We start from the raw sequence: 115,343 nt of genomic DNA, 5'->3' as shown, positions 1-115,343 counted from the left end.
GAGCGTCTCTATTCGCTGCGGATGATCAACTGGCACTTCTGGCTCGCGACGCTCGGCATCGTGTTCTACGCCGCGAGCATGTGGGTGGCGGGGATCACCCAAGGCCTGATGTGGCGTGAATACGGCTCGGACGGCTATCTGGTGAACAGCTTTGTCGACACCGTATCGGCGCTGCACCTGATGTATGTCGCGCGGGCCTTCGGCGGGATCCTCTATCTCACCGGTGCGGTCATCATGGCCTACAACATCTGGATGACCATCGCGGGCAAGCAGCGCGCCGAGGCGCCGATGGGCGACACCGCCCACGACGAGGCAGCTGACCGCCCGATCCTCCACGAACCCGCCGCGCAGCCGGCCGAATGAGCGCCGGCGAGAAGGAACGCGAACAATGACTGAGCAAAAGCGCAAGGAACCCTTCGAAGGCCACAAGCGGCTTGAGAAGAACGTCACCCTGCTGGCCGCGGCGACTTTCGTCACGGTTGCGATCGGAGGCGTGGTGGAGATCGCTCCGCTGTTCTGGATCGACAACACGATCGAGAAGGTGGAGGGCATGCGTCCCTATACCCCGCTCGAACAGGCGGGCCGCGACATCTACATCCGCGAGGGTTGCTATACCTGCCACAGCCAGATGATCCGGCCCTTCCGGGATGAGGTCGAACGCTACGGGCATTACAGCCTCGCGGCGGAATCCATGTATGATCACCCCTTCCAGTGGGGCTCAAAGCGCACGGGGCCTGATCTGGCGCGTGTCGGAGGGCGCTACTCGGATGAATGGCATGTCCAGCACCTAAAGGCGCCGCGCTCGGTGGTGCCGGAAAGCATAATGCCCAATTACAGCTTCCTGTCCGACACGAAGCTCAATGTACCCGATCCTTCGGCCACCCTTGTCGCGCTGCGTCGCGTGGGCGTGCCGTATAGCGACATCGACATCGAAATGGCCGCGACCGATCTGATCGCCCAGGCCGATCCCAATGCCGATGCAGGCGATCTGGCCGAACGCTATCCGAAGGCCCAGATAAGGGATTTTGACGGCGACCCCGCCCGCGTCACCGAAATGGATGCGCTGGTCGCCTACCTGCAGATGCTGGGCACTCTGGTCGACGTAAACAGCGCTGCGGCGCAAGAAACACTGGCCGAGGAGAAGGGCCGGTGAGCCTCTACGAACATCTGCGCCACTTCGCCGACAGCTACGGGCTTGCGGTGATCTTCCCGCTCTATCTGACGTTGTGCCTGTGGCACTTCCGACCCGGTGCAAGGGGCCATGTGGAAACGGCCAAGCACTCGATCTTCAAGGATGACCATGATGGCCAATAAGCGTATCGACGAACCCACCGGCACCGAATTCGTCGGCCACGAATGGGACGGGATCGAGGAACTCAACACGCCTCTGCCGCGCTGGTGGCTTTGGACCTTCTACGCGACCATCGCCTGGGCGTTGGTCTATGTCGTGCTCTACCCGGCCTGGCCGCTGATCAACAAGGCGACCTCAGGTACGCTGGGCTGGTCGAGCCGGGGCGAACTCACCAAGGAAATGACCGCTGCCGATGCCGCTCGTCAGGGGATCTTCGAACAGATCGCAGCGACCGACATCGAACAGCTCGCCGCCTCGCCCGAACTGATGGGTCAAGCGATTGCGGGGGGTGCGGCGGCATTCAAGGTCAACTGCGTCCAGTGCCACGGCGCGGGTGCGGCAGGCTCGGCGGGCTATCCCAATCTCAATGACGACGACTGGATCTGGGGCGGGACCCTGAGCGAGATCGAATATTCGATCACCCACGGCATCCGCTGGGAAGGTGCCGACGCGACCCGCGTCAACTACATGCCCGCCTTCGAAGGAATGTTCGACACTGCTCAGGTCAATGCCCTGACCGGCCACGTGCTCTCGCTGTCGGGCAAGGGCACGTCGAGCGCCGCCGGAGCGCAGCTGTTCGCCGAGAATTGTGCCGCCTGTCACGGCGCTGCGGGCGCGGGAATGCCGGAAATGGGTGCACCTGCGCTCAATGATGCCATCTGGCTATTCGGCGGCACCGAGGCCGAGGTAAAGAAACAGATCCTCGCCCCCCGGCACGGCGTGATGCCTGCGTGGAACGAGCGGCTGGACCCGGTGACGATCAAGATGCTGGCAGCCTATGTCCACTCGCGCGGCGGCGGCCAGCAGGCGGCCCCGGCACAGGAAGATGCGGCCGCTGAGACCGAAGTGGCACAGGCCGCGAAGACCGATAGCGATGGCTGATCCAAAGGAAGTCGAGCGCACCAGCAGCGGCGCGGCAAAGCCCCGCGACTGGAGCGGTGCGCTCGGTTCGCCGGTCCAGCAAATCGGCTCTGGACCCGCAGATGATGCGGGCCACGGTTTCATGGGAAGCACGCTCTACGAGAAGGGCAAGACCGTCCACAACAAGCGGATCGACGGCCCATTCCGGCGCTTCAAGTGGCTGGTGATGTTCGTGACGCTTGCAATCTACTACGTCACTCCGTGGATCCGATGGGATCGCGGGCCCTATGCCCCCGATCAGGCAGTGCTGATCGACCTCGCGCATCGTCGCTTCTACATGTTCGACATCGAAATCTGGCCGCACGAATTCTATTTCGTCGCGGGGATGCTGATCATGGCGGGCATCGGACTGTTCCTCGTCACTTCCGCCGTGGGCCGCGCTTGGTGCGGCTACGCCTGCCCGCAGACCGTGTGGACCGACCTGTTTCAGCATATCGACCGCCTGATTGACGGAGATCGCAATGCGCGGATCCGGCTCGATAAGGCGCCTTGGACCGCGGCTAAGATCACGCGCCGGACAGCGAAGTGGTCGATCTATCTCCTCATCAGCTTGCTCACCGGAGGCGCGTGGATTCTCTACTTCGCCGATGCACCTACGCTGGTGCACGACTTCTTTACGTTTGATGCCGCCCCGGTCGCCTATGCCACGGTCGCGATCCTCACCGGCACGACTTTCTGGCTGGGCGGGTTCATGCGCGAACAGGTCTGCATCTATATGTGCCCCTGGCCGCGCATCCAGACTGCGATGCTCGACGAGAAATCGCTGATCGTCACCTACAAGGACTGGCGCGGCGAGCAGCGCGGCAGTCTCAAGAAAGCCGCCAAGAACCCCGAGAGCTACGGCGACTGCATCGACTGCCTTCAATGCGTCGCAGTCTGCCCCACCGGAGTCGACATCCGTGAAGGCCAGCAGATCGGCTGCATCACCTGCGGGCTATGCATTGATGCTTGCGACAAGGTTATGGCCGAAGTCGGCCGTCCGCGCGGATTGATCGACTATGCGACGCTCGAACAATGCGAGGCCGAGGCAGCGGGCGCTCCGGCAACCCCGGCCTGGAAGGCGCTGCTGCGCGTGCGCACCTTTCTCTATTTCGGCGTATGGGGCGCAATCGGCGCGGCGATGCTGTTCGCGCTCGGCACCCGCACGCACACGGACCTTACCGTATCCCCCGATCGCAACCCGCCGTACATGCTGTTGAAGGACGGATCAGTCCGCAATGCCTACACCTTGCGCCTGCGCAATATGGAGGCCCGACCGCGCGAAATGGAAGTGGCTCTGACCGGCCTGCCTGAAGGCGCGGTGATGTGGACCGAGGCGGTCAGCCTCGAAAACGCCGCGCCGGTGCAGGTGATTGCGGTGCCCGCCAACGAGACCAAGGTGGTGCGCGCCTATGTGATGCTGCCGCCCGGCGCACGCGCGGACAGCTTCGCCTTCCGCCTCACCTCGCTCGATGAACAGGGCGAACAGGACGTAGCCGAAACAACCTTTGCCATGCCGGAGAGCGAATGATGGCTGCCAGACGCAAGGAATTCACCGGGAAGCACATGCTGGCGGTGTTCATCGCCGGTTTCGGTATCGTCATCGCCGTGAACCTGTTCATGGCATACCGGGCGGTCGGCGGGTTTCACGGCGTGGTGGTGGAAAATTCCTATGTCGCCAGCCAGAACTTCAACCAGTGGCTCGACCAGGCGGAAGCATCGCGCGCGCTGGGCTGGGAAGTCCGGCCCGAACGGCGCGCTGATGGCCGCGTACTGCTGGTGACCGGCGCGGTTCCCGAAAGCGCAGAGATCACCGCCGAACTGCGCCGACCGCTCGGAGCGAAAGACTTTGCCAGCCTCACCTTTGCTCCCATCGGTCAAGCACGCTGGCTTTCGAACGAGGCGGTTGCCGAAGGTCGCTGGACCATGCGCATTGCGATTACGGCTGCCGGACAGGACTGGACCGGAGAAAGCGAAATCAAGTGAACGCGCCTGCGCCTGTGACTGCCGAGGATAGCGAGCGTCCGCTCATCTCGACGCGCTTCACCGTGCCGGGGATGCGCTGCGCGGGCTGCATCGCCAAGATCGAGCGCGAATTGCCGAAACTGCAGGGCATCACCGCTGCGCGTGCCAACTTCTCGGCCAAGCGGGTTGCGATCCAGCATGATCCGTCGGTTGACGAGACTCGGTTGTTGGAGGCCCTGCGCGCACTCGGCTTCGAGGCTGAACCCGTGGCCGAAAATCCGCTGGGGCGGGAGACAGAAGAACGCAAGCGTCTCACCCGCGCTCTCGGTGTGGCGGGCTTCGGCATGATGAACGTGATGCTGCTGTCGGTCAGCGTCTGGGCGGGAGCCGAAGGCGCAACACGCGATCTGTTCCACTGGCTGTCTGCGCTGATAGCTCTGCCAGTAATCGCCTATTCGGGCCGCCCGTTCTTTTCCAGCGCCTGGATGGCCCTGTCACACCGGCGCACCAACATGGACGTTCCGATCTCGATCGGCGTGATCCTGGCGACTGCACTCAGCCTCTACGAGACTATCGATGGCGGCGGGCATGCCTATTTCGAGAGCGCAGTCATGCTGTTATTCTTCCTGCTTGCGGGTCGCGCGCTCGATGCAGTGATGCGCGACCGAACGCGCGCGGGGATCGGCGCCCTGCTGGGCAGAATGGGCAAAAGTGCGAGCGTAATTGCCCCCGATGGCAGCACGCGGCGCGTTGCAGCACATGAGCTTGAACCGGGGATGCTGGTGCTGGTGGCGGCCGGCGAAGCTTTGGCTGCTGATGGCGAGATACAGGACGGTACAAGCGCGCTCGACAATGCAATGTTGACGGGCGAGAGCATGCCGGAATCAGCCGGACCGGGCAGTATCGTCCATGCCGGAGCAATCAATCTTTCTGCGCCCCTGCGCATCCGCCTGACCCATGTCGCCGAGGATACCGCCCTCGCCGAAATCGCGCGGCTGATGGACGAGGCGGGGCAATCGCGCAGTTCCTATGTCCGCATCGCCGACCGTGCCAGCCGCCTCTATGCACCGGTGGTCCACAGTCTAGCCGCACTGGCCTTTGTCGGCTGGATGATCGCGGGCGCGGGCTGGCACCAGTCGCTGGTGATCGCCATCGCCGTCCTCATCATCACCTGCCCCTGCGCGATGGGCCTCGCGGTTCCGGCGGCGCAAGTGGTAGCGAGCGGCGCGTTGCTCCGCCGCGGGTTGCTGGTCAAGGACGGCAGCGCCCTGGAACGCCTTGCCGAATGCGACGTGGCGCTGTTCGACAAGACCGGCACCCTGACCCTGGGCGAGCCGCGCGCCGATATCAGCGGGCTCGACACGACGGCGCGCGCCGTCGCGCTTGGGCTGGCCCAGGCGAGCCGCCATCCGTTGAGCCGGGGCCTCGCTGCTGCGCTGCTGCGCGAAGATGTGGAGCCGGCCATGATCGAGGATGTGCGCGAGGTCAGCGGTCAGGGCCTCACCGGGCGCTGGCAAGGCCTCACGGTCGCGCTCGAGCGGCCTGATGATGCCCGACAAGGTCTCGCCACCCGCCTGAGGATCGGCCTCGAAGCGAATACCATCACCTTTGCCGATCCGCTGCGCGCCGATGCCTCCGAAACGCTCGCCGCGCTGACGCAAGAGGGCATGGCGGCCAGCATCCTTTCGGGCGACCGTACCGGGCCAGTCGAGGCGGTCGCGCGTGAACTGGGTCTTGATGCCGAGGCCGAAGCCAGCCCTCAGGCAAAGCTCGCCACTCTGGAAGCACTCAAGGCGCAAGGCTTCCGGCCGCTGATGGTGGGCGATGGATTGAACGACGGTCCGGCGCTGGCCGCGGCCCATGCCTCGATTGCGCCCGGCACCGCGTCGGATGCGAGCCAGCAGGCCGCCGATGCGGTGTTCATCGGCGAGAAGCTGATGCCGGTCGCGCTCGCGGTCCGGGTCGCCAGGGCAACCATGCGGATCGTGCGCGAGAACTTCGCCTTTTCGATCGCCTACAACGTGCTTGCCGTGCCGCTGGCACTGTTCGGCCTCATCACCCCGCTGATCGCCGCCATCGCCATGTCACTGAGCTCGCTGGTGGTAGTGGCCAATTCGCTGCGTCTTGCCCGGAGTGCCGACAGATGACAGGCCTTGCCTTCCTGATCCCGATTGCGCTGGGCATGGGTCTGCTAGGCCTTGCGGCCTTCTTCTGGTCGATGAAGAACGGGCAGTATGATGATATGGACGGGGCCGCGACCCGTATCCTGATCGACGATGACGGCTTTGGGGAGGACGAGGCTTGAACGCGTCACTCACCCTCGCCTTGCTGACGCTGGCTCCGGTTCTGACAGGCCCGCCACCCGCCGAAAGCGCAAGCATCACCGCCAAGCTGTGCAACGGCGGCACGATCACAATTCCGATCGGCGATGACAACCCTCGACCAGACCAGAACTGCCATCCCAAGGGCTGCCATGCTGGCACCTGCCGTGAAAAGGAAAAGCGCAAGAATTGATCTCGCGCAAAGACGGCTTGCGGTAGGCCCGCTTTAAGCAAGGCATGTGGAACTATCATCCCGACCTGCTCGCTACGCCGGTGCCGCGTTACACCAGCTATCCCACGGCCGCCGATTTCGGCAAGCTCGACGAGGGCATGATTGAGCGCGCGATCGCCGGGTCTTACGGCGACGTTTCGCTCTACCTGCACATCCCGTTCTGCGAGAAAATCTGCTATTATTGCGGCTGCAACACCGGTGCAGCAGGCAGGCGTGCGCGGGTCGAGACCTATCTCGAGGCGCTGCATCAGGAACTTGCTACCGTAGCGAGCCTGCTGCCACAATCGGCCCGGGTACGGCGCATCGCTTTCGGCGGCGGCAGTCCCAATGCGATTCTGCCGCGCGAGTTTCTGGCGCTGGTCGACGCACTCCATCATCATTTCCCGCTCTTTGCTCCCGAATGGTCGATCGAGCTTGATCCCCGCAGCCTTACGGCGGAGTGGGGCCACGTAGTGCGCGAGGTCGGCATCACCCGCGCCAGCATGGGGGTGCAGACCTTCGCGCCGCATTGCCAGAAGGCGATCGGGCGCGAGCAGCCCACGGCGATGATCTGCCGAAGCATCGACTGGCTGCGCGCTGGGGGGGTGACCTCGCTCAATTTCGACCTGATGTATGGCCTGCCGCACCAGACCATGGTCGATCTGGCCGATAGCCTCGAACACACGCGGATGCTGGGCGCGGACCGGGTGGCCGTGTTCGGCTATGCACATGTCCCGCACATGGTGCCACGCCAGACAATGATCCTCGAGGCTGCGCTTCCTGGGGCAGAGGCGCGCTTTGCCATGGCCGCGCAGGCGCACGAATTCCTGACAGGCAACGGTTACGAGGCGATCGGCTTCGATCACTTCGCCCTGCCGCATGATCCGATGGCGCGGGTGACACGCGAGGGCAAGCTCCGGCGAAATTTCCAGGGCTTCACCGATGATCCCGCTGAGGTGCTGATTGGCATGGGATCGAGCGCAATCAGCGGTTTTCCTGGCCTTTATGCCCAGAACGAAAAGCACAATGGTCGCTATCGCGCCCAATCGGCAGCGGGGCAGCTTTCGGCATCTCACGGCATTGCGCGTTCTCCCGAAGACCGGCTTCGCGGCGGCGTGATCGAGGCATTGCTGTGCCGCGGTGAGGCCCAGCTCTCACCCTGCCTGCTGGCCGATACGCAAGTCCGGCTGGCTCCTTTCACCCAGCGCGGCCTCGCCGAGCTTTCGGGCACTAACCTGCGCATCCTTGCAGCCGGCCTGCCCTATGCCCGGGTGATCGCGTCGCTGTTCGATTCCTATCGCGCGGTCACAAAACGCCAGTTTAGTTCGGCCATCTGACCCTCTCCCCCCAAGCTTATCTGCCTTGCATGAGCCGCGCTTTGCGCGGATAGTCCGCGCGCACAATAAGAACGCGGAGTCTCTATCGGGCGCGATTGCATCAATCTGGGGGGAGAAATCATGGCAGTTACCGATCACGTAGACCTTAACGGCTTCATGGAAGGCGTGAAGAAGCGCAATCCGCATCAGCCGGAATTCGTTCAGGCGGTCCAGGAAGTCGCCGAGGACATATTCGAATTCATCGAGGACAAGGAAGAATATCACTCGGCGCAGATCCTGCGCCGCATTGCCGAGCCTGATCGCGTGGTTTCCTTCCGCGTGTGCTGGGAGGACGACAACGGCAACATCCGCGTGCAGCGTGGCTGGCGGGTGCAGAACAACAATGCGATTGGCCCCTACAAGGGCGGCATCCGCTTCCACCCGTCGGTGACCGAAAGCGTGCTGAAATTCCTCGCCTTCGAGCAGACCTTCAAGAACGCATTGACCGGCCTGCCCATGGGCGGAGGCAAGGGGGGCAGCAACTTCAACCCCAAGGGCAAGAGCGTGCGCGAGATCATGCGCTTCTGCCAGTCCTTCATGACCGAACTCTATCGCCACATCGGTGCCGATGTCGACGTTCCGGCGGGCGATATCGGCGTCGGCGGACGCGAGATCGGCTACATGTTCGGCCAGTACAAGCGCATCACCAACCACTTCACCGGCGTGCTGACCGGCAAGGGCCTTGAATGGGGCGGCAGCCTCATCCGTACCGAGGCGACCGGCTATGGCGCAGTCTATTTCCTCGAAAACATGCTGGCGACCAAGGGCGACACTCTCGAGGGCAAGACTGCCGTGATCTCCGGATCGGGCAATGTGGCGACCCATGCTGCGGAGAAGATAGTCCAGCTCGGCGGCAAGGTGCTGACCCTTTCGGATTCGGGCGGCTTCATCCATGATCCCGACGGCATCGATCAGGAGAAGATCGACTGGGTCAAGACCCACAAGACCCACCGCCGCGGCCGGATCGAAGAATATGTCGATGCCTTTCCGGGCGCGACCTTCCACGCCGGCAAGACCCCGTGGGGCGTGCCCTGCGATGTGGCCCTGCCCTGCGCCACCCAGAACGAACTGCTGGGCGAGGATGCCAAAACACTGGTGGCGAACGGGTGTCGCGCGGTGTCGGAGGGGGCCAACATGCCGACCGATCTCGACGGCGTGCACACTTTCAAGCACCACAAGATCCTCTACGCGCCGGGCAAGGCCTCGAATGCGGGTGGCGTGGCGGTTTCGGGCCTCGAGATGAGCCAGAACTCCGCGCGCCGATCGTGGAGCGAGGAGGAGCTTCAGCAGATGCTCAAGGACATCATGGCGGGCATCCACCAGCGCTGCCTGACCTATGGCGACCAGGGCGGCGGCTATATCGACTACGTGAAGGGCGCCAACATCGCGGGCTTCAAGAAAGTCGCCGACGCGATGCTGGCTTTCGGGGTCGTGTAGACCACCCCTCGCAATACCGGAATGAAAGGGCCTTCCGCTCCCGCCCGGGCGCGGGAGGCCTTTTTTTGCATTGCTTCACCCTGGCAGCTTGACAAACTTGACACCCTGTCAAGCAAGCCCTTCCCATTTTTCCAATTACAAATCAGTTCTTTCGTGTTGATCTTCCGCACTTGACGGACAGGTAGGCGGAGCCTTGTCTTGCGAACGAGGCGGCCCAGCGGGCCGGTTATGACGACGATGCGAAAGAGCGCGACGGCGCAGCCTAGAGAAGCCGGATCGCGTAGGAAACCGGTTGCGATTGGCGGCTTTCGTACCGGCAACGCGCACCCGCCGCCTCGCGGCTAGCGATCCCCCAGGCGGTCAATTCAGCATCGGGGCGCCGACATCATTCCGGGCTGGCAGGTATACTCTCCAGAAACGGCTGAACACGATCATAATATTCCGCCCACATATTATCGGGACTTGGCGGGCCCTTCGGCATGCGGAATGGGTCGACGCGGAAATCGGTGAAGCGCGCCGCCATCAATGCACGGGATTGCGCTGCAAGTTTCCTCATGGGATGCGCTGTCAGGGCAGCTTCGAGACGTGCGACCCTTTCGGGATTTCCGAGAACATTGCAGGGGAAGTCGTCGGTGACTTCCTGACATTTCACTTGGGAGCCGACCCCTCTGAAAATCTCGAGCCACATCCATTTTCCCTCGGTCGGCGGGGGACCTTCGAGATAGAGGACCGGAACTTCGATCTGGACCTCGGGGTCGGACAGAAACTCGGGAATATAGCTGCCTAGCCTGCCAACCGTCATGGCATCCAGCTTCCCGATATCCGAACTGATGTCGAGCGATGTGCGCCAGAACCCTGCACCCAGCGCGAACATGTCCGGGTCAGTCGCATCGAGGAGCACTTGCGGCGTTCCTTCAAGAAAGATCACGCCCGCGATGCGCTCGGGGTGGTTTTCGGCCAGCCACAGAAGATCGAGCTGACTCGGTGTCCGCCCCAGAAAGACCGCCTTTTCGATACCTTCGGCATCAAGCATCGCGATCAGGGCACGCCCGTTGCTGGCGATGTCGTAAGCACCGTCGTCCTGGGTCTTGCCGTAGCCGCGACGCATCGGCGCGTATGCTCGATAATTTCGCCCCAATCGGGCAAGAAACTCGCGCTGTGGTCCGGACATGGCCAAGAAGCGCGCGCAATATTCCGGATCACCCTGCGGCGTGAAATAGTTGTGCATGTCCTGGACCCAGACAACCGGAAGCCCATCATCACCCGCGCGCCAAACCTCCATCGCGATTTCACCAGCCGGAACCACTTGGGATGTGACGCCCTCAGGGATCCGGACGGTGCTGCCAGTCTGGGGAACCTGCTCAGCCGCCGCGGGCGCCTTAAAGCAAAGAGCTAACGCAATAATTATTGGGTTTCGTATCAATTCCTCTCACGAAAAAATCCTGAGAACTGTAAACTTATGCTATCAGTTTTCAACCCGTCGGAGACATAAATTTTCAATCAAAAGAATCTCAATTCAAATAGATATTTTCAAATTAGCGATTTCTCCGCGAAGTGACACCATAGCATTATGCTGAGCGATCACGGCCCAGGATGACGGCGTCGGAAGTTTGGCTACCGAAAGCGGAACCTGCCCAAGCATCCCCGGAGCGGTTGTCAATGCTGCGCGCTTAACCTTTACGGAGAGGAATCAGTAAAGTAATTTTGCCCATAAAGTTCAGACGAGCTGCTCGGGATCCGAACCATGACGAGGGATTGCATTTTCGCGGCGGATGCCGAGCCCGAGACCGCTCTGTCATCGCAAGGGCCGGATAAGGAAGCAGATGTTGCCGATCGCGGCAGCGCACGCATTGCGCCCGCCGCGGCGGTCGCAGCCGCAGCGCTTGCGGTTTCGGCTTGCGGCGGTGGCGGAAGCGGTTCGGGCGGGTCGCCGAGCGCGGGCGGCGGGACTCCAACAGCGCAGGTACGCAGGCCGCAATCCGATGACGAGGCCGCACGGTTTCTGCTGCAGGCATCGTTCTCGGCCAGCACGGGCGCGATCGCCGCAGTTCGCAGCGAGGGGTTCGAACCCTGGCTTGACCGGGAAATGCGGCAGGCCAACGATGTCAGCGCGAAAGACTATTTCGAAGCGCGCGGTTTCGACCGGGTGGATGCCAACCGCTATTACAACAGCGCCACCACCGGCGACTGGATGATCTGGTCGCAGCTGCTCTCGGGCGGCAGTGCGGTTCGCAAGCGCTTTGCACTGGCGCTGTCAGAGTTCTTCGTGGTCTCTCTGAACGATATCAATATCTCTTGGCGCGGCCCGGCGATCGGCGAATATTGGGACATCCTCAACCGCAATGCCTTTGGCAGTTTTCGCACGCTGATAGAGCACATCACGCTCAATCCGGCGATGGGGGTCTACCTCAACACCAGGGGTAACCGGCGCGCCGATCCGCGCACGGGCCGCGTGCCTGACGAGAACTACGGGCGCGAGATCATGCAGCTCTTCTCGATCGGGCTGTTCGAGCTGAACCAAGACGGCACGCCGCGCACCAATGGCGGTCAGCTGATCGAAACCTATACCAATGACGATGTGACCGGAATCGCCAAGGTCTTTACCGGCTATGATTTCGACTATTCGCAGACCGAATTCTTTCCCGACCCCGTGAGTCCCGGCCGGACGGTCGCCGGCGTGGATTTCGCCCGGCGGCCGATGACCGCCGATCCTTCGAAGTGGTCACGCCCCCGCACGGAAGGGTTTCACTCGCCCGAGGAGAAGCGCTTCCTCGGCCTCGTTATCCCCGCCGGAACCAGCGCCGAGGAGTCCTTGCGGCGCGCGCTTGACCACCTCGTCGCGCATCCCAATGTCGGCCCGTTCTTTGCACGGCAGATGATCCAGCGGCTTGTCACCAGCAATCCCTCGCCCGCCTATGTCGGGCGGGTCGCGGCAGCCTTCGCCAACAACGGGCGCGGAGAGCGCGGCGATCTGGGAGCGGTGTTCAAGGCGATCCTGCTCGACGAGGAAGCGCGCGCAATGGATAACGCGGCCAATCCCGCTTTCGGCAAGCTGCGTGAACCCATGCTCCGCTTCGTGCAGATCGCCCGAACTTTCGGCGTGGGCTCGGCGAGCGGCAATTTCGCGGTGGGCAGTCTTTCCGATCCGGCCAGCCGGCTCGGCCAGTCACCGTTGCGCTCGCCCTCGGTCTTCAACTTCTTCCGGCCGGGCTACTTCCCTACCGGAACCCAGATTGCCGCAAACAACCTGCTCGCGCCCGAATTTCAGCTGGTCAACGAGACATCGGTCGCCGGCTACATCAATTTCCTCGAAGGCGCGGTGGGCATGACCGCAGGCTATCTGCGCGACCTTTCAGTGCAATACGCGGCCGAACTGCCGCTTGCCCATGATGCACCGCGCCTGGTCGCGCATCTCGATCTGGTGCTGACGGCGAACCAGCTCAGCCCGGCGATCCGGGACACGATCATCAGCGCGCTCGATAGCGTTTCGGTGGCGCAGACTAGCCCGGATGCCGACAAGCTGCGGCGCATCCATGCAGCGGTCCTGCTGGTCATGGCCTCCACTGATTACCTGGTGCAGAAATAGGGACGCGCGCTCATGCACATCGGCAAGGAACTCGAGATCTCGCGGCGCGCTTTCCTGCAGCGATCGAGCCAGCTTGCGGCAATGGGAGCGGCGTCTTCCTATGCGCTGGGTCTTGCCGGGATTGGCGAGGCGGCTGCCTTTTCCTCTGATGGCGGCTACAAGGCGCTGGTCTGCGTGTTCCTTTATGGCGGGAATGATCATGGCAACACCTTGATCCCCTTTGATCCCGACAATTATGCGCGCTACGCGGCGATCCGCGGCGGCATCGACGAGGAAGGCGGGGGCATCGCCCTGCCGCGCTCCTCGCTGGCAGGGACGGTGCTTATACCGGCTGGGGGCCAGACCCTTACCGACAGCATCACTTATGCGCTCGCGCCCAGCATGCCGCGGATGAAGGCGCGCTTCGACGAGGGACGGCTGGCACCGCTGCTCAATGTCGGGCCACTGATCGCACCAATGACGCGCGCGCAATACGACAACAACTCGGTGCCGCGCCCGCCCAAGCTGTTCTCGCACAATGACCAACAATCGACCTGGCAGAGCTCGCAGCCGGAAGGCTCGCAGACCGGGTGGGGCGGGCGGATCGGCGACCTCGCCCAGACCGCCAACACCAATGCGATGTTCACCGCGATCAACGCCACCGGCAACGCGGTCTTCCTCAGCGGCCAGCAGGCTGTTCCTTATCAGGTCTCGGCCTCGGGCGCCGTGCTGATGCGGCCGTTGCGTAACGGACGACTGTTCGGTTCGGGCGCGGCGGCTGAAGCACTCGAGACGATCGTAAAGTCGGGCGCGGGCAACATTCTTGCCGCCGACCATGCGACGATCAACAACCGCTCGATCACCTTCGGCTCCTTCGTCAACGACGCGCTCGCCAATGTCGCGATCGCCACCGATTTCGGGACCGGCAACTCCCTTGCCGCGCAGTTGCGAACCGTCGCCGGCATGATTGCGGCGCGCCGGTCTCTGGGCGTAAACCGGCAAGTGTTCATGGTGTCGATGGGCGGATACGACAACCATGACGGGCTGATCGGGCGTCACGAAGGACTTCTCGCGCAGCTCGATTTCGCGCTAGACGCCTTCTATCGCGCCACGGTGGAACTCGGCGTGGCCGACCGGGTGACAACCTTCACGGCTTCCGATTTCGGACGCACCCTGTCCTCAAACGGCGACGGATCGGACCACGGTTGGGGCGGACACCACTTCGTGCTCGGCGGCAGCGTCAACGGCGGGCGGTTCTACGGGCGGGCGCCGCATGTGTCGGTGGATACGCCGGACCAGGTTGGAAGGGGGCGGCTGCTCCCCACCACATCGGTCGACGAGTATTCGTCAACGCTCGCCTTGTGGATGGGTGTCGCACAGTCGGAATTGCCTTCGGTCGCACCCAATATCGGCCGCTTTGCTGCGAGCGATCTCGGATTCATGCGCGCGCCGGAAACAAGCCAAGCCTTGAGACAAGGCGCGGCGTGAGCCTCCCGCTCACGGATCGAGGACACGAGCCCCCCTTGGCAATGCGCGCGCGGTTCGCAGAAAGCTGTCGCCTGCGCTAGCCGATCCCCAGCGCCTGCGCCTGTCGCCTGAGTTCCGCCGCCTCCGCCGGATTGGCCTTGATCGCCGCCTCGAGTGCGGCCTTGGCCTTGGCCGGTTCGCCCAGTGTCATGCGGCTGCGCATCAGCATCACCCAGCCATCGAGATTGCCCGGATTCTCCTGCAACCGGCCTTCGAGCTGCGCGACCATCCCTTCGGCCATTTCGCGCTGCTGGCTGGGGGTCATCGCGCCTGCTGCCGCAACTTCCGCCGCGCTCGGGCCGCGCACATCCGGCGCGCCGGCATCGGCGGCAAGACTGCCCGGGCCGGGCGCGAGCAGAGGCGGCTGGCGGCCTTCCTGCACCTTGGCGATGCGCGGGGCGACGTCGATTCCATTTATCTTGCCGACCTGTTCGATGGTGCGCACGAGGTCCGCCTCCCACGGCGCACCCGGCGGCGTATCGGCGAGCAGATCGAGCCAGGCGGCAATCGCGCCCTCGTGATCCTTGTCGATATCCTTCTTGACGCCCATGAAGTAGCGCGCGCGCGGATCGCTCGGGTCGAGCGCCAGCGCCTTCTCGAAGGCCGCGAGCGCCTGCGGAGGCAGAGGATCGCGGCTGCTCGCCATGACCAGTGCCTCGCCCAGCGCGGAATGCAGCACAGCATCTTCGGGTGCGATCTCCGCAGCGCGGGCATAAGCGGTCGCGGCCTCGGCAAACTGACCCTGCCTGAAGTGGGCAAATGCAAGATCGGCCCACGGCCCGGCATCGTCCGATGCCGCCTCGGCGGCCTTGCGCAGATCCTCGATCGAGGGCGCGGCCCCATCGACCGACGCGGGCGCATCACCGCCACCTGCGCCGCCATAGACATTGTAGCCGATCGAGCCTGCCGCCAGCACCAGTGCTGCGCCCAGCAGGATCCAACCCGCCTTCGATGCCCCTTCGGCGGGTGCCTTTTCCTTCGTATCCATGGTCAGGGAGCTAGCACCGGCGGCAAATCGGGGCAATTCGCTCTGGCATCGAAGGCACATTTGGGTATGGTGTCTTCGAGGGTTCGATCTATCCGCGAAGGGGGGAGGATAGTTGGCCGGAATGTTCAAGGTCGCCATCGTCGGATCGGGTCCAGCCGGCCTGAGCGCTGCCGCGCGTGCCGCTGCACTCGGCATGAGCCACGTCCTGCTGGAAAAGACCGACCACCTTTCCGACACGATCTTCAAATACCAGAAGGGCAAGCATGTCATGGCGACGCCCAGCAATCTGGTGCTGCGTTCCGACATCGATTTCGAGGCGGGCAAGCGCGAAACGATCCTCGGCATCTGGGACGAACAGATCGCGGGCCACAAGGTCAACGTGATGCTCCATGCCGAGGTCGCGAAGATCGAGGGCAAGAAGGGCGCGTTTAGCATCCACTTGCGCAATGGCGAGGTGATCAAGGCCGAGGCGGTGGTCCTCGCGATCGGCACGCAGGGCAACCCCAACAAGCTACGCTGTCCCGGTGCAGATTCGCCGATCATCCAGTACCAGCTCGACGATCCCGGCGAGTATTATGATGAACACATCACCGTGGTCGGATCAGGCGATGCAGGCATCGAAAACGCGCTGGGCCTTGCCGCCGACCCGGCCCAGCGCAACGTGGTGACGATCCTCAACCGCTCGGCCGATTTCGCCCGCGCCAAGGCAGCCAATGTCGCGCTGCTCGAAGAAGCCGAGCGTGAAGGCAGGGTAATTGTGCGGCGCGAAACCACGCCTGCCGAAGTGCGCGAGAACGAACTGCTGCTCGACACCCGCGACGGACAGGAGGCGATCCGCTGCAACCGGATTATCGCGCGCACCGGCTCGCAGCCGCCGCGGGGATTTGTCGAGGCAATGGGGATCGAATTCTCCAGCCCCGAACCCGGCGCCTTTCCGAAATTGTCGCCGGTGTTCGAAACCACCACGCCCGGCATCCACGTGATCGGCGCGCTGGCGGGCTATCCGCTGATCAAGCACTGCATGAACCAGGGCTATGACGTGATCGAGTTCCTGAACGGGAACCACGACCTCAAGCCCGCCGACGAGCCGATTCTGGCCGAGAAGTTCGCCCGGCTCCCCGGCAATCGCAGCGTCGAGGAATGGCTGGAAGTGTTCGGCAGGAACGTCCTGATCCTTAATGACCTCTCGACCCTGCAGCTGCGCGAATTGCTGCTGGATTCGACCTGCCATGCCTATGAGCCGGGCGAGGTTATCTTCCGCCGCAACGAGCCGGGTTCATCGATGTTCGCGATTGCCGAGGGCTCGGTCGCGGTCGAGGTCAATCCCGCCGATCCCTCGGTAACGGTGCCTATCGAACAGGGCTCGATCTTTGGCGAAGTGGGCCTGATTTCGGGACGCCGCCGCGGCGCGACAGTGCGTGCTGCCGAACCGGTGGTCGCTCTGGAACTGTCGCGCACCGCGGCGCTGAAACTTCTTGCAACGTCGCCCGGCGCGGCGCGAGCCGTCAATGCCATCTCGATCGAGCGGCAATTGCTGCAGATGTTCGGCTCCGGCCTCACCCGCGAGGATGTCGCCCCGCTCGTCGCAAGCGCCGAAGTGGTGCAGGCGCGCGCGGGCCAAGTGATCGTCACCGAAGGCGCGGATGACAAGGACGTGTTCATCGTCCGCCGCGGGTCGATGATCGTGGAGAAGCAGATCGGCGATCGTCCGGTGTTCCTGTCCTACCTGCCCGCCGGCTCCTATTTCGGCGAGATGGCCGTGATCGACGGCTCGACCCGCACGGCGACGGTCAAGGCGGCGATCAAGTCGGAGGTCATCCGCCTCCCCGGCCAGGGCTTTCTCGACCTGCTCGACGCGAACCCTGCCCTGCGCGAGCGCGCCATGAAGGACATGGCCGGGCGCCGCGCCACCAATGCCTTCATCGAAAGCCGCAAGGACGAATTCTCCGGCGCGGTCGATCTCTATTCGCAGACTGCCGCCTTCCTCGTCGACAACGGCATCGGCGAGGCGACCGACGTGCTGCTGATCGACGAAAAGCTGTGTATCGGCTGCGACAATTGCGAGAAGGCCTGTGCCGACAGCCATGATGGCCTTTCGCGCCTCGACCGCGAGGCCGGACGCACCTATGCCCACCTGCACGTGCCGACGTCATGCCGCCACTGCGAGCACCCGCATTGCATGGCCGACTGCCCGCCCAACGCGATCAAGCGCGGGCCGGACGGCGAGGTGTTCATCGATGAAACCTGCATCGGCTGCGGCAATTGCCAGAGGAACTGCCCCTATGGCGTGATCCGCATGGATGCGAAGCCCCCGAAAAAGCCGAGCCTGCTGCAATGGATGCTGTTCGGCTCGGGTCCCGGACCGGGCGAGGCGCCCTATAGCTGGCGCAAGAAGAAGGCCGAGGAAGAAGGGGTGGCCAAGGCCAAGCTGGCGATCAAGTGCGACATGTGCGCGGGGATCGACGGCGGTCCGGCCTGCGTGCGCGCCTGCCCGACGGGTGCAGCAATCCGTGTCAGCCCGGACAAGTTCCTGACCTTCACCAAGCTCACCGAGGACGCCGAATGATGGCGACGAAAGCAGGGGGCACGGGGCGGTTCACGCAGGACGAGAAGCGGCGGGATTCCGACCACGTCAGCTTTCTGAAGCACCGCGGCTTCCGCTGGCTCTGGGTCGCCCTTGCCCTGTGCGGCACTGCAATTCTCGGCTACCTGATGATCGACCAGCAGCCACGCCCCAATGGCGGCTCGTGGTACGGCTACACGCTTGGAACCATCGGTTTTGGGCTGATCGTCTGGCTCTCGCTGCTGGGCGTCAGGAAACGCCGGATCACCACGGGACAATGGAGCCTCAAGGCCTGGACTTCGGCCCATGTCTATCTCGGCCTTTCGCTGATCGTGATCGGCACGCTCCACACCGGCTTCCAGATCGGCTGGAACGTCCACACGCTAGCCTATGTGCTGATGCTGCTGGTGATCATTACCGGCATTTATGGCGTGATCGCCTACGCCACCCTGCCCGCGAGCCTCAGCGCCAATCGCAAGGAGATGACCCGCGCGCAGATGATCGAGGCGTTGACCGCAATCGACCGCCAGCTGGAAAGCGCGGCCCAGCCGCTCGAGCGCACCGAGGCCGACCTGGTGATCAATGCACTGGGGCAGGACGTGTTTTCCGGCGGCGCGCTGGCCCGGCTGACCGGACGCTATCCCGGCTGCGCCACGGCGTGCGCGCTCGGCGGCATGGGCCGGCAATCCGAAGCCGAACAACGGGTCGTCGCCCTGCTGGAGAAGCGCCGCGAACAGCTCGCCCAGATCCGGCAGCAGCTGCGTATCCGCGCACTGCTCGAGATCTGGCTGTTCATCCACATTCCGCTCACCATCGCCTTGATCGCCGCGCTTGTCGCCCACGTGATCAGCGTGTTCTTCTACTGGTAAGGCGCAGGCAATGGCGTTCCTGATCCGCACCATCGATTTCACTGCAGCCGGACGCGAAATCATCCGCGACCGGGTGGTGGAGCAGGCCGGCCTGACCATCGGCCGCGCGGCGGAAAATGATATCCACCTGCCCGATCTTGCAGTCGAGCAGCGCCATGTGCGCATCGACACCCGGCCCGACGGCACACTGGCGGTCTCGGCCGTAGGGACGCTGGGATTCGGGCTCGACGGACGCACTGTCACCGAGGGGACGATCGAGCCGCGAACCGGCGGCGAAATCGCGCTCGGGGCGGCGCGTCTGGCAGTCGCGCGCGAGAGCGACGGGACCATCTCGGTCACCATCCGCCAGGTGGTGGCGGATGAGGGCAAGGGCGACGTGCTGCGCGGCTTCTCGCTTGCATCAAAGCTGCCGTCAAAGCGTTCCGTGAGCTGGATCTTCGCGGGCGCGATCATGCTGCTTCTGCTGATGGTTCCCGTGGCCAGCCACCTGCTGCGCACGCCGGTCAAAAACGATCCAAAGGGCGAAACACCCGGGCAGGTGGTGATGGATGCGGCCTGGTCGACTGGCGATCTGTCGCTCAGGCACCACAGTCTCGAGGATAATTGCGAAAGCTGCCATGTCGCCGCATTCGAAAGCGTGCAGGATGAAACCTGCATCAGCTGCCACGAAGGCACCGGCGATCACGCCAGGGCGGGCCGCCTCGCCGCAGGGATGCCGTCGCTCTCCACCGGCGATGCGCTGCAATGGCGGATCGCGCAAAGCCTCGGCAAGGAAGGCCCGCTGGGCTGTGTTTCGTGCCACACCGAGCACGAAGGCGAAGTGCGCCAGCAACCGGCGAGCGAGGCTTTCTGTTCGGATTGCCATAGCGATCTCGACACACGCCTGACCGACACGAGGCTTGCCGATGCGCATGATTTCGGCAAGGCGCACCCGCAATTCCGCCCGGCCTATTACGCCAGCTTCGGTGCAGCAAAGCCGGTGCGCGCTGCGCCCGGCAGCACGCCGGTGGAGAAAAGCGGCCTCAAGTTCCCGCATGATGTGCATATGGATGCGAAAGGCGGCGCGGCGCGCATGGCGGTGAGCCTGCCTGATTATGGCTCGCCGCTCGAATGCAAGGACTGCCACAGCCTCACGCCTGACAAAATCTCGTTCACGGAAGTGAAGATGGAAGACGCCTGCGAGAGCTGCCACAGCCTCGTTTCGGGGCGCACCGCAGCGGGCGGGTTCAGCAAGCTGCGCCACGGCGATGTGAAGGATCTGGCAGAAGACCTTGCAAGGATCGGTTCCGGCCCGCGCGCCACGCCTGCTTCGAACCGCACCCGTCCCGGCCAGTTCGCGCGCGGCGGGGCCTATGCCGCCGATTTCGGTCGTCCGGTGCGCAGCTTTATCGACCTCTCCAACGCGCTTGCGCCGGGCGGCATCTGCACCGAATGCCACCTGCCCGCCACCAGGGACGGCCGGCGCGACCTGATGGCCGTCAACCTGCCCGATCGCTTCCTGACGACGGGCTTCTTCAGCCACGAGGCGCACAAGAAGGAAGAATGCACCGATTGCCACGCTGCGGACACCTCCAAGGCAGCCACCGACCTCTTGATCCCGGACCTCAAGAGCTGCCGCGATTGCCACTTGGGTGCGAGTGCGGTGAAGACGAAGAAAATCGTCCCCTCGTCCTGCGCCATGTGCCATGCCTATCACGTCCCTGCCGGCCAGTGGTCACCCGAGGCTGCAAAGGACGATCCGCACTACCGCCCCCTGCCCGTAGCTGGCGAAACGAAGGTTGCGGCAAAACTTTCGCGGGCTAAGCCCTAGCGATGGATCGGGTCGCTCCCTCAACCGGTCACGCTGCGCTGATCGCGCAAATGACGGATATTCACGTCGGCTTCGCGCCAGACGAAAGGCCCGAGGAACTGAACCTCACCCGCTTCCGCGCGACCCTCGCCCGGCTGCTGGCCGGCCCCAATCACCCTGACATGCTGGTGCTTTCGGGTGACATAACCGATCATGGGGATGCGGAAAGCTTCGCCAAGACTGCCGATCTGCTGCGCGATGTTCCCTTCCCGATTGTCCCGTTGGTCGGCAATCACGACAGCCGCGAGGGACTTCTGGGCGCGTTCCCGCAGGTCGTGCCCGCCGAAGGCGGCTTCCTGCATTACGTCATCGAAGCGCCTCTGGGATTGCGGGTCATCTGTCTCGACACACTGGAGGACGGTCGCCACGGCGGCGCCTTTTGCGAAACGCGTTCGCTCTGGCTGGCCGACCGGCTGGCCGAAGCGCCCGATACGCCGACGCTGATCTTCATGCACCATCCCCCGGTGGTCGCGGGGATTGACTGGATGGACCCCGCGCCGGGCGAGCCATGGATGGAGCGCCTGCGCGAGGTGCTGACCGGGCAATCACAGGTGCAGGCGATCCATTGCGGGCACCTTCACCGCCAGATCGTGACGCAGTTCGCCGGCATCCCGCTCGGCGTGACGCCCTCGGTCGCGCCGCTGGTGGCGATGGACCTGACGCCGATCGACAAGGACGTGCCGGATGATCGCGAGCTCATCACCACCGAGCCGCCGACCTATGCGCTCCACCGCTGGGACGGGGAGCGGCTGGTATCGCATTACGAGCGTGTCGGTGACTGGCAGGTGCTGGCCCGCTTCCACGCCGGGCTGCAACCGATGATCGAAGGCATGTTCGCCGAGCGCGAATAGCGCGTCAGCGCCGCACCTCGGCCCGCAGCACACCTTGGGGCGCGACCCCCACCCAGCGGTTCATATCGACCTCGTCCGAAACCTTCCACGGCACGCCGCTGCGGGTCATGAACAGCCGCTCCATCTCGGGCCGGGTGAAGGGCCGCGAGCCGAGCCTGCCGAACACCGCCATCTGCCCGCCGGTCTCGTCCACCGCGCGGTCGCGGTCGAGCCCCTTGCTGAGCGCAATCGCGGGGCTCGGGGTTTTGGCCCAGGCGATCAGTTCGGGCACCGGCGCGGGGCTGAAGCCGTAGAAATTGCGCTGGCTATCGGGGCTGGTGAGCTGCAGCACCTTCATCCCGTTCCGCCCGTCGGCGACATAGGCGATCAGCGAGGCATTGGTGGTGCCCACAATCACGTCCTCGGCATCGTTGAGGCTGCCGCCCAGCGTCACCTTGCTGTGGATGCGGGGCCTCAGCGGGTTCTCGACATCGAGGATCACCAGACCCTCGCCCTTGGCCGCGACATAGGCATAGGTACGCGCGACATAGATGCGCCGCGCGTCAGCCAGCGGCACGGTCGCCTCGGGCACCGCGACCGGATTGCGCAGGGAGGTGACGTCGAACAGCTTCACCCCGTCCGCGTCCGACACCCATAGGTAGCGGAACTGGATGGCGGAAGCGCGGGCATCGCGAAGGGGCCGCACGGCGGCGAGTTTGGGCGCGTCGGGATCGGCGAGATCGACCACCACGAGCCCCTTGTCGGCCGTGATATAGGCCACCTCGCCCGCCAGATGCACATGCCGCGCACCGTTCAGCACCCCGCCGGGGTTCCAGGCATCGGAGCCATCGGCATAGACCTTCCGCTTGAGCTTGTTGTTGCGGAATTCGCCGTCCGCCAGCGTGTTGACGTTGACGAGGATCAGGCCCTCCACGCTATCGGTGACCACCGCGTAATTGTAGACGGGCAGGAACGGCTGCTCCTGGTTCATGTTGCGCATTTCGGGCGTGTTGCGGTCGGGCGCGATCGGCTGGTTGGTGGCGAGCGCCATGCAGGTGGCGTTCGTCGTCTTCACGTTGGTATCGTGGCCGAGCGCGGAGAACGGTCCCTTGAGGATGCGTTCCGAGGTGCCCTTGTTGGCGATGCTCGCCACGTCATAGGCGGTGAACCCGCCCTTGCCTTCGGCGACGAACATGTATTCGCCGCGCAATTGCAGGCAGCCGACCTTGTCGGAGGTGCCTTCGTGGACATTGACGAATTCCTCGAACGGATGGGTCTCGCCCGACAGGTTCTTGTCGAAGGTCTTGCCCCGCACCCAGTTCTTCAGCTCGCGGCCATTGTCCTCGACATGCATGCGCCAGTAATCGGGATAGGCGTAGCGGTGGAGGTAGGAGCCGATCACCGCCTGCGGCTCGTCATATTCGGTCACGCGGGTGGCTTGGAAGCCGCCCTCCAGACCGGTCCAGGCGTTGAGCCCGACGAAGTTGACGTAATTGGTGCCGAGCAGCAGCAGCTGCGCCATGATCGCATTGTTGTCGTCCTTGGCCGAGAGGTGGCAGTCCGAACAGGTCTTGGTCTCGGTCTTCCTCACCGTATGCGGGAAATGCGGCGCGAAGGCCTGTGACGAGAAGCCGATGGCCGAAATCGGCGGCTGCTGCACATAGATGCGTTCGCGGTTGATGTTGGTCGAGGACAGCACCAGCGCCGAGGACGAACGCACCGGGGCAACCTGGCTGCCCTTGGTGGTCTGGTGCTTGCCCAACTGGAACATCTGGTCGCGGGCCACCTGCGGGTTGTAGGTCGCGAAATTCCTCGTCTCGCCGCCTTCATAGCGGTGGGACTTGGTCTTCCAGTTGGCCTCGATCGGCAGGTGGCAACCGCCGCAGCTTGTCGTCCATGACAGGTGGCAGGTGAAGCAGGCCATTTCTGGATCGCGGTGCGCGCGGTCGCCTTCCGCAATGCCGGTGCCGAATTCGAAATTCCCGGTCTCCGCGCCGTAGCGGCTTACCAGCTTGGCGCGCGCCGCCTTGGCGTTGAACACCGGGGTTGCCGGATCGACCGAATCCTTGACGAGACTGACCTCCCACGAAAGCTTGGGATCGACGATCGAACGCTGGATCAGCTTGCGCCGCCCGTCCTCGCCTTCGATCCACTCGAAGCGGCGCTGGCCGTCGGGGTTGCGCAGCAGGGCCATATTGTGGCCTTCAGGTGGTGCCGCAGGGCCGCTGGTGCGCAGCGTCGGATAGGCATCGGGCGTGCCATGGCAATCCTTGCAGCCGATCTCGATCGCATTCGCCACCTCGCCATAGATGAGGCCGTTGCCGTGGCTGTCCTGTTCGTAATGGCAATCGGCGCATTGCATCCCGACTTCGGCGTGGATGCTCATCAGGTGCACCGCCTTGCCCGGGTTGGTGCCGGGCTGGACAAACTTGCCCTCGCCCTCTTTGCGCCATTTCTCCGGATCGTCGGGATCGACGATATTGCCCTCGGCATCGAGCAGATTGCCCTCCCGGTCGCGCTTGAAGATCGCGCGGAAGTTCCAGCCGTGGCCGTGATAATCGGCGAACTGGGTGTCCTTGAGATCCGGGTTCAGGTCATAGACATTGCGCAGGAAATCGAGGTCCGCCCACTTGCCCCGCGGCGCCGCGCCTTCCGGGTTGCGGTCGGTGACGGCGCGCACTTCGGCCGCCGTGGGGTACTTCTGCTCCTTGGGCCACATCGCGGGCGCATCGGACTCGTAATCCCACATGGTGTAGCCGAGGTAGGAATTGAGGAAGATATTGGGCTGGTGCATGTGGCAGTTCATGCACTGGCTCGTCGGGATGGCGCGGGTGAAGACGTGCTGGAGCGGGTGGCCCTTTTCCTTCAGCTTGCCGCCGATGGTGAGGCCGTCGTCATCGCGCTTCCCGGCCTCGCCGCCAGAGCCATGATCGTCATGCCCCGGCTCCTTGACCGCGCCATGGCCGGGCTTGCTCTTGTCGTATCCCGCCGCGTGCTCGATCTTGCCCGCGATGGTCGGATCGACGGTGATGGTCTGCCCGTCGCGGCCATATTGCGCATAGATCAGCGAATGGCGCGGCTCGCGGTCATTGGCATAGACCACGTGGCAGGATGCGCAGCCCGAATGACGATAGTCGCCCGGCTGGTCGTTGGTGCCCATGAACCAGGTGAAGGGATCGTTGAGGCGGGTCTTGTGGATGTTGAGCGCCGGGATCGCCACCCGAAGCCCCGTGCCTGGGCCGCGGTTCGATTGCTTCAGATCGGGCCGCCCGGGTTCCTCCAGCCGCTGGATCTGCCCCGTGGGGTTGGGCAGGCCGATTTCGGGGAATTGCGAGTTGATGGTACGGCCGCCGCGCTCGAACACGCGGAACACATCGCCCGGCGGGATCACGTGCCAGGTGGGGAGCGGATACATCTCGGCCAGCACCCCGCGCGCGACCTGGTCCTCGCTCAGCTTGCCCCCCGGCCCGGCGCCGGGCGTGGTAATCTTCGCAGGCTCGCCCTTCCGCGTATAGGCCTCGCCCAGCAGGTAGTTCTTGAACGGCAGGATGCCGTTATTGTAGCTCGCCCCGCCCCACAGCATCGCGCCGGTCGCCATGATCGAACGTTCCGCAGCCTCAATCGCCTGGATGTGGCACGACCCGCAGGCCTCGCGCGCGACGCGGTAGTCGGAGGGGTTCACGAACTTGACGAATTCCGGCGCTTCCTTGTTGAGCAGCGCGTAGGAGCGCTTGGGATTGGCCGAGGACGGGAAGTGCCAGCTGTCGGGATATTTCGGCAGCACATGTGCCCGGTCGCGCGCGGCGACGTAATCGGGGTGATTGTGCGGCAGTTCGCTGTTCCCGCGAATGGTCGCATCGCCGCCATGGCAATCGGTGCAGCCAAGCCGCACGGCGGGCGAGAGGTGCATGGTCGGCGCGTCGGACTTCACATGGCAGGTGTTGCAGCCTTCGGACTTGGCCTCCATCTCCGCGACCGACTGCCGCTGCGGCGCAGGCGGGGCGATGACGCGCGAATAATCGCGCTTGACCGGCTTTTCCTTGTCCGCCGCCATCGTGTCGCCCGCGAACACTGCGAGCGCGAGGAAGGCTGCCGCAACCAGCAGCGCGAGATGGCGGATAAAGAATTGGCCACGCTCAAGCATCAGTAGGTCAGCACCACGTTGGCGAGGATGGAGTAGAACTCCCTTTGTCCTCCGAGATTGTCGAACAGGTCGCGAAAGCCGTCGCCCGCAACCAGCGTGGCGGCAGACAGGCGCATGACGATGTTCTGGGTCGCCTTGGGCCGCCAGATCGCTGCTGCAGAGAGGTCGAAGCCGATGTCCTTCGGGATCGAACCTTCGTTTCTTAGCACCTGCAAGGTCGATGTGTTCTCGAACCACAGGTGGTTGGCATTGGCGGAGAGGCGGAACTGCGGCGTCAGGTCGAAATCCGCGCCCGCGCCCAGCAGCATCAGGCCGGGATTGTTGAAATTGCTCTGCCCCTGCTCCTTCGAGCTGCGCAGCGAATTGAGGATGCCGTTGCGCCCGTTCACCGCCACCGCGCGCCCGCCGCCTGCAAAGGGGATGGTCTGGCGGATCCAGTAGGACGTGTCGGCGCCCGCAAAGACAGGGTTCTCGAAGATCGCGTCAAACCCGCCCTCGGTGTCGTCATAGGGATCGCTGTCGCCGCTGGCATAGGCACCCGACAAGCGGAAGCGCATCCAGTCCTTGTCATAGCTCGCCTCAAGCGCGGCGAACTGGGCGTTGATATCGGCCGGGCGGTCGGTGAAGAAGGAGTTCCGGTCCTCCCCCAGCGCCCAGTAGAAAGAACCCGTGAGGTTCACCCGGCCCACCCGCCCATCGACGTTGTAGCCGAGATAGAACACGTCATATTCGCGGCCTCTGAGCGTGCCGAGCAAGGCCGGGCGCACCGGAAAGCCGTTGGTGTCGATCTGGATGTCATCCGCCTCGCGGTTCCTGTTGTAGACCACGGTGAACTGGCTGGTCAGCGCCGGGATCAGGAAGTCCTGGCGATAGGCATTGGCGACGAACACGAAATCGTCGCGGGGGCTGCGCAGAATCGCGTTGAGGCCCGAATTGGTGTCCTTCTCCAGCCGCCAGAACGCCCCGAGGTTGAACTGAAAGCGGTTGTTGTCGCGCGATCCGAACAGGCGCACGCCCAATTGCTGGTCGTTGAACAGGAACCCGCGGAAGTCCGACTGGAACGGCTGGATACCGGCGCGGATCGAGATGAAATCGAAGCGGTCGTTGTCGAACTCGCTGAAGTGGTAATCGACGAAGGCTTCCTGCACCCCGAGGAACTGGTCGAGCCGGTGCGAGGGGCGCGAGGGTTCGACAAACAGCACGCGGCGTTCCGGCACGTCGACATAGTTGACGTTGTAGGCCAGCGTCAGGCGGTATTCGATGGTCGGCGGCTTGAAGGTGGTCGAACCTTTCAGCAGCGCGAAACCGGCGATGAAGGTCTGGCTGAAGACCTGGCTGAAATCGTCGCCGAACACGTCGATCCGGTCGGGGTCCTCAGTAGTCTGCACGCCGACGGGAATGGGGAAGGTGCGCGGCTCGTAGACCGAATCTGAAATGAGGTTGGCGACGAAGAACCAGTCGTCGCCCTTGATCGGCAGCCACGGCACCTTGTCCGGGTTGATCGGACGGTCGCCCTTGTAGGTGTTCTGGTTATAGGGATCGAGCAGGCTCTCGCGCACGAGGCCGAGGCTCTCGATCAGGCGCCAGCGATCGGGGATCGGCAGCTGGTCGGTCGGGAAGGCCTGTGGCGGCGGAGCGCGGACCGCGCCTTCGTTCTCCTGCTCGATCCGCTCGGGCAGCGGGGCATTATAGCCCGGCCGCTCGCGCCCTTCGATGATCTCGGGGTCGACCGGCGGGATATCATGCTCCCAGTCGGTCGCGGCTTGCTCGCCCGGGGGCGCAAGCGGCGGCGCCATCTCTTCGGGCGGCGGCGGCGCGGCCTGCATCAGCAGCATCGCGGGGAGGAGCAGCGCCATCCTACAGCCCCTCGCACACGTTCTGCGCCGCGCTATCGAGGAACGGCGCGAAAGGGCAATTGACGTAACGCAGCCGCACCTGGCGGCTGCCGACCTGCACCACGATGCGATCAGCGCGAATGTCCCTGGGCGCATTGCCGATCCCGCCGACGCGCTGGCCGGCATTATGCAGGCCGAGGAAGCTGATCATGTCGTCCTGATCGATCCCGTCGCCCGACACCCCGATACCGCCAACCAGTTGCCCGCCGCGATAGACCGGGACCGAGCCGGGGAAGATCTGGATACCGTTGGCAAGGCGGGTATTGCCTCCGTCCACGCCCGGCAAACCGGTGCAATTGCGCGGTGTGTCGGTGCCGCTTGCTCCGGTAACAAAGCCCAGATGCTGCGCCAGATTGCCCAGCACAAGCGCGCTCTGGAGGCCTGTGGAGAAGGGGTTGAACTGCGCGATCGGGCGCGACAGGGGCCCGTGCGGCTGGCCCACCTCGCCATCGGGGAAATAGGGGCGCGACAGGTTCCCGCCCGAACGATCGGCAAAGGCGAAAGCGCCGGTCAGCGCCTGAGGGTCGCCAAGGAAAGTGCGCAAGCGGCTGACGAATTGCGGCACCTCGCCGGGAGCGGCAAGCAACTCGCTCGCGGCAAAGCTGCCAGAGAAGAAATTCGCGGTGCGCGCCTTCTGCAGGCTCACATCGATGCCGAAGATCGGCGCATCGGGCGAGCGCACGATGCCCAGCACCCGCCCGCGGGTATCGACCAGACTGATCGTGACCTGTGCGCGGCTATCCAGTGGCTGGCGGATCTGCGCCCGCGCACGGCTCATGATGGTAAAGGCTTCCTCGAGGATCGCGCGCGCTTCGGCCTCGGTGATCGGAGCGGAGAGGTCAGCACCATCCGTGCCGCCACGCACTGGGAAGCGGTTGGCACCCGTGCCATCGGACAGGACGAAGGCATCGCGGATCGAGAAATCAGCGAGTGTCGAGGGACGGATGCCCGAAGCCTCGGTCCCGTAGGCGCTCCCCGCCAGTAGCCCCGCGCCGCTATAGTAACCCGTTACCGGAACCAGCGCGCCATCGGTTCCGGCAAAGCTCGCCCCCGCCACGCTGCCGATCTGCGGATATTCGATATCGGTGTAGCGGAGCGACGTGCCATCGGCAGTAATGCGGTCGGCGCGGATCGCAACCGGCGCCTCGAAGCCCACCGTGCCTGCCAGCGCGATCGCCTCGTCAAGATCGGTGTCGCGGTCGAGCACATTGGTGTCGAGCCCGTAGACCCCATCGGCGATGACGCCGACACCGCCCACGACCACGCCATTTCGATAAAGCGGAAAGCCTCCCGGGTCCGCCGCAAGGCCGAGCGGCGAGCGCTTCGGCCCGATCAGCCCGTCGCTCGCGCGCGCCGAGAGGTCGGAGCACGGCAATTGGCTGAACTGCACGCCGAACAAAGGCCCGCTTTCCAGCCCCGCGGTGGTCGGCGCAGGGGGGAAATGCTCCTGCACGATCATGCTCGCGGTGCGGGTGGAAAAGGCGTTGCCGCCGCTCGAGAGGTAGGCACCGGTGATGGCCTTGGCGATGGCTGCTCCGGCGCTGGGGATAGTCAGACCCTGTACGTCGATGTTATCGCCATTGGGCGCGCCGGGAATGTTCGCGGTCGGCGCTGCGCCGGGCATGGCGAAGACGGCAAGGACATTGCCGACCCTGTCTGTCACCGCGATGGTGGCTGCGGCGCCGCGGCTGCGGGCCTCGGCGGCAGCCTGTGCGATCACCGTACCGACATCGGCGGCGCCGAGGCTTTCGGCAGGGGGGATCGAATAGACACTCCCGCTCGGCGGCGGAGGCGGCGGAGGCGGGGGGCCACCGCCGGTCGCGCCGCCATTGCTGGATGGGCTGTCCCCGCCCCCGCAGGAGGCGAGCAGCAACGCTCCGGCAAAAAGGCAGATTGTCCTCCCCCCGCGCATCGTCAGGCCAGCCTGCCGATCGCGTTCGCCGCGGCTTTCAAGGCGCTACGGAAATCGGCCGGACGATAGGCATTGGGCTCCTCGACCGCCTTGTAGGCGCGGGCGATATCGGCGCGGATGCCTGCCGCGGCACCGCGCGTCACCCTGCCCTCGCGCACCAGCGCATTGAGCAGCGTGTCCACGGCCATCACCGCCTGAACCGACCCGGCGTAATCGGTGAAGCGCGGAGCGGTAGCCTCCCCTGCGATCGTGGCTATCACCCGGAAGGCATCGGCATTGGCATAGGCCCGCCCCGACAGCGCATCCGACAGCCGCCCGGCGCGCGATGCCAGCGTCTGCGCTGCCGCGCGCGCCTCGGCGGGGCCTGCACCCATTGCCTTGTGGAAGTCGCGCGAAGCGGTGCGGAATGCCTCAGCCTCGCCTGGCACCAGCGCGCCGGCCACCGCCGAGAGCATGATGATATTCTCGTCGTTAAAGGGTGGGTTGCCAAAGGGGATCGGCCTTGCGGGATTGGTCTCGAAGGTCAGCTTGCGGCTCGGCCCGTCGGTAATCGTGCGGTGGCACGAATGGCAGTCATAGAAATAGAACTGCGGGAAAGCGCCCTCGTAGGCGAATTTCGGCTGGGCATAGAGGCTGGTTGCGCGGCGCACCGCTTCGGCCTGTCCGACCGCCCAGAAGCGCACCGAATTGGGCGCTCCCTTTCTCGCAGTGTAATCGGCATCGAGATTGTGATGCTGCTGCAGTGCGCTGAACAGGTCGAGCTCGAAGGAAACGCGCGGATGGCCCGCCGCCATCATGGCATGGGTGACGAACTGCCCCGGCTTGTCCGATCCGTAATGGCAATCAAGGCAGACATTCGCGCGCGCCTTGGGATTATCAAGCGGGGTCAGCCCCGCCGCGACATTGGATGCATGGGTCGCGGGCAGCGCATAATGCTCGGCCAGCCAGCTTCCGCCCGAGGGGCCGTGACAGCTCTCGCATCCGACCCCGTCGGTGACAGTGAACTTGGCGCCGCGCCGCGCTGCGGGGGCATTGGTGGAATGGCAGCCAAGGCATGCGGGGGCCTGCGTGGCATTGCCGAGCCCGAGGCTGGCAGCAATCTGCTGTCCTCGCCTGCCAGCGAGAACGGCATAGGCGCGGCTGTGAGCGCCGGAAGGCGATGACGGCTCCTGCCAGGTGGCAATCTCGTCCTGCCGCACGACGGCGCCGTTCCCTTCCGCGCGCCCGTGGCAGGTGGAGCCGGCACAGCTGGCGACACCTTCAAAAGTCGGATTGCCGATCGCGCTAGCCGCCGGATAGAGCGCAGCAAGACCCGCCACTGCGAACACGCGCAGGATCTGCGGCCTGCTTGCGAGGCCAGCGACCAGTTTCGCCAGAACTCTCGTCATCTCATCCCCCCCGAGATGCACCATGCCATCAGTCTGCCGTGTCTGTCGAGACTAGCAGGCCAGTTGCGTCAGAGTTTGTAGAGCCGCGCCAGGAAATCTTTCCCGCTGCCGACTCCCTCAAAACCAGATCCCCTGCCTTTCTCCCAAGCTTGCCATCACGATGCAACAGGCAATCCGCGCTTTTCAGATCGCAGTGGCCGCCAGCAACAACGGGGCAATGCCCTCCAGAGGTCAGCCGGCGGTTTCGGCGCCTGCCTCAAGCGTGTTGGCGAGCGCCTCGAGCTGGACCGAGCATCCCTTGGAAATGAGCGCCTCGGCCAAGGCGTCGGGGGCCTCATAATCACCGGCAAGCAGCACGAAATTCAGTTCCGCGCTGGTCGATCCGTCGGGTGCGATAATCATGTAATGGCCGCCCTCGGTCACAGGCAGGCGTACAGGATCAAGCGCGGCGACCGTGACCGTATCGTCAAATGTGACTTCAGCCCGTGCGCCGGTCTCGCTGTGGCTCTCGCCATGGGCGGTGATGCTGTATGTCGCGGTGCCTTCAGTGCCGGGACGCCACAACCGGACCGTGGCGAAATCGTAAAGGCAGATGGTGCCTGAACGGGTGATGTCGACATACCACAGGCTCGGATTGGTGACCGCCTCGTCGTCGGGAGCGCGCACCGCCCCGGTGCGCACACGCGTGGCGGCGCGCTTTCGGGTCAGCGACGCAAAGCGGTCCGATGCCACCTGTGGCCGGTCGCCAACGCGGAAGGTGCCCGCGCCCTTGATCACCCGCGTGCCGTCCGATGTCAGCACAGTCACCACGTCACCCGTCTTGAGAGTGATGGTGGCGGTGTCATCAAGCTTGGTGCCCACAGGGTACTTGCCTGAAGAAGGCCCGGTTGATTTTACCACGACGCCCGCCATCGCCGCCACCGGCAGCGCCATCGCCGCGCCGCCCAGAGCCAGTGCCGCAAAGGTCCGTTTCATTCTAGCCGAGAACATAGGTTCCTCCCTCGTCCAGTTCCTGTATCCGCTTTACCAGATTACGTAGCGCTGAATCATCCGGATGACGACCGGCGACATCCTGCACCAGCGCGAGGGCCGCGGCCGTGTCGGTCGCCGCAAGAGCGCAAGCGTCGGCCAAAAGCGCACGGTCGTTGTCCGGAAAATCCGGCGCGGGCTCAAACAGATCGACCGGCCGCGCCCGCCCGCGCAATCGCACGCGCCCCATCTGGCGCCACCAGCCAAGGCCCGAGGCCTCGGCAAACTCCCGGCTCGCCATCACGCTCGAATCGAGCGCCTTGTTGGCCGCCTCCAACCGCGCGGCGGTGTTCATCGAATCGCCCAGAGCAGTATACTGGATACGGGTCGCGCCGCCGAAATTGCCGATCACCGCCTCGCCGTAGTGGAGCCCGACACGGGTCTTGCCGATCCTTGGCAAGTCCGCATCCATTGCCGCCACCTCGCGCCGGAACGACTCGCCGGCCTGCCACAGTGCATATCCCGCCCGGGCAGCCCGTTCCCCATCATCCGGCCGGGAAATCGGCGCGCCCCAGAAAGCCACCACCGCATCGCCGACGAATTTATCGATCACGCCGCCATGATCGAGCACTACCTGGCTGAGCATGTCGAGATAGCGGTTCAGCAGTTTCGCGACCATTTCCGGCGGAATCGCATGGCTCATCTTGGTGAAGCCCTCGAGGTCGCTGAACAGCACGAAGATTTCGCGCTTTTCCCCGCCCAGCGAGAGCAGCTCGGGCCTGTCGATAATCGCCTGGGCAATGTCGCGCGGGATGTACTTGCCCAGCGCTCCGGTGGCAAAATTGCGCTGTACCGCGCCGGATGCGCGGGCGGCAGCGGTGACGGCGGCGAAGGCCATGATCCATCCTACCAGCCAGCCAACCGCAGGCAGGCCGTAGGTATCGACATTGCGCACTTGCAGGAACGCCGGAATGCCGATGAAGGCAAGGATCAGGACCAGCAGGAAGGGCGCGAGCCTTCGCGCCGGCCATTCCAGCAGGGCGGTTAAAGCGGCGCTCAGCACGACGAGTATTGCCATCACCCACAGCACCCAGACCGGGATGGGCGCAAGGTAGCGGTTATCCAGCATCTGCGCGATGATCTCGGCATGGACTGCAATCCCGGCAGGAACCTCGCCGTTGATCGAGGTGAAGGTCGTCTCGACCCGGTCATAATCGACTATATCGCCGCCGATCAGGATATATTTCCCTGCGATCTGTTCGGCGAGGAAGGGCAACACCTCCGGGTCAGCGTCGGCAAAGAGATCAATCTGCAAGGCGGCAAACAGAGGTGCATCGACGAACTTGGGCCGGCGATAATCGATCGCGCCCTCATAGCGGTCGAAGGCTGCATCCGCCTCGCCTGCATCATCCAGCATGGCCCGCCCGAGCAAAGGCGGCAGATCGGGAACGATTTCCGGCCAAACCCGCGTGGCGCCGAAAGTATTGTCGAGCCGGATGCTGGCGGGGCGCGCATTGCTGTCTGCCAGCCGCGCCTGGAAAGCCTCGAGATATTGCTGCTGCTCGTAGACAATATCATCCTTGTTGGTGGCAAGGTTGGCGTAAGCGACGGCAACCGGCGTTTCCATCTCCCTTAACGCAGCGACCAGATCATCATCCTCGTCCTGCGGCTGGTCGAACAGGATATCGATGCCGATCGCCTTTGCCCCCATGCCGTCGAGATTGCGCAGCGTGCGAGCCAGCATCCCGCGATCGAGCGGGGAGCGCTTGCGCGCATTGATCAGGGTCTGGTCGGTGTAGACCACCAGCACGATGCGGCTGTCCTGCTCCACCAGATCGGCGGCGTAGTAGGCGCGCAGATCATAGAGCGCGCGCTCGGCCTCGCTGGTGAGCGGGGTCGGCTCCTCGCCGTCGGGCAGCACCCAGCTGAAGCGGGCAATGAAAAGAGCAGCGCATAGTACCACGAAAGTCGCGACCAGCTGCACACCGCCCGCCTCGCGGACATTGCGCCAGCCGCGCCTGATCCAGCCGAAGGCCGGAACGCCGCGCTGCCCCGGGTCTCCCATCAGCCGCGCCCCCGCCTCGGTCAGCGGGCGAGGCGGATCGCGCCGTCACCCACCACAGCAAAAGCCGACCAGTAGAACGGATGCGATGTGTCGGCATCATCCATCAGCGCCAGCTGCGACTGGCGCAGCGCGCCGGCAGTGGGACGGCCATCACCGGCGAACAGGCCAGAAATAAGCCGGCCGGTGGCGTCGAAATCGTCCGGTACCGGCCAGTGACTGGCCAGCACCGTGCGTCCGCCCGCACCGACAAAAGCGCGCACAAGACCGTCGAGCGCGAATTCGCCTCCGCTGGTCACGCCCGCCTCGCGGGTGGCCCCCACCGTCGCGCTGCCGGCAGTATCGCAGGCCGACAGGATCACCAGATCGGCATCGATCCTCAGGCCGAAGATCTCCGCAAAGCTCAGCAGGCCGTCCGAGTCCTCATTCTTGTCAAAGCTGGTGAGAAGCGCCGGGCGAGGCGGGCACTGCGGCTGCGGCGCGGTCACCAGGCCATGGGTAGCAAAATGCAGGATGCGATATTCGCCGAGATCGTCGAGGCCGAGGATGGCGCTGTCGGTGAACTCCTCCCGCGTCAGCACGCGTGACGCCGCGCCGAAGCGCGATGCTGCCTCGCGCAACTCGTCCGCCTTGATCGGATTGGCCCAGATATTGGGCGACCACTGACAATTGTCCGCACCCTCAAGCGCCGAACGCGTGCGTCCGGAGACACCGCTTCCGGCCCCGATCGGCTCATTCTCGCCAAGGCCCAGATAGGCGCGCTTGCCGTCCGAGGGCCGCGCCGCGCGCACGTCACGGAACGCCGCGGCCCCGACCGATGTACTGATCTGCGTCGACCGCCCCAACCAGGCTGTGCCGCGAAAGTCATATTCGTCGGCGTCGCGACCCGCGAGCCGCGCCTTGTAAGCTGCGACACTGGCATCGTCGGTGACCAGGAGGTTGATGGGCAGCTTGAGCAGCGGGCCATCGGGTTCGAAGACGATATGCTCGAGCTGCGGCAGGCGATCGGCCACCGGCGCGAACAGACGAACATAGAGCTCCCGTGCACGCTCGATTTCGAAGGGATAGGTCAGCACCTGCCCACCCTCGACCACAGCGATGCTCTCGCGGATCTGGCCGACCAGTTTTTCAAGCTCGGCCGGGGTCGCATCAGCACGCCAAGCCCGAGCATCATCTGCCGTGACATAGAGCAGATAGGCCTCCTGATCGAGGGTCACGAGCTTAACATAGGCTTCACCCTCGCGAAGGATCGCCTGCAGGTCGGCAAGCGCCAGCCCGCCACCGCTAACCGCACGGTAGCGCGGATAGGTTGCCAGCTTCTGCAACACCTCGGCCTGCTGTTGTTGCAATTGCGCGAGCCGCTGCTCGCGCTCCGCGATCGCAGCGGCGCGATTGACGCCATATTGTTCAGCCGAACGCAATTCGATCAGCGCCAGCCGCAACTGTTCGATCCCGCGAGAAAGGTTGGTGGTGGTGCGGAACAGCTGTGCCGCCTCGTCGCTACCGCCCGAAAGCTCGCGGGCAAGCACCGCCTGGGTCTGGGCAAGGCCGGGACGCTGGAGCAACTGGCTGGCGGCGAACAGCTCTGCTGCCGCATCAGGGCCACTTGCACCATCTTCCATAACAAGGATGAAATAGGGCGCCAGCAATCCGCGCAGCGAAGGCAGCGGACGGCCCTCGGCATCGGTGATGATGTCACGATAGAGGCCCAGTGCCTCCGCCCGGCGACCGGTGCGGGAATAGAAACCGGCCAGCAGTGCCCGGGCGCTGTCAAAGGCAGGCGAATCCGGATAGGTCGCATCGAGCAGAGCCACCGCGCGCAGGTGAAGGCTTTCCGCATCGCCGGGACGCCCGCTACGCTCTGCCACTTCCGCCAGTTCTCCGAGCACCTGTGCGCGCAGCCAGACGATCGAGACGACGCGTCCGTCACGCACGCTCGCAAGCGTCGCTTCGGCTTGTTCTAGGAGGGCGGTCGACTCCGCCGTCCGGCCCAGCAGACGCAGAGACGTGGCCTTCAGATAGGCATGCTGGCCGTCGAGCAACTGTGCCCGCTCGAGCGGTGTAAGGCTCAGCGAATAGGCCCCTGTGACGCGATCATTCTCGCTTGCCAACTGGCCCGCCAGTGCCGGGCCGATCCGCAACGCCCGGAGATTCTCAAGTTCGCCGAAATCGGAAACCAGAGGCGCTTCAAGCAGGCTCAGCGCCGCCTCGGGCTTGCGCTGGTTGAGTGCATCCATTGCCTCGTAATTGCGCAGCAGCCGGGCGAGCACCGGGCTCGCGGCGCTCTCGCTGCGGCTGCTGGCGAACAGGCGCCGCGCCTCTGCGAAATTGCCCAGATTGGATTGCTGGAGCCCCTGATTAAGCCGCGCCTCGACCGCGCCGGGTCCGGCAAGTGCCGCCGAGGACACTTCGAAAAACTCCGCCGCTTCAGCGAAATTACCGGCGTTGCTGCGGCGATAGGCCTCAATCAGAGCCTGATCGGCCGCGATTGCCTCGGCCTGCTGACGGGCGAAGGCGATATCGTCGGTGGCGCTGGTGAGCGGAATTTCCACCGTGCCTTCCACGATCTTGTCCTGCATCAGCGATGCAAGGCCCAGTTCCAGCGCTGTGGCATAGGCCGAAAGCCCGCTTGCGGCATAAGTGCGCTGTCCCTCGCGGGCGAGCAGCAGATCGGTCCGGATCATGCTGCCACTGGCGGCACACACCAACCGCTCGGTGCCGGGCAAGTCCGTTGCGCCACTGGCGCCGCGGTCGGCGGCCTCGCAACGCGTTCCTTCTCCGGCGAAACGGGCCGCGGACATCTCCTGAGCCGGACCGCGGACCACCCAAAGTGTCCCGACCGGCGCGGCAGCATCGCGGCATATCACCGAATAGCGCCGGTCGAAGAGAGCTGCGCCCGGTTCGGGCGCAAGGATCTGGGCCTCGCACAATCCGTTCGAACCGATCGGGAAGGTATCGCGCAGGCTCAGGCTGGTCCGCTCCCCGACTGCGACCGCCTGCGCCGCTCCCGGAGCTGCTGGTAGCAGTCCGAAAACGAGCGCGCCCACAGCACCCCCAACGGCGGCGAAGAAGCGAAGAGCCATACTACTTCTCCTCCTCTGGCGGCGCATAGACCGAGGCATCGCTACCGCTGGCCACCGGATCATCCAGCAACGGCTCCTCCGAGATCAACGGCGCTTCGGGCCGTTCGGGGAAATCCATGCCGAACTTCTCGTCCTGCTCGACCGGCGAGGGGCCGACGGGATCGCCGGCATTGACCGGATCAACAATCACCGTCGGATTGTTGAGCGGCGGCAGCTCCGTGTCGCGCGAAGGCGGAGGCGTTGGTGGCGGCGGAGTCGGACATACGCCGGTATTGATGATGCAATCGTTGAAGGCCGCCGCATCAAGATAGGTCGTCGCGTTCGGCACGGCGCGGTTGAAGTTCACCTCGTTGAAGAATTCCTCCCCGGTCACGAAGGTCCCGTCGTCGCGCTGGCGACGGCCATAGGCGAAGACATCAAGCGGTGTGCCCTGATTGTACTGGGGATCGGCAAATATCGACAGGCCGCCCGCACCCACCAAAACACCGCCCTGTTCGGTCGTGGTGCCAGTGTTGCGGATCAGCAGCTGTCCCCCTGCGCCAAGCGAAATCAGGCGGGCACGAAGATAGCCGAGCGGATCGTCGCTGCCTTGCGCGGCAACAGCCAGCACGTCATCGCGCCCGGCAAACGTCGGATCGGCCTGGAGCTGTGCGATGGTATCGGAATCGGCGGCCCAGATGGTTCCGGCATTAAGCGCCAGCAAGCCGCTCGGAGCGCCGTTGGCGTCGGTTATGCGGATGCCGCCTGGCGTCACCACCTCGATACGCTCGGCCGCGCGAATGCTCAGTGAAGTTTCCACATTGGCATTTTCGAAACGGGCCGTGCCTTCCACACGGACAATCCCGCTTACGTCGGCGCCCGTCAAAATCTGGACAGACCCGATGCGGGAACCATTGAACACGAGATCACGGATCAGCAGATCGGGCAGGTTCGGATCGTTCGGGGCGTCAACTTCGGGCAGGAAGAAATCCAGTGCGAAACCATCGAGCCGCGCCAGCTCGTCGGCAGTCAAAGTGAACCCGTCACCCGATGCGGTCCCTCCCAAAATTGCCGTGGCTGCAGTTTCGAGCGAGGTGACCGAAATGACTTCCGCACCGATCCGCGAACCGGCAAGGATATCGAGGTCAAACGAGGTCAGCGAAATCGTCTGCCCGCCGAGGCCGACTGCGGCTTCATTGTCGCCGAGGATCGTGATCAGTCCTTGCGACGTCAGAGAGATCGCGGTGTCGGTAGAGGCCCCCGGCAGAGCGCCGATCAAACCGCCCTGTCCGGTACGAACCTCGATATCGCCCAGCGCGATGGCATCGAGATTGCCGGTCACAGCAATACTGCCGCCATCCGCGACAAGCTGGGAAGCGACTGCGCTGGTGGCAAGCGTATCGCCCAGAGCCGAGGCGGTGAGATTTGTGAGGCTGAGATTGCCTGCAAGGACGTTGAGCTCGAACCGGCCGGCAATATTGCTCGTATCGGACCCTTCCGCATCGGCAAACAGGGTGAGATTTTCAGCGGCAAGCTGGCCTCCGCCGTTCAACGCCTGAACCACGGCCTGCCCGGCCTGGGAGAAGCCTCCGGTCGATGTCAGGGCATTGCTGGCGAGCGCGATCAGGCCAGCATCGAGCACTGCACCGCCTTGCATGGAAATATCGGCCACCCCGCCATCGGCAGCCCCGCCGATCTGGCCTGATGCGTCAGCCGCGGCAAAGGCCTGAGCCTCAACCCTGATTTCATCGGCTGCCAGATTGCCGCTGGACAGTTGCAACTGCGCAATGTCGCTCAATGCGCTGCCGGTCTGGTCGCCAAACCCGCCGGTAGCTTGCGAGCTTAGCAGCAGCACGCCGAGGTCCGAACCAGCCTGTGCAACCGTGACCTGCGAATTGGTGAAGTTCACCGTGACCGCGCCGCTCTCGGCATTGCCACCGACGCCGTCGGTCCCTTGCGGCCCGCCATTGCCGCCCCGGGCATCGGCCGAAATGATGTTGCTTCCGATCAGACCGATATTCGATCCGGCCGCGACGAAAGTCGCACTGATCGCGGTCGCGTTGCCGCCGATCCCGCCCGGCCCGCTGGCATTGCCGCCTATGGTCAGCGGGGTGATCTGGAAATTGCCGCCCGTAACCGTGGTTTCCTCAAGCTCGAGGGTCACAGCTTCGCCAGTTGCGTTGCCGCCCGATACCACGCCATTGCCGCCAACGGTCTGGCCGCCAAGGACCAGCCCGAAATTGCCCTGGCCATCGGGCGCGAAATTGATGGTGGAATTGAACGCGTCGAACTGGACTGTCCCGGCCACGGCATTGCCGCCGGCATTGCCGCTGCCGCCAAAGGCCTGATCGACCACGAACATCCGCCCGACGGCATTGAGGGTTCCGTTATTGAGCTCGACCCGGTTGCTGCCGCCGGTCGCATCGCCGCCGTTGCCGGTGCCCGTGCCATTGCCACCGGTAGCGCCGCTGCCGCCGGCAAACAGTTCAGCCGTCAGCGTCCCGCCATTGACGATCCGGATCAGGCGCGTGCCGCCGAAGCCGTCGCCCCCCGTGATGTTGGCCTGCGCATTGAACCCGTTGCCGCCCACCCCGAAGACCGAGAAATTGGTCCGGCCCATGCTCAGTGATCCGCCATCGATCTCGAAGATCGCATTGCCGCCGGTGCCGGTGCCGCCTGTGCCGCCATCGACTGTCGACGCCCCACCGAAGCCGCGCGCCAGCAGGCTGATGAAACCGATGCTGCCCGGATCGTTGAGCGGATCGGCCGGCAAGGCGATGCTGCCGCCCAGATTGGCGCGCAGCGCGATGCTGCCCCCGGTTCCCGAACCACCGATGCCGCTGCCACCCGTGGTCCGCTCCCCGATACCGAGCGCTGCGACAATCGCCCCGCGATTGGTCTGCTGGCTGAAGAAGTCGGACGTGAAATTACGCTCGATAATCAATTGGCTGCCCGAACCAAGGCTGCGCAGTTCGGCTATCCCGCCGAACCCGTCTCCGCCCGTTGCAGGCGGGTTGAACCCCTCGTTCTGGCCGCCGACCCCGGTCGCGGTGATCTGGGCCGTACCGAAGCGTACAGTGCTTCCCGCGAGCGCCTGGGCATAGGCCAGCCCGCCGCGTCCGGTGCCGCCGGTAGCGCCCTCACCCGAACCCCCGCCGAAGCCATTGGCCTCGATCGAGGCATTTCCGGTGATCGTCCCGCTGCCGGGAGTATTGGCGGTCAGACCGACAAAGGCGGTGCCGCCGGTGCCGTCCCCGCCGTCTCCGCCCTCACTGAAGCCGCCAAAGCCGCTCGCATCGACAAACGCATCGCCATTGATGGTCACGTCGATGCCCTGCAACTGGATGAAGGCCTCGCCCCCCTGTCCGGTTCCGCCAACGCCGCTAGCGGCGAAACCGCCCGCGCCTTGCGCAATGGCGAAAAGCTGCCCGAGCGTGATGCTTCCCCCCGCCTCGCCCAGAATGCCCGCGCGCCCGCCGGTGCCGGTGCCGCCATTGGTGGAATCCCCGCCCGCACCATCCGCGATCAGGTCTGCCGCATCGGCGGTGACACTGCCCGCGCCCGCCGTCAGCAGGGCGCTGCCGCCGACCCCGTTGCCGGCAATGCCGTTACCCGGCCCCGTGCCGACATCGGACTGATCGAAGCCGCCCGATCCGCCATCCCCGACCGCCGTTGCAATCAGATTGCCGAAGGTCGCACTGCCCAGCCCGAGCGACCCATCGCCGCCGAGCAGATCCGTACCAAGCTGCACCCAACCGCCGATCCCGTCGCCGCCGTCGCCCGCGTCGTTTGCGTCATGGTCGGTTATGTCGATGTTGAAATTGCCGCCGGAGCCGCCGAAGCCGCTGGCATCGGCCTGCACGAAACCGGCGATCGACAAGGTGCCGTTGTCGCCGCCCGCGAGCAGATAGGCCCCGCCGTTGAACCGATCATCGGCCTGATTGGCGATGGCGGCGCTCCCACCCTGACCGATCCCGCCGGTCCCGCCGCGGTTCGTGCCGTCGGTGAGACCACCGTCGCCGCCCGTGCCGCTCGCATTGACAAACGCATTCCCGGCAACCGCCAGCGTTGCGGTCTCGTTCAAGGAACCGTCGGCCCGCAGCAGCGCGGTTCCGCCCGTCCCATTGCCGCCATCGCCGCCAAACCCGAATTCGGCCGTACCGCCCTCCCCGGTGGCAACCGCCTGGGCATCGGCGCGCAGATCGATCGACCCGGTGAAGGCGACCGCGCCCGCCACGCCGCCAAAGGCATCGCCGCCGGAAATGCCGTTGCCGCCGAAGGCTTCGGCATTGGCAAAGAAATCGCCCTCGACAACCAGAGCGCCGCCGCTGCGGGTCGATGCCAGCGCCACGCCGCCCAGCGCATTCCCGCCCCGGCCGGAAAGATTGTTGCCGCCCAGAGCATTGGCCGACAGCGACAGCAGGCCCGCAACTGTGGTCTGTCCGCCTTCCTCGACCTCCAGCACCGCGACGCCCGCATCAGCCAGTGCGCCGTCGCCGGTGGCAAAGGCCTCGGCCCCGGCGGCCGAGGCATTGATCAGCACATCGGCGTTGACCGACAGCGTGCTTCCGACATTGCGCACGCGGGCCGTGCCGCCGAAGGCATTTCCGGCAATCGTCGGCCCGAGCGTGCGGCCGAACGCCTCTGCGGTCACCAGCAGTTGGCCGTTCAGCGTCACGTCGCCCTGTTCGGAAACCAGCAATTCAGCCAGCCCCGCGCGCACATCGGCGTCGGTGGACACACCGCTGAAATCGGCCCCGAGCGCGCGCGCGCTGATGGTGGTCGGGCCGTTGACCGAAATGGTGCCGCCGTCGGACACAAAGCGGGCGGTGCCCCCCAGCGCGGTTCCGGCGGTCAGGGTCTGGAGATCGGCCCCGGCAAAGGCATCGGCGCTGATCCGCGCCTCGCCGCCGATGTTCAGCACGCCGCCGAGGCGCGCGGACACCAGCGCCGTCCCGGCAGCCGCATCGGCATCCGCCGGATCGGAAAGGTCGCCGCTGACCAACCCGTAGGCATCGGCCGACACCAGCAGGTCGCCGGTGATGTCCAGCCCCGCGGTGACATCGAGCTCGGCGATCTCGCGACCGACCAGCAGCAGGTTGCCGTCCACCGAGCTGCTGACGTCGAATGCGCGCATCCGCGTCGCATGGGTGCCGATGGCCAGCAGGCTGCTGGTGGAAACAATGTCGTCGATCAGGATATCGGCGCGGATATCGCTGGTCGCGGAATTCTCGGAGAAGACGGCGCCGATGCCGTCCGAAATCGACCCGCCGTTCACGGTCCGGCCGAACACGTTGTAATTGGCCGAAATGATGATCTCGCCGTTGACGATCCCGGCCTGTTGCGCGGGCTCGAACCCGAGATTGCCGCGCAGCAGCAGGCTGATCGGATCGGCCCCGGCGGCGGCGACCCCGTAGATCATGTGATTGTCGCCCGCGCCGGTGCTCGACGGCCCGCCGATCGTGCCGCCGAGATCGAGCACCGTCCCCCCGGCTGCGGTGCCGACCGGGATCTCGATATCGAACAGCCCGTTCGAGAAGGTCAGGTTGACCACTTCGCCCGCGACATAGGCGTGGCTGCCGTTGACGAGCGCCGTGCCCGCCATCTGGACATCGGCCGCGACCACCGCGAAGAAAGAGTTTTCCGCCGAGGCAGTGATCTGCGCACCCTGGTTGATCTGGATACGCGCCGTCGAGCCCTGAGCGCCGACCAGTTCGAGCGGACCAGTACCAGCAGCAAAGGCGGGAAAACTGTCGGCCGTCGGATCGAGCGTGGTCAGTAGCAGGCTGCCGACATCGAAGGTCGCCGTGCTGCCGACAAGGATGCCGGTCGGAGAATAGAACGCCACGAACCCGCCGGGCACGAGATTGCCTGCCTGATCGAACACGCGCGAAAGCACGGTGCCGTCGATCACCACCACATTACCGTTGGTCGAGGGCAGGATGCGGTTGAGAACCGCGAAATCGGGGTTGCTGTCACCGGCGATGAAGCTTGCCGTCGTGCCGGCCGGGAGGAAATCGAGCGCGTTCCCGCTATTGTCTTCAGCCGGAGTCCAGTCGATCACCGCGGTGCTGGAAAACACGGAGACGTTGGTCTGGCCGGGGAAATTGTCGTCGATGCTCGCAGCTCCATCGACCACCGTGCCCGTTGCATTGATCGCCTGCGCTGCGGCGCTCTGGGGGGCCAGGGTCAGCGCCAGAGCCATGGCCGCGCTGCCGCAGCCGAGCAGGAGACGCGAACGGTTGGTCTTGGGGCTGGTCATTTCAATATCTCCACGGCAGGAGTCGGGCGGTCAGCGAGATCATGAAGCGCACATCGCCCCGACGGGTCGCCAGATCGGGCCGTTCGAGCGGAACGGCGACAAGCATGTCGGTCTGCATCCCTCGACCCCAGGCCACCCGCAAGCCCCCGCCCGCCGACCACAGGCCATCGGGATTGGTCGGCCGCCGGCTGGGATCCTCGTTCCAGACTCGGGCAACATCGGTGAACACATAGGGCTGAAGGGCAAAGGCATCGGCCCCCTTGGGAACCAGCGAGCCATAGCGCATCTCGAAACTGGCCATGATCCCGCTGTCGCCCAGCACCGCGCCCGGATCATAGCCGCGCCCGATGGTGAAGCTGCCCCCCGCCACTTCTTCGAAAGCCGGCAGGGGATCGCCGCTGATCTGGCCTACAGTGTCAAGCGCGAAGGTGAAAAGCGGATCGGGACGGTATTCAAGTCCTGCGTTGACGCGCGCCAGAAGCGGGATCGGATCGGCCTCGATCCGGCTCGGAGGCGCGATGCCCCCGACAATGCAGGACAGCAGGTTCGGGCGGCAATCGGGGCTGGCCGAGAAGACATCCAGGCCCTGCCTTGCCTCGATTCCGTAGCGCAACCGCAACTTCGGCTCGAATGGCGTGTAACCGCCCAGACGCTGGATCGAGTCCCGATCCGTCCATGTCCCGTCGAGCCGGGCATAGAGCATCCGCACCTTGTCCTCGGTAAGGGCTATATCATTGACCATCACCTCCTGATCGACAATGTCGAAGCCGACATCGGCAAACAGGGTGTGCGCCCGGGTGCGCATCAGCGGGTAGCTTGCAAAGACGCTGGCGAAGACGGTTTCGGATTCGACATTGAACCCGGGAATGCCGAGCGAGGGATCGGTGGTGCTCCACGTCAACTGTCCGCCAAACCGGAGCCCTTCGCTGCCGACACGGAAATCATGGCCGATCTGCACTGTCTGCTGCTCGGAGAACTCGAGCGTCGAGAACACCGAAACCGTCGTACGGTCGCCCAGGCCGGTCAGGTCATAGAGTTCGCCGCGCAGAACGCCGCCAAAGCGCCCGATCGCATCGGACCCGAAGTTCTGGATGTTGAGATCGAGTATCCCGCGCTGACGCAGGACGGCAATCTCGCCCACCAGATCTCCGGGCGCGCCGCCCGCGGCGGGCCGAAGCGACAGGCGCACGTCGAGCCCCGGCAGATCGTCGGCCAGCAGCAGGTAGCGCTCGGCGGTGTTGGTGTTGAACACGTCCTGCTGGGTGAGCTTTTCGAGATAGCCGGCCACCAGCTTCTCGGATGGTCCCGCATCGCCGCGCACACGCACCGAAGTCAGCCGGCCAAACACCACCACGAAATCGGGAATGCCATCGGACAGGCTCTGCTCGGGGATCTCGACCGTGGCAAGATAGCCTTTGCGGCGCAGGATCGCATTGGCCTCGGCGCGAATGTCGCACAGAGCCGAAACCGGAAGTTCGCGCCCCTGATAGGAGCGCCAGGCATCCTCAAGGGACAGGCCCGGCACCCGCTCGAGTCCGTTGAACTGGGCGCCGTTGACCGTAAAGCGGATATCGGCAAAGTCGGGCCGGTCGAGCGCGCAAGGCGCACGCTCGAGATCGCCGTCAACCATCAGGGTCATCTGCCGCTCGTCACGGCGCAAATCGGGCGGCACCAGGTCGCTACGGGTCGGCGGCGCTATGCGGATCTGCTGGGCAACCGCGACATCCGGCCTGCACGCGCCGAACAGCGCCAGCCCGAGCGCAAGGGTGCCCTTGAACACCATCGAGCTGGACCGCTGACGCGGGACGGGGACACGCGTGTCCGACAAGGCATTGCCCACGGATCGCAAGATAGGCTGAGCGATCGACAAGTTTCCCCCCAGACCGTTCGTCCGCAGCAGCGCTTTCTGGACGCAATCTGCGGCAAACAAAGAATGCCGGCCAATTCGGAGGCTATGGCGATACCCTCGCTCTTGCCCGGCTTTTCCGTTGGTCCGTCACCTCCCCGGCCCGGACGGGCGCAAAACTACAGGGGCGCACGGCAAAAACAAGCGGCCGGCGACGTTTCACGCGCAGGATCGGTCAGTTTGTCGCATTTGCACAAATAGTCGTGCGCAGACCCGCGCAGGCAGGTCAAAAAATATCAGGCCCCGACGGCGAGCATCACCCGCGACGAGACGGCCGAGACTTCACCCTGCTGCACCGCCAGGGCGGCCGGCCGCGTGGCGGCAGGATAGGCCCTCGCCAACACCGCAAGTGCGTCGGTGATACGCGAATGGGCTTCGGGATTGGCAGCCTTGATCGCCGCACCCTCGCGCGCAAAGGCAGTCTCAGCGACCTTGTAGAAGCCGTAACCGTCGAGATAGGGCTCGTAGCGGTCATCCGCGGCAATGGTGCGATACATCGCGCTCGCGCGCTCGATCTGGTCGGCAATGATGCCGCTGGCGACAGCAGCCTTTCCGGCATCGCTGGCAGGCGCCTTTTCAGCGGCTGCTCGCAGCGCAGCGATGATGGCATCGTAGCGCTTTCCGACTTCGGCTGCGCCCTTGCCATCGACCACCGCCATCGAGGCGTCGGTCAGCAGGGATTTGAAATCCTTCACGCCGAGCTTGGCGAAAACCGGATCCATCTCGACCAGCACTTCGGCCGCCGGGTGGGCGAACATCTCGGCAGCCGCATCGGTCTTGCCGGCAGAAAAGGCGTCGCGCGCGGCGATGACGTGAGCCTCGGTGACCGCGAGCGCGATCCCGTAGGCGACAGGATCACTATCTGCCCGCCCGACAGCAACGCCGCCTTCGCCTTCACCGCCGGCACCTTCGCCGCCCGACCCTTCGCCGCCCTCGCCGCCTTCGCCTTCCCCGACTTCGCCAGGTGCGACAGCTTCGGTCGCAGCCCCTTCGCCGCCCTCGCCGCCTTCGCCCCCGCCCTCGCCGCTACACGCAGCCAGCATTCCCCCCGCGAGCGCGGTACCGAGACCGAGTTGGGTCCAGAGCTTGAGCTTGCTCGTCATTGGGCGTGATCCTTTGCGTGAGTCGTGGAACAGGCCGCGGGTCATGGCGGAATTGATAATCGCTCGCAAGTAACTTTCGCATCGGCGCAAAGCCGCCTTGCAAGCGGACTGCCTCCCCGCTAGGAATGTTACAACATATCTTAGAGACGGAACCCTGATCGTCACCATGTCCACGCTGCTCCGCCCTGCCGCCCGTATTGCCCCCTCGCCCGACGTCCTCGGCCGCATCGGCGAGGACGAATGCAATCTGGCAATCTGGCAGCGCCCCGCTTTCGCCGACCTTGCGCCGCTGGTGGCCGGAACACCGGACGATCTGCGCTTCGATTGCGGTCTGGCCGGGCTGCCCGGTTTGCTACGGTCCGGTCTTGTGGATCACGGCTTTGGCGGCGGGAACAGCTTGCACGAAGAGTTGGTCACCGACGCAACCCTGCTGGCGACGCTGTTCTGCAAGGCGCTTGGCCTGGAACGGTTCGAACTGCGGCTTGAGGTCGTGCGCACCGATTCCTGCCGCAAGTTCCACGCCGACTACGTCAGCGCCCGGCTGATCACCACCTATGTCGGCGAAGGCACCGATTGGCTCGACGGCGCCGATGCGGCGCGGGTGGCTGCGGGCGAAGAGCCGCAGCGCATCAACCGCATGCACCCATTCGATGTGGGCCTGTTCAAGGGCAAGCTCGCAAGCGATCATCCCGCGATCCATCGCTCGCCCCCGATTGCCGGGACCGGTGCGGCGCGCCTGCTGATGGTGCTCAACCCCGCGCAAAAGCAGTTCGTCGATAGCGGTCAATCACCCGTTTCCTGACGCGCCTTTGTGTTCTAACAGGCGCCCCATGCCCGCTGCGGGCGAACAACGGGCAGTCTGCCGTGCGAGGGGGTACGGCCTGCCGCAATCACGAGGTCAGATTTCCCATGAAGAAATTCCTGCTTGCCGGGGCCAGCGCCCTGACGGTTTTCACTCCCGGCGCCCTCATGGCCGAAGAGGGCATGTGGCTTCCCAGCCAGACCGGCGCGATTGCCGAGGAAATGAAGAACGCAGGGCTGGAACTCGACGCGAAGACTCTCGGCGACCTCAACCGTCCGCCGCTAACGGCGATTGCCTCGCTCGGCGGGTGTTCGGCCGCGTTCCTTTCGCCTGAAGGTCTGGTGGCGACCAACCACCACTGTGTGGCCGGCTCGCTCCAGTACAACTCGAGCCCCGAGAATGACTACCTGACCAACGGCTTCCTCGCCAAGACCCTCGCCGACGAGCTCCCCGCCGCGCCGGGCAGCCGGGTCTATGTGATCGAGGACCTGCGCGATGTCACGGCAGCGATGATGAAGGGCGCCGCCAAGCTCGAAGGCCGGGCGCGCTATGACCGGCTTCAGGCCAACCGCACAGCGCTCATCGAGGCGTGCGAACGCCAAGCCAACCGCCGCTGCGACGTGCGCGCCTATTTCGGCGGCGCGCAATACTGGCTCCAGCAGCAGCTTGAAATCAAGGACGTGCGCCTTGCCTATGCCCCGGCTGCGGGCGTGGGCAATTTCGGCGGCGAAAAGGACAACTGGATGTGGCCGCGCCACACCGGCGACTTCGCCTTCTACCGCGCCTATGTCGCGCCTGACGGTTCCTCCGCGCCCTTCAGCAAGGACAACGTGCCGTTCAAGCCCAAGGCCTTCCTCCCCATCGCCAAGACCGGCGTGAAGGAGGGCGACTTCATCATGGTCGCCGGTTTCCCCGGCACCACCGAACGCCTGCGCACCGCCGAGGAAGCGCGCTTCTATTACGAGGAACTCTACCCCTACCAGCAGCGGATGCTGACCGAATATGGCGATCTGATCGATGCCCTGACGGAGGGCAACCAGGCGGCCAAGATCGCCTATGCCGCGACCCTGCAGGGAGTCGAGAATTACGAGAAGAAGATCGCCGGGCAGCTGGCGGGGGCCGATGCCATATCGCTGGTCGAAAAGAAGCAGGCCGAGGAAGCGGCATTCCGTGCGTGGATCAAGGCCGATCCGGCCCGCGAGGCGAAGTATGGCGCGGCGCTGGCCGAACTTGACCGGATGATTGCCGAGAACAACGCCGAGGCGCTGGCCGATGCGCGGCGCGCGATGATCGGACGCAGCCAGCTGCTCGGCGCGGCAAGCCGCCTCTATCGCTGGGCCAACGAACAGGCCAAGCCCGACGGGACACGCGAGCCGGGCTATCAGGCCCGCGACAAGGCCTTCCTCGTCCAGTCGCTCCAGCGCATCGAGCGCCGCTATGTGCCCGAAATCGAGCAGGCGATCTGGGCCGACGCGCTGGAGGAATACCGTCAGCTCGGTGCCGATGATCGCAACAAGAGCTTCGATGCCTACATGGAAGGCCGCGAGATCGCCGCGCTCTATGCGGCAACCGAACTCGGCGACACCGCGACGCGGCTTGCATGGCTGGACAAGAGCCCGGCAGACTTCAAGGCCTCGGACGATCCCTTCATCCAGCTCGCCGTCGCCATGTATGACGAGGGGCTTGCCAATGAGGCCGAGGAAAAGGCACGCTCGGGCGATCTGCAGAAGGCACGCTCCAAGATCATGGAAGCACGCCTCGCCTATGCCGCTTCGCAGGGCAAGACGATGTATCCCGACGCCAACGGCTCGCTGCGCTTCACCTATGGCAAGGTGACCGGCAAGGCGGTGGACGGGCAGGTCTGGACCCCCTTCACCACGGCGGAAGGCATCGTCGCCAAGCACACCGGCCGGGGCGAATTCGATGCGCCCGACAAGATGATCGAGCTTATCAAGGCGAAGGACTATGGCCGCTACGTCGCGCCCGAACTGGGCACGCTGCCGGTCGATTACCTTTCGACTGTCGACATCACCAACGGCAACTCCGGCTCCTCGACGCTGAACGCCCGCGGCGAGTTTGTCGGCCTTGCCTTCGACGGCACGATCGAAGGCGTGGTGTCGGACTGGATGTATGATCCCAAGATCAACCGCACCATCCATGTCGACAGCCGCTTCATGCTGTGGACCATGGACAAGGTCGACGGCGCGCAGCGCCTGCTCAAGGAAATGGGCGTCGAGTAAGCCGCCCGGTTTGAATAAGTATGCGGCGCGTGGGAATCCCGCGCGCCGCCTGCTACACCCCCTCAGCGATGCGAGCGAAAGGGGGAAAAGCCATGCGCGAGACTGTGGTTGTCGATATCGGCGGCACCCATGCGCGCTTTGCCGTCGCCCGGGCGGGGGCGGACGGGGCGATCAGCCTGGATGAGCCGGAAACGCTCCACACTGCCGATCACGCGAGCTTCCAGACCGCGTGGGAAGCCTTCCGCGCGCGCAAGGGCGGCACCCTGCCGCCTGCCGTCAGCATGGCGATTGCTGGACCAGTCGGAAACCCGGGGAACCCCAATCCCGTCATCCGTTTCACCAACAATCCGTGGATCATACGCCCCGCGCTCATCACCGAGAAGCTGGGCGTGGAACGCTTCACCCTCGTCAATGATTTCGCCGCCGTTGCCCATGCCGTGGCGCGCGCAGATGACAGCCAGTTCCTGCACCTTGCCGGGCCGGACAAGCCTCTGGGGAGCGAGGGCACGATCAGTGTGCTCGGCCCCGGCACCGGTCTTGGTGTCGCACATCTGTGGCGGTCGGGCGCACAATACCGCGTGCAGGCGACCGAGGGCGGGCATATCGACTTCGCGCCGCTCGACAGCATCGAGGATGCCATCCTTGCCCGCCTGCGCCGCCGCCACAACCGCGTCTCGGTGGAACGGGTGGTAGCCGGACCCGGTATCGTCGACATCTACCAGGCACTGGCCGCGCTCGAACAGCGCAGCGTGCCCGAGCGTGACGCGATCGAGATCTGGAACCTTGGCACCAGCGGGCAAGACAGCCTTGCTGCCGCCGCAGTCGACCGGTTCTGCCTCTCGCTGGGCTCGGTCGCGGGCGATATCGCTCTGGCCCAAGGGGGCTTTGCCGGGGTGGTGATCGCCGGCGGGCTGGGTTACCGCATCCGCGAGACCTTGCTCGCCTCGGGCTTTGCCGAGAGGTTCCGTGCCAAGGGACGCTTCGAAAGCCTGATGGCGGGCATCCCGGTCAAGCTCATCGTCCACCCCCAGCCCGGCCTGTTCGGCGCGGCGGCGGCTTTCTTCGCACAGCATGGCGAGGCGGCATGAAGACCATCGCCGAACTCGAGGCGCGGCTCGGCGATCTTCACGTGCGCACGCGCGAGACGCCGCTGTTCAATCCGGTGTTCCAGTTGTCGCTCGACCTGTCGCGCGCGCTGGAGAGCGGCGAGATCAGCCTTGATGAGGTAACCGGCCTTGTCGCCGCGCTCGAATGCGAAGGGTTGAAGGCCCGCGCGGGCAAGCTGCGCCGACTGCTCGTCCCGCCGGCCGACACGCCTGCGCTGGCCGATGCGGAGGAGGATTTCGAAACGTTCTGCGCCCGCTGGGAACGCCCCCAACTCAATGCCGTGTTCACCGCCCATCCGACCTTCCTGCTCGCCCCCGCACAGGCCGCGGCAGTGGCCGAGGCCGCATCTGCGGCAGACGGGATCGATGAAAGCCTGTGCGCCGCCCCCACCGGGCGGAAACCCGTGACGCTCGCCTTCGAGCATGGCGAGGCAATGGCGGCAATGGCACGGGCTCAGGACGCACGCGACGCCATCGTGGTCCGGCTGCTGGATGAAGCCCGCAACCGTTGGCCCGATAGCTGGCAAGCCTTTCGTCCCCTACCGTTCCGGTTTGCCAGCTGGGTCGGCTATGACATGGACGGGCGCACCGATATCGGCTGGCACACCTCGATCGCATTCCGCCTTTCGGAAAAGGCCGAGCGGCTCGCGCGTTACACCGCGAGCCTTGAAGCCATCGATGCCGAGCATCCGCTGCTCGGCACCCTGCGCCCTGCGACCATATTCGCCAAGGAGCGCGCGGAGGATTTTGCTGGCGATCTGTCCTCTGCCGAAGCGCTGGCGACGGCCGCCAACCGGCTGACCGCGCACAGTGCGGACAACCTGCTCACCCTCGCCCCGCTGATCGCCGCGCTGGAGGAAGAGGCCGAGACAGCCGAAGCGCCGCGCGCCGCCCGCCTGCTCACCCTCGCCGCAGCGATGCGCGCCGATGGTCTGGGGATGGGCTGGATCCACTTCCGGGTAAACGCCAAGCAGCTTCACAACGCGATCCGCCGCCGTCTGCCCGAAGGGGAGGTGATCGACCTTGCCAGCAAGGGCGCACTCGCCACCTTGCGCCGCATGGTCGAGGAAGCGGCCCCGCTGCGCACCAATTTCGCCGCGCTCGCCACCGAAAGCTCGACCGCGATCCGCCAGTTCATCGCCATGGCGCAGATCCTCAAGCATATCGATGCCGACGCGCCGGTCCGGATGCTGGTGGCCGAGTGCGAACAGCCCGCCACCGTCCTCGCTGCGCTGTATTTTGCCAAGCTGTTCGGGGTCGAGGACAAGGTCGACGTCTCGCCTCTGTTCGAGACCGAGACCGCACTGGAGCACGGCGGGCGCTTTCTCGACGCGCTGCTGGCTGAACCGGCCTATCGCGATTACGCACGCCTGCGGGGCCGGGTGGCGGTGCAGACCGGCTTTTCCGATGCCGGGCGCTTTGTCGGGCAGATCCCCGCCAGCCTCGCGATCGAGCGCCTTCAGGGACGGCTGGCCGAGGCGATGGCGGCCAACGGCCTCACCGATGTGGCGGCGCTGGTGTTCAACACCCACGGCGAAAGCATGGGCCGCGGCGCGCATCCAGCCTCGTTCCGCGACCGGCTCGAATGGCCGCTTTCGCCCTGGGCGCGGCGACGCTTTGCCCGGGCGGGCATCCGCCTGGAGCCAGAGGTCAGCTTTCAGGGCGGCGATGGCTACCTGTTCTTCGCGACGCCCGAACTGGCGCTGGCGACCCTCACCCGCATTGCCGAGCTGCGCCCTGCCGAAACGGATCTGGCCGCCCCGGCCGACCCCTTCTATCACCGCACCGACCTGAGCCTCGATTTCTACCGCGCGATCAAGGAGCACCAGAGCGATCATCTCGCCAGCCGCACCTATGCCCGCGCGGTGACCGCCTTCGGGCTCGGCCTGCTCAATCCCACCGGCAGCCGCGTCTCGCGCCGCCAATCGGATATCAACGCCGACCGCGAGATGAGCCTGCGTCAGATCCGAGCGATCCCGCACAATGCGATCCTCCAGCAACTGGGCTATCCGGTCAATGTGATCGCCGGGATCGGCAGCGCGGCGGAAGCCAACCGCGAGGAAATCGCGGCCCTGCTGACCGAGAGCCCTCGCGGACGGCAGATCATGCGGCTGGCGCTGGCCTCCAATGCGCTTGCGAGCATCAAGACAGTCGCGGCCTTCGGCGAGCTGTTCAATTCGGCCTATTGGGCCAGCCGCACCTATCGCGGCACGGAAGATCACCTCGCCGATTCGTGTGCGGCACTCGCGGAATACCTCGTCGGGGACGATCGGACGGGGGTATTCCGCCGCCTCGCCTCGCGTCTCAGGATCGACGCGCTCAAGTTCCACAAGCTGACCGACCTTCTGCCCGGAGACGCGCCGGACAAGAACCGCGAGCATGTGCGGCGCCGCATTGGCGTGCTGCAGGCGCTGCGGCTGGCGCTGCTGCAACATATGTTCCTCAAGGTGGTGGCAGTCCCCGCGTTCAGCCGAGCCAACGACATCAGCCGCCGCGACGTGATCGAGATGGTGCTGACCCTGCGCGTAGAGGAGGCTCTCGCCCAGCTGCGGCGGGCCTTCCCGGTGAGGGTGCCGGGGCCGCGCGATTTCCCGCTCGAGGAACCCAGCGATTACCCGGACGGGGGCGAGGAAGGCTACGGCGCGATTGAGCGCGACTTCATCAATCCGATTGCCCGGGCGCATGAATTGTCGCTCAGGATCAGCACCGCAATCGCCAATGAATTCGGCGCGCACGGGTGAGGCGAAGCGCCGGTGTTTCACGTGAAACCCCCTGGCAAACAGGGGTCAAGGCGGGGGCAAGCGGGGTCTGAACGGGGTCTGGAAGGGGTCTGGCGACGGCAAGCCGGACTCTGGCGGCGCCTCAGCCGCGCGCCGTGCTCCCGCGCACGATCAGCTTGACCGGCACCCGCCGCCGCGCCGCAGCGGCATCGTCCAGCACTGCCTCGACCAGCGCCGCGCCCGCCTCGGCCGGATCAGGCGCGATGGTGGTCAGCGGCGGGCGGCTGAAACGGCCGGCCACCAGATCATCGAACCCCATCACCCCCATACCCTGCGGCACGCCGATATCGGCGGCGGCGAAAGCCTCGATCGCGCCCAGCGCCATGGCGTCGCAGGCGGCGAAGACCGCGTCGACATCTTCCCCCCGCTCGATCAACCGGCGCGCGGCGCGGCGGCCTTCCTCCTCGCGGGTGGCGGCGTTGACGGTGGGGGCAAGACAGGGTTCCAGCCCCGCCGCCTTCATCGCTTCGGCATAGCCTTCATAGCGTTCGGTGAACTGCACCTGCGGCGTGCCCAGCGCGCCGAGAAAGCACGGGCGGCGATAGCCCTGTGCCAGCAGGTGCTCTACCGCCAGCCGCCCGGCCGCGCGGTTGTCCGAGCGCACCCATTCCAGATCCTCGAAAGGCGAGCCCCAATAGGCGACGCGGCGCCCGTCGCTTTCGAGCGAGCGGAAATATTCCCACGCTTGCCTGTTGGTGGTGGTGCCGATCACGATCAACCCGTCGGCGCGGCCCTGTTCCTGGTAATGGCCGAAGAAATCGGCGCTGCGCGCCTGAAAGCTCACCAGCGTTTCGAAGCCCCGTTCGGAGGCGGCGACGCAGACGCTTCCGAGCAGCGCGTAGGCGAAGGGGTTAATGGTGGAGGCGCTGTCGCCCTCGCGGCAGATCACCACCACGGCGAGCGTGCCGGTGGAACCGCGCCGCAGCCGCGCCGCGCGCTCATCGACGAAATATCCCAGCGCCTCGGCCGCTTCGATCACCTTGCGGCGGGTCGCCTCGGCAATCGCGGGAGAACCGGAAAGCGCACGGCTGACGGTCGGCTGGCTGACGCCCGCCCGCTCCGCCACATCGAAGGATGTCGGCCGTCTCTTGGATCCCCCGTTCATGCGCCTTTCTCTAGGGCCTGATGTTATCCCCGCGCAAGCGCGCGCTGCATTGCTATTCGCACTGGATTTGTGCGCAAGGCTCTTGCAAATCTGCCATGACGAGCGGATTGTGAACGTTCGCAAGAAGGCGCTGCCAGGAAAAGCGCGACACGGGGAGAGAGCAGCGATGGCAGTGGTTCCAGGCATTGGGGCACCGGGTGCGGCAACGGCCGTGGGGAATGGCGCGGGCGATGCGCCGCAGGTGGATGCGCCGGGGCTGAACTATTTCGTCTTCGCGCTGTTCTTCATCTTCGGCGGGATCACCTCGCTCAACGATGTGATCATCCCCAAGCTGAAAGAGCTGTTCACGCTCAGCTTCTTCGAAGCGAGCCTTGTGCAGTTCTGGTTCTTTATCGCCTATGCGCTGGTCGGCATTCCCGGCGCGCGGGCAATAAAGAAACTGGGCTACATGCGCGGCGCGGTCGCCGGGCTGGTGACGATGATGGCAGGCTGCCTGCTGTTCATTCCGGCGAGCCAGACCGCGCTGTTCCCGATGTTCCTGCTGGCCTATTTCATCCTCGCGACCGGCGTGGTGCTGGTGCAGATCGTCGCCAACCCGCTGATCAGCCTGCTGGGGCCCGAGCGCACCACACACAGCCGGCTGACCTTCGCGCAAGGCTTCAATTCGCTCGGCACGACGATCTTCCCCTATTTCGGCGCGATCCTGATCCTCGGCGGTCTTGCGACGGTCAGCGCCGATCAATTGTCGGGCGCCGAGCTTGCCGCCTATCGCACCGCCGAAAGCCAGGCGATCGTCGGCGGCTATCTTGGCCTCGCTGCCGCGCTGGCAGTGGTCGCAGGCGTGGTGTGGCTGTTCCGCAACCGGCTGAAGGGCGAACGCCACGAACAGACCAGCCTTGCCGATGGCCTTGCCCTGCTGAAGCGCCCGCGCTTCGGTTACGGGGCGGCCTGCATCTTCCTCTACGTCGGCGCGGAAGTCGCGATCGGCACCTTCATCGTCAATTACCTGATGCAGGCCCATGTGCTGAACATCGGCGAACAGGACGCGGGCAAGCTGATCTCGCTGTACTGGGGCGGCGCGCTGGTGGGCCGTTTCATCGGCTCTGCTGTCCTGCGGATGGTCAGCCCGGGCCTGACGCTGGCAACCGTTGCCGCCGGAGCGATCACCCTGATCGCGATTTCGGCCAACTCGACCGGCGTTGTCGCGGGCTACAGCCTGCTGGCCGTGGGCCTGATGAACGCGATCATGTTCCCGACGATCTTCTCCCTCGCCTGCGAAAAGCTGGGGCCGCGCGCGGCGGACGGATCGGGGATCATCAACGTGGCAATCTGCGGGGGCGCGATCATTCCGCCGATGTTCGGCGCCCTGGCCGACCAGACGAGCCTTGCCTTCGCGCTGGTGCTGCCGGCGGCGTGCTACGCGATCATTGCCGGCTTCGGATTCTACGCGCGCAGGCCGGCCTGATTTGCGGGTTCGCTGACGCGAACCGCAGACCTCCCGCCCCGCCTCCCCACCCGGCCACCAAGAATACCATTACGGTATGGTGGCCGGGTGGGGAGGCGGGGCGGGAGGTCTGCGCCACCGAAGGTGGCCGAAATTGAATAAGTATGCGCCCACTGGCAGATAATTCCCCGTGCGCCTAGGTAGGACGCACGAGGAAAGGGCTACCCCATGAGCTTCACCGCTGACCGCCTGCTGCTGTTCGGAGCCACGGGCGACCTTGCCCAGCGCATGCTGCTGCCCAGCCTGTTCGCGCTTGATGCCGACGGGCTGCTCGCGCCCGATCTCAAGATCATCGGCACCGCGCGCAGCGCCATGAGCGATAGCGAATACCGCAATTTTGCCCGTGCAGCGCTGGAGAAATACCTGCCCGCGGAACGCCGCGGGCGCATGGCCGAGTTTCTCAACCGCCTCGCCTACCAGACCCTCGATGCGACCACGCTGGAGGGCTACGACGCGCTGGCAAGGAAGGTCGGCACGCCCAAGCATGGCCTCGCGATCTTCCTCTCGACCGCGCCGAGCCTGTTCGGCCCGACGATCAAGGGGCTCCAGTCCGCCGGGCTGACGGGCGAGAACGTGCGCATGTGCCTTGAAAAGCCGCTCGGCACCGATCTGGAAAGCAGCCGCGAGATCAACGATGCGGTGGCGGGCGCCTTCCCCGAAAGCCGGATCTTCCGTATCGACCACTATCTCGGCAAGGAGACGGTGCAGAACCTGCTGGCGCTGCGGTTCGCCAATCTGATGTTCGAGCCGCTGTGGAACGCGGCGCATATCGACCACGTGCAGATCACCGTGGCCGAGACGGTCGGCCTTGAAGGGCGCGTTGCCTTCTACGACGATGCCGGGGCGATCCGCGACATGGTGCAGAACCACATGCTGCAACTGCTCGCACTCGTCGCGATGGAGCCGCCTGCGCATTTCGATGCGACCGCGGTGCGCGATGAAAAGGTCAAGGTGCTGCGCGCGCTGCGCGCCGTGGTCGCGGGTGAAACCGTTACCGGGCAATATCGTGCAGGCGCCATCGGCGGGCAGGCCGTGCCGGGCTATGACGAGGAACTGGGCAGGGACAGCGGCACCGAGACCTTCGTCGCGATCAAGGCCCATGTCGATAACTGGCGCTGGAAGGGCGTGCCCTTCTACCTGCGCACCGGCAAGCGCCTGCCCCGGCGCGTGACCGAAATCGTGATCCAGTTCCGCTGCGTGCCGCACAGCATTTTCGCCGGAAAGGGCGCGACGATGCAGCCCAACCGGCTGGTGATCGGCATCCAGCCGGAGGAGAACATCACTCTCTCGCTGATGGCGAAGGTGCCCGGCCTCGACCGCGAGGGCATCCGCCTGCGCTCCGTGCCGCTCAATATCGCCATGCCCGACGCCTTTACCGGTGCGGTGCGGCGCATCGCCTATGAACGCCTGCTGCTCGATCTGGTCGAGGGCGACCAGACCCTGTTCGTGCGCCGTGACGAGGTTGAGGCGCAGTGGGAATGGGTCGATGCGATCCGCGCCGGTTGGGACGCCGAGGGGCTCACCCCCAAGACCTATACCGCCGGCAGCTGGGGCCCGAGCGCGGCGATCGCGCTGGCGGAACGCGACGGAGTAACCTGGCATGAGTAAGCCCCTTCACGACACGCTCCGCAAGGTGACGCAGCGGGTCATCGAACGCTCGAGGCCGACCCGCAGCGCCTATCTCGACCTCATCCGCCGCGAGGGCGACAACATGGGCGAGCGCAATGCCGTATCCTGTTCGAACCTCGCCCATGCCTATGCAGGGGCACTGGAAGATCAGGCCGCGCTGGTCGCCGGTCGCGGCGCGAATATCGGCATCGTCACCGCCTATAACGACATGCTCTCCGCGCATCAGCCCTATGGCCGCTATCCCGACCGGCTGAAGATCTACGCGCGCGAGGTCGGTGCGACGGCGCAGGTCGCGGGAGGCACGCCGGCGATGTGCGACGGGGTGACGCAGGGCGAGACGGGCATGGAGCTGTCGCTGTTCAGCCGCGACGTGATCGCGCTGTCGGCGGCGGTCGCCCTGTCCCACGCCATGTATGACGGCGCGCTGATGCTCGGCATCTGCGACAAGATCGTGCCGGGCCTGTTGATGGGTGCGCTGCGTTTCGGCCACCTGCCGACCATCTTCGTGCCCTCCGGCCCGATGCCCACCGGCATCCCCAACAAGGAAAAGCAGCGCGTCCGCCAGCTCTATGCCGAAGGCAAGGCGACCCGCGCCGAACTGCTCGAAAGCGAGATGAAGAGCTATCACTCGCCGGGCACCTGCACCTTCTTCGGCACGGCCAATTCCAACCAGATGATGATGGAGATGATGGGGCTGCACATTCCCGGCAGCGCCTTCATCCAGCCGGGCACGCAGCTCAGGCAGGCGCTCGACCGCGAGGCGGTGCACCGTGTCGCGGCGATGGGGAAGAAGGGCGATGACTACCGCCCGCTCGGCCTGTGCGTTGATGAAAAGGCGGTGATCAACGCCGCCGTCGGCCTGCTCGCCACCGGCGGATCGACCAATCATGCGATCCACCTGCCCGCCATGGCGCGCGCCGCGGGCGTGATCTTCGACTGGGACGACCTTTCGGAACTGTCCAGCGCCGTCCCGCTGATCGCGCAGGTCTATCCCAACGGCTCGGGCGATGTGAACCAGTTCCACGCTGCAGGCGGCATGGGCTATGTCATCGGCGAATTGCTCGCCGAGGGGCTGGCCCACCCCGACATCCTGACCGTCGGGCGCGGGGACTTCAGCGACTATGCGCGCGAGCCGGGCCTTGATGGGGAGGCGCTGGTGTGGCGCGAGGTCGGCCCCAGCATGGACGACACCATGCTCCGCCCGGTCGCCAGCCCGTTCAAGCCCGATGGCGGCATGCGCCTGCTCACCGGCAATCTCGGCCGTGCCTGCTTCAAGACCTCGGCGGTGGATGAAAGCCGCTGGACGATCGAAGCCCCGTGCCGCGTGTTCGACGATCAGGCCGCCGTCGCGGCCGCTTTCAAGGCCGGCGAACTTGACCGCGATGTGGTCGTTGTCGTCCGCTTCCAGGGCCCGCGCGCCAACGGGATGCCCGAACTCCACAAGCTGACCCCGCCGCTCGGCGTGTTGCAGGATCGCGGGTTCAAGGTCGCCCTCGTCACCGATGGCCGCATGTCGGGCGCGAGCGGCAAGGTGCCTGCGGCGATCCACTGCACGCCCGAAGCATTTGCAGGAGCAGGGGGCGGCGGCGGCCCGCTGGCGCGCCTGCGCGATGGCGACATGATCAAGGTCTGCGCGGTGACCTGCGAACTCAACACCACCGCCGACCTCGCGAGCCGCGAACCCGCACCCGATCCGCGCGAGGAATGGGGCACAGGCCGCGAGTTGTTCGGCATGATGCGCCGCTTCGCCGACGGGGCCGAGCAAGGTGCCAGCGCAATGCTCGCCACCGGAGGAATGTAAGCGATGAATATCGACGCCATCATGCGCGTGGCACCGGTCATTCCGGTGATCGTGATCGAGGACGAAGCTCACGCCGTCCCGCTGGCCGAGGCGCTGGTGGCAGGGGGCCTTCGCGTGCTCGAAGTGACGTTGCGCACCCCTGCGGCGCTGGGCGCGATCCGGTCGATGAAGCAGGTGCCAGGCGCGATTGTGGGCGCGGGAACCGTCACCAATCCTCGCGAGCTGGACGCGGCATTGGAGGCGGGAAGCGAATTCATCGTCTCGCCGGGCCTCACCGAACCGCTGGGCAAGGCCGCGGTGGCGGCAGGCGTGCCCTTCCTGCCCGGTATCGCCAATGCGGGCGACATCATGCGCGGGCTCGATCTGGGCCTTGACCGCTTCAAGTTCTTCCCGGCGATGGCGGCGGGCGGATTGCCCGCGCTCAAGGCTCTGGCTGCACCCTTCGGTCAGTGCAGGTTCTGCCCCACCGGCGGGATCAGTCTGGAAAACGCGCCCGAATGGCTCGCCTTCGATCCGGTCCTGTGCGTCGGCGGCAGCTGGGTCTCCCCCAAGGGCGCGCCCGACAAGGCGGCGGTGGAACGCCTCGCGAAAGAGGCTTTCGCCCTGCGCTAATCCCGCTTGACCAGCAGCCAGCCGAAGATCTCCGGCAGGCGTGCTGCCCAGGCGTTTTCCTCGTGTTCGGCGCCTTCGTAAACCTTGCTTTCCCAGTCGCGGCCCTTCTCCCACCCTGCCGCGGCAAATCTTGCGTCCACCACCTGCTGGTAAGGCGCGTAGAATTGGTCGAGCGTTGCCGTGCCGTGATCCATCCAGACCCGCCGCCCATCAGGCGCTCCGAGGCGGGCGGCAAACCAGCCGTCCCACGCCGCCTTGAGCTGCGCCTCGTCGGCGGCGATGGCGCGCGGATCGACCGCCGGCCAGTGCGAGGAGACGCAGCCTGCGCGACCGAAGACCTGCGGCCTTTCGAGAAAGGCGTAACAACTCATCAGCCCGCCCATGCTCGATCCGACGATGGCGGTGTCGTTGCGCCCGGGACGGGTCCGGAAAGCTTCGTCCACCCACGCCTTGAGCGGCCCTGCAATCCATTCGAGATAGCGGTCGGAAATCACACCGCCACTGGTCATGCCGTCCATCTGCGCGCGCAGATTGCCGCTGGTCATGTCGTAGAGGCTGCGCGGGAGGTATTGCCGGTGACGATCCGCCCCCGGCGCCCAGATGCCGATGATGATATGCGGCTCGACCTTGCCGGAATCGACCGCCGCGATCATCGCCTTGTCGGTAGCCCAGATCTTCTTGAAATTGCTGTTCTTCAGGTCGAACAGGTTGTGACCGTCATGCATGTAGAGCACCGGGTAGCGCCGCTCGCCGGCGTCATAGCCGGGCGGAAGCCAGACCGTCAGGCGCTGGTCGGGCAGACCCGCAGCAGGCACGCGCTCGTACTCGATCAACCGTCCGGCATCCTGCGCATGCAGCGGCGCGGCAAGGCAGGCCAGCACGGCCAGCAGCAGAGTGATGAAACGACCCATATCTCTCCCCTGTGGCGGTTTGCCGCCTTGCGCGGGAGATACCACGCCTTCGTCATTTGGCCACCGGATTGAACACGACACAGGGCGATTGCGCGTGTCCTGCGAGACGATTACGGGAGACACTCATCCAGAAAGCGGACCGCGCATGACATCCTGGCGAATGACCGCCCAGATCGACGATATCCGTGTCCCGCTCGCAGCCGTGCGGCAGGCGGGTGAGGCATTCGCCATCGCCACGCTGGTGGAGGTCGAAGGCTCGGCCCCGCGCGAATGCGGCGCGCAGATGCTGGTGACGAGCCACGAATACTGGGGCTTCCTGTCGGGCGGCTGCATCGAGGCCGACGTTGCCCGCCATGGCCGCGAAGCGCTTGCCGATGGGCAGTCACGGCGCCTGCGCTATGGCGAGGGCAGTCCGTGGATCGACATCAAGCTTGCCTGCGGGAGCGCGATTACCGTGCTGGTCGAGCCGGTCGGCGCGGACGATCCGGCAGTGACGGCGCTGATGGCAGCGCATGGCGCGCGCCGGCCGGTGCTGTGGTCGAGCGACGGGAGCAACCGCTGCGCCGGTCACGAACACATCCCTGCCTTCGGATGGGACGGCGTGCGCTATTCCAAGCTGTTCGAACCCAGCCTGCGGCTTGTGCTGATCGGGGAGGATGCCGCTGCGCTCGCCGCGGCCGAAATCGGCCTTGCGTCGGGGATCGAGGTGGTGCTGGTCGCCCCGGGCGGGCCGGAAGCTTCGCCCTTGCCCGGCATCGCCTATCACCGCAGCGCGCCCGCGCCGGCGCTGGAGGCGATCGGTATGGACCGCTGGACCGCCATCGCCGTGCTCTCCCACGACCGCGAGGATGACGAGCGCGGGCTTGCTGCCGCGTTGCAATCGCCAGCCTTCTATGTCGGCGCGATCGGTGCACGGGCGCGGCTGGATGCGCGCCTGGCGCGGCTGCGCGGCCACGGGGTGGGCGAAGCGCAGATCGCGCGGCTGCATGCCCCGATCGGGCTTCAGGGTTTCGGCAAGGCCCCGCGCGATATCGCGCTCTCGCTGGTGGCGGAGGTCGCGCAGGCCTTCCATGCACGTTCTGCGGCGGCGAGATCGTCGGGCGTATCGATATCAAGCACGGCGCCGGCCGCATCGGTTTCAAGGTAGGCCACGCCGTCCTTGCGGCCTTTGAGCAGCGCCGCGGCGCCGATATCGCCCGTCAGCCGCGCCAGATCGGGCAAGGCAGCGCGGGTAAAGGCCGCAGGATGGCCGGGCTTTCCCGCGACCCGCGGGCGCGCCGCATAGCCTGCGCGGCTCGCAAGCTCTGCCAGCGGCGCGCAGAGCTCTACCGGCACCAGCGGCATGTCGCCGAGGAACACGAAGACGCCCCGCTCCGCCGTGCCAAGTGCCGCAAGGCCAGCGCGCAGCGAGGCAGCCATGCCTTCTTCCCAATCGGGTGCGCGCACGATGCGGCAGGCGAGCCCTTCAAGCGCGGCCGCGATGGCCCGATATTCCGCGCCGCTCGCCACCAGCACCTCACCGAAACCCGCCCGGAGCACGGCCTGCGCCGTGCGCCGGATCACCGGAGCGCCGGCAAGATCGGTCAGCAGCTTGCCCCCACCCCCGGCTGCGCCGAAGCGCTTGCCAGCCCCGGCGGCGAGGATCAGCGCGGCCCAGCCGTCCAAGCTAGGCCTTGGCCTGGGTCAGGATCGGCAGAGTGCGGATGCGCTTGCCGGTCGCGGCGAACAGCGCGTTGGCGAGCGCCGCCGAGGCGGGCGGCACGCCGGGTTCGCCGATCCCGCCCATCGGGGCATCGCTCTCGATGAAGTGGACGTCGATCACCGGCGGCGCATCGGCCAGCCTGAGCAGGTTGTAATCGGTGAAATTGCTCTCCACCACCGCGCCGTTCGCAAGCGTGATTGCCTCGCCGATGGTCGCGGACAGGCTCATGATGATCCCGCCCGCGATCTGCGCCTCGGCGTTCAGGGGGTTCACCGTGGTCCCGCAATCGACCACCGCCCATGCCTTGAGCACCTTGGGGCTGCCGTCTTCCTTGACGCCCGCCTCGATCACTTCGGCGACGATGGTGCCGAAGCTCTCGACAATCGCGATCCCGCGCCCGACACCCTCGGGCAGCGGCGTGCCCCAGCCTGCGTGCTTTGCCACTTCGTCCAGCACCTTCTGGTGGCGCGAGCCTTCGGGCAGGTGCTTGCGGCGGAACTGGTAGGGGTCCTCGCCCGCGGCGTGCGCCAGTTCGTCGATGAAGCTTTCGTTATAGAACCCGTGCTGGGTCGAATTGACCGAGCGCCACGGCCCGTCGATCTGGTTGGTGGTATAAGCGAAATGGCGGCGCGAGGTGGCGGGCACATCATAGATGAAGCCGACTTCGCCCTCGGCATTGTCGCCCTGCACGTAATCATTGCGCCATGCCGCGATGCGCCCGTCCTTGAGCGTGGCCGAGAGCCGCGCCGAGGATTGCGGGCGGTAAGTGCCGTGGCGCACTTCTTCCTCGCGGCTCCACACCAGCTTGACCGGATAGGGAACCTGCTTTGCCAGCAGCGCCGCCTGATCGAGGATCTCGGTCACGCCCGGAAAGCGCCGGCCGAAACCGCCGCCCATGATCATCGGATTGAAGAGCACGTCGTCGATGTCCATCCCGGCGGCCTTGGCCGCGCGGTCGCGTGCGCCGATCGGGTCCTGCAAGCCGCCCCACAGGTGGAGCTTGCCGTCCTTGAAATGCGCGGTGAGCGCAAAGGGCTCCATCATCGCATGGTGGAGAAATGGCACGCGGAAATCGGCGGTGATGACGTTGTCGCCTGCCGCCTTGAAAGCGCTATCCACATCGCCTTCGCCCGCCTGGTTGTCGGGCTTGCCAGCCTCCCGCAGCTTGTCCTGCGCGGCGTAGATCGCGGGCGTGGACATGGCGCCATTGCCGCCGTCGGTGAACCTGGGCGACAGCGCGGCAAGGCCCTTGGCCGCCTGCCAGTAGCCCTTGGCGACGACGATGACCGCATCGTCAAGCTTCACCACCTTCTCGACCCCCGGCACCGCCATGGCCGGAGCCTCGTCGACGCTTTCCAGCTTGCCGCCGCGCACCGGAGCTGCGGCGATGGTGGCGACGCGCATGTCAGGCAAGGTGAAGTCGATGCCGTAGACCGCGCTGCCATCGACCTTGGCGGGGATATCCAGCCGGGTGACAGGCTTGTTGATCAGCTTCCATTGGCTGCGCGTCTTGAGCACCGGATCACGCGACAGCGAACGCTCGGCAGCGCCCGCTGCCAGCTCTCCATAGCGCAAGCTGCGGCCCGACGCGGCATGGGTCACCGTGCTGTCCGCCGTGGTCAGTTCGCCCTCGGAAACGCCCAACCGGTCAGCCGCTTCCGCCACCAGCGCCGCGCGCACCGCCGCGCCGATGACGCGCATTCCGCCCTGCCCGGTAAAGCGCACGGCGGAAGAACCGCCGGTGATCTGGATCTTCTGCGACCGGGTCAGCATCCCGATCAGCGCGGCGGGCAGAGCGTTGATCACGCCCGGATAGCCCGTCATCTCGCCAAGGAAGCTCTGCACCAGCGCGGTGTTGGAGAAAGCGACATCGGACGGCGCCTGTTCGACCTTCACCTTGCTCCAATCGGCATCAAGCTCGTCGGCCAGCATCTGGCCGAGCGCCGTGTGCGTGCCCTGACCGAAATCGATATGCGGCGAGAACAGGGTGACGGTGTCATCCTCGGCGATCTTCATCCAGGTAAGGAAGTTGTGTTCGCCCTCGCCGGTGGTGAGTTGGCGGGCGCGGGTGCGGGCGCTGTTGTCCGACCAGTAGAGCCCGAACACGCCGCCGCCCACCAGCAGCGCCGAACCGGCAAGGAAGATGCGCCGCTTGACGCCCTTCTTCTTCACTGGGGTTTCCGGCGCGGGCGCGGCCTTGATTTCCTCGATGTTGGGATTGGGATTGTCGGCCATCATGCCTCTCCCTGCGTGGTGGCGGAAGCCTTGGCCGCTTGGCCGGTTGCAGCGAGGATCGCCTGACGGATGCGGGGATAGGTGCCGCAGCGGCAGATATTGGTCATCGCCTCGTCGATCTGCGCATCGCTGGGCGTGCCGGTGCGTTCGATCAGCGCGACAGCGGCCATGATCTGGCCCGACTGGCAATAGCCGCATTGCGGCACCTGCGCATCGACCCATGCCTGCTGCACGGCGTGGAGCGTGCCGTCCTCGGCCTTGAGCCCTTCGATCGTGGTCACCGCCTTGCCCGCGATATCGCTGACAGGCACGCTGCAGGAACGAGTCAGTTGCCCGTCGACATGGACCGAACAGGCGCCGCAGGCGGCGATGCCGCAGCCGAACTTGGTGCCGGTAAGCTCCAGATCCTCGCGCAGGACCCAGAGCAAGGGCGTGTCGGCCTCGGCCTCGACACTGACCTGCTTGCCGTTGACGGAAAAGGCGATGGCCACGCTAGCGAACTCCCCGGTTGGCTTGAACCGGTTGTTCATAGCAACCCGATGGCCGCGGGGCCATGAGAAAGACAACGCAGGCCCTCCGCCCGCCTGATCCCCGCCAATCAGACGCTGATGCCGAACAGCGAACCGATCGCGGCGGTTACCGCCATCGCGAAGATGCCCCAGCCGAGCACCCGCAAGGTTGCCGGAACAATCGGCGCGCCGCCCGCACGCGCGCCCATCGCGCCGAGTATGGCAAGCGTGACGACCGACACCGTCAGGACCACCGCGATGATCGCATCTGCGGGAGCGAGCCAGGCCGCCACCAGCGGGATCGCCGCCGCCGCGCTGAACGTGACGCCCGATGCCAGTGCCGCCTGCAGGGGACGCGCCGCCAGTTCCTCGGTCAGGCCGAGTTCGTCGCGGACATGGGCACCAAGCGCATCCTTGGCGCTCAGTTCGCGTGCAACGATCAGCGCGGTTTCGTGGCTGAGGCCGCGATCGCGATAGATCGCGGCGAGTTCGGCCAGCTCCTGCTCCGGGGTGTCGACCAGCGCCTTTTTCTCGCGGCGGATGTCGGCCCGTTCGGAATCGGCTTGTGAGGAGACGGAGATGAACTCGCCCGCCGCCATCGACATGGCCCCGGCAACCAGCCCCGCCACCCCCGCGACCAGCACCGCGTCGGGTTCCGGCGTCGCCGCCGCCACCCCGAGAATCAGCGAGGAAACCGACACGATCCCGTCATTGGCGCCAAGGACTGAAGCCCTGAGCCAGCCGGTGCGATGGACATAATGCGGATCGTCGGGATGCGCGCTCGGCGATGTCATCGGCCCCTCCTCCTGTCGCGGGCGAGTTTCGACCGGGCGCCGAGCGAAAGCAAGCAATCGCTTGACCGAATCGAATATTTTCAATAGCTACAAAGGTACACATCTGCATATGCATGCAGATATGGGAGGGAATATGCCGAGCAGGATCATCGTATCCCGCGAGCTGGCTGACCTGTTGAGGTTGCTGGCCCATCCCGACAGGCTCCGCCTGATCGAGGAGCTGCGGTTGGGCGAACGGGACGTGTCAACCATCGCCGCCGCGCTCGATCTGCCTGCGACCCGCATTTCCCAGCATCTCGCCCCGCTGCGCGCCCACCGGATCGTCGAGGACCGGCGCGAGGGGCGCAATCACTTCTACCGCCTGACCCATCCCGGCATCGCCGCCTGGCTCGTCGAGGCGCTTGAATTCGTCGAAGTCCGCAACCGCCTTGGTGAAGGCGCGCATATCGAAAAGGTGCGCGCGCTGTGGACGGCTGACGCCCCCGAGAATCAAGGCTGAAAGGATCGTAAGAATGCCCCATTTCGCTCATGGCGTGGTCAAGTTCCAGCGCGAGGTCTTCCCTGAAAAGGCCGACCTGTTCGAAAGGCTCGCCACCGGTCAAAGCCCCGAGGCGCTGTTCATCACCTGCTCGGACAGCCGGATCGAAACCGCGATGCTCACCCAGACCGATCCGGGCGAGCTGTTCATCTGCCGTAACGCCGGCAATATCGTGCCCCCGCACACCAACCAGACCGGCGGCATGACGGCTTCGATCGAATTCGCCATCGGCGCGCTCGGGATCCCGCATATCGTCATCTGCGGCCATACCGAATGCGGGGCGATGAAGGGCGCGATGAACCGCGAAGGCCTGACCAACCTGCCGCACGTGCGCGAATGGCTGGGCTATGCGCAGGGCGCGGTCGACATCACCGAGGCGATGGGCGCCGGGCTCGAACCTGATGCCAAGATGCGCATGTTGCTCGAACAGAACGTCATCCTGCAATTGCAGCACTTGAAGACCCACCCGACGGTGGCGGTCGCACTCGCCCAGAAGGCGGTGAAGCTGCACGGCTGGGTCTATGACATCAAGACCGGCGAGGTTTCCGCCTTCGACGAGGGCACCGGCAGCTGGCTTCCGGTCGAGGAACGCTACGCAAGCGAGCTGGCCTCCGCAGCGCTTGCCAGCCACGCCTGTTGAACCGGGCCTTCACGCCCAACCCCCTCTCCCCGCCGCGCCGGAGCACCCCATGATGAAAACCCTGCCTGCCCAGCAAATGGACTCCGCCGTCGTCGGGCGTGATTTTCTCGCCTCGATCGTGGTGTTCCTGGTCGCCCTGCCGCTGTGCATGGGCATCGCCATCGCCTCGGGCGCGCCGCCCGCGCTCGGGTTGATCACCGGCATCATCGGCGGGCTGGTGGTGGGAAGCCTCGCCGGTTCGCCTCTGCAAGTCAGCGGCCCTGCGGCGGGCATGGCGGTGCTGGTGTTCCAGCTGGTCAGCGACCACGGCCTGATCATGCTCGGCGTGGTCGGCCTGATCGCGGGCGCGCTGCAACTGCTCGCCGGGGCGATGCGGCTGGGCCAATGGTTCCGCGCCATCTCGCCCTCGGTCATCCACGGGATGCTGGCAGGTATCGGCGTGCTGATTTTCGCCTCGCAGTTCCACGTCATGCTCGACGATGCCCCGCGCTCGGGTGGTCTTGCCAATCTTGCCGCGATCCCGGAGGCGATCATCAAGGTGTTCCCGGCTGACGGATCGGTGCACCACCTTGCCGCCATGGCCGGGATCATCACCATCGTCACCATCATCGGCTGGAACAAGTTCAGGCCGAAGTCGCTCGCGCTGCTGCCCGGACCGCTGCTCGGGGTTATCGTCGGCACGCTGTTCGCGCTCGCCTTCGCGCTCCCGATCACATTGGTAGCCTTGCCCGCCAATCTCACCGACGCGCTCAACATTCCGACGATGGAGGCGCTTTCGGGCGCTCTCGACACCGAGATCCTGACGCTCGGCATTGTCTTTGCCTTCGTCGCCAGTGCCGAAACGCTGCTGTGCGCGACCGCGGTCGACAAGATGCACATCGGCGCACGTACCAATTACGACAAGGAACTGCGCGCGCAGGGCATCGGCAACATGATCTGCGGCGCGCTGGGTGCGCTGCCGATGACAGGGGTGATCGTGCGCTCGGCCGCCAATGTCGAGGCCGGGGCGACCACCCGCATCTCAGCGATCATGCATGGCGCGTGGCTGCTGCTCGCGGTAGTCGCCTTCCCCTTTGTGCTGAACGAGATCCCGACTGCGGTGCTGGCCGCGATCCTGGTCTATACCGGCTACAAGCTGGTCAACGTCGCGCAGATCCGCAAGATCGCCGAATTCGGCAAGCAGGAGCTGGCGATCTACTTCGTCACGCTGTTCGGCGTGGTGGCGATCGACCTCCTGACGGGCGTGATTCTCGGCTTTGTGCTGGCGACGCTCAAGCTGGTCTACACCTTCTCGCACCTGTCGATCGACGTCGCGCATGATCCCGAGACCAACCGCGCCGATGTCCTTATGACGGGTTCGGCGACCTTCTTCTCGATCCCGCAGCTATCGGCTGCGCTGGACAAGGCGCCGCGCGGTTCGGAGGTCCATATCCATGTCGAGAAACTCGACTATATCGACCACGCCTGCCTCGAGATGCTGTCGTCCTGGGAGAAGCTCCACCAGAGCACAGGAGGCAGCCTGATCGTCGAATGGAATGATCTTGTGCAACGCTACGGGCGGCGTTCGGGGGACCCTGCCAAAACCTCGATCGCCTCGCTGATGCAGCGTCCGGCTGCATGAGAACAGGTTTCAGATAACGGTTTCCGAGGCTTCCTGCTGCCACAGGTCCTTGGCCATCTCGATGTCCTTGGCGCTGGCGCGGCCGAGCCGGTGGGCGATGAAATCGATGCCGTCGATCAGCCACAGTGCCAGCTCGGGCTGGTTGAGACGGTAGACCCGCTTTTGCGCCTGGCTTTCGGTCTCCACCAGGGCAATCGCGCGGAGCACGCCGAGATGCTGCGAAACCCGTGTCGCCGGAATCTCGAGCGCTTCGGCGATTTCGTTCACCGTCATGTCCCCGGCCTGCAGCTTCAGCAGCAGGCGAATCCGGTCGGGATGGGAGATCTGGCGCAGGACATTGGCAAGCTCGGTCGCGACGATTTTTCGGCTCGGCATGTCAGACTCCCTTTCAGGAAACGGGGGAAGATGAGTTTTCGGCTACCAGAGTAAGACGCACGGGCGCGCCTGAGGTTCCGGCAACCGGCAAATCGGGCAAGGCGAGCCATTGAGGGACCGGGCGCCTACCGGTCTGCGCGCCCGCGCAAACCAGCTGCACGAACTGGGCATCGTCGACCTCGGTGACATATGGCGCGGGCGATCCGCGCGAGGCGGTGACGATCCCGCTGTCGCGCAGTTGCGCACTGCTTTCGTGCAGACGCAGGGCAGCTGCGGTCATCCCGGAATGGCGCAAGGTCAGCGCCAGCGCCTGGACCAGCACTGCTGCGTCCATCGGCACGCGCGCGCCCGCCTCGCCCAGCAGCTCGCTCGCAACCAGCACGAGGTCGCTGCCTGCGTGCCACAGCATCGGCAAGGGCGCGGCAAGGCCGGTCGCCTGCGCCAGCATGGCAAAGACAATGCTGCGCAGTTCAGGGCTGACGATCATCGCATCCCAGCGCGGGCGTGCGGTCAGCATTCCGCCAAGCGCCTGCTCGATCGCAACAATCTCGAGCGAGAGCCCCTCCTCACGGGTCAGCGTGCGATCGGCCAGCAGCAATTGGCGTGCGGCAGCATTGCGCTGGCGGGCAGGTACGATGATCGCGATCCTGGAGCGCCCTTCTGCCCGCGCGGCACGGATCATGGCTTCGACAATTGCCGGACGCGGCAAGGGTGCCTCGCCTTCCTGCTCGGCTTCACAGCGCGCGGGATGGGCCGACATAAGCACCAGGTCGAGCGCGCCGGAACGCGCCGCATTGCCCTGCCCGTGGTCGAACAGATAGCTGGCGACCCAGTCGGCGCGCGGCAACTCGGGGCTGGCGGCCTGTTGCAGCGCGACCGGCGAAATCGCCTGCCATGGCGCAAACTGCGTCGCCCCTGCGGTTACACCAGCGGCGCGCGCCCAATCGGCGACCTTGCCCAGACCCGCCGACCGGCGCAGCGCTACCGGCTCGAGTGCGACATCAAGCCAGCGCAGCAATTGCGCCATGGCATCGGCCCAGGCCGGATCACTCGCCTCGATCGGTGCGGCGAGCCGCAAACCGGTGCTCACCAGCCGCAATCCGCGCGCACCCTCGCCGGCTGTCGGCAGCGACCGGATGCGGTGCTGCGACGCTGTGGATTCGGGCTTGTGGTTGGCTCTGTCCATGCTCCGGCCCTTTCGTCTGGGGTTGGCAGGACGGCTGTCTAGACGAGCATTCATTGTCTGAAAAATTCAATATATCTTCAAAACCATTCTGTTTTATAGATTGGAAGATATGGCGTGCCGAATGGCTCCGCCGCTCAGTCCCGCAGCGCCTCGAGCGCCGGAATCAGGCCTTGGGCAAAGGCCTTGGCCGCGGCCCGGACGGAATCCCGGTCGGCCTCGTCGGCAACTTCATAAGTATAGGCCGGAATGCCGTAGATGGCGTGGAACCAGTTCTTGGCCGTGCCGCTGCCGGGATTGGCATTGCGCGGTTCGATCGTGAAGGGATAGCCCGCAATCGCGTTCTCCCGCCCGTCGAGCCATGCCGCGCGGAAGCGCTGCTGGGCCGCACTCGCCTCGTCGGCGCCCTGAACGTAGAACAGGTTGCTGCGGGTGGAATGGAAATCCACCATAAGCACCGGGCGAACACCCTGCGGCAGGGCATCGAGCCAGGCCTTGACCGCGCGCGTTTCGGGCTGGGTGAACAGGCCCCAGTCGCGGTTGAGATCGCGTCCGCCGCGATTGGCACGCCAGTGACCGCGGGCCACGCCATCGGGATTGAGCATCGGGACGACAAGGAATTGCACGTCCCCTAACGCCGGCGCGGGCACCGCCAGCGTGTCGACGAAGGTCCGCATGGCGATGGCGCCGCTGACTTCGGGCGGATGCTGGCGGCCGAGCAGCACCACCAGCCGCGGCGCATCCTCGCGGCCCAGCCGGATCGCCTCGACCGGGCGCCCGTCATGCGACTGGCCCAGCGTGAAGACCGCAGCCCCGCTCGCCGCGCTCCAGCGGGCAAGATCGGCGTGTGCATCGCCGGGCGTGATGATCTCCTGCGCGGCCACCACGCCCGCGCCCGCAGGCAGGCGCACAATCGCGCCCTTGCCGTCTTGCGCGGGTTGCGATGCAAGGGTGCGCCAGTTGCCGCTGCCGTCGCTCCACTTGGGGGTATAGCGATGCTGCCCGCCGAGATAGCGCAGCGTCACACTCGCGGCTTGGGCCGCCTGGTAGCGGAAGGCATACCACGGGCTGGGATTGATCGGGGGGGCATGTTCGGGGGTCACGAGCAGGGCGAAATCGCTTTCACCGGTGACCGAACAGGCCGAGGCCGAAGCGCCGGCGAAATCGAAATGCAGACTGGCCGAGCCGGTCCGGCATGCGCCGGTCTGCGCCGCCTTCGTATCCGGCTCGGGGAGCGGCGCATGCGCGCACGCTCCCGTCACAAGGGCAAGGCCGGCCAGAAGCTGGCGCATTCTCACCGGCCCCGCCTTCGCGTCATCAGAACGGCTTGCGCAGTTCGACCCGGAACACCCGGCCACGCGCCGAATGCAACCCGCTGAGGAAGCCGTAAGTTTCGTCGGCCAGCGGCGGATCCTTGTCGAACAGGTTGTTGATCCCGAACCGGATCCGCGTCCCGTCGAGCGCGGTGTCGTTCTCGATGGTGTAGCTGATCGCGGCATTGATGGTCAGGAAGTCGTCGACCCGGAAGAAATTGGCGTTCGGGTCGTCCGACACGATCGGCACATCGCGGCTGACACTGGTGTTCCATACCTCGCCGACGTAGTTCGCGAAAACCGCCACGTCGACCGGACCGGTATCCCAGTTGACCGAGCCGCTGAAGCGCCACTTGGGCCGCCCTTCGATCTCGAGCAGTTCGCCCAGCCCCTCGATCCTGACTTCAGGCGGCAGCGTCCCGGAGGTGACCGCGTCGATCAGTTCCTGCGCGGCAGGCCCGGCGGACTGGAAGAAGCTTTCCAGCCGTGCCGCGTTGAAGCGCAGGCGGAACTTGCCGATGCCGAAGTCGGGGACATTGTAGAACAGCCCGAAGTCCCACCCCTTCGAGGTGCGGCTGTCGAGGTTGAGATAGGGATCGTCGACGAACAGGATCTCGCCTGCGGGTGCAAGACTGGTGCCGGCGAACAGGTCGATCTCCTCCTGCGTCGGGTCGGCACGGACGACGGCAGGATTGCTGCCACCGGCAAGCCGCCGCAGCAGATCGAGGGCGATGGCATTGTCATCGCCGAAGGTGCCGACCAGCCCGGTCTGCTTCACGCGCCAGTAATCCGCGGTCAGCGTCAGGCCGGGGATGAACTTGGGTTCGAGCACAATGCCGAGATTGATGCTGGTGCTTTCCTCCGGCTCGAGCCGGTCGGTACCCGAACGGAAGCTGATCACGCCCGCGCCCGGACACACGCCGAGATCATCGATGATGCCCTTTTCGACCTGCGCCTGACAGATCACGAAGTCGTCGCGGGTATTGGAACGGGTCGTGCCCGCGTCATTGACCTGAACGAGGTTCGGCGCGCGGAAGCCCTGCGACCAGGCGCCGCGGAAGGTGACGCCGGGGACCACAGTCCACGAAGCGGCGACGCGCGGGACAATGGCGGTTTCGTTGATGTCGGCGAAATGCTCCATCCGGCCTGCCAGCTGGAGATTGAGCGCTTCGATCAGCGGCACGCCCATATCCTCGCTCACGAGCGGGACGAAGGCTTCGGCAAATGCCGAGAACACCTGCCGCGCGCCGCTGGTATCGGGCGTCGGGCTGGTGCCGGCGACATCGCTTCCGTTAAACACGCCGGTAACGCTGTCGGTCCAGGTGATGGTCCCGTCGAGCCGCGGATCGCGATCATCGAAGAAGGTTTCGCGCCTCCATTCCACGCCCGCCGCAATCCCGACATCGCCGCCGGGCAGCGCGAACAGGCTGGAGTTGCTGACCTTGAAATCGGCAAGGGCCAGGCTGGTCCCGCTCTTGCGGAACACATCGATCACAAAGGGATCGATAACGCTCTGCGGATTGGGGGTGCAATCGCCCTGCCCGGGATCGCCGGTGACGCAGCCGCCGTTGAACGGGTTGTAGGCATCCGGGGTCGAACGATTGATCGCATCCTGCATCAGCGTAAGCGAGACGCGGTTGCCTTCAAGGTCGGTCAGCTTCGCTTCGGAATAGACGAAGCCCGTGTCGAAGTCCCAATTCCCGAAATTGCCGCGCAGGCCGGCGACAAGGCGGTAGGTGTCCTTGTCGACATCCACCGTGCGCGGGCCGACATCGACGAAGCGGTAACGCTCCATGATGACGTCCGCACCGCCGGCCGCGATCGTTGTTCCGGGCAGGCGGTTGGGGTTGGGCGAACCGTCGGGCAGCGTCGTCGCGCCGAACGGGTTCCAGTAGGCATTGCGCGAAATGCCCACCGGCACCGCGCTCAGGATCGCCGCCGGGGTGATGTTGCGGCTGCTTTCGGACCGGTAATAGGTGCCCTCGAAATAGGCCTCGAGGCTGTTGCTGAATTCATAGCTGAGCAGCGCGGCGGCATTGTAGCGGGTCTTCTCGCTGATCAGCGTGGTGCCGAAGGCGCGGTTGTAACGCACATCGGGCGTCGGCGTGGTGCCGGCGCGCGCGCACAGGCCATTGCCGAAATCGATCCGGCAGCTTGGGAAACTGTCGGGCTGGAGGTAGAAATCGTCATCACGGAGCGGCGTGGCGTTGTTGGGCGCCTGGATGTCGAACTGGCCGAACGGGCCGAAGGTGTTGCGGTTGTTGAACTGCGTGTCACCCTCGAAATCGGTGCCCTCGACCAGCGGCAGGCGGTTGTCGTCTCTGGAATAGGGCCGGGCCGAGGACGGCAGGCCGTTCTCGTGGAAATAGCCGCCATACATGGTGAAATTGGCGCGCCCGCCGGCAAAATCGAAGCCGTAGCCGCCGTTGATGATCGTGCTGTAAAGGCTCGTGCCGTCCGAGCCGCGCCATTCCGCCTCGACGAAACCGCCCTTGCGGTTGCCGCGCAGCACGGTGTTGACCACGCCTGCGACCGCGTCCGCGCCGTAGATCGCAGAGGCGCCGTCGCGCAGCACCTCGATCCGCCGGACGCTGCCCGGCGCGATCTCGTTGGCGTCCGAGCTGACCACCGGCACCAGCAATTCGGTCTGGAAGCCCGGGCTCAGCACCATGCGGCGCCCGTTGATCAGCACCAGCGTGTTGCCGGTGCCCAGGTCGCGCAGGTTGATCGAGGCAACGTCACCGCGCACGTTGTTCTGGGTGACGTCGTTCTGCTCGTTGAAGGCGACCGTCCCGGCCTGCGGGATGGCGCGGAACAGATCATCGCCCGAAGCCCCGGCGATGTTCTGGATGTCGGTCTCGTCGACCACGGTCACCGGCAGCACGTCGTTGATCTTGGCGCCCTGGATCTGGGTGCCGGTGACGATGATCTCGCGTTCGGGCTGAGGCGTATCGGAAGGGGGCTCGCCCGCCTGCTGCGCGTGCGCCGCCGTGGCAGCAATCAGGCTGCCCGTGCACATCAGGGCAAGTCTGCCCAGAAGCCTTGTCGACATGTTCATTCTCCCTGTTTTTCGATGATGTTGAGTGACCGCGCCCAGTTCTCGAACAGCGCCGGCCACTGGCTGATGACCTGTCCGGGTTTGCCGAGACCCCAGCCGTGTCCACCGTCGCGGAACAGGTGCAGTTCCGCGTTCGCCCCGGCGGCCACGAGAGTCTCGAACAAGAGGATGCCGTGGCCGGGCGGCGTGATCGCATCGTCGGCGGCGGCAAAGATGATGGTGGGCGGCGCGTGCCGGTCCGCATGGGTATCAAGCGACCATTCGGCCTCTGCCTTCGCGCTTGCCTTCTCGCCGACGATCTCGCGCCGGGTGCGGGTGGTGTCATAAGGCTTGCGCAAGGTCACCACCGGGAATAGCAGCACCGCGAAATCGGGGCGCGCCGAAACCTTCTCGTAAGCATCGGCTCCGGCATAGAGCGCGCGGGCGGGCTGATAGGCGGTAAAGCCCGCCAGATGCCCGCCGGCGGAAAAGCCCATGATCCCGATCTTTGCGGGATCAAGGCCGAACTCGCCCGCGCGCGACCGGATGATCTTCATTGCCCGCTGCGCATCCATGAAGGGCGCCGCGGAATCCCAGCCGTCGTTCGGCAGGCGGTAAATCAGCTCGAACACGGTAAAGCCCCGCGCCTGCAACCACTCGGCGGCAGGGGTGCTTTCCTTCCACAGCTGGATACGGAAATAGCCGCCCCCGCCCGCCACCAGCACCGCCGCGCCATTGGGCTCGGCAGGACGATAGACGCGCATTCGGGGAGTGGAGACGTTGGAAACCGCGCCATAGCCCGAACCCGGTCCGCCGACCTTTTCCGGCCCCGTGACCTTGCCGTTGCCCGGCGGGGTTCCCGGCCACAGCAGGATTTCCTCCGGCCCGGTGCCGGACGCGGCAAGCGGCGCGCCGCTTGCGGAAAGCAGCGCCAGCGCGCCTGCCAGAACGAGGAACAGCCGCCGCATGATCATGGAGTCTTCTCCAGCACCTTGGCGATCTTCTCGCTCACCGGGCCGCTGCGCTCGTGGCGCTCGATATCCTCTTCGGGCAGCGGCATCGGATTGCCTGCCAAGGCAGCGGCCAGCCGTTCGCGGTCAAGCGCGTTTTCCCAGCGCGCGACGATGATGGTCGCCACCGCATTGCCGATGAAATTGGTCAGCGCGCGGCATTCGCTCATGAAGCGGTCGATGCCGAGTATCAGCGCCATGCCCGCCACCGGCACGCTCGGCACCACCGAAAGCGTCGCGGCGAGGATCACGAAACCCGCCCCAGTCACTCCGGCAGCGCCCTTGGAACTGATCATCGCCACCAGCACCAGCGCAAGCTGTTCGCTGAGCGACAGGTCGATCCCCAGCGCCTGCGCGATGAACAGCGCCGCCAGCGTCATGTAGATATTGGTGCCGTCGAGATTGAAGGAATATCCCGTGGGCACAACCATCCCGACCACCGCCTTCTTGCAGCCGGCGATCTCCATCTTCTCCATCAGGCTCGGCAGCGCGGCTTCGGAAGAGGAGGTGCCCAGCACCAGCAGCAATTCCTCGCGCAGGTAGCGGATCAGCGCGAAGATCGAGAAGCCGCCGAGGTAGGCGACCAGGCCCAGCACCACCAGCACGAACAGCAGCGACGTGACGTAGAAGGTCGCAATCAGCGCCGCGAGGCTGGCCAGCGAGCCGAGCCCGAACTCGCCGATGGTAAAGGCAATCGCGCCGAATGCCCCGATCGGCGCGAGCTTCATCAGCATGTGGACGAGCTTGAAGACTACCTCGCTGAAGGAGGAGAGCACATCCATCACCAGATCGCTGTGCGGCCGGGTCGCGGCAATCGCCACCCCTGCAAGGATCGCCACCAGCAGCACCTGCAGGATGTTGCCGTCGGTCACCGCGCTGAACAGGGTTTCGGGGATGATATTGAGCAGAAAGCCGCTGATCGACTGCGCCTCGGCGGTCTTGGCATAGCCTTCGACCGCGGCGGTATCGAGCGTTGCCGGATCGATGTTGAGCCCCTCGCCCGGGCGCACGACATTGGCGACGACGAGGCCGATGATGAGAGCAAGGGTCGAAAAGAACAGGAAATAGGCGAACGCCTTGCCGGCCACGCTGCCGACCGCCTTCATGTCGCTCATGCCCGCGATGCCGGTGGCGACGGTGAGGAAGATCACCGGCGCGATGATCATCTTGACCAGCTTGATGAAGCCATCGCCGAGCGGCTTCAATGCCGTGCCGAACTCGGGCGCGACATGGCCGATCAGCGCGCCCAGCGCGATCGCCGCCAGCACCTGCACATACAGCTGGCGGTACAGCGGCTTCTTCGCCGGCGCGGCCATGGCCTGCGGTGTTATCGCAGCGTGCGAGCCCATCTTTGGCTGGTTCCCCGGTTCCTGTCTCTCCGTCGGGCAGGATCGGGCCGCCTGCCAGGACTGACAAGCAAATCGCGACCTCGGGACAATTGCCGATAATTCAGATACCTGAGGAAGCGGCACCGCGATTTTGTGCGAAAATCCGCACAAATTCCTTGCCTAATGTGCGGAAAAACGCACAAGCAGGCCAGGCAGACATCCCGGGGGGCATCATGCAAGGAAGGCTGGGGCGCTGGCATCTGGTGCCGATCGCACTGGCAGCCTTGTTGCTGCTGGGCGCGCTGGCCATGCTCGGACTTGACCGGGCGATGCGGGTGCGAGCCCTCGAGGAAACCCGCACGGCCGCCACCAGCCAGGCGGCAATCCTTGCCGCGGGTCTGGAAAGCGAGCTCAACAAGTTCAGCCTCGTGCCGCGTGTCCTGGCCGTCGATCCCGAAGTCGCTGCGCTGCTTGGCGGGGAAAGCGCGCAGCGCCCGCTGCTCAATCGCCGTCTGGCAGCACTGGCACAGCAGACCAGCGCCGCCGCAATCTATCTGATGGACGCGCGCGGGACGACGCTGGCAGCAAGCAACTGGGACCGGCCCGACAGTTTCATCGGTTCCAACTACCGCTTTCGCGAATACTTCAACGGCGCCCGCAAGGATGGCGCAGCCAGTGAATTTGCGCTCGGCACAGTCAGCCGCCGACCCGGTCTCTATCTCGCCGAGCGGGTTGGCCCGGCCGATCAGCCGCTGGGCGTGGTGGCGGTCAAGGTCGAGTTCGACAGCCTCGAGGCCAAGTGGCGCGATGCCGAGGATGGGGTGTTCGTGACCGATGCCGGCGGGATCGTGCTGCTTGCGAGCAACCCCGAATGGCGTTTCCGCTCGGCAGCCGGCGAACGCCCCGCCCAGCGCGATCCGGCGCGCGACGCGATGCGTTTCGGGGTGGCCGAGCCGCTGCCCTTCGAACTGCCCGCAACAGGCCCGGCGGCATCGCGTGTGCGCATGATCGAGAAGATCCAGCCGATCGCGCCGGTCGGCTGGGAGTTGCACCTGCTCGCCGACCCTGCCCCGCGCCTTTCGGTCGCGCTGGCCAACGGGCGGCTCGCCGGCGTGATCGCCCTCGCCCTACTCGCGCTGGCGGGGGCTGGCGCGCTGGTATGGCGCCGCCAGCGCCAGGCCCGCGCCGCGGCCGAGATCGCAGCGCAAACCGCGACTTTGCGCGAACAGTTGCAGCAGGCCAACCGCCTCGCCACGCTCGGGCAGATCACCGCGGGGCTCGGCCACGAGATCCGCCAGCCGCTTGCCGCGATGCGGGTCTATGCCGAAAACGGCGAACGACTGCTCGATGCCGACCGTACCGACGAGGCGGCGGAGAACTTCCACCGTATTGCGGGGCTTGCAGGCCGGATCGGGGAAATCACCGAGGAACAGCTGAACTTCAGCCGCCGTTCGGCCGAGGAACCGCGCATCATCGCGCTGGCCGAGGTGATCGACGGATCGCTGCTGCTGCTGCGCGACCAGATCCGGCAGAAAGGCCTCTCCATCACCTGGCCCGACCCGCGCAGCGCCGCCGCCGCCCGCGTGCGCGCACGCCATGTCCAGCTCGAACAGGTGCTGGTCAACCTGCTCCAGAATGCCGTGCAGGCCGCGGGTCAAGGCGGCGAGATCGCACTGGCGATAGCGGCGCGGGAGAACAGCCTGCAGCTCAGCGTCACCGACAACGGGCCGGGCGTGCTGCCGGAGTTGCAAGACAGCCTGTTCCAGCCCTTCGTCACGTCCAAGCGCGAGGGCATCGGCCTCGGCCTGGCCATTGCGCGCGACATCATGCGCGAACTGGGCGGCGATCTGACGCACGAGGCGACCGCCACCGGCGCGCGCTTCACCATGACGATGCCCGCCGCATGAGCGCCGCCACGCCCCTGCAGGTCGCACTGGTCGAAGACGACATGACCTTGCGCGATGCAACCTTGCAGGCCTTGACCCTTGAAGGTGCCGAAGTGGTCCCCTTCCCCGATGCGCGCGCGGCGCTTGGCTGGCTGACGGTCGACTATCCCGGCGTGGTGGTCAGCGACGTGCGCATGCCGGGGATCGACGGGATCGCCTTCTTCGCCGCCCTGCGCGAAATCGATCCTGAACTACCGGTAATCCTCACCACCGGGCATGGCGACATTGCCATGGCGGTTGAGGCGATGAAGAACGGCGCGGCCGACTTCCTGACCAAACCCTATTCGTCAGTCGACCTGATCCGTGCGGTGCGCGCCGCAGCCGATCGCCGCATGCTGGCGCTGGAGAACCGCGCCCTGCGCGAGGAGGCCGGACGCAGTGCAGGAGCCGCGGTCCCCGGATCATCTCCCGCCGCCGTCCGGCTGCGCTCTGTGATCGAAGGGGTCGCACGCTCCGAAATCGATGTGGTGCTGACCGGCGAGGCCGGCACCGGCAAGAGCCACGCCGCGCAGGCAATCCACGATCTCAGCCCCCGCCGCAGCCGCCCGTTCGTCACCGTGGATGCCGGGATTCTGGCCCACGAGGATGCCGAGCTGCTGCTGTTCGGGCGCGATCCGGCGGCGGGACTGTCGCGAACCGGTCTGGTCGAGCGCGCCAATGGCGGGACCTTGTTCATCGACGAGATCGAGGTTGCTCACGGAGCACTCAGAGCACGTCTGCTGTCGTTGCTTGAAAAGCGCAGCGTGCTGCCCATCGGGGCCGATCGGGCCCGCCGGCTGAACATTCGCATCATCATTGCCCGGCTTGCCGATGGCACCGAGCCGACCGGCCGCGATCCGCTCTGGCACCGGCTCGGCGCGGTACAGATCGCCCTTCCCGCACTATCCGAAAGACGGGAGGATCTGCCCGAGCTCTTTCGGGTATTCGTCGCGCGCCACGCACGCTCGCTAGATCTGGACGCCCCAGCGATCGGCGAGGCTCAGTGGCGCCACGTTCTTTCGCATGACTGGCCGGGCAACCTCCACGAACTGAGCGGCTATGCCCGCGCCTTCGTGCTGGGTCTTGCCGATAGCGAGGTCCCCGGACTGGAGCTCGCCGGACAGCGCCCGCTGCACCAGATCGTTGCCGAATTCGAACGCACCGTGCTGGAGGACGGCCTGCGGCAATGTCGCGGCGACATTACGCAATTGCAGGCGATGCTTCGGACCCCGCGCAAGACGCTCTATGACAAGCTGGCCAAACACGACCTCAAACCCGCACACTTCCGCAGGGGCGGCGACTAGTCCACCGCCACGATATTATCGTCCGAATCCCGGTCGATATAGAAATTGTATGGATCGATCCCGGCAAACAGCGGCTTCTTGGCGGTAATCACTTCCAGCACCTGCTCGCCGGTGCGCACCGGATAACGCTTGATGGCGATAACGTCGGCACGGTCGAAGGCACCCGACCCGGGCCGTGCGGTGAACACGCCGATCTCGATCCGCTCTTCTAGGCTGGCAGGAGTTTCCTTGCCCTTGGCATCGGCACGGAACTTACCCGCCGAAACGGTGATGCGGGTAGTCCAGCGACCATCGGCACCCTTGGTAGTGGTCGCCGAAGTCGCCTTGAGATCATAGACCGTGATCTTCTCGAACAGGTCGGTGATCAGCGCCTGTTGCTCGGGGGTCTGCGCTTCCTTGCGCAATTCGGCCACCAGATCGAGGCTGCGCGGATAGGGCGCTCCCTTGAAGCGGTAACTCTCGACCAGGCGCGCAAGAGCGCGGTTTACGGCCTCCTCGCCAAGCCGCTCCTGCAGCAGATACATTACGAGGCTGCCCTTGCGGTAGTGGATGTAGCCCTGGTTCTCGACCCGGATCATCGGCTGTTCACCCAGCGCATCGGTCTTTCGCGCGGCGAGATACTGGTCGAGCTCGTATTTGAGGAAACGGCGGATCTTGTCGGGGCCGTAAAGCTCCTTCATCACCATCAGCGCACTATACTGGGCGAGCGTTTCCGACAGCAGGGTCGAACCCTGCATGTCCCCGCCCACCACCTGATGCGCCCAGTACTGGTGTCCCAGCTCGTGCGCGGTGACATAGGAGACATAGTCGATGCTCTCCGGGTCGCGCACGTCGGCGGCAAAGCCGATGCTTTCCGAATAGGGCATGGTCCCGGCAAAGGCCTGCGCGAAGCTGGCATAGCCCGGAAACTCGATGATCCGTGCATAGCCGAACTGGTATGGGCCGAAATTCTCGGTGAAATAGCCCAGCGAAGTCTTCATCGCCTTGAGCATCGCAGGCACGTTCCAGTCGTGGCGCGGATCGTGATAGACGGCCAGCTGGACATCGCCGAAGCGGTCCTCGCCCACTGCATAACGGGCCGATTGCACCGAGAAGAAGTTGAGGATCGGCGCGGGGCTTTCAAACACAGCGATCCGGCGGTCGCCCTTCACCTCGTCCGACACCTTGTTCCCGGGCGCCACCGGCACCTGGTCGGCAGAGGTGCTGATGGTGATGCGCGAATTGACCCAGTCGGAGCGCACGTAATTCTCGCCCTGCGCTGCCGTGTCCTCGAGCTTGGCGGTGCGCAATTCGGAAGGCAGGCCCTGCCGCCGTCGCTGGGTGCGGTCCTGCAGCAGCCCGCGCCGGTCCATCCCGATGATCGGCGCGAAGGTGAAATTGTTCACAAAAGTCCCGTTGGCGACGATGTCGGTCGCTGCCTGACCGTTCGCGAAGCCGCGCCGCCAGGTCTGCGAGGCGAAATCGAGCCGGGTGGTCGCACCGGGCGCAAGCGGCGTGTCAAACCTGAAGATGCGATAGGCGTGGGTCTTGTCGTGGCTGGCAAGCTTTGCCCCGGCAAGATCAAGCCGCGTGAATTCGGTTGCGTCGTCGCCCTGGCGGATATGCACTTCTAGGATCGGTTGGCCACTGTCGTTGCGCAGGTCGTAGTGGCCTGTGGCAGTCATCCGGCGCTCTTCCGGATAGATTGCCACATCGAAAGCGACATCGGTAACCACCGGACGCGCGAGGCTTTCGTATTTGAGGTATTTTCGCTCGTACTCGGCCGCGCGGGCTTCGCGCTCGTCAGCGGTTTCGTATGGGTTCAGGACCTTGATATTGTGATGGATAACCAGCCCGGTGCCGATCATCGTGCCCACCGCCGCCAGCGCGGTCGCGCCAGAGGCGATGCTGAGGCGCTTGCCCATCCCCTTGAGCCGCGGCCAGACCGAAACCACCGTGCCGCGCGGCCAGAGCCAGTGCGCCAGCACCAGCAGCAGCACCCCGAACGCACCCCAATAGGCCCGCGCGAGCAGTCCGCCGACCCAGAAGCCGCCCGTGCCGTTCATGTCGCTGAGCGGCTCGGCAGGACCGCCGCCGAACAGATAGAGCATGTTCGAATAGCCGAGGTTGCCAAGGAAGATGCGGGTGACGAACCACACCAGCATCAGGCCCCAGCCGATATACTTGTTGGGGCTGAGCACCTGGAAGAACACCGCCAGCACCGCAATCAGCAGCACATCGATGCTCTGCGGCAGGACATAGGCGACCAGATAGAGCCCGGCATCTATGCTGCTCGTTCCCAGCACCAGCTGATAGATGAGACCGGCGATCATCCCGGCCAGCGACATCAGCAGCAACACAAGGAAAATAGCGAGGATCTTGGGCACGAACATCGCCCAGCCCGGCACCGGCGCGGCATCGATGATCTCGGCGATCTTGACGTCGCGCTCGCGCCAGACCAGCTCGCCGCCGTAGAACACGGCAACGATCAGAGAGAACAGCGCCATGCTGCCGATCACCGTGGTCACGACATTGGCCGTCAGCGGATAGGAGGCGGTGCCGTAAAGCGTCTCGGACAGGGCGAGATTGAAGGCGGTCAGCGCCAGCGCGATCAGCAGCAGAACGATCAGCCCCGGGCTCTTGATCACCAGCATCGTTTCGGCCTTGAGCCGCGCCGCGAAACTCCTCAGGGCGTGGCTGAAGCCGAAGCTGCGGTGCGGCGTTCCGGCGAACGGCTGCGGACGAACTGCTGCCGCCTTGGCGATGCGGCTGTCCTGCTTCGCCAGTCGCCGTAGCCGCCAGCGCGAGGGCGCGCGCTCGGTCATGCTGAAGCGCGCCCAGGCGATCCCGAGGAACAGCACCGCCCAGCCCAGCGTAAACAGGCGATTGATCAGCAGGTTGCCTTCAAGCGGGATCGCCTGCGTATTCATCTCGGCCGCCGTCCAGTACCGAGAAACCTCGCCGATCGCCCCGATCGCCATCGGCTCCAAGCGCGCAGCCGCGTCCTGGTAATCGGGCTCGCTTCCGACAATGGCGCTGGCCGTGAGGTAGCCCATCACGAGGATCAGCACCCCGATATAGCTCGCCAGCATCGAACGGGTCACGGTAGCGAGGCTGAAAAGCAGTGCCGAGGAAAGCACGAGGTTGGGAATGGCAATGACGAGGAACGGCCAGGCATAGGTCGCAAACCCGCCCGGTCCGACCGTCTCGGGGTCCACCCAGGGCATTGCCGATCCCACCGCAATGCCCAGCGGGACTGCGACAAAACCGAGGACCGCAATCGCCAGCCCGCCAAGGAAGCGACCTGCCAGAAAGCTGGTGCGCCCCACCGGCGTTGCACGGATCATCGGCCCGAAGCCGGTTGTATCGTCGCGTACCACGGCGTTGGCGACGAAGGAGGTGATGACAAACAGGTAGAACAGCCCCAGCAGCGCCATCGTTATCGTGACGGCAAAGGGCGAATTCTCGTGCACGGCACCGGGCGTCCCGATGCTGACATTGTCACTGGCCGAAATGCCGAAACCGATCAGGAAGAAGATCGCAACCGACACCCAGAACACCGGGTTCCTGAGCTGGTAGCGGATTTCGAAAGCCGCAAGACTGGCGGTAAGCATGGCGCGCGTGCTCCCTTATGCGGCTTGCGCGGGCGCGGCGCGGCGGGTTTCGGCGAGTGTCGCGAAATAGACGTCTTCCAGTCCGCCGACCACCGGATCAAAGCCTTCGGGCCGCTCGTCGGCGAGCACATGGACGACGATCTCGCCGGCAAAGAAGCGATGCGAGATGACCTCGTGGGCGGCCTGCATATCGGGCAATTGGGTGTGCGGGATGGTGCGCTGCCACACGCGGCCTGCGGTCGAGCGGATCAACTCGCGCGGCGCGCCCTCAAGCTGCACCCGCCCCGCCGCCAGCACCGCCATGCGCGGGCACAGGTCAGCCACATCCTCGACGATATGGGTGGAAAGGATCACCACCACGTTCTCGCCGATCCCGGCAAGCAGGTTCAGGAACCGGTTGCGTTCTTCCGGGTCGAGACCGGCGGTCGGTTCATCGACGATGATCAGTTCCGGATCGCCGATCAGCGCCTGGGCGATGCCGAAGCGCTGGCGCATCCCGCCCGAAAAGCCCGCGATTGCCTTGCCGCGCACCGACCACAGGTTGGTCTGGTTCAGCAGGTGCTCGACCACGCCGCGCCGTTCCTTCGCATCGCCGATGCCCTTGAGCACCGCCATGTGATCGAGCATCGCCTGGGCAGAGATGCGGGGATAGACGCCGAAATCCTGCGGAAGATACCCAAGAGTGCGGCGCAGCCGGTCAGGCTCGGCCAGCACGTCGATGTCGCCAAAGCGGATGCTGCCCGCCGTCGGTGCCTGAAGCCCGGCGATGGTGCGCATCAGGGTCGATTTGCCTGCCCCGTTAGGACCCAGCAGTCCGAACATGCCCTTAGGGATCGACAGCGTCACGTCATCAAGCGCGCGTGTGCCATTGGGATAGACGTGGCTGACGCCGGAAAGTTCGAGCATGCGATGATCCCCTGTGATGATTGGCGCACACTAGCGCATTCAATCCCGGGGAAAAGCCGCCTTTGCAGGCTTATGCAATCGTTTGATCGACAGCCCCGCCGTTCGTCGGTCGCTGTAGGCGGTTGGTGGCAGCGGATCAGGGTTCGGGCAGCAGCGCCAGCAGCGCGAAGCTCGCCAGCCAGTGTTCACCCATGTAATCGCCCGCCACATGCGGCATCGCCGCGTCGAGATGAAGTGCGGCAAGGCGATAGAGGTCTTGATGATGTTCGGCGCCGCCCAGCGCCCCGGCAATCGCGCGCAGGCACCATGCGCGGCTGAGGTTGAGCCCGTCGAGATGGGCAATCTTTCCGTCGCTGCGGTCGGAAACGAAGACCGGGCGGCATTCACGCGCCAGCCAGCCGTTTTCCAGCACCAGTCGCTCGAACCAGGACGCAAAGGCAAGGTGCGGGCGCACCTCGGCCATCAGCAGCGCGGCGGTGAGCACAGGGGAAAGGAATTCATCGCCCCCCGGCTCCCACCCGGCATAATCGCTGCGCTGGCCGAAGGAACGCTCGGCCCAGTCATCTAACAGCGTCACCAGCGCCGGATCGCGCGCCACCGCCCAGCGCCGCGCGAGGATAAGCGCGAAGGCGGTGTTGAAATGAGTGCCGACGGTGATCGGATAGGTGAGGATGGCGAGATAGTCCTGCAGCCTCGCGGCAAAGGCGCGCGCCAGCGGTTCGAGCCGCGCGCCCCATTCGCGGTCTTCGTGCCGTTCGGCCTCGTGATGCAGGTAGAGCAGCCAGGCCCAGCCATAGGGCCGCTCGAAGCCGCGCGATGAAGGGCGGTCGAGATAGGCCAGTTCCACAGCCAGCTTGGCCTCGGTGAAGGTTTCTTGGGCCAGCGCTGTGATTGGCGCGGCTTCGGGCATGTCGGGATAGAGCCGCCGCAGGGTCAGCAGCGTCCACCACCCATGCACGCAGGAATGCCAGTCATAGCTGCCGAAGAAGACCGGATGGGCGTCTTGCGGCAGGCGCAGATCCTCCGCTCCCGTGAACACATGATCGTCCTTGTAAGGATAGGGCCGCGCGACATGGCCCAGCGCTATCGCAGCGAAATTGCGGGCGATGTCCGCAGTCAGCTCCATAGGAGAAACGCCCCCACATAGATGATGACGACATTGCACGCCCACAGCGGCACCGCAGTGCCGACCTGCTGGCGGATCACCGCGTTCTGGTCCTTCAGTTCGAGCAGCGCGGCGGGCACGATGTTGAAGTTGGCCGCCATCGGGGTCAGCAGCGTGCCGCAGAAGCCCGCCAGCATTCCTACCGCACCGATCACCGCCGGATTACCGCCATATTGCTCGACAAGCAGCGGGATCCCGATCGCTGCCGCCATGACCGGGAAGGCGGCAAAGGCATTGCCCATGATCATCGTGAAGCCCGCCATGCCGAGCGCGAAGACCACCACGGTCAGGAGCACACTGCCCTCGGGGATAGCCGCGCCCGCGAGCCCGCCGATGATGTCGCCCACGCCCGCGAGCGCGAAGACCGCGCCGAGCGCCGCCAGCATCTGCGGCAGGATTGCGGCCCAGCCGATCGAGTCGAGCAGCCGCCGCCCTTCCTCGGCCGGAGCGGCGATCGGGGGACGCAGCCAGGCAATGCTCGCTGCCAGCGCGACCAGCACCCCGATCCCGAACAGCACCAGCGTCTCGCGTCGTGCCTCGAACAGGCCCGTTTCGGCAAGCGGAGTATAATTGTAGAGCAGCGTGCCTGCGACCGCCGTCACCGGCACGATCAGCGCCGGCAGGAACAGGCGATTGCCGAGCCGGGCTGCGGATATCTCGCGCTCTTGCGGAGTGGTGGTGGCAGGCGTGCTGCGCTTGACCCAGCCCGCACCGGCAATCCCCACCAGCACCAGCACCAGCAACCCGTTGGCGAAATCGGACAGGTGCGAGCCGAAAAAGAAGCTCGCCGCCAATACGCCCCAGAATGCGGCATTGCCGGGCCGCGCGTCGCGCAAGGACAGCACCGCCCACAGCGCGAAGAAGCCACCGGCAAGCAAGTAGAGAAATTCGTAACCGATCACGCCCGCGCGCTCCCTATTCGCCGGTCGAGCGACCGGATGCGCCACGCATGGATCACGAAGGCGCAGATCGCGCTCGGGATCGCCCAGACCGACAATTGCAGCGGTGTGAGCGGATAGCCTGCGGCCTCGAACACGCCCTGGATCAGCAGGATCGAGGCAATCGCGAAGAAGATGTCCTCGCCGAAGAACAGGCCGACATTATCGGTCGCCGCGGCCATCGCCTTGACCTGATCGCGCTCCGCTTCGGCCAGTTCGCCATGGGATTGCTCGGCTGCGGCCTCGGCCATCGGCGCGACCAGCGGGCGCACCGCCTGAGGGTGTCCGCCGATATCCTTCATGCCGAGCGCCGCGGTAATCTGGCGAAAGCCGAGATAGGCGATAAGCAGCTTGCCCATGGTCGCCCCGCGCATTCCGGCAATGACGGCGCGGGCGCGCTGCTGGAGCCCGTAGCGTTCGAGCAGACCGATCACCGGCAGGATGATCCAGGTGACCGAGATATAGCGGTTGTCGTTGAAGGCCTTGCCCAGCGCCTCCACCACCGCCACCCCATCAAGCCCCGCGAGCAGGCCCGTCGCCACCGCCGCGCCGACCACCACCAGCAGCGGATTGAAGCGCAGGGCAAAGCCGATCACGACCAATGCGATGCCCATGAGCGGCCAGTAACTCATTCGCCTGTCCCTCCGAACCCGCCGCCGCCTGGCGTGAGGATCACGAAACTGTCTCCGGCGCGCATTTGTGCCGAACCGGTTGCGCCCAGTTCCTCGCGGGTGCCCTCGGCACGTTCGACCCAGTTCCGGCCGGCAAGCGCGTCCTCCCCGCCGCAGATCCCGCGCGGAGCCACATGGCGACGGTTGGCGAGAATATTGGCGCGCATGGCTTCGAGAAAGGTCACGCACCGCACCACCCCATCGCCCCCGCGATGGCGTCCGGCTCCGCCCGATCCGCGCCGGATACTGAACTCCTCCAGCCGCACCGGCAGACGGGTTTCGAGGATTTCGGGATCGGTCAGGCGCGAATTGGTCATGTGGGTCTGTACTGCGCTGGTGCCGTCATGATCCGGCCCCGCGCCGCTGCCGCCGCAGATCGTCTCGTAGTACTGGTGGACATCGTTACCGAAGGTGAAGTTGTTCATTGTGCCCTGTGAGGGCGCCAGCTTGCCCGTAGCGGCGAACAGCGCGTCAGTGACGACCTGCGAGGTCTCGACATTGCCCGCGACCACCGCCGCGCCGGGCCGGGGATTGAGCATCGATCCTTCGGGAACGATCAGCGTCACCGGCTTGAGGCAGCCGTCGTTCATCGGGATTTGATCGTCGATCAGCGTGCGCAGGACATAGAGCGCCGCGGCGCGGGTAATCGAACGCGGGGCGTTGAAGTTATCGGGCAATTGCGCGCTCGTGCCGGTAAAGTCGAACACCGCCGAGCGGCTTTGACGGTCGATCCGGATGGAGACTTTCACCACCGCGCCATTGTCCATGTCATAGGCAAACGCGCCGTCCTCAAGCCGTCCGAGCAGGCGGCGCACGCTTTCCTCGGCATTGGCGATGACGTGCCTCATATAGGCGGCAACGACCTCGGCCCCGTGCTCGGCTGCGGCACCCGCCAACAGCTCCGCCCCGCGGGTGCAGGCGGCAAGCTGGGCGGCGAGGTCGGAGATATTGCGGTCGGGATTGCGCGCGGGGTGAGGCCCGACAGCCAGCACTTCGCGCACCGCTTCAGTGCGAAAATTGCCGTCATCCACCATCAGCAGATTGTCGATCAGCACGCCCTCGTCTTCGATGCTGCGGCTTTCGGGCGGCATCGATCCGGGCGCGATACCGCCGATATCGGCATGGTGACCGCGCGCGGCGACAAAGGCGTCGGGATCTTCACCTTCTTCAGTGTAAAATACCGGCACAATCACGGTGATGTCGGGCAGGTGGGTGCCGCCGCGATAGGGGTCGTTGAGCACATAGGCATCCCCGCGCCGGAAACCGCGTCCGTCGCGTCGCGCCCCGCGGGCCTCGATCACGCGCGCGATGCTGTCGCCCATGCTGCCCAGATGCACCGGAATATGCGGCGCGTTGGCGATCAGCGCGCCCCCAGCGTCGAACAGCGCGCAGGAGAAATCGAGCCTCTCCTTGATGTTGACCGAGGTCGCGGTCGATTGCAGCACCACGCCCATTTCCTCGGCAATCGCCATGAACAGGTTGTTGAATATCTCCAGCCGCACCGGATCGACCGCGGCTCCGGCGGCCCGTTCGCGCGCCAGCGGCGCGGTGCGGGTAAGGACGAGGCTACCCTCAGGCGCCAACCGCGCCTGCCAGCCTTGCTCCACCACCGTGGTCGACCCTGGGTCGATCACCAACATCGGGCCGGGATGCGCCTCGCCTTGCGCCATCTCGCTGCGGGCCATGGTCGGCCATGCGCCGCTGGCCGTGCCGCCGACCGCCTGCGGAACGGCAGCGGCGCTGCCGAGCCCGCCCCCCTGCCCGCTGGCCTCAACGCTCAAGGCCTCGACGATGATTGGCGCGTCGGGGTCTGAATAGCCGTAACGCTGGCGATGCAGACGGCGGAAGGCAGCATCCATCGCCTCCGGCTCGCCCACCGCAATGGCGAGCAGGCTGTCGCTCCCGGCAAAGCGCAGGCGGGCGCTGGCGGCGATGATGACGGCCTCGGCGGCGATACCCTGCTCAATCAGCGCGGCGCGCGCCTGTGCCTCAAGCGCGCCAAGCGGCCCGGCAAAACTGTCGGTCAGCGGCCGGACCACGCTGACCTCGCGGATCGCCTTGACCGGCGCGAGCCCGATGCCAAAGGCCGAAAGCATGCCCGCAAGCGGGTGCACCAGCACCGTCTCCATCCCCAGCGCGTCGGCAACCTTGCAGGCGTGCTGGCCACCCGCCCCGCCGAAACAGGCGAGCGCATAGGCGGTCACGTCATGACCGCGCGCGACCGAGATCTTGCGGATCGCATTGGCCATATTGTCGACCGCGATGGCGAGAAAGCCCTCGGCGATATCTTCAAGGCTGCGCGGTTCGGAAAGCAAGGCGGCGACCTCCTCCAGCCGCGTGCGGGCAGCGCCGGGGTCGAGCGGTTCATCGCCTGCGGGCCCGAACACAGCGGGGAAGAAGGCCGGATCGATCCGCCCCAGAAACAGGTTGCAGTCGGTAATCGTCAGCGGCCCGCCCTTACGGTAGCAGGCGGGGCCCGGGTCCGCACCGGCGCTATCGGGCCCGACCCGGAAGCGCGCGCCGTCGAAGACGCAGATCGAGCCGCCGCCCGCCGCGACGGTGTGGATCTGCATCATCGGCGCCGCCACGCGCACGCCCGCCACCACGCTGTCACCGGTCAGCTCGTATTCCCCCGCATAATGGGCGACATCGGTGCTGGTCCCGCCCATGTCGAAGCCGATCAGCCGGCTGTGACCGAGCGGCGCGCTGGCAGCGACCATGCCGACCACCCCGCCCGCCGGGCCGGAGAGAATTGCATCCTTGCCGCGAAATGCACCGACCTCGGCCAGCCCGCCGTTTGACTGCATGAAGGCGAGCCGCCCCGCAGCCGGCAATTCGCGCCGCAGGGTATCGGTATAGCGGCGCAGCACGGGGGAGAGATAGGCGTCGACCACCGTCGTATCGCCGCGCGGCACGAAGCGGATCAGCGGAGCGACCTCATGGCTGGCGCTGACCTGCGCAAAGCCCTCAGCGCGCGCCATCTCGGCCAGCGCCGCCTCGTGATCGCGATATTGCCAGCCATGCATCAGGACGATGGCGAGCGCATCGAAACCCTCGGCGCGCAAATCGGCCAGCGCGGCCTTGGCCGCTGCCCGGTCAAGCGGGCGGAGCACGGTCCCGTCCGCGGCCATCCGCTCGTCGATTTCCACCACTTTTGCAGGCAATTGTTCGGGCAGGACGATGTGCCGCGCGAAGATTTCGGGCCGTGCCTGCGTGCCGATCCGCAAGGTATCGCCGAAGCCGCGCGTCGTCACAAGGGCAAGCCTTTCGCCCTTCCTTTCGAGCAGCGCGTTGGTAGCGACCGTGGTGCCAATGCGCAGCTCTTGGATCGGGCCTTCACCGTAGCGCGAGATCAGCCGGCGCACCGCCTCGCTTGCCGCGTCGGCGTAGTGGCCGGGGTTTTCGCTCAGCAACTTGTCGGTCACCAGCAGGCCATCGGGCGTCGTCGCCACGACATCGGTGAAAGTGCCTCCGCGATCGATCGCGAAGCGCCATGCGCCGGAGTGTGCCATGCTCATCCGCGACCGTTTCGCCGCCCCGGCGCGCGATTGCAAGACCGGCGAAACCCATCGCTATTCACGTTCGGCCGGCATGCCGTCTGGTCTGCGGATCGACAAGCACGGAGCGCGAAGGCAGATGGCGATAGGACCCGTCGCGCTCAGCCCTTGAACTTGCGCTGCGAGCTGGGCGGGAACTTTGCATGGAGCGCCTTGGCCCGCGTCGGACGATCCATCAGCTCGCCGCCGCAATTGGGGCAGCGATCGTCGAGATCCTCGGCGCATTCGGCGCAGAAGGTGCATTCGAACGAACAGATGAAGGCACCGGGGGCTTCGGCTGGGAGATCCGCACCGCAGGTCTCGCAGTCGGGTCGCATCTCGAGCATTGTGTGTCCTCCTATACTGCTGCGTGCACGGCTTCGCAGATGGTGTCGACCACCCTTTCGACCTGCGCCTGGTCATCGCCCTCGGCCATGACGCGGATCACCGGTTCGGTGCCCGAGGGCCGGATCACGAGCCGGCCCTTGCCTGCCAGCTCCGCCTCGGCCGCGGCGATCACTGTCTTCACGCCCTCGTTTTCAAGCGGCTGGCCGCCTTCGTAACGCACGTTCTTCAGAAGCTGCGGGACCGGATCGAACACGTGCAGCAACTCGCTCGCCTTCTTGCCTGACCGCACCAGACTGGCCAGCACCCGCAGCGCCGCGACCGTGCCATCGCCGGTGGTGGCGTAATCGAGCAGGATCATGTGGCCCGACTGTTCACCGCCGACATTATATCCGCCGGCCTTCATCGCCTCGAGCACATAGCGATCCCCGACCTTGGTGCGCACCAGATCAAGGCCCAGCCCGGCAAGATAGCGTTCGAGCCCGAGATTGCTCATCACCGTCGCCACGATCCCGCCACCGCGCAACGACCCGCGCTCCTGCATCCGGGTGGCGATCAGGGCCATGATCTGGTCGCCGTCCACCGCCCGGCCCTTTTCGTCCACCACGATCAGCCGGTCAGCATCGCCGTCGAGCGCGATACCGATATCGGCGCCCTCTTCGACCACCTTGGCCTGCAGCGCCGCGATCGCGGTCGAGCCGACACCGTCATTAATGTTCGTGCCGTTGGGGGTAACGCCCAGTGTCACTACGTCGGCACCCAGTTCCCAGATGGCCGAAGGGGCGACCTGGTAGGCCGCACCGTTGGCGCAATCGACCACCACCTTCAGCCCGTCAAACCGGATCTCGGTCGCCACAGATTGCTTGACCGCATGGATATAGCGCCCGCGCGCATCCTCGATCCTGCGTGCGCGACCGATCCGTTCGGGCGGTGCGAGCGGGATCTCGGTCTCCATCAGGCGCTCGATCTCGGCCTCGGCCGCATCCGACAGCTTGAAACCGTCGGGGCCGAACAGCTTGATGCCATTGTCGGCAAACAGGTTGTGGCTGGCCGATATCATCACGCCCAGATCCGCGCGCATTTCGCGGGTGAGCAGGGCAATGGCCGGGGTGGGGAGCGGCCCCGTCATGATCACGTCGATCCCGACGCTGGTAAAGCCCGCCACCAGTGCGCTTTCCATCATGTAGCCCGACAGTCGCGTGTCCTTGCCGATCACCACGCGGTGACGGTGGCCGCCGCGCACGAAGTGGCGTCCAGCCGCCTGTCCGACCTTCATGGCGGTCGCCGCGGTCATCACCCCGTCATTGGTGCGCCCCCTGATCCCGTCGGTTCCGAACAGCTTTCTGGCCATCAATTCCCCTGCCCTGTCCTGCTGGCATGATTGTCTCGCGCTTCTGGCGCGGTTATCGCGCAAAGGGAAGGGCACGTTGCCCGTCGAAGGACAGGATTTTGCTGCAGGACGATGCCGCGCCCGCGATGGAGCGCCAATATCCGCTGGTGACGATCCGGTTGCCCGTCGCGCTGACTTTCGGAGCGCTGGTGGGCGGTCTTGTGCTGGGCATGACAGCGGCAGGCACCGGGTTGCCGGGCTGGATCGAGCAGGTGGCGCGGCTGGTCGGCAGCCTTTGGCTGCGCGCCTTGCAGATGACGATCATCCCGCTGGTCGCCGCGCTGCTGGTGCTGGGGCTTGCCCAGATGGTCGCCGCCGCGCGCGCCGGGCGCGTGGCGCGGGTCTTTCTCGCGCTGGTAGCGGGCGCGCTGGTGACCAGCGGGACCGCGACCATGATCGCCATGCCGCTGCTGCTGGAGGCGTTCCCGATACCGCCAAGCGCCAGCGCGTTTCTGGCCGAGGTGCCCGAGCAGACCGGCGAGGTGCCCGGCATCCTCGACTTCCTCGGCGGAATGATCGCGCCCAATATCATCGCCGCCGCCGCCGAAACCGCGATGCTGCCGCTGACGATCTTCTTCGCGCTGTTCGCCATTGCCCTCACCCGCCTGCCCGCCGATCAGGGCGAGCGGCTGCTGGCCTTCTTCCATGCGCTCGCCAATGCGATGCTGGTGATTATCGGCTGGGTGCTGCGCGCAGCGCCCGTCGGCGTGCTGGGGCTGGCCTTCGGGGTGGGCCTAAAAAGCGGCGGCGGGGCCTTTGCTGCGCTTGGCCACTATATTCTGGCGGTCTCGGCGATGGGCGCCATCGTGCTGCTGCTGGGCTACGTGGTAGCGGGCGTGCTGGGCGGGATCCCGCCGTGGCGCTTTGCCGCTGCCGTGCTGCCCGCGCAGGCAGTGGCGCTTTCGACCCAGAGCTCGCTCGCCAGCCTGCCCGCCATGCTCGACAGTGCCAGCCGGCTCGGCCTGCGCGCCAGCACGGCGGAGTTCGTGTTGCCGCTGTCGGTGGCGATTTTCCGCGCCACCAGCCCGGCGATGAACCTTGCGGTCGCGCTCTATGTTGCGGCGCTGGCGGGAGTGGAGATTACCCCTGGCGTGGCGATCATCGGGATCCTCGTGGCATTGGTGATCAGCGTCGGGTCGGTGAGCCTGCCCGGCTCGATCAGCTTCGTCGTCTCGATCGGCCCGATCGCGCTTGCCATGGGCGTCCCGATCGAGCCGCTCGCGCTGCTGGTCGCGGTCGAGATGCTGCCCGACCTGATGCGCACGCTGGCCAATGTCACAATGAACGTGGCTGTCACAAGCGCGGTTGACCGTTCGTCGCGCCGCGCTAGTGGCTCGTCGTGAAGCTGCAACCCTTCGCCCCTATCTGCGTTGATGTTGCAGACGACCCGTTTTGACACCCAAGCCTACGGAGGACACCATGGCTTTCGCACTTTCCCCCCTGCCCTATCCCGCTGAAGCGCTCGCGCCTGCCATTTCGGCCGAGACCCTGTCGTTCCACCACGGCAAGCATCACCAGACCTATGTCGACAAGATGAACGCGGCGATCGAAGGCACCCCGCACGCGGACGCCTCTCTCGAAGCGATCATCGCCGCCTCGCGCGGAACCAACCAGGGGCTGTTCAACAATTCGGCCCAGACCTGGAACCATGCCTTCTACTGGCACTCGATGGCCCCGGCTTCGACCGCGCCTTCGGCCGACCTTGCCGCCAAGATCGATGAGGCGTTCGGCTCGCTCGACAACCTCAAGCAGCAGCTGAAGGACCGCGGCACGGGCCACTTCGCCTCCGGCTGGGTGTGGCTGGCTGAAAAGGACGGCAAGCTCTCGATCGAGGAAACCCACGATGCCGACACGCTGGCCGACAGCGGCTTCAATCCGCTGCTGGTGCTCGACGTGTGGGAGCACGCCTATTACCTTGACCACCAGAACAAGCGCCCCGCCTATCTTGATGCCGTAGTCGAGGGGAAGCTCAACCTCGCCTTCGCGTCCGAGAACCTCGCTCGCGGGACGGTCTGGACCTACGCCTAAGTCCGAAGCCTGGTTTCGGGACTGCAGAAGGCCCGGGGCAGCGCTGCTCCGGGCCTTTTGCTTTGGTCAGCCGCGCGTGCTGGAAAGATTGCCTGCGGCCACTTCGTCAAGCTCCTCGAGGATCGCGCGGTGGGCGGCGTCATCCTCGGTCGAGCGGCGCGGGATGTTGCCGTTCGCCAGCATTTCCGTCAGCGCCGCGCGGGCACGGCCCACGCGGCTCTTGATCGTGCCGACCGCGCAGCCGCAGATCTCGGCAGCTTCCTCGTAGGAAAATCCGCCTGCTCCCACCAGCAGCAGCGCCTCGCGCCGTTCGGGCTGGAGGGTAAGCAGCGCGCGATGAAGATCGGACAGGTGGATCGGTTCTTCCTGTCCGGCAGGCGCGGTCAGGATGCGTTCGGCCACGCCTTCGTCATATTCGCCGCGGAAGCGGTTGCGGCGCATGTCGGTCAGATAGGCATTGCGCAGGATCACGAAGGTCCATGCGCGCATCGAGGTGCCGGGCTCGAAGCGCTCCTGCGCGGCCCAGGCCTTGAGCAGCGTCTCCTGCACCAGATCATCGGCCATGTCGGGGCGCCCGCACAGGCCGCGCGCGAAGGCGCGAAGGTGCGGGACGACCTGCGTCAGCTCGCGCTTGAAATCAGCCTTGTCGCGGGCCGAACGGGGGCTGTCGCCCGGATCGCTGTCGCTCACGGACGCGCTCCCCGGTCATCCGGGGAAGGCGAACCGCCGCCGCCCTGCCCGGGCGCACGCTTGGGTTCGATCTCGTCGAGCCGGGCCAGCAGATCCTTGAAACTGTCGGGCAGGTCTTCCTCGACCACCGAATCGTAAAGCTGCTTGAGACCATCGGCCCATTCCGGCGCGCGCTGGGGCGGGCCGGGGGTGGCTGGGGGCGGTTTGCGGTCTGAAGCCATGGTGCTTGTCGTTGTTCCTGATCCCGGCGCGACATGGGTCTGACGGCGGCACGTGCCGGTTCGGGCAGGGCATAGCACAGGCCGCCGCAAAGGTCTTTGCATAAACGTGCTTGGACTGTTCGGGAACGATGCGCCATATATTTGGTTCCGTCGCGGTCATGCCCCTGTCCGCCGTCAATAGAGGATCATGCCCGATCGATAGCGTTCCGCTCCTGCCCGATCGCGATCCCGTCGCCACCCCTGCGGGCGGCCGTGCGCGGCGCTGGCTGGTGCTCTATCCGCGCGCTATCCCGCTGGTAATCTTCATCGCGATCGCCGCCATTACCGCGCTGAGCGTCTTCGCGATCGAAAGCAATGCCCGCGCTCGCGAACGCGCGGTGATGCGCGAATATGCGCAAGGTGTGGCCGCCGCGCTCGACCGATCGAGCAACAGCTTTTCCTCCTACCTGCGCTCGGGCGCGGCGCTCTTCGCCTCGAGCGCCGATGTCAGCCCCCAGACCTTCGACAATTTCGTGCGCGCGCTGAGGCTCGACATGGATTATCCGGGGGCTGAGGGGATCGGCTGGCTGCCGGTGATTGAGACCGCTGACCTGCCCGCGTTCATGGCGCAGACGCGTGCGCGCCAGCCCGGTTTCCCCGATATCTATCCCAAGCCCGTCGCCACCACCGGCCGGATCGCGCCGGTAACGATGTTTGCCCCGACCAGTGAGCGCAACCGCCGCGCGCTCGGCTATGACATGTATTCCGATCCGGCCCGCGCCGCCGCCATGGCCGAGGCCGAACTCGCCCGCCGCCCGACCGCCTCGGGCCGCATCGTTCTGGAGCAGGAGCAATCGGGCAACCTGCCGGCCTTCGCTATCTACATGCCCGTGTTCCGCACCTTCGGCGAGGACGACCGGCGGCTGATCGGCTTTGTCTACACACCGTTCCGTGCCGGCGAATTCCTCGATGCGGCGATGGTCAGCCGGGTGCCGGCCGATTTCGGCGTGCGCCTTTACGATGGCGAGGCGAGCACCGGACACCTGCTGGTCGCTCATTCGATCAGCGATGCCGCCAGCGAGCGGGTGGAGGAGCAGGTCACCATCGCCAACCGCAAGCTGCTGCTGGTGGTCGAATCCGCCAATGCACGGATGCTGGCGCCGCTGTCGATGGTGACGCTGCTGTTCGGCCTCGCGCTCGCCAGCCTGCTGATGCTGCTCGCCCGGCTGCTGACCCAGCAGGCCTACGAGGATCAGGCACGGCTCACCTTCTTCGAAGAACAGAACTCGATCCGCAATTCATTGACCCGCGAACTCAATCACCGGGTCAAGAACACTCTCGCCAACGTGCTCTCGATTCTTTCGCTCACCCGGCGGCGCACGCGCGATCTCGATGAATTCGCAGACAGTCTCGAGGGCCGCATCCGCGCGCTATCCGCCACGCACGACCTGCTCACCGTGACCGACTGGGGCACCACCCCGATCCGGTCGGTAATCGAGGCCGAATTGCAGCATTTCCGGCTCGCCATCGACGATGCGATCCTGCTTGACGGACCACCGCTGGAACTGGCGCCCAATGATGCGCTGTCCTTCGGACTTGCAGTGCACGAACTGGCGACCAATGCGGCCAAATACGGCGCTCTGAGCGTCGCCGAAGGGCGGGTAACCATTCGCTGGCAGATGCTGGGCGACAATCTTGCCGAGGTCGAATGGCGCGAAACCGGCGGACCTCCCGTGGCCCGGGAACGCCGCCGCGGCTTCGGCACCGAGCTGATCGAAAAGGTGGTCGCCCACGAGTTGCGCCAGCCCGTCGCGCTCGATTTCCGGCCCGAGGGCGTCGTCTGCGTTATGCGCGTCCCGATCCGGCGACCGGCTGATTTCCGGATCAGGGAAGGCGGCTAGCGCAGGACCCCTAGCCCAAAGGCTGGCTCGATCGGAAGAACAGCGCCTGGCTGATGGCGGCGCGCACGGTCGCTTCCTGGAACGGCTTGGTCACCAGATAAGTCGGCTCTGGCCGGTCGCCCGTCAGCAAGCGTTCGGGATAGGCGGTGATGAAGATCACCGGCACGCTGCCGAGCGAGAGGATATCCTCGACCGCATCAAGACCCGATGAACCGTCGGCAAGCTGGATATCGGCCAGTACCAGCCCCGGCATACGCTCGGCCACCGCCTCGCGCGCCTGGGTCCGGGTCGCGGCGGTCGCGCTGATCGTGTGACCCAGCCCGGCGACAAGGTCTTCAAGCTGCATCGCGATGAGGGGCTCGTCCTCGATCACGAGAACCGAGGTCTTCTGCTCGCGCTCGATCCCGGCCACCGCATCGGCGACGAGTTGTTCGACCTCGACCACGTCTCGTTCGAGGATGGCAGCAGCTTCGGCGAGAGTGAAATCCTCCAGCGTCGTCAACAGGAGAGCCTGGCGCCCCGGCGGGGTTATCGCGCCCAACCGCAGCTGGGCCCCGGCTTCGTGTTCGCCCCCGCTGACGCTTGCGCCCTTGTCTTCGGGCTGCGCATCTGCCCAGACCCGGCTGAAGGTGCGGTAGAGCGGCACACGCCCGCCCGCCAGCGCCGCCGCGCCCGACGGATCGGACAGCACTTTCTCAAGCATGGTGCGCACCAGCGCATCGCCTGCTTCCTGCGAGCCGGTCAACGCGCGGGCATAGCGCCTGAGATAGGGCAGGTGTGTGGCGATCTGGTTTCCGAGAGACATTGGTCGGCTCCGCTGAAAAGAGGCAGCATCACATCTGCGATTGGATAAGCGATTCGCAAGGCTAGCGGTTCCGGCGCGGCGCGTCGCCTGTCTTGCAAGAGTGCCGCCGGACAGGCTGTTTCAGGGCACGCAAGAAATATTGAAAAAAAATTTTGCACTCCGGGAACCGGATGCCGCGGCGCTCATTTAGGCCTTGTCACCGCCGAGACCCCCCTCCCGTCCAAGCGGCTGGTGATACGATCCCGAAAGGCCTCCACTCTCCCGAGTGGAGGCCTTTTTTCTTACCCCAAGTCCTTCTCGTAAATCACGTATTCGCGGTTGATGGTGCTTTCGATTGTATCGGCGATTGCCACCATCCCCTGGTTGTCTTCGAGGATCCAGCCGATCTCGCCGCGGGTCGCACCGAACTTGCCATGGGCTTCCTCGCGGATCTTGCTGATCATCATGAAGGCAAGCTGACTGGCAAGGCGCGAATTGTGCAGCTCCTTCAGCACCCCCATCAGCGGCACCCTCATGCCGCGCGGCCGGGGCTGCTTCAGCCAACGCAGCATGTGGAACCAGCCGAAGGGGAACAGCTTGCCCTTGATCTGGGAGAGCGCGTCATTGACGTCGGGAAAGGTGAGCATGAAGGCCACCGGGCGCCCTTCAACCTCGGCGATCATGTTCAGTTCCTCGAAGATGATCGGACGCAGCTTCTTGCCCGCATAGGCGACCTCTTCCGGAGTGAAGGGCACGAAGCCCCAGTTGTCCGACCAGGCATCGTTGAGGATCGAGAGCACGATCTCGACTTCGGAATCCCAGCGGCTCTTGTCCACTCGGCGGACATTGATGCGCGCATTGCGCTGGCCCGACTGGACGATGCGCTGCACCAGCGGCGGAAAATCGTGACTGATGTCGAGTTCGTAGGTGAACAGCCGTTTGGCGGTCGAGAAGCCCGCAGCCTCGATCCAGCCGGCATAATGCGCCGGGTGGTGGCCCATCATGATCATCGGCGCATGGTCCTGCCCCTTGACCAGCAGGCCCGGTTCTTCCCAGATCGACAGCGATATCGGGCCAAGCGCGCGGGTCATGCCCTGGCCTGCGAGCCATGCCTCGGCCGCCGCCAGCAGGGCGCTTGCCACGCGCTCGTCCTCGGCATCGAAATAGCCGAAGAAGCCGGTGCCGGGTCCGAAACCCTGTTCTGCCGGCATCGCCAGCGCCAGTTCATCGATATGGGCCGAGATGCGGCCTACCGGCTTGCCCCCCCGGTGCGCGATGAAGAACTGTGCCCGGCCATGCCCGAAGAACGGATTCTTCGCCGGATCGACCAGTTCAAGCTGTTCCGAACGCAGTTGTGGAACCCAGTGCTCGAGCCGCGCGGAGAATGCCCGTCCCAGATCGACGAAGGCCACGCGACCGCGCTTGTCGGTGACCGGTTCGATCCCTATTTCGTCTCCGGAAGTGATTGCATCTGGCACGCGGCGTTTCCCGTAATTGTTCTTCGTCAAAGCGTCTGTGTAGCGGGCGCGCCATTCACGCAAGGCTATCGATTACACTCAGCAACAGGACAAGTTTGGCTTGACCCCCGATTTCAGGTAGGGCGGGCCGCAGGATTAGCCAGACATGACCATGCACCAGACCCTTGAACCTGCCCGTCCTGAAGCACTTGTCCGTGCGACCCGTCTGCAGTTCATGGAGGCGGACGACAAGGACATGCTGCGCGCCGCGCGCGACCTGACCAAGGGTTTGGGAGAAGCGCGCCCGGGCATCTACTGGCCGGACATGCTGATCTCTGCAGGCCTCGGCTATGCCGGGATCGCAGTCACGATTCTGGCAGAGCATCTCGCGATACAGATTGTCGCGGGGCTGGTGGCGGCGCTGGCGCTCTATCGCGCGCTCATGTTCATTCACGAACTTACGCATATCCATCGCGACGCGCTGCCCGGCTTCCGCACAGGGTGGAACCTCCTGGTCGGCATTCCGCTGCTGACGCCCTCCTTCATGTATGAGGGCGTGCACACCATCCATCACAAGCGCACGCAATACGGGACTATCGAGGATCCGGAATATCTGCCGCTGGCGCTGATGAAGCCCTGGAGCTTGCCGCTGTTCGTGGCTGTGGCGCTGCTCGCGCCGCTGGCGCTGCTGGTGCGCGCGGCCGTGCTGGTGCCGCTCGGCGCGCTGGTGCCGCCGGTGCGCACATTCGTGTGGCAGCGGTTCTCTGCGCTCTCGATCAACCCCGATTTCCGCCGCCGCCCGCCGGAAGGCGACTTCGCCGGGCGCGTGCGCTGGCAGGAAGCGGGCGTGTTCGTATGGTCGTGGATCCTCATCGGTTCGACCTTCGTGATCGGCTGGCAGCCGCTTGCGATTGCGATGGGTGTGTTGTCGCTCACTGCGCTGCTCAACCAGCTGCGCACGCTGGTCGCGCACCTGTGGGAGAACGAGGGCGAGCCGATGACAGTGACCGCGCAGTTCCTCGACAGCGTCAACGTCCCCCCTCCAGGGATTGCCGCAGAGATCTGGGCACCGGTCGGCCTGCGCTATCACGCGCTGCATCACTTGATGCCCTCGATGCCCTATCACGACCTGCCCGAAGCCCATCGCCGCCTTGCACGGGAACTGGGGGCGGGTTCCACCTACGAAGGCGCGAACCACCCGGGGATGCTGGTGCTGGTGGGGCGGATTGCTAAGAGCACGATGGGTAAGCGGGCGTAGGTTCCGCCCCGCCCTTCAGTCCAGAAAACAGATCATAGCACAGCGGCGGTCGGCAGGCAGGCCGTCGTCGACTTCGTTGGCCAGTTCGCCCGCCAGCCGCAGATGCGCGTCGAGCGCAGTGACTTCCTCGAAGCCCAGCCGGGCATAGAACGGGCCGTTCCACGCCACATCGCGGAAAGTGGTGAGAGTAAGCGCGCGAAAGCCCGAATTGCGCGCATCGACCATCGCTGCGCGCACCAGCCCGGCACCGATCCCTCGGCGCTGGAATGCGGGGGCGACGTCCATTTCCCAGATATGCAGTTCGCGCCGGAAGGGTTCGGCAACGAGAAATCCTGCCATTGTCTCGCCAACGCCATCGTTCACATGGACAACAAGGCAATGGCCCTTGCGGATCAGGCGGGCGAAGTCGGCTTCTGAGCGCGTGCGGGTAAAATCGAGGTGCTCCAGCCCCGGCTCGGCGGCAAAGGCCACCGCCGCCGCCTGCTCGATCGCGGGCATGGCGGCCGCATCGGCAGGCCGGGCGAGCCTGAGCGACCAGTCACTCATTCTCCACGCCTCATTCCTCGGTCCGGATCAGCACTGTCTCGCCCAGCAGCAGGAACAGCAGGAACGGTGCCCAGGCAGCGAGAAAGGGCGGGTAGCCGCCGAAGCTGCCCATCGCCAGCGCAGCATTGTCGACCACGAAATAGGCAAAGCCCAGCGCCATGCCGATGATCGCGCGCACGAACAGCTGCCCCGACCGCGCCAGCCCGAAGGCGGCAATCGAGCCCAAGAGCGGCATCAACAGCGCGGAGAGCGGCCCCGAGAGGCGGTGCCACCACTTGGCGCGCATCTCCTCGGTGCGGCGGCCCGCAGCCTCGAAGGTTTCGATCGTGTCCGCCAGTTCCCAGAAGCTCTGCGAATCAGGATCAACGGATTGAAGGTCGATCCGCGCCGGTGTCAGGGTCTTGCCGACGACCAGCGTATCGAGCTGTTCGGTGATCGCGCCCGCGACATCAAAGCGCACCGGATTCTCGAGCCGCCAGCCGGGCGCGGCATAGGCGGCGCGTGGGGCTCGCACCTGTTCGCGGATGATTCCCGATTGCGCGCGCTCGTACCAGGTAACGCCCGTGAGCACGATGTTCTCGCCCCGGCCCGTCATGGCGGCAGCGGCAAGGATGCTTTGCCCGTCGGTGAGATAGACATTGGCGCGCACTGCCCCGGTGCCTGCCTCAGCCTCGGGAATCGGGCCGTATTCGACGGCCTCCCAAGCCTTGAGCGTCGCATTGGCGCGGGTGACGATGCGTTCGTTGAAGGCAAAGCTTAGAAGCGCCACCAGCGCCGCGGTCAGCAGCAAAGGCGCGAGCACCTGATGCGCGGAGAGGCCGGCTGCCTTCATCGCCACCACCTCGCTGTTCTGGTTCAGGGTAACGAGCGTGATCAGCGTCGCCAGCAATACCGAATAGGGCAGGAAGCGGCTGGCCAGTTGCGGGGCGCGCAGCGAGGCATATTCGAGGATCTGTGCCTGACCGTTACCCGGCACCGCCAGAATGTCGCCTGTCGCGGCCAGGAGATCGAGCGCCAGCAATACCAGCACCAGCATGACAAGCACCGCAAGGATGCGCACCACGAACATCTTGGCCAGATACAGCGTCAGCGTACGCGAGGGGAAGAAATCGAGCTGCATGGGATAGCTACTCTGCCGCCACCAGTTCGGGGGCTGCCGGGTGGCCGCGCGGACGACGGCGTGTGAACAGCTTGGCAATCCGCTTCGAAAGCTTGGCAAATACGGTCTCGAGCGCGCCGATCGCCTGCCCACCCGGCACATAGGCAACCCGCCAGTACATCCACAAGATCAGCGCCGCGAAGATCATGAATGGCACCCAGAGCGCTAGGATCGGATCGAGCCGACCGAGCGCGGCGACATCCTCGCCGTACTGGTTTACCTTGTGATACGCGACCACCATCACGATCGAGACGAACACGCCGAGCGCACTGGTCGATCGCTTGGGCGGGATGGCCAGCGCCACGGCAAGCAGCGGCATCAGGAACATCATGACGATTTCCACCAGCCGGAAATTGAAGCTGGCGACACTGGCATCGCGTTCGCGCGGCGCGCTCTTGCCGCTCCATCCGATGCTGAGCAATTCTGGCAGGATATATTCGCGGGTGGCATCGCCGCGTGCGCGGAAAGCCTCGATGGCGGGCAGGTCGATCGGCAGGTCGTGGCGGCTGAAGCTGAGCACGCGCGGGGTCTTGCTGCCGGTGTCCTGGATGATCGTTCCCTCGGTCAGGCGCAGGATGATGGTGTCGGGGCTGTCGCGCGTGGCCAGAAAGGCACCCTCGCGTGCCGAGATCGACAGCACCTGACCCTTGCTGTTGGCAACGCGCGCAAAAATGCCGATCAGCCGGCGACCCTCGTCCTCGCTCGCCTCGATGCGCAAGGCCATGCGATCGGCCAGAGTGGTGAATTCGCCGACCTTGATCGAGGCACCCAGCGCGCCGGAGCGCAGCTCGTATTCCATCTGTTCGTAGTAATAGCGGCTGATCGGCTGGATGTAGAACACCAGCGCGATATTGACCGCAACCAGCACCAGAGTGATGGCATAGGGGATCTTCAGCAGGCGGTTATAGGACAGGCCCACCGCGCGCATCGTGTCGAGTTCACTGGTTGTAGCGAGCTTCCTGAAGGCGAGAAGCACGCCCAGCAGCAAGCCGAGCGGAATGGCAAGGCTCGCATATTCGGGGATCAGCGCGCCCAGCATCTTGAACACGACTGCCACCGGCCCGCCTTCGACCGCGACGAAATCGAACAGGCGCAGCATCTTGTCGAGCATCAGCAGGCTCGCGGCGAGCGCGAACACTCCCAGCATCGGCACGATCACCAGCCGGAAGATATAGCGATCGATGCTGGGTAGTAGCTTGAGCACCTTCAGTCCCGCCTGATCCGCGTCCCGTGAAGTGCCCCTAGCGCCTCACGCTGCGCGCGTCATGTCCCAATTCTCCTATGGCAGCGCGGGAATGAGCGGCGGATTTACCAGAAGCGGCTGCCGGGAATGCCCTTGAACGGCCCCGCCTCGTGGCTGGTGATCCAGCCGCCGTAAAACCCTCCGGGCTGAGGGGTGACCTGCTCGGCGTCGACGAGCACCTTCTCGAAGGGCGCGGCATAGAATGCGATATGGCCCGCAATTCCGGCAAATGCCCGTGTTGGCGAGGGGTAGGACCAGCCTGCGCCGACAAGACATTCATCGCCGATGACCACATCCCAGTAGGCCGCTTGCCCCTTCCATTCGCACAGGGACCGCGACGGGTTGGGCCGCAGATGCGCCATCGCAATGTCGCTTGGCGGGATGTAGTAGGTCGGCGGATGCGAAGTCTCGAGCGTGCGCCATGCCGAGCGGGTATCGGCGAGCACCACGCCGCGATGGACAATCCGGATGTGGCGCGACGTCGGTTCGGCGATCGCCGGGCGCGGATAGTCCCAGACGCTTTCCTGTCCGGGCTTGACGGGAGCAGGCTGCGGATGATGGGGCTGGCGCATCGCCGCCCCGCTCACGCCTTTTCAAGCGTGCATTGCAGCGGGTGCTGGTTCTGACGGGCGAAGTCCATCACCTGATTGACCTTGGTCTCGGCCACTTCGTAGGTGAAGATCCCGCACACGCCCACGCCGCGCTGGTGGACGTGGAGCATGACCCGGGTCGCCTGTTCCAGGTCCATCCCGAAGAAGCGCTTCAGCACCATCACCACGAATTCCATCGGCGTGTAATCGTCGTTGAGCATCAGCACCTTGTACTGGCTCGGCTTCTTGGGCTTGGCGCGGGTCTTGGTTGCGATGCCGACCTGCCCTGCACCGCCCTCGTCCTTGCCGCCGTCATCGTCGCCTGCGCGCGGGCGTGCTGCGAGCGGCACAAGCGGCTCGGCACTGGCGGCGAGGCAGGGAACGGTGCGGTTCGGCATGAACCCCCATTATGGGATTCGCACGCCGCTGTGCAAGCAGTTGATGCGATTCATTCGCTTGTGACTTCAGCCCCTGTGGCATCCTCGCCTGACTGGGACCGGATACCGGCCAAAGAAAAGGCCCGGGCAGACCATGTCTGCCCGGGCCAGCGCCTTGCGGCGCGCTCTCGTGAACCGGGTTGGGAGAGAGAGGAGAGAGGCCCGGTCCAGAAATCTGTCGCTTAAGCGGCCTTCGAGATCTTCTCGGCGGCAACGCTCACGCGGTTCGAAATCGGGGCGAAGGCATCATTGTACAGCTTCACCCAGGCTTCGGTACGCTTCGAGCCGAAAGCGACCAGCGCATCGAAGTTGCGGCGGGCGATCTCGCCCTGCAGCTGCATCAGTTCGGTCGGCGACTTGATCGCGGCGACCTTCTTGGCGTCTTCGGTGACGGTCTCGAGCACGGTCTTGCCGGTTTCGAGGTCGCTCTTCACGATGTCCTGCGCACCGGCGAAGAAGATCTTACCGCTTTCAACCACGGCATCGACGTTCGCCTTGCTGAACTCGGTGGCTTCACCGGCCAGTTCCGTGGTCTTGGCGTAGGCGGTCTTCGCGCGGGTCTGGACGTCGGCCAGCATTTCCTTGGCGGTGGCGGTGATGTCGGTGTTCTTGGCAGTAGCCATGATGGTATCCTTGAGCTTGATGACGGGATTGGTGGCAGGCGCCGCAGCGGGCTTGCTCGGCTTGGAGGCAGCCTTCTTCACGGGCGCGGGCTTCTTGGGAGTCACGGCCTTCTTGGCAGCGACAGTCTTCGCTGCAGGCTTCTTGGCCGCGACCTTCTTCGCGGCGGGCTTCTTTGCAGCGACCGGGGCAGCGCGCTTCTTCGGCGCGGCGGCCTTCTTTACGACAGCCGCCTTGGGTGCGGCCTTTTCGGCCTTGGGCGCTGCGACAGCCTTGGACGCGGCTTCGGCATAGGCTTTTTCTGCAGCCGCATCGATCTTGGCGACCGGGGTCTTGGCTTCAGCAGCAGTGGTTTCAACTTCGGACATGACGACCTCGCTTCATGTTGCACTGCACAAAATAGTGAGTGCGGGCGCGAAGTCAAGTCTTTTTGTGCAGCGCACAAAAATACCGAAACTGTCTGTCTGTCAGATGCTTGAGGTCAGCGGGTCTTCACATAGCGGCCGGGCGCGTCCTCGATGACGGGATCGCCCTTCCCGCCCGGCACCCGCTTTCCTTTCGCCGGAACGCGGACGTCGGACTGCTGGTGGAGCCAGCCGAGCCAATGCGGCCACCAGCTGCCCGGATGTTCCTCGGCGCTCTCGACGAAGGCCTTCAACGAGGGGGCGCTGCTGTCACCGAGCCAGTACTGGTACTTGTTCGCCGCGGGCGGATTGACCACCCCCGCGATATGGCCCGATCCGGCGAGCAGGAACTCCACAGGCCCCGCGAAGTGCTCGGTAATCCGCCACACGCTTTCGGCCGGAGCGATATGATCCTCACGCCCGGCCTGCACGAAAGCAGGGGTGGTAACGCGGGTCAGATCGATCGGCGTGCCGTCCGCGCTGAGCGCATCGGGTACCACCAGCTTGTTGTCGCGGTAGAGGTCGCGCAGATAGGCATTGTGCCATTTGGACGGCAGGTTGGTAACGTCGCCGTTCCAGTGCAGCAGGTCAAAGGCCGGGTAATCCTCTCCCAAGAGGTAATTGTTGACGACGTAGTTCCAGATCAGGTCCTTGCCGCGCAGTGCATTGAATGTCGCCGCGAGATAGCGCCCGTCGAGATAGCCCTGCGGGCTCAGCTGCCCGATCATTTCAAGCTGGCCTTCGTCGATGAAATGCTTGAGGTCGCCCCCCTTTTCGAAATCGACCTGGGCGGTGAAGAAGGTTGCCGACTTGACCTTGTCCGCCTCGCCCCGCCGCGCCAGCACGGCAAGCGTTGCCGCCAGCGTGGTCCCGGCAACGCAATAGCCGATGGTGTGGACATGCGGCACGCCCAGCCGCTCTCGCACGAGATCGATCGCTTCGATCTGGGCGCGGATGTAATCGTCCCACACCACGTCGGCCATGCTTTGGTCGGCGGATTTCCAGCTGACGACAAAGACACTGATGCCCTGGTCGACCGCCCACTTTATGAAGCTTTTCTTCGGGGTCAGATCGAGGATGTAGAAGCGGTTGATCCACGGCGGAAAGATCACCAGCGGCACTTCAAGCACCGTTTCAGTGGAAGGGCTGTACTGGATCAGCTGATATAGCGGAGTTTCGTGCACCACCTTGCCGGGGCTTGCCGCCAGGTTCTCCCCCAACCGAAAAGCGTCAGGGTCCGTATGAGTCAACTGCCCGCGCTTTAGATCGTTGATCAGGTGCTGCATCCCGCGCACGAGGTTCTGCCCTCGCGTCTCGACGGTGCGCTTCATCACGACCGGATTGGTGAGCAGGAAATTGTCCGGACTCATCGCCTCGGCCAGTGCGCCGACCGCAAATTCAAGCTGCTGGCGCTTGACCGGATCGAGCCCTTCCATGCTCCTGACACTGGTGCGGAAATATTCCGCCAGCATCAGGTAGGTCTGGTGCAGAAGCAGGAAGGCGGGATGTTCACGCCACGCGGGATCGGCAAAGCGGCGGTCGCTCTTCGGCAGGGCGGCAGGATCGGGCGCCCCGCTTGCTGCACCTGTCGCGGCGCCGCCAAGGAAGGACTGCGCTACACCTTGCCACAATTGCAGCGAATCCTGGGCCAGCTTAGCCTGAGCGTCAAACAGGCCCTTGGGCATCTGCCCAAGCATCGATTGCGAGATTACCAGCCACTGGGCCGGGTCAAGCGGGTTGACGCCCTTGGTGGCCTTTTCCGCCGCCTGGCTTGCCTGATAGGCTGCGAAGTCGAGCCATAACTGCTGCAATTGCGCGGCTGCGCTGGCCCATTCGCCCATCTCGCCCGTGTCCAGCCCCTGCGGCATCAGCGTCTGCAGCGCCTCGGGCGCCAGCGCCCCTGCACCATGTCCGCCAAGCGCACCCGCGAACAGTTCGCGCATCGCTTCGCCCTGCATATCGAAAAATCCGCGGATGCCGTCCGTCGCCGCGTCACTATTGTTCCTGTCCTGCGCCATTGCCTGAACCGTCCCGTATCCCTTACCCGCCCGCTTCCGGCGAGACTTGCCGGACCCGCGTGCAAGCTCCTCTCTAGCGAAAACGCCTTCCCACTGCGACCGCTATTGCCCTAGAATGGCAAATATCGCCCCGGCACGTCCCGACCGGCGCGAAGCAGGAAGACAATAACCGATGAATGACCAGTTCTACCGCATGAAACGGATGCCGCCGTATGTGATCGCCGAGGTCAATGCGATGCGTCATGCCGCGCGGCTGGCAGGGCAGGACATCATCGATCTGGGCATGGGCAATCCCGACCAGCCGCCGCCGCAGCATGTCATCGACAAGCTTTGCGAAGTCGCGGCCAAGCCCGATGCGCACGGCTATTCGCAATCCAAGGGCATTCCCGGCCTGCGCCGCGCACAGGCGGGCTATTACGCGCGCCGTTTCGGGGTCGAACTGGATCCCGAAAGCGAGGTGGTGGTGACAATGGGCTCGAAGGAGGGTCTTTCCAGCCTCGCCACCGCAATCATAGCACCAGGCGACGTGGTGCTCGCGCCCAATCCCTCCTACCCGATCCACACCTTCGGCTTCATCATTGCCGGCGCGACGATCCGATCGGTGCCGACGACACCGGACGAGGAATACTGGCTGTCGCTCGAACGCGCCATGAACTTCACCGTACCGCGTCCCAGCGTGCTGGTGGTGAGCTACCCCTCCAACCCGACGGCGGAGGTAGTCGATCTCGCCTTCTATGAACGGCTGGTCGCGTGGGCTAAGGAAAACCAGGTCTGGGTGGTCAGCGACCTTGCCTATTCCGAGCTGTATTTCGACGACAAGCCGACACCGTCGATCATGCAGGTAGAGGGCGCGAAGGACGTGGCGATCGAGTTCACCTCGATGTCGAAGACCTATTCGATGGCCGGCTGGCGCATGGGCTTTGCGGTCGGCAACCGCCAGCTGATCGCCGCGCTAACCCGAGTGAAATCCTATCTCGATTACGGCGCCTTCACGCCCGTCCAGGCGGCAGCCTGTGCCGCCTTGAACGGCCCGCAGGACATTATCGAAAGCAACCGTCAACTCTACCACAAGCGCCGCGACGTGATGGTCGAGGCGTTCGGACGCGCAGGGTGGGATATTCCGCCCCCGCCTGCCTCGATGTTCGCCTGGGCACCGCTGCCGCCGGCCCTGAAATCGATGGGCAGCCTCGAATTCTCCAAGCAGTTGCTGACCCAGGCCCAGGTCGCGGTCGCACCGGGGGTCGGCTATGGCGAGAACGGCGAGGGCTATGTCAGGATCGCCATGGTCGAGAACGAGCAGCGGTTGCGTCAGGCAGCGCGCAACATCAAGCGTTACCTCCAGTCGCTTGGAGTGAACAGCTCGGCCGCGTGAGCGGCAACCTGCTCCAAAATCGGTGCATTCATAAGCCTGTTAGGTTACGCTGCTTGCCGATCTCGGATTACAGCTGAAGGAGAAGCCAATGTCGTCCGGAGCCACGCGGCGGCTGACCGACAGGCAGCAAGCCGTGATGGAACGAATCGACAGGCGCGTGCCGATCAAGGTCATCGCGCTCGAACTCGGCGTATCCGAAACCCGCATCAACCAGCATATCCGCGCGCTCAAGGATATCTACAGCGCGGGCAGCCTTGGCGAACTTGTCGAGAATTACCGGGCCAGCCTGCAGCAAGTGCCGGCCGAAACAGATGTCGCCGGTGATGAGGATACAGGGGAAGTCCAGGATTTTGCGGATGGAGATTCCCTGAAGACCTTCAGTGAAGCTGCATACACGAAAAAGCAGATTCCTCCGTTCGGCGGTTTTGACGAGGCATCACTGCGGGATGACCCCGGCACCCTGATGATGAGCGACGCGAGAATCCTCATCAACCAGGCGCCCTGGCTGCGGCCGGGCGAGCCGAAGGTGGTCCCCGGAGTGCTCGACGGCGAGCATGCCGTGCTGTTTCGGTTGGGGGCGATCCTGGGGATCGCATCAGGCATCCTTGCCGCCGTGGTACTGACCATTACCGCGGCGGTCACCCTTACCGAAGCGACAGCGGGCAAGGCGACCGTCTCCGTGGACAGTACTCAAGTCGCCGGGTGAGCACCGGGACCGGATGGAAGAACCCCGATGAACGACCGTATTCTTGCCGATGCGCGCAATATCAAGAAATTGGTCCGCGAGGCAGAAGCACTCGCGGATGAGGCCCTGCTCGCCATGGCCCGGCTCAAACAGGCGATGCTGAGCGCACGCCAGAACCCCGAGGTCGAAGTGCACGTCGGCCAACGCGCGTTGATGAGACTGACCGAAGCCGAAGCCCAGGCCATGGCGGTGTCGACCAACCTGCTGCGCGTTCATGACGAACTTTCCAAGGTCGCGCGCGTCCATGCCGGCGGTGACCAGAACATCCCGACGGAGTTTCCCGCAGCCGCGATGCCCGAGGCGGCTCCCGCAGCCACGATGGTCGCGGCCTGACCTGGCAAAGGCATGCTGCTCGATTTCTACAACGAGTATCGTGTCCTGGCGCAACATATCGCCAGCGTCGCTCTGGCGCTGGCGATATGGCGCTGGGGGGGAGGACCGGAACGCTGGCTGATCGGCATCTTTGTCGCCACCATGGTGGCCCCAACCCATGTTTTTGGGTTGTTCGGTATCGAAATCTACCCGTTCGGACCGCACGGCTGGATCTTCGTCGCAATCGACGTCATCGCGATGATTGCCTTTGTAGTGATCGCCTTGAACGCCAACCGCAACTACCCCTTATGGGTGGCAGGCTTCCAACTGGTCGCGATAGGCGCCCATGCCGCTCGCGGAATGGTCGATGCGGTGTCGCCCTTTGCCTATCTCGTGCTCTCGATCGGCCCGTCCTATTGCCAGCTTGTGATCATTTTTGCCGGGCTCGTCCGCCACATTCGGCGTGAAAACCGCTTCGGTCCCTATCGCGAATGGCGCCTCACGCGCGAACCTTTTGCTGTGTCTCAGTCCTGACTTCCCGCCGGAGTCCTGCCATGTCGTATCTTCCGCACGCATTTCCTGAGGCGCCTGCCGCGTGGTGATCGCCGCACTCCAGTCCCGCGTGCCGGCGTCTGGCGCGCCCGAAGACCGGCTCGGCGCTATGATCGCATATCTGCGCGGGATAGTAATCGCACCCGAAGGCATACGCGAACGCGGCCATGCGATCTTCGTCGATGCCGAACGCTGCTGGCTTGGCGATACGAGCATCGGGGTAGGCAACCTCAACGCGCTCTCACTGCGGATGCGCACGCTCTTCGGTGAAGCGCTTCGCCTCGATGCAAGGGGCATCATCCTCGCGCACAACCATCCGTCCGGACATTGTCGCCCGAGCGGTTGCGATATCGCTGCCACGCGGCGGTTGGCCGACGTGGCAAGGGCGCTGGACATCGAACTGATCGATCACCTGATCTTCACCCGCGAGGCCGTCTATTCCATGCGTGCAGGGGGAATGCTGTGAGTTCGTTATCCGTAAACGGAATGTTTCCCGACAGCGACACCCTGATCCCGCGCTTTCGCGAAGCAGGTGACGTAACGCTTGACCTGTTCCACCGCGACGGGCGGGTGGAAGATCGCTGGCTCGGCCTGCATCCGCGCGAATTCGAACTGCTTTGGCGGCTGGCTGAACAACCGGGTGAACGCATGACCCGCAGGCAGCTCTTGGCCGATGTCTGGCGCATTACCTTCGAGCCCGAGACCAACAGCGTCGCGGTGCATGTCGCAAGGGTGCGGGCCAAGCTTGAGCCCTTCGGACTCGCGCGGATACTGGCGACCCACCCCGATGGCGGATATTTCCTCAACGCTCCGCCCCGCCCCGACCACTTCCAGCGCGCGACCAGGGTCAACGCCTGAACGCGCCGCCACTGGACTTGGGCCCGGGAATCGGCGAGGCTCACGCCTGCAATTGCTACAAAGCCAGGGGATCAACTTTCGCCATGTCTGCCACTGCCACCACCATCGTCAACGACCGTGTCGCGATCGAGCTTGGGGAAGACGGGGTGGCTGACGTTCGCCTGACCCGCGCCGACAAGATGAACGCGCTCGACCCGGATATGTTTCAGCGGATCATCGAGGCGGGCAGCACCCTCCAACGCATGAAGGGCCTGCGCGCTGTGGTGCTGTCAGGCGAAGGCCGGGCCTTTTGTGCCGGGCTCGACCTGTCGAATTTTGCCCGCAAGCCGGTCGAGGACGAGCCCAGCCTGACCGAGCGCACCTATGGCAATGCCAATCGCGCGCAACAGGTCGCGATGCAATGGCGCAAGCTGCCCGTGCCGGTCATTGCGGCAGTCCACGGCGTGTGCTTCGGCGGCGGCCTCCAGATTGCCAGCGGCGCCGATATCCGCATCGTCCACCCTGCAACCCGCATGGCGATCATGGAAATGAAGTGGGGGCTGGTGCCCGACATGGGCGGCTATGTCCTGTGGCGCGGGCTGGTGCGCGATGATGTGCTGCGCGAGCTGATCTACACCAACCGCGAATTCACAGGAGCAGAGGCGCAGCAACTGGGTCTTGCGACCTTTGTGGACGAAGACCCGCGCGAGCGGGCATTCGCCATTGCCCGCACCATCGCGCTGAAGAACCCTCATGCGATCCGGGCCGCCAAACGCCTGCAGGCCGGAATGTTCGAACGCGAAACCGACGCAATCCTCATGGAGGAAAGCCTCGAACAGCACGCGATCATGCGCACCCGCAATCAGGTCGAGGCGGTTATGGCCGAGATGGAGCGCCGCAAACCAAATTTCGAGGACGTCTAGGATCGACCTTCTGGCCGCGCACGGCGATCATCCGCCCGTGGGCTGGATTGCGATTTCCTGCCTCGCGAGACGGGCGGCCGGAGCCTTGCGTGGCTCCGGCTCACCCCATTTCCGACGGTGATCAGCTCAGCCGTGATAGTTTGACCCTTCATGTCTTGGATTTGGGTGCGGGGATCGACACGGCACCCTCATCACGCACACGCTATAGCATGAGATTATCAGGGATTTATAACGACTACGTCTTCCGTAGGAAGATAACGTAAATCAATTCCAGCCTCGCGCAGATCGGAGAATGTCAGGAGACCGGTTGGTGGTAAACGCGACGGCAGAATAACCTTGTCATTCCCGGAACGTCCTAGAATATTCCGTAGATCCCTGATGTCCAAGGAAGGTTCGCCGTTGGCAGGAATGTTCACTTCTATGTTTCCAACAAGACGCTCATCTACACGGAGTGATTTCCTGACCTTTATTGCGCCCTGATCAGCCTGTGGCACGGCCTGCCGGACTTCGAGCTCGGCCAGAGAGAAATCGATAGGCACGAGCACACTCTGCAGGCTTGCGTTCTCACGCCGCGCGTCAGCCGCGTCGGCCTTCTCTTGCGACTGCGGCTGGAGACTTGCCACATCCTCACCGGCCGGTCGCACGTCGCTCGGAGTGTACGCCGGCGGCGGGATGACATCCGGCGCTGCCTGAACCGGATCGGTTTCCGACAGAGCTGTACCGATGTCATCGGGCCGGGAAATCGGGGGCAGGCTCTGACTGGCGCTTGGCTCGAGGTCGCGATTGACGGCAAACAGCATGACGGCAATCACGATGCCGAGCAGCGCGATCATGAAGACCTCCTCAAGGCTCAATCTTTCGTACGCGTCTTCAGCTGTCATGGATGTGTCGATTCGCCTGATTCGAAGCCCGCCGATTCGGAGCCGAGACGGCCCTAATGGTTAATCTTCGGGAGTTTGAAGCCAATGCGGAGGCAAAATTTTCATCGGCATCCCGCGCTTCCGCTGGCATCTTCTTGCCTACCTCCAGTGGGAGGAAAGCAAGATTTTGGATGCCCCGGACATAAACAATCCCGACCTCTTTCCACTCAATTTTCCAGCATCTTAATATTCAAACATCTGCAGATTGTAACCATCTGACAGCAGCCGCCGGCCTCGTTCAGACCTGCCTATCGACTCGTCCATTATTGAGACACCTTGGCGTCTGCCACGATCCAGCGGTGTTTACAGTTGGTGAATTTCAATTAACTCTCCCATACGGGATTGGGTCGCGGCGCACGTACGCTGCACGAGTTTTCGAGCGGTCTGGCAGGTTGGATCGCTGTTCGGAATTCCTTCGCAACGCATGATGTGCCGCGGTCTTTGCTGGCGCGAGAGGCCTTGGCCTCCGCGTAGCGGGAGGGATGAAGATGAACGAAGATCTGGATGCCTTCGGCGGCGAGTCCGTCGATGCCGAAATGACGTCGCAAACGCTGTTTCAAGGCGGCCAAGCTCAAGCTGGAAGACAGGCCCCTCAGGTGGCGCCCGCAGCCGGCAGCAACGCGGTCGTTCTTGCCGAAGGCCAGGCGATCGAGCGTCTTGAGGCCGATGGTTCGGATCTTGTCATCATATTGACGGACGGAACAAGAATCCTCGTGCCCGATGGCATCATTCTGGTTCCCGAGATCATCGTCGACGGAACACAGATTCCTCCTGCCAACGTAGCCGCACTGCTGGTGGGCAACGAGCCTGAACCGGCTGCCGGCCCCAATCCCAGCTCAGGAGGCAATTTCGCCGTCGATCCCACAGACATACAGGCCGCGTTCGATCTGGGAGACCTGCTGCCCTACACCGAACTCCCGGTCGCACTGGAAGTCGAAGAAGAGATCATTCCGGTTCCGGCCAGCGATGACGAAGTCACGTTTTTCGACCTTGAAATACAACCCTCAGAAGTTGTGCTGGACGAAGACGACCTGCCCGATGGCACGGACGGAAGCGACTCCCTGATCGCAGAACGCACTTTCGGCCTGGATGCGCCCGATGGGCTGGTCAGCGTCCGTGTGAATGGGGTTGATGTCGTGGTCGGGGGACGCTTCTCCGGCCCTGTCGAAGTATCCAATGACGGTATCTATTCTGTCGTCATCACCGGCTGGACGCCCGTATTCGGACTGGGTGGCAATGCGGTTGTCAGCGCAGTCTTCAGTTACAGGGTCACCCTGCTCGACAACACTTTAGAGCATAACGAGGCGGGCGAAGATGTCATTGCCCGGACGCTCACCATCACT

The 115,343-nt window shown here is 65.1% G+C and carries 86 protein-coding genes and 1 pseudogene (1 of these 87 running past the window's edge); 43 read left to right on the top strand and 44 right to left on the bottom strand.

Features of this window, described 5'->3' with window-relative positions; genetic code table 11:
* The 11 genes from ccoN to gdhA form a co-directional block, all read left to right on the top strand.
* Nucleotides 1-363 carry the final stretch of a cytochrome-c oxidase, cbb3-type subunit I gene (ccoN, locus tag I603_RS12850; protein ID WP_068865624.1) on the top strand. Its footprint begins 1,305 nt before the window's first position, so only the last 363 of its 1,668 coding nucleotides appear in the window; its start codon lies beyond the left edge, outside the window; it ends in the stop codon at nt 361-363.
* 25 nt (nt 364-388) lie between these two features.
* Entirely contained in the window at nt 389-1,153 is a 765-nt protein-coding gene (ccoO, locus tag I603_RS12845; protein ID WP_068865623.1) for a cytochrome-c oxidase, cbb3-type subunit II, read from the top strand.
* Complete coding sequence (locus I603_RS12840; protein WP_068865622.1) at nt 1,150-1,314, top strand: CcoQ/FixQ family Cbb3-type cytochrome c oxidase assembly chaperone; 165 nt, start codon at nt 1,150-1,152, stop codon at nt 1,312-1,314. Before ccoO ends, I603_RS12840 begins: the two co-directional genes overlap by 4 nt.
* Nucleotides 1,304-2,233: a cytochrome-c oxidase, cbb3-type subunit III gene (gene ccoP / locus I603_RS12835; protein ID WP_068865621.1), complete on the top strand. Its 930-nt coding sequence runs from the start codon at nt 1,304-1,306 to the stop codon at nt 2,231-2,233. The genes I603_RS12840 and ccoP overlap by 11 nt, the downstream gene beginning before the upstream one ends.
* Before the next feature lie 121 nt (nt 2,234-2,354).
* The gene (gene ccoG, locus I603_RS12830; RefSeq protein WP_068865742.1) at nt 2,355-3,782 is read left to right on the top strand and encodes a cytochrome c oxidase accessory protein CcoG; all 1,428 of its coding nucleotides are present in this window, start codon (nt 2,355-2,357) and stop codon (nt 3,780-3,782) included.
* Complete coding sequence (locus I603_RS12825; protein ID WP_232305391.1) at nt 3,779-4,237, top strand: FixH family protein; 459 nt, start codon at nt 3,779-3,781, stop codon at nt 4,235-4,237. Before ccoG ends, I603_RS12825 begins: the two co-directional genes overlap by 4 nt.
* Nucleotides 4,234-6,363: a heavy metal translocating P-type ATPase gene (locus I603_RS12820; RefSeq protein WP_068865620.1), complete on the top strand. Its 2,130-nt coding sequence runs from the start codon at nt 4,234-4,236 to the stop codon at nt 6,361-6,363. The genes I603_RS12825 and I603_RS12820 overlap by 4 nt, the downstream gene beginning before the upstream one ends.
* Nucleotides 6,360-6,521: a cbb3-type cytochrome oxidase assembly protein CcoS gene (gene ccoS, locus I603_RS12815; RefSeq protein WP_068865619.1), complete on the top strand. Its 162-nt coding sequence runs from the start codon at nt 6,360-6,362 to the stop codon at nt 6,519-6,521. The genes I603_RS12820 and ccoS overlap by 4 nt, the downstream gene beginning before the upstream one ends.
* Nucleotides 6,518-6,730, top strand: a complete 213-nt coding sequence (locus I603_RS12810; RefSeq protein WP_068865618.1) for a hypothetical protein — start codon at nt 6,518-6,520, stop codon at nt 6,728-6,730. The genes ccoS and I603_RS12810 overlap by 4 nt, the downstream gene beginning before the upstream one ends.
* A 44-nt stretch (nt 6,731-6,774) precedes the next feature.
* The gene (gene hemN, locus I603_RS12805; RefSeq protein WP_068865617.1) at nt 6,775-8,085 is read left to right on the top strand and encodes an oxygen-independent coproporphyrinogen III oxidase; all 1,311 of its coding nucleotides are present in this window, start codon (nt 6,775-6,777) and stop codon (nt 8,083-8,085) included.
* A gap of 120 nt (nt 8,086-8,205) precedes the next feature.
* Nucleotides 8,206-9,561 (top strand): NADP-specific glutamate dehydrogenase, encoded by a 1,356-nt coding sequence (gdhA, locus tag I603_RS12800; RefSeq protein ID WP_068865616.1) that lies wholly within the window; start codon nt 8,206-8,208, stop codon nt 9,559-9,561.
* Nucleotides 9,562-9,946: 385 nt separating this feature from the next.
* Here gdhA and I603_RS12795 read toward each other — a convergent pair whose 3' ends face one another.
* The gene (locus tag I603_RS12795) at nt 9,947-10,789 is read right to left on the bottom strand and encodes an alpha/beta fold hydrolase (RefSeq protein ID WP_143736758.1); all 843 of its coding nucleotides are present in this window, start codon (nt 10,787-10,789) and stop codon (nt 9,947-9,949) included.
* A 516-nt stretch (nt 10,790-11,305) separates the two neighbouring features.
* On the opposite strand from I603_RS12795, the gene I603_RS12790 reads away from it, so the two are divergent.
* Entirely contained in the window at nt 11,306-13,147 is a 1,842-nt protein-coding gene (locus tag I603_RS12790) for a DUF1800 domain-containing protein (RefSeq protein WP_068865614.1), read from the top strand.
* 12 nt (nt 13,148-13,159) lie between these two features.
* Nucleotides 13,160-14,614: a DUF1501 domain-containing protein gene (locus tag I603_RS12785; protein ID WP_068865613.1), complete on the top strand. Its 1,455-nt coding sequence runs from the start codon at nt 13,160-13,162 to the stop codon at nt 14,612-14,614.
* A gap of 76 nt (nt 14,615-14,690) precedes the next feature.
* Here I603_RS12785 and I603_RS12780 read toward each other — a convergent pair whose 3' ends face one another.
* Nucleotides 14,691-15,641, bottom strand: coding sequence for a tetratricopeptide repeat protein (locus I603_RS12780; RefSeq protein WP_068865612.1), 951 nt, complete (start codon nt 15,639-15,641; stop codon nt 14,691-14,693).
* Between the two features lie 121 nt (nt 15,642-15,762).
* Between I603_RS12780 and I603_RS12775 the strand changes: the two genes are divergently transcribed.
* The 4 genes from I603_RS12775 to I603_RS12760 are packed head-to-tail and all read left to right on the top strand — an operon-like array spanning nt 15,763 to nt 21,773.
* Complete coding sequence (locus I603_RS12775; RefSeq protein ID WP_068865611.1) at nt 15,763-18,207, top strand: cyclic nucleotide-binding domain-containing protein; 2,445 nt, start codon at nt 15,763-15,765, stop codon at nt 18,205-18,207.
* Complete coding sequence (locus I603_RS12770) at nt 18,207-19,073, top strand: hypothetical protein (protein WP_068865741.1); 867 nt, start codon at nt 18,207-18,209, stop codon at nt 19,071-19,073. The genes I603_RS12775 and I603_RS12770 overlap by 1 nt, the downstream gene beginning before the upstream one ends.
* A 10-nt stretch (nt 19,074-19,083) precedes the next feature.
* Complete coding sequence (locus tag I603_RS12765) at nt 19,084-20,883, top strand: cytochrome c3 family protein (protein ID WP_068865610.1); 1,800 nt, start codon at nt 19,084-19,086, stop codon at nt 20,881-20,883.
* A gap of 50 nt (nt 20,884-20,933) precedes the next feature.
* Entirely contained in the window at nt 20,934-21,773 is an 840-nt protein-coding gene (locus I603_RS12760; RefSeq protein WP_232305390.1) for a metallophosphoesterase, read from the top strand.
* A gap of 4 nt (nt 21,774-21,777) precedes the next feature.
* On the opposite strand, the gene I603_RS12755 is transcribed toward I603_RS12760, so the two are convergent.
* The 10 genes from I603_RS12755 to I603_RS12710 all read right to left on the bottom strand — a co-directional run bounded on the left by I603_RS12755 (nt 21,778) and on the right by I603_RS12710 (nt 46,455).
* Nucleotides 21,778-25,896, bottom strand: coding sequence for an LVIVD repeat-containing protein (locus tag I603_RS12755; RefSeq protein ID WP_086621893.1), 4,119 nt, complete (start codon nt 25,894-25,896; stop codon nt 21,778-21,780).
* The gene (locus I603_RS12750; RefSeq protein ID WP_068865739.1) at nt 25,896-27,746 is read right to left on the bottom strand and encodes a hypothetical protein; all 1,851 of its coding nucleotides are present in this window, start codon (nt 27,744-27,746) and stop codon (nt 25,896-25,898) included. Before I603_RS12750 ends, I603_RS12755 begins: the two co-directional genes overlap by 1 nt.
* 7 nt (nt 27,747-27,753) lie before the next feature.
* A complete protein-coding gene (locus I603_RS12745; RefSeq protein ID WP_068865608.1) occupies nt 27,754-29,703 on the bottom strand; it encodes a heme-binding protein in 1,950 nt (649 codons plus the stop codon).
* Nucleotides 29,704-29,705: 2 nt separating this feature from the next.
* Complete coding sequence (locus tag I603_RS12740; RefSeq protein WP_068865738.1) at nt 29,706-31,091, bottom strand: multiheme c-type cytochrome; 1,386 nt, start codon at nt 31,089-31,091, stop codon at nt 29,706-29,708.
* 231 nt (nt 31,092-31,322) lie between these two features.
* On the bottom strand, nt 31,323-32,066 hold the full coding sequence (locus I603_RS12735) for a hypothetical protein (RefSeq protein WP_068865607.1): 744 nt from the start codon (nt 32,064-32,066) through the stop codon (nt 31,323-31,325).
* A 1-nt stretch (nt 32,067) separates the two neighbouring features.
* A complete protein-coding gene (locus tag I603_RS12730; protein ID WP_068865606.1) occupies nt 32,068-34,125 on the bottom strand; it encodes an adenylate/guanylate cyclase domain-containing protein in 2,058 nt (685 codons plus the stop codon).
* A gap of 20 nt (nt 34,126-34,145) precedes the next feature.
* The gene (locus I603_RS12725; protein ID WP_232305389.1) at nt 34,146-37,205 is read right to left on the bottom strand and encodes a CHAT domain-containing protein; all 3,060 of its coding nucleotides are present in this window, start codon (nt 37,203-37,205) and stop codon (nt 34,146-34,148) included.
* Between the two features lies 1 nt (nt 37,206).
* The gene (locus tag I603_RS12720; protein ID WP_068865605.1) at nt 37,207-43,446 is read right to left on the bottom strand and encodes a beta strand repeat-containing protein; all 6,240 of its coding nucleotides are present in this window, start codon (nt 43,444-43,446) and stop codon (nt 37,207-37,209) included.
* A gap of 1 nt (nt 43,447) precedes the next feature.
* A complete protein-coding gene (locus I603_RS12715; protein ID WP_232305388.1) occupies nt 43,448-45,274 on the bottom strand; it encodes a ShlB/FhaC/HecB family hemolysin secretion/activation protein in 1,827 nt (608 codons plus the stop codon).
* A 314-nt stretch (nt 45,275-45,588) separates the two neighbouring features.
* Entirely contained in the window at nt 45,589-46,455 is an 867-nt protein-coding gene (locus I603_RS12710) for a hypothetical protein (RefSeq protein ID WP_068865604.1), read from the bottom strand.
* A 166-nt stretch (nt 46,456-46,621) separates the two neighbouring features.
* Between I603_RS12710 and I603_RS12705 the strand changes: the two genes are divergently transcribed.
* From I603_RS12705 to I603_RS12690, 4 genes are all read left to right on the top strand, one after another.
* Entirely contained in the window at nt 46,622-47,257 is a 636-nt protein-coding gene (locus I603_RS12705) for a DUF1826 domain-containing protein (protein WP_068865603.1), read from the top strand.
* A 107-nt stretch (nt 47,258-47,364) separates the two neighbouring features.
* Nucleotides 47,365-49,497: a S46 family peptidase gene (locus I603_RS12700; RefSeq protein WP_068865602.1), complete on the top strand. Its 2,133-nt coding sequence runs from the start codon at nt 47,365-47,367 to the stop codon at nt 49,495-49,497.
* A 68-nt stretch (nt 49,498-49,565) separates the two neighbouring features.
* On the top strand, nt 49,566-50,585 hold the full coding sequence (locus I603_RS12695; protein WP_267889893.1) for a glucokinase: 1,020 nt from the start codon (nt 49,566-49,568) through the stop codon (nt 50,583-50,585).
* On the top strand, nt 50,582-53,344 hold the full coding sequence (locus tag I603_RS12690; RefSeq protein ID WP_068865600.1) for a phosphoenolpyruvate carboxylase: 2,763 nt from the start codon (nt 50,582-50,584) through the stop codon (nt 53,342-53,344). The genes I603_RS12695 and I603_RS12690 overlap by 4 nt, the downstream gene beginning before the upstream one ends.
* Nucleotides 53,345-53,465: 121 nt before the next feature.
* Here I603_RS12690 and I603_RS12685 read toward each other — a convergent pair whose 3' ends face one another.
* Nucleotides 53,466-54,488, bottom strand: a complete 1,023-nt coding sequence (locus tag I603_RS12685) for a LacI family DNA-binding transcriptional regulator (protein ID WP_084440107.1) — start codon at nt 54,486-54,488, stop codon at nt 53,466-53,468.
* A 166-nt stretch (nt 54,489-54,654) separates the two neighbouring features.
* Between I603_RS12685 and I603_RS12680 the strand changes: the two genes are divergently transcribed.
* The 4 genes from I603_RS12680 to eda all read left to right on the top strand — a co-directional run bounded on the left by I603_RS12680 (nt 54,655) and on the right by eda (nt 60,034).
* Nucleotides 54,655-55,953 carry a sugar MFS transporter gene (locus I603_RS12680; protein ID WP_068865599.1) on the top strand — a complete coding sequence of 433 codons (1,299 nt, stop codon included), beginning with the start codon at nt 54,655-54,657 and terminating at the stop codon, nt 55,951-55,953.
* Between the two features lie 207 nt (nt 55,954-56,160).
* Nucleotides 56,161-57,600 carry a glucose-6-phosphate dehydrogenase gene (zwf, locus tag I603_RS12675; protein ID WP_068865598.1) on the top strand — a complete coding sequence of 480 codons (1,440 nt, stop codon included), beginning with the start codon at nt 56,161-56,163 and terminating at the stop codon, nt 57,598-57,600.
* A complete protein-coding gene (gene edd / locus I603_RS12670) occupies nt 57,593-59,422 on the top strand; it encodes a phosphogluconate dehydratase (RefSeq protein WP_068865597.1) in 1,830 nt (609 codons plus the stop codon). Before zwf ends, edd begins: the two co-directional genes overlap by 8 nt.
* Nucleotides 59,423-59,425: 3 nt before the next feature.
* Entirely contained in the window at nt 59,426-60,034 is a 609-nt protein-coding gene (gene eda / locus I603_RS12665; RefSeq protein WP_068865596.1) for a bifunctional 4-hydroxy-2-oxoglutarate aldolase/2-dehydro-3-deoxy-phosphogluconate aldolase, read from the top strand.
* Here eda and I603_RS12660 read toward each other — a convergent pair.
* Nucleotides 60,031-60,945 carry an alpha/beta hydrolase gene (locus tag I603_RS12660; RefSeq protein ID WP_068865595.1) on the bottom strand — a complete coding sequence of 305 codons (915 nt, stop codon included), beginning with the start codon at nt 60,943-60,945 and terminating at the stop codon, nt 60,031-60,033. The genes eda and I603_RS12660 overlap by 4 nt on opposite strands.
* A gap of 145 nt (nt 60,946-61,090) precedes the next feature.
* On the opposite strand from I603_RS12660, the gene I603_RS12655 reads away from it, so the two are divergent.
* Nucleotides 61,091-62,092 carry an XdhC family protein gene (locus I603_RS12655; RefSeq protein ID WP_068865594.1) on the top strand — a complete coding sequence of 334 codons (1,002 nt, stop codon included), beginning with the start codon at nt 61,091-61,093 and terminating at the stop codon, nt 62,090-62,092.
* Nucleotides 62,093-62,121: 29 nt separating this feature from the next.
* Here the strand turns inward: I603_RS12655 and I603_RS14845 are convergent.
* The 4 genes and pseudogenes from I603_RS14845 to I603_RS12640 form a co-directional block, all read right to left on the bottom strand.
* Nucleotides 62,122-62,610: pseudogene (locus tag I603_RS14845) on the bottom strand (nucleotidyltransferase family protein); the annotation flags it as partial.
* 1 nt (nt 62,611) lies between these two features.
* Nucleotides 62,612-64,885 carry a xanthine dehydrogenase family protein molybdopterin-binding subunit gene (locus tag I603_RS12650; protein WP_084440105.1) on the bottom strand — a complete coding sequence of 758 codons (2,274 nt, stop codon included), beginning with the start codon at nt 64,883-64,885 and terminating at the stop codon, nt 62,612-62,614.
* Nucleotides 64,882-65,412, bottom strand: a complete 531-nt coding sequence (locus I603_RS12645; RefSeq protein ID WP_068865593.1) for a (2Fe-2S)-binding protein — start codon at nt 65,410-65,412, stop codon at nt 64,882-64,884. Before I603_RS12645 ends, I603_RS12650 begins: the two co-directional genes overlap by 4 nt.
* A 68-nt stretch (nt 65,413-65,480) precedes the next feature.
* Complete coding sequence (locus tag I603_RS12640) at nt 65,481-66,185, bottom strand: VIT1/CCC1 transporter family protein (RefSeq protein ID WP_068865733.1); 705 nt, start codon at nt 66,183-66,185, stop codon at nt 65,481-65,483.
* Between the two features lie 133 nt (nt 66,186-66,318).
* On the opposite strand from I603_RS12640, the gene I603_RS12635 reads away from it, so the two are divergent.
* The 3 genes from I603_RS12635 to I603_RS12625 are packed head-to-tail and all read left to right on the top strand — an operon-like array spanning nt 66,319 to nt 68,984.
* Entirely contained in the window at nt 66,319-66,684 is a 366-nt protein-coding gene (locus tag I603_RS12635) for an ArsR/SmtB family transcription factor (RefSeq protein ID WP_068865592.1), read from the top strand.
* 13 nt (nt 66,685-66,697) lie between these two features.
* A complete protein-coding gene (locus I603_RS12630) occupies nt 66,698-67,363 on the top strand; it encodes a carbonic anhydrase (protein WP_068865591.1) in 666 nt (221 codons plus the stop codon).
* Nucleotides 67,364-67,412: 49 nt separating this feature from the next.
* Complete coding sequence (locus I603_RS12625) at nt 67,413-68,984, top strand: SulP family inorganic anion transporter (RefSeq protein WP_232305387.1); 1,572 nt, start codon at nt 67,413-67,415, stop codon at nt 68,982-68,984.
* A gap of 9 nt (nt 68,985-68,993) precedes the next feature.
* On the opposite strand, the gene I603_RS12620 is transcribed toward I603_RS12625, so the two are convergent.
* From I603_RS12620 to I603_RS12595, 6 genes are all read right to left on the bottom strand, one after another.
* Complete coding sequence (locus I603_RS12620) at nt 68,994-69,359, bottom strand: ArsR/SmtB family transcription factor (RefSeq protein WP_068865590.1); 366 nt, start codon at nt 69,357-69,359, stop codon at nt 68,994-68,996.
* A 13-nt stretch (nt 69,360-69,372) separates the two neighbouring features.
* A complete protein-coding gene (locus I603_RS12615; RefSeq protein ID WP_068865589.1) occupies nt 69,373-70,545 on the bottom strand; it encodes a hypothetical protein in 1,173 nt (390 codons plus the stop codon).
* Between the two features lie 134 nt (nt 70,546-70,679).
* Entirely contained in the window at nt 70,680-71,834 is a 1,155-nt protein-coding gene (locus tag I603_RS12610; RefSeq protein WP_068865588.1) for a M14 family metallopeptidase, read from the bottom strand.
* 25 nt (nt 71,835-71,859) lie between these two features.
* Complete coding sequence (locus tag I603_RS12605; RefSeq protein WP_084440119.1) at nt 71,860-74,907, bottom strand: TonB-dependent receptor domain-containing protein; 3,048 nt, start codon at nt 74,905-74,907, stop codon at nt 71,860-71,862.
* A gap of 2 nt (nt 74,908-74,909) precedes the next feature.
* Complete coding sequence (locus tag I603_RS12600; RefSeq protein WP_068865586.1) at nt 74,910-75,866, bottom strand: alpha/beta hydrolase; 957 nt, start codon at nt 75,864-75,866, stop codon at nt 74,910-74,912.
* Complete coding sequence (locus I603_RS12595; RefSeq protein WP_269747010.1) at nt 75,863-77,251, bottom strand: dicarboxylate/amino acid:cation symporter; 1,389 nt, start codon at nt 77,249-77,251, stop codon at nt 75,863-75,865. The genes I603_RS12600 and I603_RS12595 overlap by 4 nt, the downstream gene beginning before the upstream one ends.
* Nucleotides 77,252-77,463: 212 nt before the next feature.
* Here I603_RS12595 and I603_RS12590 point away from each other — a divergent pair, with 212 nt between their 5' ends.
* Nucleotides 77,464-79,137 carry a sensor histidine kinase gene (locus tag I603_RS12590; protein WP_068865731.1) on the top strand — a complete coding sequence of 558 codons (1,674 nt, stop codon included), beginning with the start codon at nt 77,464-77,466 and terminating at the stop codon, nt 79,135-79,137.
* Complete coding sequence (locus tag I603_RS12585) at nt 79,134-80,459, top strand: sigma-54-dependent transcriptional regulator (RefSeq protein WP_068865584.1); 1,326 nt, start codon at nt 79,134-79,136, stop codon at nt 80,457-80,459. Before I603_RS12590 ends, I603_RS12585 begins: the two co-directional genes overlap by 4 nt.
* On the opposite strand, the gene I603_RS12580 is transcribed toward I603_RS12585, so the two are convergent.
* The 8 genes from I603_RS12580 to glmM all read right to left on the bottom strand — a co-directional run bounded on the left by I603_RS12580 (nt 80,456) and on the right by glmM (nt 92,964).
* On the bottom strand, nt 80,456-84,052 hold the full coding sequence (locus tag I603_RS12580) for an ABC transporter permease/M1 family aminopeptidase (RefSeq protein WP_068865583.1): 3,597 nt from the start codon (nt 84,050-84,052) through the stop codon (nt 80,456-80,458). The genes I603_RS12585 and I603_RS12580 overlap by 4 nt on opposite strands.
* Nucleotides 84,053-84,067: 15 nt before the next feature.
* The gene (locus I603_RS12575) at nt 84,068-84,958 is read right to left on the bottom strand and encodes an ABC transporter ATP-binding protein (RefSeq protein WP_068865582.1); all 891 of its coding nucleotides are present in this window, start codon (nt 84,956-84,958) and stop codon (nt 84,068-84,070) included.
* Nucleotides 84,959-85,094: 136 nt separating this feature from the next.
* Entirely contained in the window at nt 85,095-86,084 is a 990-nt protein-coding gene (locus tag I603_RS12570) for a DUF2891 domain-containing protein (RefSeq protein ID WP_068865581.1), read from the bottom strand.
* Nucleotides 86,075-87,025: a DUF979 domain-containing protein gene (locus tag I603_RS12565; RefSeq protein WP_068865580.1), complete on the bottom strand. Its 951-nt coding sequence runs from the start codon at nt 87,023-87,025 to the stop codon at nt 86,075-86,077. Before I603_RS12565 ends, I603_RS12570 begins: the two co-directional genes overlap by 10 nt.
* The gene (locus I603_RS12560) at nt 87,022-87,693 is read right to left on the bottom strand and encodes a DUF969 domain-containing protein (RefSeq protein ID WP_068865579.1); all 672 of its coding nucleotides are present in this window, start codon (nt 87,691-87,693) and stop codon (nt 87,022-87,024) included. The genes I603_RS12565 and I603_RS12560 overlap by 4 nt, the downstream gene beginning before the upstream one ends.
* The gene (locus I603_RS12555; RefSeq protein ID WP_232305386.1) at nt 87,690-91,250 is read right to left on the bottom strand and encodes a hydantoinase B/oxoprolinase family protein; all 3,561 of its coding nucleotides are present in this window, start codon (nt 91,248-91,250) and stop codon (nt 87,690-87,692) included. Before I603_RS12555 ends, I603_RS12560 begins: the two co-directional genes overlap by 4 nt.
* 140 nt (nt 91,251-91,390) lie before the next feature.
* On the bottom strand, nt 91,391-91,615 hold the full coding sequence (locus tag I603_RS12550) for a DUF1272 domain-containing protein (RefSeq protein ID WP_068865577.1): 225 nt from the start codon (nt 91,613-91,615) through the stop codon (nt 91,391-91,393).
* Between the two features lie 11 nt (nt 91,616-91,626).
* The gene (gene glmM, locus I603_RS12545) at nt 91,627-92,964 is read right to left on the bottom strand and encodes a phosphoglucosamine mutase (protein ID WP_068865576.1); all 1,338 of its coding nucleotides are present in this window, start codon (nt 92,962-92,964) and stop codon (nt 91,627-91,629) included.
* A gap of 98 nt (nt 92,965-93,062) precedes the next feature.
* On the opposite strand from glmM, the gene I603_RS12540 reads away from it, so the two are divergent.
* The gene (locus I603_RS12540) at nt 93,063-94,346 is read left to right on the top strand and encodes a dicarboxylate/amino acid:cation symporter (RefSeq protein ID WP_324613990.1); all 1,284 of its coding nucleotides are present in this window, start codon (nt 93,063-93,065) and stop codon (nt 94,344-94,346) included.
* 76 nt (nt 94,347-94,422) lie between these two features.
* A complete protein-coding gene (locus I603_RS12535) occupies nt 94,423-95,031 on the top strand; it encodes a superoxide dismutase (protein ID WP_068865575.1) in 609 nt (202 codons plus the stop codon).
* Nucleotides 95,032-95,097: 66 nt separating this feature from the next.
* Here the strand turns inward: I603_RS12535 and I603_RS12530 are convergent, their stop codons facing one another.
* Nucleotides 95,098-95,721: a sigma-70 family RNA polymerase sigma factor gene (locus I603_RS12530; RefSeq protein WP_068865574.1), complete on the bottom strand. Its 624-nt coding sequence runs from the start codon at nt 95,719-95,721 to the stop codon at nt 95,098-95,100.
* Nucleotides 95,718-95,942: a NepR family anti-sigma factor gene (locus I603_RS12525; protein ID WP_068865573.1), complete on the bottom strand. Its 225-nt coding sequence runs from the start codon at nt 95,940-95,942 to the stop codon at nt 95,718-95,720. The genes I603_RS12530 and I603_RS12525 overlap by 4 nt, the downstream gene beginning before the upstream one ends.
* Nucleotides 95,943-96,070: 128 nt before the next feature.
* Between I603_RS12525 and I603_RS12520 the strand changes: the two genes are divergently transcribed.
* Complete coding sequence (locus tag I603_RS12520) at nt 96,071-97,822, top strand: CHASE domain-containing protein (protein WP_086621897.1); 1,752 nt, start codon at nt 96,071-96,073, stop codon at nt 97,820-97,822.
* Between the two features lie 10 nt (nt 97,823-97,832).
* Here the strand turns inward: I603_RS12520 and I603_RS12515 are convergent, their stop codons facing one another.
* The gene (locus tag I603_RS12515) at nt 97,833-98,627 is read right to left on the bottom strand and encodes a response regulator (RefSeq protein ID WP_068865572.1); all 795 of its coding nucleotides are present in this window, start codon (nt 98,625-98,627) and stop codon (nt 97,833-97,835) included.
* Nucleotides 98,628-98,908: 281 nt separating this feature from the next.
* Entirely contained in the window at nt 98,909-100,084 is a 1,176-nt protein-coding gene (locus I603_RS12510; protein WP_232305385.1) for an N-acetyltransferase, read from the bottom strand.
* Between the two features lie 145 nt (nt 100,085-100,229).
* On the opposite strand from I603_RS12510, the gene I603_RS12505 reads away from it, so the two are divergent.
* Nucleotides 100,230-101,321 (top strand): fatty acid desaturase family protein, encoded by a 1,092-nt coding sequence (locus I603_RS12505; protein ID WP_068865571.1) that lies wholly within the window; start codon nt 100,230-100,232, stop codon nt 101,319-101,321.
* A 15-nt stretch (nt 101,322-101,336) separates the two neighbouring features.
* Here the strand turns inward: I603_RS12505 and I603_RS12500 are convergent, their stop codons facing one another.
* The 7 genes from I603_RS12500 to I603_RS12470 all read right to left on the bottom strand — a co-directional run bounded on the left by I603_RS12500 (nt 101,337) and on the right by I603_RS12470 (nt 108,339).
* Entirely contained in the window at nt 101,337-101,867 is a 531-nt protein-coding gene (locus I603_RS12500; RefSeq protein WP_068865570.1) for a GNAT family N-acetyltransferase, read from the bottom strand.
* Nucleotides 101,868-101,877: 10 nt separating this feature from the next.
* Complete coding sequence (lptG, locus tag I603_RS12495; RefSeq protein ID WP_068865569.1) at nt 101,878-102,987, bottom strand: LPS export ABC transporter permease LptG; 1,110 nt, start codon at nt 102,985-102,987, stop codon at nt 101,878-101,880.
* A gap of 7 nt (nt 102,988-102,994) precedes the next feature.
* Nucleotides 102,995-104,230 carry an LptF/LptG family permease gene (locus tag I603_RS12490; protein ID WP_084440103.1) on the bottom strand — a complete coding sequence of 412 codons (1,236 nt, stop codon included), beginning with the start codon at nt 104,228-104,230 and terminating at the stop codon, nt 102,995-102,997.
* Between the two features lie 104 nt (nt 104,231-104,334).
* Nucleotides 104,335-104,841 (bottom strand): DUF427 domain-containing protein, encoded by a 507-nt coding sequence (locus I603_RS12485; protein WP_068865568.1) that lies wholly within the window; start codon nt 104,839-104,841, stop codon nt 104,335-104,337.
* Nucleotides 104,842-104,852: 11 nt separating this feature from the next.
* The gene (clpS, locus tag I603_RS12480; protein ID WP_086621900.1) at nt 104,853-105,257 is read right to left on the bottom strand and encodes an ATP-dependent Clp protease adapter ClpS; all 405 of its coding nucleotides are present in this window, start codon (nt 105,255-105,257) and stop codon (nt 104,853-104,855) included.
* 221 nt (nt 105,258-105,478) lie between these two features.
* On the bottom strand, nt 105,479-106,285 hold the full coding sequence (locus tag I603_RS12475) for a phasin family protein (protein WP_068865567.1): 807 nt from the start codon (nt 106,283-106,285) through the stop codon (nt 105,479-105,481).
* A 113-nt stretch (nt 106,286-106,398) separates the two neighbouring features.
* Nucleotides 106,399-108,339 (bottom strand): PHA/PHB synthase family protein, encoded by a 1,941-nt coding sequence (locus tag I603_RS12470; protein ID WP_068865566.1) that lies wholly within the window; start codon nt 108,337-108,339, stop codon nt 106,399-106,401.
* A 172-nt stretch (nt 108,340-108,511) separates the two neighbouring features.
* On the opposite strand from I603_RS12470, the gene I603_RS12465 reads away from it, so the two are divergent.
* The 7 genes from I603_RS12465 to I603_RS12435 all read left to right on the top strand — a co-directional run bounded on the left by I603_RS12465 (nt 108,512) and on the right by I603_RS12435 (nt 113,080).
* Nucleotides 108,512-109,711, top strand: a complete 1,200-nt coding sequence (locus I603_RS12465) for an LL-diaminopimelate aminotransferase (protein ID WP_068865565.1) — start codon at nt 108,512-108,514, stop codon at nt 109,709-109,711.
* 88 nt (nt 109,712-109,799) lie between these two features.
* A complete protein-coding gene (locus tag I603_RS12460; RefSeq protein ID WP_068865564.1) occupies nt 109,800-110,417 on the top strand; it encodes a hypothetical protein in 618 nt (205 codons plus the stop codon).
* A gap of 27 nt (nt 110,418-110,444) precedes the next feature.
* The gene (locus I603_RS12455) at nt 110,445-110,789 is read left to right on the top strand and encodes a hypothetical protein (protein WP_068865563.1); all 345 of its coding nucleotides are present in this window, start codon (nt 110,445-110,447) and stop codon (nt 110,787-110,789) included.
* Between the two features lie 12 nt (nt 110,790-110,801).
* On the top strand, nt 110,802-111,302 hold the full coding sequence (locus tag I603_RS12450) for a hypothetical protein (RefSeq protein ID WP_068865562.1): 501 nt from the start codon (nt 110,802-110,804) through the stop codon (nt 111,300-111,302).
* 61 nt (nt 111,303-111,363) lie between these two features.
* Nucleotides 111,364-111,786 carry a JAB domain-containing protein gene (locus I603_RS12445; RefSeq protein WP_232305384.1) on the top strand — a complete coding sequence of 141 codons (423 nt, stop codon included), beginning with the start codon at nt 111,364-111,366 and terminating at the stop codon, nt 111,784-111,786.
* Nucleotides 111,783-112,178, top strand: a complete 396-nt coding sequence (locus I603_RS12440; RefSeq protein ID WP_232305383.1) for a winged helix-turn-helix domain-containing protein — start codon at nt 111,783-111,785, stop codon at nt 112,176-112,178. The genes I603_RS12445 and I603_RS12440 overlap by 4 nt, the downstream gene beginning before the upstream one ends.
* An 83-nt stretch (nt 112,179-112,261) precedes the next feature.
* Nucleotides 112,262-113,080: a crotonase/enoyl-CoA hydratase family protein gene (locus tag I603_RS12435; RefSeq protein ID WP_068865560.1), complete on the top strand. Its 819-nt coding sequence runs from the start codon at nt 112,262-112,264 to the stop codon at nt 113,078-113,080.
* 218 nt (nt 113,081-113,298) lie between these two features.
* On the opposite strand, the gene I603_RS12430 is transcribed toward I603_RS12435, so the two are convergent.
* Nucleotides 113,299-113,913: a hypothetical protein gene (locus I603_RS12430; RefSeq protein ID WP_158093664.1), complete on the bottom strand. Its 615-nt coding sequence runs from the start codon at nt 113,911-113,913 to the stop codon at nt 113,299-113,301.
* Nucleotides 113,914-114,482: 569 nt separating this feature from the next.
* Between I603_RS12430 and I603_RS12425 the strand changes: the two genes are divergently transcribed.
* The coding region (locus I603_RS12425) for a hypothetical protein (protein ID WP_198157257.1) at nt 114,483-115,343 on the top strand (861 nt) is incomplete at its 3' end.

The organism is Erythrobacter dokdonensis DSW-74 (assembly GCF_001677335.1).
Classification (GTDB): domain Bacteria; phylum Pseudomonadota; class Alphaproteobacteria; order Sphingomonadales; family Sphingomonadaceae; genus Erythrobacter; species Erythrobacter dokdonensis.
The sequence above is the reverse complement of the archived record's forward strand: the minus strand, read 5'-3'. Positions and strand labels throughout refer to the sequence as shown.

Coding starts and splice junctions, on each gene's coding strand:
- ccoO (WP_068865623.1), top strand. CDS start 389: ATGACTGAGCAAAAGCGCAAGGAACCCTTCGAAGGCCACAAGCGGCTT.
- ccoP (WP_068865621.1), top strand. CDS start 1,304: ATGGCCAATAAGCGTATCGACGAACCCACCGGCACCGAATTCGTCGGC.
- ccoG (WP_068865742.1), top strand. CDS start 2,355: ATGGGAAGCACGCTCTACGAGAAGGGCAAGACCGTCCACAACAAGCGG.
- I603_RS12825 (WP_232305391.1), top strand. CDS start 3,779: ATGATGGCTGCCAGACGCAAGGAATTCACCGGGAAGCACATGCTGGCG.
- ccoS (WP_068865619.1), top strand. CDS start 6,360: ATGACAGGCCTTGCCTTCCTGATCCCGATTGCGCTGGGCATGGGTCTG.
- hemN (WP_068865617.1), top strand. CDS start 6,775: ATGTGGAACTATCATCCCGACCTGCTCGCTACGCCGGTGCCGCGTTAC.
- gdhA (WP_068865616.1), top strand. CDS start 8,206: ATGGCAGTTACCGATCACGTAGACCTTAACGGCTTCATGGAAGGCGTG.
- I603_RS12795 (WP_143736758.1), bottom strand. CDS start 10,789: ATGCACAACTATTTCACGCCGCAGGGTGATCCGGAATATTGCGCGCGC.
- I603_RS12790 (WP_068865614.1), top strand. CDS start 11,306: ATGACGAGGGATTGCATTTTCGCGGCGGATGCCGAGCCCGAGACCGCT.
- I603_RS12785 (WP_068865613.1), top strand. CDS start 13,160: ATGCACATCGGCAAGGAACTCGAGATCTCGCGGCGCGCTTTCCTGCAG.
- I603_RS12780 (WP_068865612.1), bottom strand. CDS start 15,641: ATGGATACGAAGGAAAAGGCACCCGCCGAAGGGGCATCGAAGGCGGGT.
- I603_RS12775 (WP_068865611.1), top strand. CDS start 15,763: ATGTTCAAGGTCGCCATCGTCGGATCGGGTCCAGCCGGCCTGAGCGCT.
- I603_RS12770 (WP_068865741.1), top strand. CDS start 18,207: ATGGCGACGAAAGCAGGGGGCACGGGGCGGTTCACGCAGGACGAGAAG.
- I603_RS12765 (WP_068865610.1), top strand. CDS start 19,084: ATGGCGTTCCTGATCCGCACCATCGATTTCACTGCAGCCGGACGCGAA.
- I603_RS12760 (WP_232305390.1), top strand. CDS start 20,934: ATGACGGATATTCACGTCGGCTTCGCGCCAGACGAAAGGCCCGAGGAA.
- I603_RS12755 (WP_086621893.1), bottom strand. CDS start 25,896: ATGCTTGAGCGTGGCCAATTCTTTATCCGCCATCTCGCGCTGCTGGTT.
- I603_RS12745 (WP_068865608.1), bottom strand. CDS start 29,703: ATGCGCGGGGGGAGGACAATCTGCCTTTTTGCCGGAGCGTTGCTGCTC.
- I603_RS12740 (WP_068865738.1), bottom strand. CDS start 31,091: ATGACGAGAGTTCTGGCGAAACTGGTCGCTGGCCTCGCAAGCAGGCCG.
- I603_RS12735 (WP_068865607.1), bottom strand. CDS start 32,066: ATGAAACGGACCTTTGCGGCACTGGCTCTGGGCGGCGCGGCGATGGCG.
- I603_RS12730 (WP_068865606.1), bottom strand. CDS start 34,125: ATGGGAGACCCGGGGCAGCGCGGCGTTCCGGCCTTCGGCTGGATCAGG.
- I603_RS12725 (WP_232305389.1), bottom strand. CDS start 37,205: ATGGCTCTTCGCTTCTTCGCCGCCGTTGGGGGTGCTGTGGGCGCGCTC.
- I603_RS12720 (WP_068865605.1), bottom strand. CDS start 43,446: ATGACCAGCCCCAAGACCAACCGTTCGCGTCTCCTGCTCGGCTGCGGC.
- I603_RS12710 (WP_068865604.1), bottom strand. CDS start 46,455: ATGACGAGCAAGCTCAAGCTCTGGACCCAACTCGGTCTCGGTACCGCG.
- I603_RS12705 (WP_068865603.1), top strand. CDS start 46,622: ATGTCCACGCTGCTCCGCCCTGCCGCCCGTATTGCCCCCTCGCCCGAC.
- I603_RS12700 (WP_068865602.1), top strand. CDS start 47,365: ATGAAGAAATTCCTGCTTGCCGGGGCCAGCGCCCTGACGGTTTTCACT.
- I603_RS12695 (WP_267889893.1), top strand. CDS start 49,566: ATGCGAGCGAAAGGGGGAAAAGCCATGCGCGAGACTGTGGTTGTCGAT.
- I603_RS12690 (WP_068865600.1), top strand. CDS start 50,582: ATGAAGACCATCGCCGAACTCGAGGCGCGGCTCGGCGATCTTCACGTG.
- I603_RS12685 (WP_084440107.1), bottom strand. CDS start 54,488: ATGAACGGGGGATCCAAGAGACGGCCGACATCCTTCGATGTGGCGGAG.
- I603_RS12680 (WP_068865599.1), top strand. CDS start 54,655: ATGGCAGTGGTTCCAGGCATTGGGGCACCGGGTGCGGCAACGGCCGTG.
- zwf (WP_068865598.1), top strand. CDS start 56,161: ATGAGCTTCACCGCTGACCGCCTGCTGCTGTTCGGAGCCACGGGCGAC.
- edd (WP_068865597.1), top strand. CDS start 57,593: ATGAGTAAGCCCCTTCACGACACGCTCCGCAAGGTGACGCAGCGGGTC.
- eda (WP_068865596.1), top strand. CDS start 59,426: ATGAATATCGACGCCATCATGCGCGTGGCACCGGTCATTCCGGTGATC.
- I603_RS12660 (WP_068865595.1), bottom strand. CDS start 60,945: ATGGGTCGTTTCATCACTCTGCTGCTGGCCGTGCTGGCCTGCCTTGCC.
- I603_RS12655 (WP_068865594.1), top strand. CDS start 61,091: ATGACATCCTGGCGAATGACCGCCCAGATCGACGATATCCGTGTCCCG.
- I603_RS12650 (WP_084440105.1), bottom strand. CDS start 64,885: ATGATGGCCGACAATCCCAATCCCAACATCGAGGAAATCAAGGCCGCG.
- I603_RS12645 (WP_068865593.1), bottom strand. CDS start 65,412: ATGAACAACCGGTTCAAGCCAACCGGGGAGTTCGCTAGCGTGGCCATC.
- I603_RS12640 (WP_068865733.1), bottom strand. CDS start 66,185: ATGACATCGCCGAGCGCGCATCCCGACGATCCGCATTATGTCCATCGC.
- I603_RS12635 (WP_068865592.1), top strand. CDS start 66,319: ATGCCGAGCAGGATCATCGTATCCCGCGAGCTGGCTGACCTGTTGAGG.
- I603_RS12630 (WP_068865591.1), top strand. CDS start 66,698: ATGCCCCATTTCGCTCATGGCGTGGTCAAGTTCCAGCGCGAGGTCTTC.
- I603_RS12625 (WP_232305387.1), top strand. CDS start 67,413: ATGATGAAAACCCTGCCTGCCCAGCAAATGGACTCCGCCGTCGTCGGG.
- I603_RS12620 (WP_068865590.1), bottom strand. CDS start 69,359: ATGCCGAGCCGAAAAATCGTCGCGACCGAGCTTGCCAATGTCCTGCGC.
- I603_RS12615 (WP_068865589.1), bottom strand. CDS start 70,545: ATGGACAGAGCCAACCACAAGCCCGAATCCACAGCGTCGCAGCACCGC.
- I603_RS12610 (WP_068865588.1), bottom strand. CDS start 71,834: ATGCGCCAGCTTCTGGCCGGCCTTGCCCTTGTGACGGGAGCGTGCGCG.
- I603_RS12605 (WP_084440119.1), bottom strand. CDS start 74,907: ATGTCGACAAGGCTTCTGGGCAGACTTGCCCTGATGTGCACGGGCAGC.
- I603_RS12600 (WP_068865586.1), bottom strand. CDS start 75,866: ATGATCATGCGGCGGCTGTTCCTCGTTCTGGCAGGCGCGCTGGCGCTG.
- I603_RS12595 (WP_269747010.1), bottom strand. CDS start 77,251: ATGGGCTCGCACGCTGCGATAACACCGCAGGCCATGGCCGCGCCGGCG.
- I603_RS12590 (WP_068865731.1), top strand. CDS start 77,464: ATGCAAGGAAGGCTGGGGCGCTGGCATCTGGTGCCGATCGCACTGGCA.
- I603_RS12585 (WP_068865584.1), top strand. CDS start 79,134: ATGAGCGCCGCCACGCCCCTGCAGGTCGCACTGGTCGAAGACGACATG.
- I603_RS12580 (WP_068865583.1), bottom strand. CDS start 84,052: ATGCTTACCGCCAGTCTTGCGGCTTTCGAAATCCGCTACCAGCTCAGG.
- I603_RS12575 (WP_068865582.1), bottom strand. CDS start 84,958: ATGCTCGAACTTTCCGGCGTCAGCCACGTCTATCCCAATGGCACACGC.
- I603_RS12570 (WP_068865581.1), bottom strand. CDS start 86,084: ATGGAGCTGACTGCGGACATCGCCCGCAATTTCGCTGCGATAGCGCTG.
- I603_RS12560 (WP_068865579.1), bottom strand. CDS start 87,693: ATGAGTTACTGGCCGCTCATGGGCATCGCATTGGTCGTGATCGGCTTT.
- I603_RS12555 (WP_232305386.1), bottom strand. CDS start 91,250: ATGAGCATGGCACACTCCGGCGCATGGCGCTTCGCGATCGATCGCGGA.
- I603_RS12550 (WP_068865577.1), bottom strand. CDS start 91,615: ATGCTCGAGATGCGACCCGACTGCGAGACCTGCGGTGCGGATCTCCCA.
- glmM (WP_068865576.1), bottom strand. CDS start 92,964: ATGGCCAGAAAGCTGTTCGGAACCGACGGGATCAGGGGGCGCACCAAT.
- I603_RS12535 (WP_068865575.1), top strand. CDS start 94,423: ATGGCTTTCGCACTTTCCCCCCTGCCCTATCCCGCTGAAGCGCTCGCG.
- I603_RS12525 (WP_068865573.1), bottom strand. CDS start 95,942: ATGGCTTCAGACCGCAAACCGCCCCCAGCCACCCCCGGCCCGCCCCAG.
- I603_RS12520 (WP_086621897.1), top strand. CDS start 96,071: ATGCGCCATATATTTGGTTCCGTCGCGGTCATGCCCCTGTCCGCCGTC.
- I603_RS12515 (WP_068865572.1), bottom strand. CDS start 98,627: ATGTCTCTCGGAAACCAGATCGCCACACACCTGCCCTATCTCAGGCGC.
- I603_RS12505 (WP_068865571.1), top strand. CDS start 100,230: ATGACCATGCACCAGACCCTTGAACCTGCCCGTCCTGAAGCACTTGTC.
- I603_RS12500 (WP_068865570.1), bottom strand. CDS start 101,867: ATGAGTGACTGGTCGCTCAGGCTCGCCCGGCCTGCCGATGCGGCCGCC.
- lptG (WP_068865569.1), bottom strand. CDS start 102,987: ATGCAGCTCGATTTCTTCCCCTCGCGTACGCTGACGCTGTATCTGGCC.
- I603_RS12485 (WP_068865568.1), bottom strand. CDS start 104,841: ATGCGCCAGCCCCATCATCCGCAGCCTGCTCCCGTCAAGCCCGGACAG.
- clpS (WP_086621900.1), bottom strand. CDS start 105,257: ATGCCGAACCGCACCGTTCCCTGCCTCGCCGCCAGTGCCGAGCCGCTT.
- I603_RS12475 (WP_068865567.1), bottom strand. CDS start 106,285: ATGTCCGAAGTTGAAACCACTGCTGCTGAAGCCAAGACCCCGGTCGCC.
- I603_RS12470 (WP_068865566.1), bottom strand. CDS start 108,339: ATGGCGCAGGACAGGAACAATAGTGACGCGGCGACGGACGGCATCCGC.
- I603_RS12465 (WP_068865565.1), top strand. CDS start 108,512: ATGAATGACCAGTTCTACCGCATGAAACGGATGCCGCCGTATGTGATC.
- I603_RS12460 (WP_068865564.1), top strand. CDS start 109,800: ATGTCGTCCGGAGCCACGCGGCGGCTGACCGACAGGCAGCAAGCCGTG.
- I603_RS12455 (WP_068865563.1), top strand. CDS start 110,445: ATGAACGACCGTATTCTTGCCGATGCGCGCAATATCAAGAAATTGGTC.
- I603_RS12450 (WP_068865562.1), top strand. CDS start 110,802: ATGCTGCTCGATTTCTACAACGAGTATCGTGTCCTGGCGCAACATATC.
- I603_RS12435 (WP_068865560.1), top strand. CDS start 112,262: ATGTCTGCCACTGCCACCACCATCGTCAACGACCGTGTCGCGATCGAG.
- I603_RS12430 (WP_158093664.1), bottom strand. CDS start 113,913: ATGATCGCGCTGCTCGGCATCGTGATTGCCGTCATGCTGTTTGCCGTC.